100 protein-coding genes and 1 tRNA gene (1 of these 101 running past the window's edge) are annotated in these 115,343 nt (G+C 69.4%); 55 read left to right on the top strand and 46 right to left on the bottom strand.

Annotated features, from left to right (window positions below; all coding sequences use genetic code 11):
* Positions 1-540 precede the first annotated feature (540 nt).
* The 6 genes from IT306_21370 to kdpF form a co-directional block, all read right to left on the bottom strand.
* The gene (locus IT306_21370) at positions 541-1,296 is read right to left on the bottom strand and encodes a hypothetical protein (GenBank protein ID MCC7370979.1); all 756 of its coding nucleotides are present in this window, start codon (positions 1,294-1,296) and stop codon (positions 541-543) included.
* Between the two features lie 130 nt (positions 1,297-1,426).
* Complete coding sequence (locus tag IT306_21375; protein MCC7370980.1) at positions 1,427-2,638, bottom strand: universal stress protein; 1,212 nt, start codon at positions 2,636-2,638, stop codon at positions 1,427-1,429.
* 54 nt (positions 2,639-2,692) lie between these two features.
* A complete protein-coding gene (kdpC, locus tag IT306_21380) occupies positions 2,693-3,307 on the bottom strand; it encodes a potassium-transporting ATPase subunit KdpC (GenBank protein ID MCC7370981.1) in 615 nt (204 codons plus the stop codon).
* Positions 3,308-3,512: 205 nt separating this feature from the next.
* Positions 3,513-5,753 (bottom strand): potassium-transporting ATPase subunit KdpB, encoded by a 2,241-nt coding sequence (gene kdpB / locus IT306_21385; GenBank protein ID MCC7370982.1) that lies wholly within the window; start codon positions 5,751-5,753, stop codon positions 3,513-3,515.
* A gap of 109 nt (positions 5,754-5,862) precedes the next feature.
* Positions 5,863-7,596: a potassium-transporting ATPase subunit KdpA gene (gene kdpA / locus IT306_21390; protein ID MCC7370983.1), complete on the bottom strand. Its 1,734-nt coding sequence runs from the start codon at positions 7,594-7,596 to the stop codon at positions 5,863-5,865.
* Positions 7,597-7,680: 84 nt separating this feature from the next.
* Positions 7,681-7,767: a K(+)-transporting ATPase subunit F gene (gene kdpF / locus IT306_21395; protein MCC7370984.1), complete on the bottom strand. Its 87-nt coding sequence runs from the start codon at positions 7,765-7,767 to the stop codon at positions 7,681-7,683.
* Between the two features lie 426 nt (positions 7,768-8,193).
* Here kdpF and IT306_21400 point away from each other — a divergent pair.
* Positions 8,194-8,267, top strand: a tRNA-Pro gene (locus tag IT306_21400).
* A 236-nt stretch (positions 8,268-8,503) separates the two neighbouring features.
* On the opposite strand, the gene IT306_21405 is transcribed toward IT306_21400, so the two are convergent.
* Both IT306_21405 and IT306_21410 read right to left on the bottom strand, forming a co-directional pair.
* Positions 8,504-10,039 (bottom strand): sulfatase-like hydrolase/transferase, encoded by a 1,536-nt coding sequence (locus IT306_21405; GenBank protein MCC7370985.1) that lies wholly within the window; start codon positions 10,037-10,039, stop codon positions 8,504-8,506.
* A 4-nt stretch (positions 10,040-10,043) separates the two neighbouring features.
* Positions 10,044-11,357, bottom strand: coding sequence for an ROK family transcriptional regulator (locus tag IT306_21410; protein MCC7370986.1), 1,314 nt, complete (start codon positions 11,355-11,357; stop codon positions 10,044-10,046).
* 340 nt (positions 11,358-11,697) lie between these two features.
* Here IT306_21410 and IT306_21415 point away from each other — a divergent pair, with 340 nt between their 5' ends.
* From IT306_21415 to IT306_21430, 4 genes are all read left to right on the top strand, one after another.
* A complete protein-coding gene (locus IT306_21415) occupies positions 11,698-12,642 on the top strand; it encodes an ABC transporter permease (protein ID MCC7370987.1) in 945 nt (314 codons plus the stop codon).
* Between the two features lie 107 nt (positions 12,643-12,749).
* A complete protein-coding gene (locus IT306_21420) occupies positions 12,750-13,589 on the top strand; it encodes an ABC transporter permease (protein MCC7370988.1) in 840 nt (279 codons plus the stop codon).
* A 309-nt stretch (positions 13,590-13,898) separates the two neighbouring features.
* Positions 13,899-15,629, top strand: coding sequence for an ABC transporter substrate-binding protein (locus tag IT306_21425; GenBank protein ID MCC7370989.1), 1,731 nt, complete (start codon positions 13,899-13,901; stop codon positions 15,627-15,629).
* A 97-nt stretch (positions 15,630-15,726) separates the two neighbouring features.
* Positions 15,727-16,638, top strand: coding sequence for an NAD(P)-dependent oxidoreductase (locus tag IT306_21430; protein MCC7370990.1), 912 nt, complete (start codon positions 15,727-15,729; stop codon positions 16,636-16,638).
* Here IT306_21430 and IT306_21435 read toward each other — a convergent pair.
* From IT306_21435 to IT306_21445, 3 genes are all read right to left on the bottom strand, one after another.
* The gene (locus IT306_21435; GenBank protein MCC7370991.1) at positions 16,586-17,020 is read right to left on the bottom strand and encodes a substrate-binding domain-containing protein; all 435 of its coding nucleotides are present in this window, start codon (positions 17,018-17,020) and stop codon (positions 16,586-16,588) included. The genes IT306_21430 and IT306_21435 overlap by 53 nt on opposite strands.
* A 72-nt stretch (positions 17,021-17,092) precedes the next feature.
* Positions 17,093-17,269 carry a hypothetical protein gene (locus IT306_21440; protein ID MCC7370992.1) on the bottom strand — a complete coding sequence of 59 codons (177 nt, stop codon included), beginning with the start codon at positions 17,267-17,269 and terminating at the stop codon, positions 17,093-17,095.
* 133 nt (positions 17,270-17,402) lie between these two features.
* The gene (locus IT306_21445) at positions 17,403-18,158 is read right to left on the bottom strand and encodes a hypothetical protein (GenBank protein ID MCC7370993.1); all 756 of its coding nucleotides are present in this window, start codon (positions 18,156-18,158) and stop codon (positions 17,403-17,405) included.
* Positions 18,159-18,456: 298 nt separating this feature from the next.
* Here IT306_21445 and IT306_21450 point away from each other — a divergent pair, with 298 nt between their 5' ends.
* From IT306_21450 to IT306_21465, 4 genes are all read left to right on the top strand, one after another.
* Complete coding sequence (locus IT306_21450; GenBank protein ID MCC7370994.1) at positions 18,457-19,203, top strand: SDR family oxidoreductase; 747 nt, start codon at positions 18,457-18,459, stop codon at positions 19,201-19,203.
* Positions 19,204-19,624: 421 nt separating this feature from the next.
* On the top strand, positions 19,625-20,245 hold the full coding sequence (locus tag IT306_21455; GenBank protein MCC7370995.1) for a DNA-3-methyladenine glycosylase: 621 nt from the start codon (positions 19,625-19,627) through the stop codon (positions 20,243-20,245).
* A 184-nt stretch (positions 20,246-20,429) separates the two neighbouring features.
* Positions 20,430-20,834 carry a zinc-ribbon domain containing protein gene (locus IT306_21460; GenBank protein ID MCC7370996.1) on the top strand — a complete coding sequence of 135 codons (405 nt, stop codon included), beginning with the start codon at positions 20,430-20,432 and terminating at the stop codon, positions 20,832-20,834.
* A 229-nt stretch (positions 20,835-21,063) separates the two neighbouring features.
* Positions 21,064-21,294: a hypothetical protein gene (locus IT306_21465; GenBank protein ID MCC7370997.1), complete on the top strand. Its 231-nt coding sequence runs from the start codon at positions 21,064-21,066 to the stop codon at positions 21,292-21,294.
* Between the two features lie 149 nt (positions 21,295-21,443).
* Here IT306_21465 and IT306_21470 read toward each other — a convergent pair whose 3' ends face one another.
* From IT306_21470 to IT306_21495, 6 genes are all read right to left on the bottom strand, one after another.
* On the bottom strand, positions 21,444-21,809 hold the full coding sequence (locus IT306_21470) for a cupin domain-containing protein (protein ID MCC7370998.1): 366 nt from the start codon (positions 21,807-21,809) through the stop codon (positions 21,444-21,446).
* Between the two features lie 343 nt (positions 21,810-22,152).
* Positions 22,153-22,677 (bottom strand): gamma carbonic anhydrase family protein, encoded by a 525-nt coding sequence (locus tag IT306_21475; GenBank protein ID MCC7370999.1) that lies wholly within the window; start codon positions 22,675-22,677, stop codon positions 22,153-22,155.
* 13 nt (positions 22,678-22,690) lie between these two features.
* Positions 22,691-23,446: a hypothetical protein gene (locus IT306_21480; GenBank protein MCC7371000.1), complete on the bottom strand. Its 756-nt coding sequence runs from the start codon at positions 23,444-23,446 to the stop codon at positions 22,691-22,693.
* 281 nt (positions 23,447-23,727) lie between these two features.
* Positions 23,728-25,362 (bottom strand): gamma-glutamyltransferase family protein, encoded by a 1,635-nt coding sequence (locus tag IT306_21485; GenBank protein ID MCC7371001.1) that lies wholly within the window; start codon positions 25,360-25,362, stop codon positions 23,728-23,730.
* An 85-nt stretch (positions 25,363-25,447) separates the two neighbouring features.
* Entirely contained in the window at positions 25,448-25,621 is a 174-nt protein-coding gene (locus IT306_21490; GenBank protein MCC7371002.1) for a hypothetical protein, read from the bottom strand.
* 1 nt (position 25,622) lies between these two features.
* Positions 25,623-26,357 carry an alpha/beta fold hydrolase gene (locus IT306_21495; GenBank protein ID MCC7371003.1) on the bottom strand — a complete coding sequence of 245 codons (735 nt, stop codon included), beginning with the start codon at positions 26,355-26,357 and terminating at the stop codon, positions 25,623-25,625.
* Positions 26,358-26,478: 121 nt separating this feature from the next.
* Here IT306_21495 and IT306_21500 point away from each other — a divergent pair, with 121 nt between their 5' ends.
* From IT306_21500 to IT306_21515, 4 genes are all read left to right on the top strand, one after another.
* Complete coding sequence (locus tag IT306_21500; GenBank protein ID MCC7371004.1) at positions 26,479-28,755, top strand: arylsulfatase; 2,277 nt, start codon at positions 26,479-26,481, stop codon at positions 28,753-28,755.
* A 401-nt stretch (positions 28,756-29,156) separates the two neighbouring features.
* A complete protein-coding gene (locus tag IT306_21505; GenBank protein ID MCC7371005.1) occupies positions 29,157-29,996 on the top strand; it encodes a transketolase in 840 nt (279 codons plus the stop codon).
* A gap of 2 nt (positions 29,997-29,998) precedes the next feature.
* Positions 29,999-30,964 (top strand): transketolase family protein, encoded by a 966-nt coding sequence (locus tag IT306_21510; GenBank protein ID MCC7371006.1) that lies wholly within the window; start codon positions 29,999-30,001, stop codon positions 30,962-30,964.
* Positions 30,965-31,678: 714 nt separating this feature from the next.
* Positions 31,679-32,263 carry a nitroreductase gene (locus IT306_21515; protein ID MCC7371007.1) on the top strand — a complete coding sequence of 195 codons (585 nt, stop codon included), beginning with the start codon at positions 31,679-31,681 and terminating at the stop codon, positions 32,261-32,263.
* A 6-nt stretch (positions 32,264-32,269) separates the two neighbouring features.
* On the opposite strand, the gene IT306_21520 is transcribed toward IT306_21515, so the two are convergent.
* The 6 genes from IT306_21520 to IT306_21545 all read right to left on the bottom strand — a co-directional run bounded on the left by IT306_21520 (position 32,270) and on the right by IT306_21545 (position 38,223).
* Positions 32,270-33,160 carry a PhzF family phenazine biosynthesis protein gene (locus tag IT306_21520; GenBank protein MCC7371008.1) on the bottom strand — a complete coding sequence of 297 codons (891 nt, stop codon included), beginning with the start codon at positions 33,158-33,160 and terminating at the stop codon, positions 32,270-32,272.
* 58 nt (positions 33,161-33,218) lie between these two features.
* Positions 33,219-34,025, bottom strand: a complete 807-nt coding sequence (locus IT306_21525; protein ID MCC7371009.1) for an SDR family oxidoreductase — start codon at positions 34,023-34,025, stop codon at positions 33,219-33,221.
* Between the two features lie 84 nt (positions 34,026-34,109).
* The gene (gene gatA, locus IT306_21530; protein ID MCC7371010.1) at positions 34,110-35,504 is read right to left on the bottom strand and encodes an Asp-tRNA(Asn)/Glu-tRNA(Gln) amidotransferase subunit GatA; all 1,395 of its coding nucleotides are present in this window, start codon (positions 35,502-35,504) and stop codon (positions 34,110-34,112) included.
* A 76-nt stretch (positions 35,505-35,580) separates the two neighbouring features.
* Entirely contained in the window at positions 35,581-35,748 is a 168-nt protein-coding gene (locus tag IT306_21535; protein ID MCC7371011.1) for a hypothetical protein, read from the bottom strand.
* 149 nt (positions 35,749-35,897) lie between these two features.
* Positions 35,898-37,457, bottom strand: a complete 1,560-nt coding sequence (locus tag IT306_21540) for a DHA2 family efflux MFS transporter permease subunit (protein MCC7371012.1) — start codon at positions 37,455-37,457, stop codon at positions 35,898-35,900.
* 67 nt (positions 37,458-37,524) lie between these two features.
* Complete coding sequence (locus IT306_21545) at positions 37,525-38,223, bottom strand: HlyD family efflux transporter periplasmic adaptor subunit (GenBank protein ID MCC7371013.1); 699 nt, start codon at positions 38,221-38,223, stop codon at positions 37,525-37,527.
* A 538-nt stretch (positions 38,224-38,761) separates the two neighbouring features.
* On the opposite strand from IT306_21545, the gene IT306_21550 reads away from it, so the two are divergent.
* Together IT306_21550 and IT306_21555 are read left to right on the top strand one after the other, a co-directional pair.
* Positions 38,762-41,371 (top strand): GAF domain-containing protein, encoded by a 2,610-nt coding sequence (locus IT306_21550; protein MCC7371014.1) that lies wholly within the window; start codon positions 38,762-38,764, stop codon positions 41,369-41,371.
* 61 nt (positions 41,372-41,432) lie between these two features.
* Positions 41,433-42,587, top strand: a complete 1,155-nt coding sequence (locus IT306_21555; protein ID MCC7371015.1) for a response regulator — start codon at positions 41,433-41,435, stop codon at positions 42,585-42,587.
* Positions 42,588-42,982: 395 nt separating this feature from the next.
* Here the strand turns inward: IT306_21555 and IT306_21560 are convergent, their stop codons facing one another.
* Positions 42,983-44,161 (bottom strand): alpha-hydroxy-acid oxidizing protein, encoded by a 1,179-nt coding sequence (locus IT306_21560; GenBank protein MCC7371016.1) that lies wholly within the window; start codon positions 44,159-44,161, stop codon positions 42,983-42,985.
* Between the two features lie 322 nt (positions 44,162-44,483).
* On the opposite strand from IT306_21560, the gene IT306_21565 reads away from it, so the two are divergent.
* The 8 genes from IT306_21565 (at position 44,484) to IT306_21600 (ending at position 50,968) form a co-directional block, all read left to right on the top strand.
* Positions 44,484-44,897: an LrgB family protein gene (locus tag IT306_21565; protein MCC7371017.1), complete on the top strand. Its 414-nt coding sequence runs from the start codon at positions 44,484-44,486 to the stop codon at positions 44,895-44,897.
* Between the two features lie 83 nt (positions 44,898-44,980).
* Positions 44,981-45,364 (top strand): hypothetical protein, encoded by a 384-nt coding sequence (locus IT306_21570; protein MCC7371018.1) that lies wholly within the window; start codon positions 44,981-44,983, stop codon positions 45,362-45,364.
* A gap of 221 nt (positions 45,365-45,585) precedes the next feature.
* The gene (locus IT306_21575; GenBank protein MCC7371019.1) at positions 45,586-46,005 is read left to right on the top strand and encodes a hypothetical protein; all 420 of its coding nucleotides are present in this window, start codon (positions 45,586-45,588) and stop codon (positions 46,003-46,005) included.
* 232 nt (positions 46,006-46,237) lie between these two features.
* The gene (locus IT306_21580; protein ID MCC7371020.1) at positions 46,238-46,474 is read left to right on the top strand and encodes a hypothetical protein; all 237 of its coding nucleotides are present in this window, start codon (positions 46,238-46,240) and stop codon (positions 46,472-46,474) included.
* A gap of 290 nt (positions 46,475-46,764) precedes the next feature.
* Positions 46,765-47,469 carry a response regulator transcription factor gene (locus tag IT306_21585; protein ID MCC7371021.1) on the top strand — a complete coding sequence of 235 codons (705 nt, stop codon included), beginning with the start codon at positions 46,765-46,767 and terminating at the stop codon, positions 47,467-47,469.
* Positions 47,470-47,471: 2 nt separating this feature from the next.
* The gene (locus IT306_21590) at positions 47,472-49,004 is read left to right on the top strand and encodes a HAMP domain-containing protein (GenBank protein ID MCC7371022.1); all 1,533 of its coding nucleotides are present in this window, start codon (positions 47,472-47,474) and stop codon (positions 49,002-49,004) included.
* Positions 49,005-49,101: 97 nt separating this feature from the next.
* Positions 49,102-50,370, top strand: a complete 1,269-nt coding sequence (locus IT306_21595) for a M20 family metallopeptidase (GenBank protein ID MCC7371023.1) — start codon at positions 49,102-49,104, stop codon at positions 50,368-50,370.
* Between the two features lie 7 nt (positions 50,371-50,377).
* On the top strand, positions 50,378-50,968 hold the full coding sequence (locus IT306_21600) for a YqgE/AlgH family protein (protein MCC7371024.1): 591 nt from the start codon (positions 50,378-50,380) through the stop codon (positions 50,966-50,968).
* A 305-nt stretch (positions 50,969-51,273) separates the two neighbouring features.
* Here IT306_21600 and IT306_21605 read toward each other — a convergent pair whose 3' ends face one another.
* The 3 genes from IT306_21605 to IT306_21615 all read right to left on the bottom strand — a co-directional run bounded on the left by IT306_21605 (position 51,274) and on the right by IT306_21615 (position 53,615).
* On the bottom strand, positions 51,274-52,026 hold the full coding sequence (locus tag IT306_21605) for a hypothetical protein (protein ID MCC7371025.1): 753 nt from the start codon (positions 52,024-52,026) through the stop codon (positions 51,274-51,276).
* A 172-nt stretch (positions 52,027-52,198) separates the two neighbouring features.
* Positions 52,199-53,059 (bottom strand): hypothetical protein, encoded by an 861-nt coding sequence (locus IT306_21610; GenBank protein MCC7371026.1) that lies wholly within the window; start codon positions 53,057-53,059, stop codon positions 52,199-52,201.
* A gap of 4 nt (positions 53,060-53,063) precedes the next feature.
* Entirely contained in the window at positions 53,064-53,615 is a 552-nt protein-coding gene (locus IT306_21615) for a sigma-70 family RNA polymerase sigma factor (GenBank protein ID MCC7371027.1), read from the bottom strand.
* Between the two features lie 318 nt (positions 53,616-53,933).
* Here IT306_21615 and IT306_21620 point away from each other — a divergent pair, with 318 nt between their 5' ends.
* The 4 genes from IT306_21620 to IT306_21635 all read left to right on the top strand — a co-directional run bounded on the left by IT306_21620 (position 53,934) and on the right by IT306_21635 (position 57,136).
* Positions 53,934-54,248 carry a hypothetical protein gene (locus tag IT306_21620; GenBank protein MCC7371028.1) on the top strand — a complete coding sequence of 105 codons (315 nt, stop codon included), beginning with the start codon at positions 53,934-53,936 and terminating at the stop codon, positions 54,246-54,248.
* A 120-nt stretch (positions 54,249-54,368) separates the two neighbouring features.
* Positions 54,369-55,316, top strand: a complete 948-nt coding sequence (gene ftsY, locus IT306_21625; protein ID MCC7371029.1) for a signal recognition particle-docking protein FtsY — start codon at positions 54,369-54,371, stop codon at positions 55,314-55,316.
* Between the two features lie 171 nt (positions 55,317-55,487).
* On the top strand, positions 55,488-56,822 hold the full coding sequence (gene ffh / locus IT306_21630) for a signal recognition particle protein (protein ID MCC7371030.1): 1,335 nt from the start codon (positions 55,488-55,490) through the stop codon (positions 56,820-56,822).
* Positions 56,823-56,947: 125 nt separating this feature from the next.
* Positions 56,948-57,136, top strand: a complete 189-nt coding sequence (locus IT306_21635) for a hypothetical protein (GenBank protein ID MCC7371031.1) — start codon at positions 56,948-56,950, stop codon at positions 57,134-57,136.
* A 555-nt stretch (positions 57,137-57,691) separates the two neighbouring features.
* Here the strand turns inward: IT306_21635 and IT306_21640 are convergent.
* Positions 57,692-57,946, bottom strand: a complete 255-nt coding sequence (locus IT306_21640; protein MCC7371032.1) for a hypothetical protein — start codon at positions 57,944-57,946, stop codon at positions 57,692-57,694.
* A 406-nt stretch (positions 57,947-58,352) separates the two neighbouring features.
* On the opposite strand from IT306_21640, the gene IT306_21645 reads away from it, so the two are divergent.
* Positions 58,353-58,757 (top strand): low affinity iron permease family protein, encoded by a 405-nt coding sequence (locus IT306_21645; protein ID MCC7371033.1) that lies wholly within the window; start codon positions 58,353-58,355, stop codon positions 58,755-58,757.
* 15 nt (positions 58,758-58,772) lie between these two features.
* On the opposite strand, the gene IT306_21650 is transcribed toward IT306_21645, so the two are convergent.
* The 3 genes from IT306_21650 to IT306_21660 all read right to left on the bottom strand — a co-directional run bounded on the left by IT306_21650 (position 58,773) and on the right by IT306_21660 (position 61,206).
* Complete coding sequence (locus IT306_21650; GenBank protein ID MCC7371034.1) at positions 58,773-60,017, bottom strand: amidohydrolase family protein; 1,245 nt, start codon at positions 60,015-60,017, stop codon at positions 58,773-58,775.
* A 25-nt stretch (positions 60,018-60,042) separates the two neighbouring features.
* Positions 60,043-60,837 carry a phosphatase PAP2 family protein gene (locus IT306_21655; GenBank protein ID MCC7371035.1) on the bottom strand — a complete coding sequence of 265 codons (795 nt, stop codon included), beginning with the start codon at positions 60,835-60,837 and terminating at the stop codon, positions 60,043-60,045.
* Positions 60,838-61,023: 186 nt separating this feature from the next.
* Positions 61,024-61,206, bottom strand: coding sequence for a hypothetical protein (locus IT306_21660; GenBank protein MCC7371036.1), 183 nt, complete (start codon positions 61,204-61,206; stop codon positions 61,024-61,026).
* A gap of 328 nt (positions 61,207-61,534) precedes the next feature.
* On the opposite strand from IT306_21660, the gene IT306_21665 reads away from it, so the two are divergent.
* The 3 genes from IT306_21665 to IT306_21675 all read left to right on the top strand — a co-directional run bounded on the left by IT306_21665 (position 61,535) and on the right by IT306_21675 (position 63,985).
* Positions 61,535-62,659, top strand: coding sequence for a hypothetical protein (locus tag IT306_21665; protein ID MCC7371037.1), 1,125 nt, complete (start codon positions 61,535-61,537; stop codon positions 62,657-62,659).
* A gap of 127 nt (positions 62,660-62,786) precedes the next feature.
* Positions 62,787-62,975 (top strand): hypothetical protein, encoded by a 189-nt coding sequence (locus IT306_21670; protein ID MCC7371038.1) that lies wholly within the window; start codon positions 62,787-62,789, stop codon positions 62,973-62,975.
* Between the two features lie 38 nt (positions 62,976-63,013).
* Positions 63,014-63,985: a hydroxyacid dehydrogenase gene (locus IT306_21675; protein ID MCC7371039.1), complete on the top strand. Its 972-nt coding sequence runs from the start codon at positions 63,014-63,016 to the stop codon at positions 63,983-63,985.
* Positions 63,986-64,479: 494 nt separating this feature from the next.
* Here IT306_21675 and IT306_21680 read toward each other — a convergent pair whose 3' ends face one another.
* Both IT306_21680 and IT306_21685 read right to left on the bottom strand, forming a co-directional pair.
* Positions 64,480-65,865 carry an FAD-binding oxidoreductase gene (locus IT306_21680; GenBank protein ID MCC7371040.1) on the bottom strand — a complete coding sequence of 462 codons (1,386 nt, stop codon included), beginning with the start codon at positions 65,863-65,865 and terminating at the stop codon, positions 64,480-64,482.
* Between the two features lie 119 nt (positions 65,866-65,984).
* Entirely contained in the window at positions 65,985-67,451 is a 1,467-nt protein-coding gene (locus IT306_21685; GenBank protein ID MCC7371041.1) for an FAD-binding protein, read from the bottom strand.
* A 305-nt stretch (positions 67,452-67,756) separates the two neighbouring features.
* Between IT306_21685 and IT306_21690 the strand changes: the two genes are divergently transcribed.
* A complete protein-coding gene (locus IT306_21690) occupies positions 67,757-69,718 on the top strand; it encodes a DEAD/DEAH box helicase (GenBank protein MCC7371042.1) in 1,962 nt (653 codons plus the stop codon).
* 148 nt (positions 69,719-69,866) lie between these two features.
* On the opposite strand, the gene IT306_21695 is transcribed toward IT306_21690, so the two are convergent.
* From IT306_21695 to IT306_21720, 6 genes are all read right to left on the bottom strand, one after another.
* Positions 69,867-71,486, bottom strand: coding sequence for a HAMP domain-containing protein (locus IT306_21695; GenBank protein ID MCC7371043.1), 1,620 nt, complete (start codon positions 71,484-71,486; stop codon positions 69,867-69,869).
* Entirely contained in the window at positions 71,483-72,187 is a 705-nt protein-coding gene (locus tag IT306_21700) for a response regulator transcription factor (GenBank protein ID MCC7371044.1), read from the bottom strand. Before IT306_21700 ends, IT306_21695 begins: the two co-directional genes overlap by 4 nt.
* Positions 72,188-72,260: 73 nt before the next feature.
* Positions 72,261-74,021, bottom strand: a complete 1,761-nt coding sequence (recN, locus tag IT306_21705; protein MCC7371045.1) for a DNA repair protein RecN — start codon at positions 74,019-74,021, stop codon at positions 72,261-72,263.
* Between the two features lie 12 nt (positions 74,022-74,033).
* Positions 74,034-74,855 carry an NAD(+)/NADH kinase gene (locus IT306_21710; GenBank protein ID MCC7371046.1) on the bottom strand — a complete coding sequence of 274 codons (822 nt, stop codon included), beginning with the start codon at positions 74,853-74,855 and terminating at the stop codon, positions 74,034-74,036.
* Positions 74,856-74,865: 10 nt separating this feature from the next.
* Entirely contained in the window at positions 74,866-75,735 is an 870-nt protein-coding gene (locus IT306_21715; protein ID MCC7371047.1) for a TlyA family RNA methyltransferase, read from the bottom strand.
* Positions 75,736-76,162: 427 nt separating this feature from the next.
* Positions 76,163-77,374, bottom strand: coding sequence for a sigma-70 family RNA polymerase sigma factor (locus tag IT306_21720; GenBank protein MCC7371048.1), 1,212 nt, complete (start codon positions 77,372-77,374; stop codon positions 76,163-76,165).
* 566 nt (positions 77,375-77,940) lie between these two features.
* On the opposite strand from IT306_21720, the gene groEL reads away from it, so the two are divergent.
* The 4 genes from groEL (at position 77,941) to IT306_21740 (ending at position 83,645) form a co-directional block, all read left to right on the top strand.
* Positions 77,941-79,566 carry a chaperonin GroEL gene (groEL, locus tag IT306_21725; GenBank protein ID MCC7371049.1) on the top strand — a complete coding sequence of 542 codons (1,626 nt, stop codon included), beginning with the start codon at positions 77,941-77,943 and terminating at the stop codon, positions 79,564-79,566.
* 359 nt (positions 79,567-79,925) lie between these two features.
* The gene (locus IT306_21730; GenBank protein ID MCC7371050.1) at positions 79,926-80,819 is read left to right on the top strand and encodes a xanthine dehydrogenase family protein subunit M; all 894 of its coding nucleotides are present in this window, start codon (positions 79,926-79,928) and stop codon (positions 80,817-80,819) included.
* A gap of 3 nt (positions 80,820-80,822) precedes the next feature.
* Positions 80,823-81,329, top strand: a complete 507-nt coding sequence (locus IT306_21735) for a (2Fe-2S)-binding protein (protein ID MCC7371051.1) — start codon at positions 80,823-80,825, stop codon at positions 81,327-81,329.
* A 3-nt stretch (positions 81,330-81,332) separates the two neighbouring features.
* The gene (locus IT306_21740; protein ID MCC7371052.1) at positions 81,333-83,645 is read left to right on the top strand and encodes a xanthine dehydrogenase family protein molybdopterin-binding subunit; all 2,313 of its coding nucleotides are present in this window, start codon (positions 81,333-81,335) and stop codon (positions 83,643-83,645) included.
* Between the two features lie 654 nt (positions 83,646-84,299).
* Here IT306_21740 and IT306_21745 read toward each other — a convergent pair.
* Positions 84,300-84,704 carry a VOC family protein gene (locus IT306_21745; protein ID MCC7371053.1) on the bottom strand — a complete coding sequence of 135 codons (405 nt, stop codon included), beginning with the start codon at positions 84,702-84,704 and terminating at the stop codon, positions 84,300-84,302.
* Between the two features lie 634 nt (positions 84,705-85,338).
* Between IT306_21745 and pyrF the strand changes: the two genes are divergently transcribed.
* The 3 genes from pyrF to IT306_21760 all read left to right on the top strand — a co-directional run bounded on the left by pyrF (position 85,339) and on the right by IT306_21760 (position 88,015).
* A complete protein-coding gene (pyrF, locus tag IT306_21750; GenBank protein MCC7371054.1) occupies positions 85,339-86,265 on the top strand; it encodes an orotidine-5'-phosphate decarboxylase in 927 nt (308 codons plus the stop codon).
* Entirely contained in the window at positions 86,255-86,539 is a 285-nt protein-coding gene (locus IT306_21755; GenBank protein MCC7371055.1) for a DUF951 domain-containing protein, read from the top strand. The genes pyrF and IT306_21755 overlap by 11 nt, the downstream gene beginning before the upstream one ends.
* A gap of 132 nt (positions 86,540-86,671) precedes the next feature.
* Positions 86,672-88,015, top strand: a complete 1,344-nt coding sequence (locus tag IT306_21760; GenBank protein MCC7371056.1) for an MFS transporter — start codon at positions 86,672-86,674, stop codon at positions 88,013-88,015.
* Here the strand turns inward: IT306_21760 and IT306_21765 are convergent.
* Complete coding sequence (locus tag IT306_21765; protein ID MCC7371057.1) at positions 88,012-88,740, bottom strand: Asp/Glu/hydantoin racemase; 729 nt, start codon at positions 88,738-88,740, stop codon at positions 88,012-88,014. The two genes, IT306_21760 and IT306_21765, sit on opposite strands and share 4 nt — an antisense overlap.
* A gap of 159 nt (positions 88,741-88,899) precedes the next feature.
* Between IT306_21765 and IT306_21770 the strand changes: the two genes are divergently transcribed.
* The 3 genes from IT306_21770 to IT306_21780 all read left to right on the top strand — a co-directional run bounded on the left by IT306_21770 (position 88,900) and on the right by IT306_21780 (position 91,063).
* On the top strand, positions 88,900-90,090 hold the full coding sequence (locus IT306_21770) for a mandelate racemase/muconate lactonizing enzyme family protein (protein ID MCC7371058.1): 1,191 nt from the start codon (positions 88,900-88,902) through the stop codon (positions 90,088-90,090).
* 240 nt (positions 90,091-90,330) lie between these two features.
* A complete protein-coding gene (locus IT306_21775; GenBank protein MCC7371059.1) occupies positions 90,331-90,822 on the top strand; it encodes a YajQ family cyclic di-GMP-binding protein in 492 nt (163 codons plus the stop codon).
* A 19-nt stretch (positions 90,823-90,841) separates the two neighbouring features.
* Positions 90,842-91,063: a DUF433 domain-containing protein gene (locus IT306_21780; protein ID MCC7371060.1), complete on the top strand. Its 222-nt coding sequence runs from the start codon at positions 90,842-90,844 to the stop codon at positions 91,061-91,063.
* Between the two features lie 333 nt (positions 91,064-91,396).
* Here IT306_21780 and IT306_21785 read toward each other — a convergent pair whose 3' ends face one another.
* Positions 91,397-92,089, bottom strand: a complete 693-nt coding sequence (locus IT306_21785; GenBank protein MCC7371061.1) for a hypothetical protein — start codon at positions 92,087-92,089, stop codon at positions 91,397-91,399.
* A gap of 715 nt (positions 92,090-92,804) precedes the next feature.
* On the opposite strand from IT306_21785, the gene IT306_21790 reads away from it, so the two are divergent.
* From IT306_21790 to IT306_21810, 5 genes are all read left to right on the top strand, one after another.
* Complete coding sequence (locus IT306_21790; protein MCC7371062.1) at positions 92,805-93,956, top strand: patatin-like phospholipase family protein; 1,152 nt, start codon at positions 92,805-92,807, stop codon at positions 93,954-93,956.
* 556 nt (positions 93,957-94,512) lie between these two features.
* Entirely contained in the window at positions 94,513-94,974 is a 462-nt protein-coding gene (locus tag IT306_21795) for a hypothetical protein (protein ID MCC7371063.1), read from the top strand.
* A 63-nt stretch (positions 94,975-95,037) separates the two neighbouring features.
* Positions 95,038-97,845 (top strand): phosphoenolpyruvate synthase, encoded by a 2,808-nt coding sequence (locus IT306_21800; GenBank protein MCC7371064.1) that lies wholly within the window; start codon positions 95,038-95,040, stop codon positions 97,843-97,845.
* Positions 97,846-97,969: 124 nt separating this feature from the next.
* Positions 97,970-99,265, top strand: coding sequence for an MFS transporter (locus tag IT306_21805; protein ID MCC7371065.1), 1,296 nt, complete (start codon positions 97,970-97,972; stop codon positions 99,263-99,265).
* 115 nt (positions 99,266-99,380) lie between these two features.
* A complete protein-coding gene (locus IT306_21810; protein MCC7371066.1) occupies positions 99,381-99,833 on the top strand; it encodes a VOC family protein in 453 nt (150 codons plus the stop codon).
* A 336-nt stretch (positions 99,834-100,169) separates the two neighbouring features.
* Here the strand turns inward: IT306_21810 and IT306_21815 are convergent, their stop codons facing one another.
* The 4 genes from IT306_21815 to IT306_21830 all read right to left on the bottom strand — a co-directional run bounded on the left by IT306_21815 (position 100,170) and on the right by IT306_21830 (position 106,249).
* Positions 100,170-101,078, bottom strand: coding sequence for a hypothetical protein (locus IT306_21815; protein ID MCC7371067.1), 909 nt, complete (start codon positions 101,076-101,078; stop codon positions 100,170-100,172).
* 244 nt (positions 101,079-101,322) lie between these two features.
* Positions 101,323-103,299: a glycosyltransferase family 39 protein gene (locus IT306_21820; protein ID MCC7371068.1), complete on the bottom strand. Its 1,977-nt coding sequence runs from the start codon at positions 103,297-103,299 to the stop codon at positions 101,323-101,325.
* A gap of 59 nt (positions 103,300-103,358) precedes the next feature.
* The gene (locus IT306_21825) at positions 103,359-104,855 is read right to left on the bottom strand and encodes a hypothetical protein (protein MCC7371069.1); all 1,497 of its coding nucleotides are present in this window, start codon (positions 104,853-104,855) and stop codon (positions 103,359-103,361) included.
* A 359-nt stretch (positions 104,856-105,214) separates the two neighbouring features.
* Entirely contained in the window at positions 105,215-106,249 is a 1,035-nt protein-coding gene (locus IT306_21830; protein ID MCC7371070.1) for a hypothetical protein, read from the bottom strand.
* On the opposite strand from IT306_21830, the gene IT306_21835 reads away from it, so the two are divergent.
* From IT306_21835 to IT306_21870, 8 genes are all read left to right on the top strand, one after another.
* A complete protein-coding gene (locus IT306_21835; GenBank protein MCC7371071.1) occupies positions 106,227-106,790 on the top strand; it encodes a hypothetical protein in 564 nt (187 codons plus the stop codon). The two genes, IT306_21830 and IT306_21835, sit on opposite strands and share 23 nt — an antisense overlap.
* A 290-nt stretch (positions 106,791-107,080) precedes the next feature.
* Entirely contained in the window at positions 107,081-108,031 is a 951-nt protein-coding gene (locus IT306_21840) for a sugar kinase (GenBank protein MCC7371072.1), read from the top strand.
* 244 nt (positions 108,032-108,275) lie between these two features.
* Entirely contained in the window at positions 108,276-109,088 is an 813-nt protein-coding gene (proC, locus tag IT306_21845; protein ID MCC7371073.1) for a pyrroline-5-carboxylate reductase, read from the top strand.
* Between the two features lie 5 nt (positions 109,089-109,093).
* Positions 109,094-109,870 carry an enoyl-ACP reductase gene (locus tag IT306_21850; protein MCC7371074.1) on the top strand — a complete coding sequence of 259 codons (777 nt, stop codon included), beginning with the start codon at positions 109,094-109,096 and terminating at the stop codon, positions 109,868-109,870.
* A 566-nt stretch (positions 109,871-110,436) separates the two neighbouring features.
* Entirely contained in the window at positions 110,437-112,065 is a 1,629-nt protein-coding gene (locus IT306_21855) for a D-aminoacylase (protein MCC7371075.1), read from the top strand.
* A gap of 287 nt (positions 112,066-112,352) precedes the next feature.
* Positions 112,353-113,027, top strand: coding sequence for a hemolysin III family protein (locus IT306_21860; protein ID MCC7371076.1), 675 nt, complete (start codon positions 112,353-112,355; stop codon positions 113,025-113,027).
* Positions 113,028-113,279: 252 nt separating this feature from the next.
* On the top strand, positions 113,280-114,308 hold the full coding sequence (locus tag IT306_21865) for an Ldh family oxidoreductase (protein MCC7371077.1): 1,029 nt from the start codon (positions 113,280-113,282) through the stop codon (positions 114,306-114,308).
* A gap of 16 nt (positions 114,309-114,324) precedes the next feature.
* Positions 114,325-115,343, top strand: partial view of a DUF4101 domain-containing protein gene (locus tag IT306_21870; protein MCC7371078.1) — the 5' portion only. The gene runs 670 nt beyond the window's last position; the window shows 1,019 of its 1,689 coding nt (coding positions 1-1,019); it begins with the start codon at positions 114,325-114,327; the stop codon falls past the right edge of the window.

The raw sequence follows: 115,343 nt of genomic DNA on the forward strand, positions 1-115,343 counted from the left end.
CGATCAGCCCCTGTTTACGACCGCGTCTGGATCGTGGACCTCGACCTCGCCATGCTTGCGCCGCCGCTTGGCCAGCCCGGTGTGGCACCACGACCGGTCGCGCTGCCAGCTCAAGTCGGCCTCGTGCTCGTCGATCGGCCCAACTGCTTCAGACTCTCCCGCTCGCCGGCCGTCAGGGCGCGCAGCGGATCCTTCCGTCGTCGGCTCATCTCATGCCTCCCAGACCACGGTCTACTCCAACTTGACCGGAATGGCCACTACCACGTCAAGTGACCCACTAGTTCCCGGTGGTCACGCGCAGGGCGATTGCATGTTGATGTCGTCGTGCCGCCGCGTCGGGGCTTGAAAGCCCCGCCTACCATCCTGCAGTCGCTGCGCGACGCTCCAGTCGCACCAGTGCCTGCCGTTCCCGGTGTCCGTCGCGCAGCGACGGCGTGACGGTAGGCGGGGACTTCAGTCCCCGACCGCCCGTTCCATGATGCTTCGGGTACACCAACGAACAGGCAATCGCCCTGCGGTCACCTGCCGGGCGGCGCGAGATCAGAGCGTCTGGTTGGCGATGCTCAGGTGGTAGCGGCTGTACGATTCCAGCCGATGGAGCTGGTCTGCCGAGAGCACCTCGCAAGCCCAGCCCCAGTGGATCGAGACCGTGTCGCCCACGGCCGCCTGCTCCACGAAGCCCCGCCCCTCGATCTGGCGCGTCACGCGCTCCCGGACAGGCGCGCCGAGGGCCAGCTTGCCGGCTTCGAGCAGCAGCGGGACTCGGTCCACCACCAGCTCGCCGCCGTCTACCTCAGCCACCCGGCCCCAGCTCACCCGGCAGTGATCCATCGCGTGCATCGTCTGGCCGAAGTCGCCGACGCGGCTGTGGACGTCCAGCACGTGGAAGCTGTGATGCGGCCGGGCCCCGGCCGGCGCCTTTCCCAGGACGTAGTCACGCATGCGCCCCTGGAGCTGCTTGCCGAAGCGCGCCGCCAGCGAGTCGTACAACTGGCGCACCTCGACGCGATCCAGCAGGCTGTTCCCGATCCAGTACGCGTCCACCACGCGCCCGTCGAACGGGTCCGCGATGCCGTTCGCCCGCGCGATGAGCTGGAGATACGGCAACGCGCCGGTGAACTTTTGAAGGTGCTCCTTCAAGCCGCCGTCCACCACCTGCTCGACGGCGTGATCGAACAGCAGCCGGTTTTCGTCGCCGCCGCAGTAGCGGAGCCGGTTCGGCATGAAACCGTAGCGGATGAAGCGGATCATGCCGGCGAGCGGCGGCTCCGGGACGATCAGCGCGGCCGGGGTCAGCTCGGTGTCCGCGGGTGGCGGGGCGATCAGGCTGTCCGAGGGCGTCATGCGCGCCTCCTGGGAAGCGAATAGCTGCTCTCTACAGTATGCGCGTGCTGCGCCGCTGCTGTCGGGGTCATCCGCCCCGCGTTTACGGTGTCGCCACGCCCTTCGCCGGGGTGCGGTCCGCCACGATGTGCAGATCGACGTGCTGCGCGTGCCTGAGCACGTGGTTGATCACCGAGCCTTTCAGGAGAATCTGAAACCGATTGCGCGCTGACTGCCCAAGGACGAGGTGGTTGACGTTGTGCTCGCGCGCGAACTGTACGAGCGCGTCCCCGATGGCCAGCCGGCTGCCCGCGCCCGACAGCTCGTGAACCTCGATGCCCAGGTCATCTGCGAGCTGCAGGTTGTCCCTGAGCTGCTTCTGCTGGGTCAGGTTGAGCGATGCACGGTCCACGACTGTCACGGCCATGATGCCGCTTGCGCGGAGGCCATGCCCGAGCCGCCAGGCCGTGCGGAGCAGGTCTCGCGCGATGGGACGGTGGTCGATGGCGACCATCACCCGGTCGGACGTCGGCCAGCCGCCGGCGATGCCGTGCGCGCCCATGTACTGCTCGATCTGATCCTGCACCTCCTTGGCGGTGCGGCGCAGCGCCAGCTCACGGAGCGCGCTCAGGTTTCCCACGCGGAAGAAGTTGGTCATGGCGGCGCGGGCGCGTTCTGGCGGGTAGATCCGGCCCTGTTCGAGCCGTTTGCGAAGCGCCTCGGTCGAGATGTCGATCAGCTCGACCTGATCGGCCTCGTCGACGATCCGGTCAGGGATCGTCTCGCGGACCGCGACGCCGGTGATGCTCTCCACCGCCATGTGGAGGCTCTCCAGGTGCTGGATGTTCAGCGTGGCGATGACGTCGATGCCGGCGTCGCGGATCACCTCCACGTCGTGCCAGCGCTTCTCGTGGGGGGAGCCTGGCGCGTTGGTGTGGGCCAGCTCGTCTACGAGGCAGACGGCCGGCTTGCGGGCCAGAATGGCGTCCACGTCCATCTCTTCGACGGCGATCCCACGGTAGGCGACCGTCTTGCGTGGGATCACTTCGAGATCACCTTCACCCACGGCGGCGATGGTCTCGGCCCGCTGATGCGTCTCGACGAAGCCGGCCACCACGTCGATGCCCTCGGCCTTGAGGCGATGGGCGGCCTGGAGCATCGCGTAGGTCTTGCCGACCCCGGGGGCCGCCCCAAGATAGACCGTCAACCGGCCGCGCCGTGGGCGCTCGTCGGCCTTGCACCGTTCGAGGAAGCGCGCGGCGGCCGGGCGCAGCGGTTCGGGCTCGTCCTGGCGCGGCGGCGTGTGAACATCCATCACCGGCCTCCTGCTGCACCCACGATGCCGCCCGCGACCACCTGAGATCGTTTCCTACGGCTTGCCGTACTGTGCGTCCAGTGCCAGGTTCAGCTTGAGGACGTTGATGCGCGGCTCGCCGAGGAACCCGAAGGTGCGGCCCTCGGTGTTCTGCTGAACCAGCGCCGCAACCTCAGCCGGCGCGGCTCCGCGCGCGGCGGCCACCCGGTCGATCTGCAACTGGGCGTTGGCCGGGGTGATGTGCGGGTCCAGCCCGCTGCCGCTCGCCGTGACCGCGTCGACCGGCACGATGGCGTCGTCCGGCAGGCCGTTGGTCTGGCGGTACGCCTTCGCGCGCTCCTCCACAGCGTCGATGAGCTTCTGGTTCGTCGGCCCGAGGTTGGATGCCGTCGTGTTGGCCGCATTGTACGGCCGGTCGTCGCCCGAGTCCGCGTCGACCGTGACCGAGGGGCGGCCGTGGAAGTAGCCGGGCGCGGTGAACTCCTGGCCGATCAGCTCTGACCCGATGATGGCGCCGGAGGCGTCGTAGAGCAGGCTGCCATTCGCCTGATGCGGAAAGATGACCTGGGCGACGCCGGTGATGGCGAGGGGGTAGGCCAGCCCGAGGACGGCGGTCAGGATGACCGTCATCATCAGGGCGGGCCGGATCTGGTGCAGGATCAGCGTCATGATGCTCTCCGGTTCTGGGTTGCAGGTGCCTGGCGTTTTCCCGGGCGCAGGGAACCAGCACCACTCCCGTCATCCCGAGTGGAGTGAGCTTGCGAACGAAGTCGAGGGATCGTCCTCTCTGCCTCAGAGGGGGCAGATCCCTCCACTTCGCTCGTTCCTCGCCGCGGTCGGGATGACACCCCTTCACGTCCAGGGTGGCATTGAGCTACGCGAGGCGCAGCACGGCCAGGAGCACGTCGATGATCTTGATGCCGATGAACGGCACGACGATCCCGCCGACGCCGTAGATCAGCAGGTTGCGCTGCAACAACTGGGCGGCGGGGACGGCCCGGTAGCCGACGCCCCGCAGGGCGAGCGGCACCAGCCCGATGATGATCACGGCGTTGAAGATGACCGCCGAGAGGATCGCGCTCTCGGGCGTGGCGAGGTTCATGACGTTGAGCGCGCCCAGCTCCGGATAGGTCGCCATGAACATGGCCGGGATGATCGCGAAGTACTTGGCGACGTCGTTGGCGACCGAGAACGTAGTGATCGCGCCACGCGTGATCAGCAGCTGCTTGCCGATCATGACGACCTCGATCAGCTTGGTCGGATCGCTGTCGAGATCGACCATGTTGGCGGCCTCTTTGGCGGCCTGGGTGCCGGTGTTCATCGCCAGCCCGACGTCGGCCTGGGCCAGGGCCGGCGCATCGTTGGTGCCGTCGCCGGTCATCGCCACCAGCTTGCCAAGGGCCTGCTCGCCGCGGATGATGTCGATCTTGTTCTCGGGCTTCGCCTCCGCGACGAAGTCGTCGACGCCGGCCTCGCGGGCGATGGTGGCGGCGGTCAGGCGGTTGTCGCCGGTGACCATGACCGTGCGGATGCCCATCCGTCGCAGCTCGTCGAACCGCTCCCGCATGCCCGGCTTGACGGTGTCTTTCAGGTAGACCAGCCCGAGGATGCGCCCGTTCTCGGAGACGGCCAGCGGCGTGCCGCCCTCGCGGGCGATCTGTTCGGCCCTGGTCTGGAGGTCCGCCGGGGCGACGCTCTGGGTGGCGGCCACAATCGAATCGACCGCCCCCTTCATCAAGGCTGTGCCGTTCATCCGCAGGCCGCTCATCCGCGTCTCGGCCGTGAACGGCACCACCTCCGCGCCGGTCGGGACCGCAACAGCCACGCCGCCATCGTTCTGGGAAGCGATGAGTCCCTCACCGCCCGATCTCCCCTCCCGCGTCAGGGCGAGAGGGTGTTCAGCAGCCCTGTCTCCCCCCTCGCCCGTGCACAGGGCCGTGGGGATCGAGGGGGCCCCTGGCAGGGTGGGGCGGGTGGCCGGAGGGGTGAGGGTGGCCGGAGGGGTGAGGGCGTCCCCGGCCACGCCGATTCGGCGCGCCAGCGTGACGATGCTGCGGCCTTCGGGGGTCTCATCGCCCAGGCTGGCGAGATACGCCGCGCGGACCAGCCGCTCGTGCGCCACGCCGCCGACTGGCACGAACTCGTAGGCCATCCGGTTGCCGAAGGTGATGGTGCCGGTCTTGTCCAGCAGCAGCGTATCGACGTCGCCGGCCGCCTCGACCGCACGACCGCTCATCGCCAGCACGTTGAAGCGGGTGACGCGGTCCATCCCGGCGATGCCGATGGCCGAGAGCAGGCCGCCGATGGTCGTCGGGATCAGGCAGACCAGCAGCGCCACCAGGATGACGACGGAGATCGCGCCGCCGGCGTAGATGGCGAACGGCTGCAAGGTCACCACGGCCAGCAGGAAGATGATGGTGAGGCCGGCCAGCAGGATCGACAGCGCGATCTCGTTGGGGGTGCGCTGGCGCTTCGCACCCTCGACCAGCGCGATCATGCGGTCGAGGAACGTCTCACCGGGGTTGCTGGTGATCTGGACCTTGATCCAGTCCGAGATGACCTGGGTGCCGCCCGTCACGGAGGAGGCCACATCTGAGCCCGGCTCCTTGAGGACCGGCGCTGACTCGCCGGTGATCGCCGCCTCGTTCACGTACGCGACGCCTTCGATGACCGTGCCATCTGAGGGGACGAGATCCTCGGCCTCGACGATGACGATGTCGCCCTTCTTCAGGTCCGTGGAGCTGACCGTCTTGAACGAGCCGTCACGCTGGAGCAGCTTCGCCGGCGTGTCGCGGCGGGTGCGGCGGAGGGTATCGGCCTGGGCCTTGCCCCGGGCCTCGGCCATCGCCTCGGCAAAGTTGGCGAAGAGGACGGTGAACCAGAGCCAGGCCGTGATCTGGCCCACGAACAGCAGGTTGATGTCGGAGCGGCCCAGGAGGCCCTGGACAAAGACCAGGGTTGTGAGCACGCTGCCGATCTCGACCACGAACATGACCGGGTTCTTGACCATCTGGCGTGGGTCGAGCTTCGGGAACGACTGGAGCGCCGCCTGCTTGATGAGCTGGCCGTTCCAGGCGCTGACCCCCCGCCGCCGGGTCTGCGCGATCTCTTTCATCGGTGTCTCCAAGGCGCCCGGACCGGGGCGCTCCTCCCCTCTCCTGCGTACAGGCCCCGCGCTGGGACTGGCTGGGGGTGAGGGCCGTTGATGTGCTTGCCGCGGCGGGCTACGACGAGAACGTCTGGCCGGCCAGGAGCTGGAAGTGCTCGACAATCGGGCCGAGCGACAGGGCCGGGAAGAAGGTCAAGGCTCTCATGATCAGGATCACGCCGACCAGCAGCCCGACCCAGACGCCGCCCGTTGTCGGAAATGTCCCGAGGCTCGGCGGCGTCCTGCGCTTGGCGGCGAGCGACCCGGCGATGGCGAGCATCGGCACGATCATCAGGAAGCGCCCGAACAGCATCGCGAGGCCGCCCGTCGTGTTGTAGAAGACGTTGTTCGCGCCGATGCCGGCGAAGGCCGAGCCGTTGTTCGCCGTGGACGAGGTATACAGGTAGAGGATCTCGGAGAAGCCGTGCGCGCCGGGGTTGTTGAGCGTCGCGGTGCCCCACTCCCCAACGGACGCCAGCCCCGTGAAGATGAGGATGCTGGCGGCGAGGATCAGCGAGGCGAGCATCGCCATTTTGACCTCGTAGCTCTCGATCTTCTTGCCGATGTACTCTGGCGTCCGGCCAACCATCAGCCCGGCGATGAAGACGGCCAGAATCGCGAACATCAACATCCCGTACAGACCTGCGCCGACGCCGCCGAAGACGGCCTCGCCAAGCTTCATGTTGACCATCGGGACCAGCCCGGCCAGCGGCATCAGGCTGTCGTGGAAGGCGTTGACAGCCCCGCACGAGGTGGCCGTGGTGATGACGATCCAGAGCGCCGAGAGGGCGACCCCGAAGCGGACTTCCTTGCCCTCCATGTTGCCGCCGGCCTGGAGCGCCGATGCCGTCTGGTCAACGCCCAGTGCGCCGATCAGGGGGTTGCCGCGCTGCTCGATCGTGACGGTCACGGCGAGGCCGACGACCACGATCAGAAAGGACGCGGCCCAGAGCGCCCAGCCCTGGCGGGTGTCCCCGACCATCCGCCCGAACGTGAAGAAGATGGCGGCCGGGATGACGATGATCGCGAAGTTGGTGAGGAGATCCGTCAGCGGGCTGGGGTTCTCGTAAGGGTGGCCCGAGTTGACGTTGAAGAAGCCGCCGCCGTTGGTGCCCAGCTCCTTGATGATCTCCTGGCTGGCGACTGGCCCCCGCGCAATCGTCTGGGTCGCGCCTTCGAGCGTGGTAGCGTCCACGTAGCCGCCGAGCGTCTGGGGCGTCCCCAGCGCGACGAGAACGATGGCGAACACCACGCTGATCGGCAGCAGGATCCAGAGCACCGAGCGCACGAGGTCGACCCAGAAGTTGCCGATGGTGCTCGCGCCGCGGCGGGCGATCCCGCGTACCAGCGCGATGGCGACCGCCATGCCGATGGCGGCCGAGGTGAAGTTGTGGACCGCCAGTCCGACCATCTGGCTGAAGTAGCTCATCGTCGTTTCGCCGACGTAGGACTGCCAGTTGGTGTTGGTCGCGAAGGAGACGGCGGTGTTGAACGCCAGATCGGGCGTGGCGCCGGACAGTTCTTGCGGGTTGTAGGGCAGCAGTCCCTGCGTCCGCAGGATGGCGTAGGTCAGCACGAGGCCGAACAGGTTGAACAGGAGCATGGCGGCGGTGTAGCCGCGCCAGCTCTGCTCCTGCTGCCAATCGACGCCGCTCAGGCGGTAGATGGCCCGCTCGATGGGCGTCAGGATCGGGTCGAGCCAGGTCTGCTCGCCCTGGTACACCCGCGCCATGTAGCCGCCGAGCGGCTTTGTCAGTAGGAGCAGGAGCAGAAAGAAGACGGCAATCTGCACGATTCCGGGGAGTGTCATCACCGTTCATCCATCGCGGCGTCGGGCGGGCCAGGGCGGCCTGGCGCTTCGGACCAGCACCGCCATCGTGCCCCCCGGCAGCAGCTAGAAGCGCTCAGGCTCGAGCAGCGCCCACAACAGATAGACAAGCAGGCCGAGGCTCACCGCGCCGCCAACCATGTTCTCGAACATCGGTCAACCATCCTCCAGCGACCGGCCCAGGTGCAGATGTAGATACAGGTGCAGGTGCAGATACAGGTGTTGTCGAGTCATGCACGTTGCGCTGGCCCTACAGCCGGTCACAGCAGGCGGCGTAGCCGAACGACACGCCGAAGAATCCCAGCACGATCCCGACGAACAGCAGATCCATCATGCGAACACTCCAGGTGCGCCATCGTGCTCGCGCGGCGCGATCCGCGTGGGCTGTGGCCCACCATCCAAGTGTCGGGCCGCTGCCCTAAGCGCTCGCCTAAGGGGCGGACGCGCGCGCTAAGCGTTCGCTAAGCATTCGGCAGCGGCGGCCGGTGCTGGGTGGACGGAGCAGCCCGCTGTTGACGTCGGGCACGCGTTGCGGCGACCCCGGTTCCGTCCGGTATACTGCTGGAGCCGAACGGCAGACGGGGTGTAGCGCAGCCTGGTAGCGCGCTTCGTTCGGGACGAAGAGGCCGGAGGTTCAAGTCCTCTCACCCCGACCTTCTTGGGTGCAACAGGATGTTGCACCCTTTTTCTTCGCCCTGTGTCCATCCCCAACGGACTGCCTTCCCGACAGTGTTCCGAGGGGCGGGTCCACTGCCTACAGCGCCTTGAGGTTGCGAGGCCGAAATGAGGCAGGCGCTGAACCCGTTGGAAGTCTGGCAAGGATGGAGCCAGGAGGAGGCGAGTCTGCCGCCGGAGCTGGGGGTGTGGCAGCAGTGTGCGCTGGCGCTGCTCAGCCTGGGGGTGGCGTCGGCGAAGCACTGCAGACTGGCCCGGCTGCACGGGGTGTTGCCTTCGCCCGCTCGCGAGCCTCGTTCGGGGCCGGCTCGAACTGGTCCGGCGCGGGGGTGTAGGGGATCTTCACACCGGCCGCCAGCACGGCCTCCGGGCCGCCGTGTTCCGCGATCCGGGCCTGCTGGCTCGCCTTGGCGCGGGCGTCGGTGGCGTCTGGGTCACAGATGGCACGAAGCCTTGCCTCGCAGTCAGCACGCGTCTCCGCGAAGCTCGGGTCAGAGGCGAGGTCGTGCGTCTCGCAACGGTCCGCCTCCATGTCAAACAACTGCGGCGGCATGTCGATGTATCGGATGTATTTGTAGCGGCCGGACCGCAGCATGAAGGCCGCGCTCGGAGACAAAATCGCGTGGTACTCGCTGAAGCTGATCCGCTCGCAGTCGTCCTGCTGCGCCAGCCGGAAGATGGACTCGCCCGGCAGATCAGCGTCCTGCGGCGCGAGGTCCGCGCCCACCGCTTCCACGATGCCCGGGAAGCAGTCGACCAGGTTGACGTTTGTGTTCGAGACCTTGCCCTGCGGGATCTCCGGGCCGGCCACGATCAACGGGATGCCGACCGATGCCTCGAGCATCGAGGACTTCCACCACATGCCGTGCTCGCCAAGCTGCTCGCCGTGGTCCGTAGTGTAGATGATGCGCGTGTTCCCAGCTTGCCCTGACGCTTCGAGGGCAGCCAGGATGCGCCCGATGTTGTGGTCCAGGAAGGTGACCATCCCGTAGTACGCCGCGATGGCTCTCCTGATCGAGGCTTCGTCCACCGGCTCGTCGAGCGCCTGGATCTGACGCTGCCACACTTGGAACGGGTGCTGCGACCATTCGGCCTGCTGCCAATGGACCGGCATCGGGACCGCATCCGGGGGGTAGAGGTCAAAGAATTCCCGCGGTGCTCGCAGCGGGAAGTGGGGGTAGGTCAACGAGATGAAGACCGCCCACGGCTTTTCCTGCTGGGCTCCCTCATGCGTCAGGAAGCGGATCCCTTCCTCGGTCGTCGCGCGGTCGTAGCGGGTGTACTCCACCTCGCCCGGACCAGCCTCGAAGATCTGCTTACGGCTGTGCGGCCGGACCGGCATCTGGTCGCGCAGGCAGCCGTAGATGTCCCCGACGCCCTCCAGAACGTGCATCGGCAGCCGCTGATCGTCGAAGCCGCTCGGGTCGTCCGCCTTGCGGTAGTGCAGCTTCCCGATGGTGGTGACCTTGTGGCCCTGCTCGGAGAGGCGCTTCCCCCAGGAGTCGGCCTCGGTCCCGATATAGGGCGTGCCGTTGTCCCAGGACCCGATGGTGTGGGCATAACGGCCCGTCGCGAGCGCGGCCCGCGACGGCACACAGATCGGGGTGGGGCAGTAGGCGTTGCGGAAGCGCGTGCCGCGTGCAGCCAGGGCGTCCAGGTTCGGCGTCTTGACGACGGGGTTGCCGTAGCAGCCCAGGACGCGCGGGCTGTGCTGGTCCGAGTTGATGAACAGGACGTTCGTTGGCCGCATCGAGTCACACCGCCTTTTGCCGAAGCTGAGGGCCGTCCCCGGTGACGGACGCCGCGTCCGACGACTGCCCGCGCGCGGGCAGCTGCAGCGACGGCGCGTAGAACAGGTCGTGCAGGGCCAGCGCCAGCCCGCCGAACAGCCGCAGGTCCGCGTCGAATGCTGAGGGCAGCACCCGGGTGACGCTCTCGGCCGAGCGATAGGCGCGCGCGGCCACGATCTCGCGGACCGTGTCCACGAACGTCGGGCACGCGACCATCACCTCCCCGCCGAGCAGCACCAGGTCGGCGTCCAGCACGCTCATGACGTTCGCGATGCCCTCGCCGAGCCAGCGCGCCGCCTCCTGGACGATCTGGACGGCCGCGGGATCGCCGTCCGCCGCGGCGGCGTACAGTCGCTGGCGCGGGAGCAACTCGGACTCGGCTGCCATCGCGCGCGCCAGCGCCGAGTCGGGCGCCTGCCAGGCCACCTCCCAGGCACGCTCGTCCAGAGCCGTCTCGCTTGCGACCGCGTCGAGGCAGCCCTGGCGGCCACACCGACAGCGCCGGTCCACCCCGGCGATGGTCAGGTGGCCGATCGAGCCGCCATCGCCGTGGGCGCCCCGGTACAACTGTTGATCCGAGACGATCCCGGCCACGATGGTGCTGCCGACGTGGACCAACATGAAGTTGGGCACGCCCTGGCCGATCCCGAACATCATCTCGGCGAGCGCCATCCCGCGACGGCCGCTGTCTACCACCGTAGGCAGTCCGATCGCATCCTGGAGCAGCGACCGCAGCGGGACGTCCCGCCAGCCGATCTCCGGCGACGAGCTCAGCGTCCCCTGGCCGACGTCGACTGGGCCGACGATCCCGATGCCCAGGCCCAGGATGCGCTCCGGGCCGACCCCGGCCCGCTCCAGCAGGCCGGGGACCTCGGCGGCAATCCGTCGGACGACCGAGTTCGGGCCTTGCTCGGCCTGGGTCGAGAAGCGCGCACTGCTGACCAGGCCGCCCCGCAGGTCGCCGACGCCCAGAACGGTCCGCTGCAGGCCGATGTGGCCGCCGACCACCACCCTGCCGCGCGGCTCCAGGTCGATCAGCACCTCGCGCCGGCCGACGCGGGCCGGCCCGGCGCCCGGCTCGGCCACCCCCAGCTCGTGAATCAGCCCGGCCGCGATGAGCTCGCCCACGATCTGGGTGATGGTGGAGGCGGTCAGGCCGGTCTTGCGGCAGAGGGCCCGCCGCGAGAGCGGCCCGGCGCTCAAGACGCCGCGCAGCACCGCCGTCCGGTTCTGGCGCTTCAGGAGGGGCGCGTTGCTGCCGACAGCCGTGAAGCTCACGCAGTTCCTCGTTGATTCATGAAATGAACGAATGACGTTGTGAAGTCGAAACTGCGTGAAGCCTAAACGGACGTCCCGCCGGCAGTCAAGCATGTCGCGGTCCCGCCGTTCCCACGTCAGGAGCGAGTGTCGCTCCTGACGGCTCAGATGCAGTTGACGGTTCGGCGACCCGCCACTATACTGATCCGGGCCGCGCATTGATTCGGTGATCGCATGAATCATACGGTGACCGTCAGGCAAACAGGCGACCGCGTCGGTGCGGGCGGGTTGGTTGAGGCGGGCCGGCTGGCGAAGAACCGAGCCCGCGCGAGACCGGATGATCGACAGGTGAGCGCGTACGATGCTGGCATTCACCCTCAGGCGGCTGGCGCAGGCCATTCCGGTCGTCTTCCTCTCAACGGTCGCGGTCTTCTTGCTGCTGCACCTCGTTCCTGGCGATCCCGCGCTCGCGATCGCAGGCTCGGATGCACGTGAGGATACCCTGGCGGCGATCCGCCACGACATGGGGCTGGACCAGCCGCTCCCCGTCCAGTACCTCCGTTGGATCGGCCGGGTGGTGCAGGGCGACCTGGGCCGGTCGTACACGACGAGGCTGTCCGTGGCCGAGCAGATCTCGCTGCGCATCCCGGCCACGCTGGAGCTCTCGCTGGCAGGCCTCGCCATCGCCCTGCTGATCTCCATCCCCACCGGCGTGCTCGCGGCGATCAAGGAGCGGAGCGTGGCCGACTGGGTCGTCTCCTCGTTCAACGCCTGCGCCATCGCCATTCCGAACTTCTGGTTCGGCATCTTGATGATCCTGCTGTTCGCGCTGGCGCTCGGCTGGCTGCCGGCGAGCGGGCGGGGGGACTATGTTCGCGAGCCGCTGAAGGCGTGGACGTACCTGCTGCTGCCGGCCCTCACCCTGGCCCTGAATCAGGCAGCCGTCCTCTCCCGCTTCGTGAAGTCGTCGGTGCTGGAAGTCCTCCACGACGACTATGTCCGCACCGCCCGCGCGAAGGGCCTGCGCGAGCGGCTGGTCATCCAGCGACACGTGCTCGCAAATGCGCTTGTCCCGGTGGCAACGGTCCTCGGCATCCAGTTCGGGCGACTGCTCGGCGGGGCCATCGTGGTGGAATCCGTCTTCGCCTGGCCGGGCGTCGGCCGGCTGATCCTCCAGAGCATCGGCAGCCGGGACTACTCCACGGTGCAAGGTGTGCTGCTGCTCCTGGTGCTGGTGTTCGTCATCGTAAACCTGCTGACGGACCTCACGTACGGGCTCCTCGATCCCCGGATCAGGCTCTCATGAGGGGTGGGGAACTGATGCGCGAGCCGACAGCCTCGACGTCCGCCACACTCCCATCGGCCGGCGCGGCCTCGGCAAGCCGCCCGGCGGCTCGATCGTCGCGCGGTCCAATCACCCAGGCGTTGCTGCGGACGCTGCGCAATCGGATGGGAGCATTCGGGATGGGGATCCTGCTGCTGCTCGTCGTGATGGCGGCCGGCGCACCGCTGCTCTCGCCGTACCACCCGAACTCGCAGCACGACGGCGACGAGCTGGTCGGGCCGGGCCAGCGGGGCTACGTGCTCGGGACGGATGAGCTCGGCCGCGACATCCTGAGCCGGGTGATCTGGGGCGCGAGGGTGTCGCTGTTGGTCGGGCTGATCGCGGTCGCCATCGGGGCCGGCATCGGGGTCCCGACGGGCCTCGCGGCCGGGTATTTCGGCGGCTGGCTGGACAGCGTCGTCATGCGGCTCTGGGATGCGTTGCTGGCGTTCCCCGGCATCCTGACCGGCATCGCGGTGGTGACGGTTCTCGGACCGGGCGCGCTCAACGTGGCGATCGCGCTCGCCATCGTCAACATCCCGGAGTTCTCACGACTGACCCGCGCGTGCGTCCTGCGGGAGCGGGAGCGAGATTACATCCTGGCGGCGCGGTGCCTCGGTGGCAGCGACCGGCGGCTGATAGCGCTCCATCTCGTGCCGAACTGCCTGCCGCCGCTGCTGGTCCAGTTGAGCCTCTCGATGGGCTTCGCGGTGCTTCTGGAGGCGTCGCTCTCATTCCTGGGGCTGGGGACCCAGGCTCCCGACCCTTCCTGGGGCAGCATGCTCAACGACAGCCGGACCTTCCTCCGGCAGGCCCCGTGGTACGGGGTCTTCCCGGGCGTGGCGCTCGCCATCCTCCTGATCGGGCTCAACTACCTTTCGGACGCGCTCCGGCTGGCGCTGGACCCGCGCCGGATCAACACCACCTAGTGGGTCACGCTGTATTCGATTGAACCCACCCCCCGATCCCCTCCCTCATCAACTCTGGAGCCTCTCGGCTTGCGCCGCCTCTCCGGGTCACGCGGGAGAGGGGGAGCCGGATCAGCAAAGCCGACCATCCTCAAGCAATTCGGGCGTGGCCCGCTGGCATCACCATCTGACCGTCACATCTGACCAAGATACCTGAAGGGGCATTCACGCACGGTTGGCGGCTGGACCGCCGAATGTAGCCGACACGCAGCAGCACGCGGCAACGCGGCCGCACCCGGAGAGTCGCTCTCCGGAGGACGGAGGGGTCTCATGGGATCGTTCGGGCGCCGGCCCATCTCACGTCGAATGGTGATCCAGGCTGCCCTTGGCGGGGTGGCGACATCGCTGTTGGCCGCCTGTTCGCCGGGCGCCCCGCCGCCGCCATCCAAGCCGGCGGAGTCCAAGCCGGCGGAGTCCAAGCCGGCGGAGGCTGCCAAGCCGGCTCAGCAGGCACCGGCCGCGACCCAGCCCGTCGCCGCCGCCGCCAAGCCCGGCGAGGCCAGCGCGCCCAAGCCGACAGAGGCCGCCAAGCCAGCAGCGGACGCCAAGCCGGCCGGCCAGCCCAAGAAGGGCGGCAAGCTGGTCATGGCGCAGGTGGGCGATAACAGCAACCTCGAGCCGTTCGTCCAGCAGCCGACCGCCACCATCTACCTGACTAACCTGTTCAGCACGCCGGTCCGCTATGACACCGAGATCAAGGCGAACCCGCAGCTTGCCGAGTCCTGGCAGGTGGCCCAGGACGGCAGGAGCATCACCCTCAAGGTCCGCCCCGGCGTCAAGTTCAGCAACGGCAAGGAAGTCACCTCTGAAGATTTCAACTTCTCGGTGGAGCGGGCCAAGGACCCGAAGGTCGGCTCGCTGTTCCGGCCGCAGGCGATGCTGGTCACCAAGACCGAGGCGCCCGACAAGTCCACCGCTATCTGGCGGTTCGACGCGCCGTTTCCGGCCATCGTGGACCTGCTGGCCCGCCAGTTCATCGTTTCCAAGGAGACGATCGATCTGGACAATTGGAAGCAGCGGCTGATCGGGACCGGCCCGTTCACCTGGGAGGAGTGGCAGCCGGGCGAGCGGGCGCTCTGGAAGCGGAACGCCAACTACTACGAGACGGACCTGCCGTACCTGGACGAGGTCGAAGTCCGGAGCTTCGGGGACGCCAACACGATGGCCGCGAATCTCGAATCGGGCCAGGTTGACGTGATCGCGCGGCTCCCGATGACCGAGGTCGCTCGCCTGAAGTCGAACAGCAACCTCAAGGTGTTTCAGGCGCCGGTCCGCCTCTTCTACGACGTGCTCCTCCAGTCCATCTCGGCGCCGTTCGAGAACAAGCTGCTGCGGCAGGCGATCAACTGGGGCATCGACCGCGAGCGCTTCGTCAGGACCACGCTGGTGGGGCTGGCATCGGCCACCTCACAGCCGTTGCCGTCCCACTCCTGGGCGTGGTTCCCAGAATTGGACAAGACCTACTCCTTCAACCTGGACAAGGCCAAGGAGCTGATGACGCAGGCCGGCTACCCGAATGGCCTGGAGGTCCAGTGCCTGACCTGCACGGCCCGCCAGAAGGAGCTCACGGCGCTGGCTCAGATCATGGCCGCTGACCTTGAGAAGATCGGCATCAAGCTGAAGATCGAGGACGTCGAGCCGGCCGTCTACGACAAGCGGCACCTGGCCGGCGAGTTCCAGATGGCGATCCACAACTACGGGCGGGCCAACCTCGATCCGAGCACGCTGTTCCGAGGGGCCGCCGCCTGGCACGCCGGTACCGGCATGACCAAGTTCGACGCGCCCGAGTATCGCAAGCTGATGGAAGACGCCGAGGCCAGCTACGACCAGAACGAGCGCAAGCCGAAGTACAAGGCGATGATCCAGTACATCCAGGATCAGTCGTTCGTGATCCCGGTCTCGCCCAATCCCGAGTTCTACATCATGCGCTCGCGGGTCCAGGGGTTCACCACGGACGGCGAGTCGAACGTCTCGCTGCGGCAGGTCTGGGTCGATGGGTAGAACGTGAGCTCGCCGGGCGCCCGCACCGCCATCGTCTTTGACCGGGTGCCTGGCACGGCACCGTCAGCACCGCGCATCCCACGGTAACGGAGTACCTATGACAGCGGCAAAGCGAACTATCGGCTATATCGGGCTGGGCATGATGGGCGGCGGCATGGCGAGCCATCTCGCGAAGTCGGGCTACCCGATCACCGTCTTCGACCTGAACGACACGGCGGTCGAGGCCGTCATGGAGTTTGGCGCCGAGCGGGGCGCATCGCCGGCCGACGTGGCCGCCCGCTCCGAGATCGTGGTGAGCAGCCTGCCAAACCCGGCCATCGTGGAGGCCGTGGCTCTCGGCGAGGATGGCATCATCCACGGCGCGAAGGCCGGCGCCGTCTACATCGACATGAGCAGCATCGAGCCGCACACGACCCGCCGCGTGGGCGAGGCGCTCAAGGCGCGCGGCGTGGACATGCTGGACGTGCCGGTCGGGAAGGGGCCGCCGTCCGCCGCGAAGGGCGACCTGACGCTGATGGTGGGCGGCGACCCGGCCGTGGTGGAGCGGGTCGCGGACGTGCTGGACACGCTCGGCTCGAAGCGGTTCTACTGCGGACCGCTCGGCGCCGGCGTCACCACCAAGCTGGTCAACAATCTCGTCTCGACGGCGATCTGCGCCCTGACCGGCGAGGGGATGGCGATCGGGGCGGCGGCCGGGCTCGATCCCGAGGTGCTCGTCGCCGTGATGGCGAACACGGCCGCGAACAGCAATCATCTCGGGAACGCGATCACCCACCGGGTGTTGACCGGCGACTTCTCGCCCACCTTCAAGCTTTCGCTGGCGCACAAGGATCTCGGGTTGGCGACGGCGCTGGCGGCCTCGCTCCGGGTGCCCAGCCTGATGGGCGCGGCGGCGTATCAGCTTCACGCGCTCGCGCTGGGAGCCGGCCTCGGCGACGAGGACCAGAGCGCCACTATCAAAGTGCTGGAGGCCTGCACCGGCACGCCGGCCCGGAAAGCGAAGGGGTAGGGATCGCCGCGTCGCTCTTGGGGCTGGAGGTGCTGGGGGCTGACGGCGGCGCCGTCGATTCCCGCTCGACGAGCCGCATCGGCAGGACGATCTCCTGGCCGCGCTGCTCCGTGGCGCCATCAAGCAGCGAGAACAGCAGATCGATGGCGATGCGCCCCTGCTCGCGGGCCGGGATCTCGACCTGTGTCATCCACGGTGCGCTGGCGTCCAGGTACTCGCCGGCGCCAGTCCCGATCAGCCCGAAGCGCCGGCGCTCGGCGTCGGGCAGCCGGTTCACCACCGAGAGCATGCCCAGCGTGTGCAGCCAGGACGACGCGAACACGGCCGTTGGCGGTGCCAGCGAGCTGGAGCTTACCCACCAGCCCGCAGTCGCACCCGACATCGGCGAGTCGGCGGGTCACGAGCCGCTCGGTGTCTGGGCAGGTCGTGTCGCCGTTGCAGCGGGCGCGGGCTGCTACCGCCCTCGGCGCTTGCGGTTGTGATCCGCCATCGTCTTCGCCAGCGTGGCCTGCCAGAGCCGTGCCCGGAAGACCTCTTCCTGCACGATGTTCTCCTGCGGCATGCGGTGCTGCTCCGTGGCCGTCTGGGCACGGTAGAGCGCTGCAACTCGGGCGATCGGCGTCGTACTCATCTCACCTACATCATCGACGCCCACAGCAGCGCGCTGAAGGTTTCCCGTTTTCGAGATTCCGGACGGGACAGGACCGGACCACACCGACGTGGGCCGGGCAGACCTCGCGTCAGCCCTGCTTCAGCGCCCCGCGTCAGCCGCCGGCCACCGTGAACGGCAGCGTTCGCGACAGTTGCCCATCCAGCAGGATGTCTACCCTGTACATGCCGCGCGGGAGGCGACCGGCCGTCGGCTCCAGCGTGAAGTCGATGTTGCGCGAGCCTTCGACGCGCGCCTCCGTCGCGGTCAGCACCGTGTTGGGCGGGGTCTCGCCGTGCGCGTCCACGGCCACCCAGAGTGCCTTGACCACGGACCCGGCCGGCAGGTTCTGGATGGTGATGACGGCGTGGAAAATCGGCTGGTCGGCGGCGAAATCGCTGACGACGCCGCGCGGCTCATAGCGGTCCCCGAAGGTGCTGAGCGCCGTGACCGCGTTGCCGATGCCCGGCGGCTGCGTCATCAGGAAGACGTGCTCACGCCAGTCTCGGGGCGAGCGCGCAAACGACCGCTCGACACTGGCCGACTTCAGCACGATCACCAGTTTCTCGACCTCGTCGATGCGCGGAAAGCACTCAAGGGTGAACGCGGCGACGTCGCCGGCTGCCTGCTCGTCGGTCGCGGCGGCCGGCGGTCGATCCAGCGTCACGGTCAGCGTGTCCTTGCGGACCCCGTTCACGCTGTTGAACGTGACGGTGACGCCGACCCCCGTGTACCCCTGCCCGCCGAGCTGGCGGGAGAGCATCGCGGACTCGACGTACGCGCCCGGCAGGCCACAGGCAGCCATAGATGCCCCCAGCGATGCGAGGAGCAACGCGAGGGCGACGATCAGGCCGCGCCGTCGATCAGCCATTGAGCCCCCCAGCTCTGGCTCGGGCTGCCCCGCGCGCCGGTGCGTCTGCCAGGACGCCAATCGGCACGGGTGTTGGTCGATCGAGAGACCGCCAGTATAGGACATTCCAGGGGCATTCCCGGAAACCTGTTGCTGCAGACGGGCGCGATGGTGGCTGGCGGGCGCGGCGCGCGGCTACCCTTGAGCGTTCAGCGGAGCTTTGACACGGTACGGGAAACCGTCCGAGCGAGCGTGGCTCGCGTGCGCGTGCAGGCAGTGAGGCTCGCACCAGGACCACCGACGGAATGGAGTGTGTGTGATGGATCTGAAGGGGAAGGTCGCTATCGTCACGGGCGGCGGCACTGGCATGGGCAAGGCGATCTCGACGCTGCTCGGCGCGGCGGGCGTCAACGTCATCGTCAACTACTCGCGGTCCGAGGCTGATGCCGTCGCGACGGCCGAGGAGCTGACGAAGGGCGAGGTCAAGGCGTTGCCGATCCGGGCGGACGTCTCGAACGCGGCAGACGTGGCGGCGATGGTCGAGCAGGCTGAGCGCGAGTTTGGCCGGCTGGACTTCCTGGTCAACAACGCGGGCTACACCCAGTTCGTCCCGATGAACGACCTCGACGGCATGCCCGAAGAGGAGTGGGACAAGATCATGGACGTCAACGTCAAGGGGATCTGGCTCTGCTCGAAGGCGGTCGCCCCGGCGATGCGGCGCTCCGGCGGCGGCGCGATCTGCAACGTGGCGTCCATCGCAGGCCTCAAGGTGGCCGGCAGCAGCATGGCCTACGCCGTCTCGAAGGCCGCCGCGATCCACCTGACGAAGTGCCTGGCGCTGGCGCTGGCCCCGGACATCCGGGTCAACGCGGTGGCCCCAGGCCTCGTCGTGACGCGCTGGTGGGCGCACGCCAGCGAGGAGCGGCTGGCCCAGATCACGGATGGCCTGCCGCTCAAGCGGTCCGTCTCGCCGGAGCAGGTCGCCACCACCATGTTCGAGCTGCTGACGAACGAGGCGGTGACGGGACAGACGGTGGCGCTGGACTCGGGAGCGCTGCTGCCATAAGGGGAGGGCGTCAGGCAATGGTGAGCGACGCGCACCCCACCCTGTCATCCTGAGCGCAGCGAAGGACCTCACCCGCTGACGCGAGCGTTGACGGTCAGCGGGTGGGGTGCCGGGTGGCACTCGACGCGTGACGCGAGTGCTGCTGGTCAGCGGGTGGGGTGCCGGGTGACACTCGACGCGTGATGCGGGCGTGACGGTCAGCGGGTGGGGTGCCGGGTGACACTCGGCGGGTGATGCGGGCGTGACGGTCAGCGGGTGAGGTGCCGGGTGGCACTCGACGGGTGATGCGGGCTTGACGGTCAGCGGGTGAGGTCCTTCGCTGCGCTCAGGACGACAACTGGAAGTTGCAGCTTTTCCCCTATCCCTATCCCTATCCCGATCCCTGGGATCCACCTCGTTCTGCCTGTCTGAGGGTGCGTGCATGAGCGCGAACAGCGAGCGGCTTCCGCGTGCATTCTACGCCCGTCCGACCCTGGAGGTTGCCCCGGATCTGCTCGGCCTGTGGCTCGTCCACGAGCTGCCGGGCGGCTGCCGCTCGGGCCGGATCGTCGAGGTGGAGGCGTACGGTGGGCTGGACGATCTCGCCAGCCACGCCTCGAAGGGCCAGACCGCCCGCACACGCGTGATGTACGGGCCGCCAGGGCACGCCTACGTCTACCTGATCTACGGGATGTATCACTGCTTCAACGTGGTGGCGCACGCCGACGGCGAGGCCGGCGCGGTGTTGATCCGCGCCCTGGAGCCGGACGCTGGGCTGCTCGAGGGCACCAACGGTCCGGGCCGCCTGGGCCGGGCACTGGGGATCGACCGGACGCTGAACGGCCTCGACCTGACAGCCGAGACGACGGGGCCGCTCTGGCTGGAGCGCCGCAACAGTGCACCCCTCGGCCAGGTTCACAGGTCGGCGCGCATCAACGTCGAGTACGCCGGCGCCTGGGCAGCGCTCCCGTGGCGCTTCTACCTCCCCGAGAGCCGGCATGTCTCGGTGCGCCCCCGGCGGCCCCCCCGGGCATCTGGACCGACCCACCCGGCAGATGCCTGACAGCCGTTTGCGACGAAAACGCCGGGGCGTGTGTGGGGCGTCGGATATACTCATGGTGCTGGTTCGTTTCGCCGGTCCGCCCTCGGGCTGGGCGGCTGCAGGCGGTGGTCATGCACCGCTGTTGCGTCCCCTCGTCGTCTCGCGCTGACGGAACCGCCAAGCCACTGTCCCTGGGGTGTCAGCGTTGAGTTACGCAGACCGCGCGATAACGTGCCGCGATTGCGGCCAGTCCTTTGTTTTTACTGCCGGCGAGCAGGAGTTTTTCGCCTCGAAGGGGTTCGACAGCCCGCCGTCGAGGTGCGCCGATTGCCGGGCCGCCCGTAAGGCCAGCCGCAACGACTCGGGTGGCGGGTACGGCGGCGGCTACAGCTCGGGCGGGTACAGCTCTGGAGGGTACAGTTCCGGCGACTCGTACGGTGGCGGCGGGTACGGCCGCTCCGAGCGCACCATGTACACGGCCCTTTGCTCCGAGTGCGGCCAGGAGGCCCGCGTCCCGTTCCAGCCGCGCGGCGACCGACCGGTCTACTGCTCGGACTGCTTCTCCCGCCAGCGGGGTGGCTCCAGCGGGTCGAGCCGCGCCTACCGCTAAATCGTTCATCGAGGCCGGGCCGAAGAGGCCCGGCTTTTTTCGTTGCCGACCCGGCGTCTCCGCGCCGACGCTTCTGGCGCGTCGCGGACCGCCCGGACCGGCGTCACGCACCGCGCACAGCACCAGCGCTCGACAAGCGAGAGGAGACCATGTGCCAAAACGCTCGAATCGCCGCCCAGTTCGCCGTCGCCCCCAGGACCGCACCGAAGATCTGATCGCGCAGAATCGCATGCTCGACAGCATGGCGCGCAGCATGATGGGCGGGAAGTCCGCCGAGCAGCTGCGGTCGGAGCTGTACGACCGCGAGCTGCTGCTGGCCGAGGCTGACCGGGCCGCCCAGTTGGACCCGAGCGGTCAGAACCTTGCCCAGTTCCGCGCGGCACGAACGCAAGTGGATGCCGCTCGACGGGCCGTCGAGCTTGCGGCCAACGCCGAGCAGATGGGGCCTGCCGACGCCTGAGCAGATGGGGCCTGCCGACGCCTGAGCAGCCTTCGCCAAGGCACCAGTGCAGAAGCATGGCACGTTATAGGGAATCGTGGGGGCGTGTCTGCCCCCAGGACATCCGCCAGCACCTTGCCTGGAACCGCGCCGGCAGCCCGCCGCCTCGCCTACTCCTCGATCTGCGTCGTCGTGCTGCCCTTGGCCTGGATCGTGATGTGCGCCATCGAGGTTGCGCCGGGCGCGCCGTGCCAGTGATCCTCGCCGGCCGGGATCAGCACCACGTCGCCAGCGGAGACGGTGCGTTCTTCGCTGTTCGTCGCCACCACGCCGGTGCCCTCGGTGATAAGCAGGATCTGGTCACTGGTGTGACGGTGCATCTTGTTCCGCGAGCCCGACGCGAAGCTGACCACCCCGAAGTTCATGTTCGTCATCTCATCGGGGGCGAACGGCGTCTGGCGGCTGACGTCGCCACCGGTGAACAGCGGTGTGTTGACGGCTTCGCTCGGCAGCTCGCTCAGCTTGACGACCTTCATAGGACACCTCCCAGCATCGTTGCTCGTCGAGGGGCATGGTCGTCCATCCGGCGGGGCGACGGCAACGTAGCGCGGCGGCGCGACAGGGCGATTGCATGATGAGCGCGTCATGCAGCGTCGTCGGGGCTTGAAAGCCCCGCCTACCATCCTGCAGTCGCTTCGCGACGCTCCAGGCTCACCAGCCCCTGCCGTTCCCGGCGTCCGTCGCGCAGCGACGGCATGACTGTAGGCGGGGGTTTCAACCCCCGACTGCCCGTCTTGCCACGTTCTGGGAACACCGGCGCACACGCAATCGCCCTGGGCGGCGCGAGCCGAGGAACGGATACCTGGGGTCGGGCGGCGGCTACCAGCCGCGCCCGATCCCCTGGCGGTACTCGCGCGCCAGCCGCATGTACCCTTTGCAGGTCTGCTCGATGCGCTCGCGCTCGGGCGGGCGCACCTCGCGAGCGATGCGCCCCGCATCTCCGACGACGAGCGAGCCGGCCGGCACCACCGTCCCCGGCGGGACGATGGCGTTGGCGGCGATGATGCAACCGTCGCCGATGACGCAGCCCGGCATGACGGTGGCGTTCATGGCGACGAGGACGTGCTCGCCAACCTGGGAGCTGTGGACCTTCGCGGCGTGCCCGAGGCTGGTGTAGCTGCCCAGGCTGCACGGCTGGCCGGGCTGGCTGTCCACAACGGAGTTGTCCTGGATGTCCACGCCCACGCCGAGCGTGACCAGCGCACCCGCGCCGCGCACCACGCTGCTGAACCAGACGCTGGAGTGCTCGGCCATGCGCACCGCGCCGCTGACCTCGGCGTTCGGCGCGATGAACACGTCATCGGCAAGCTCCGGCGTCTGGCCGCCAGCAGCCTGAACAGGCATCGTTCCTCCTGGCCTAGCTGTTGACCTTGTCGTCCTTGTGCTGGGCCACGAAGTCGCGGCCAGCGCCGAGGATCAGCGACTGCAGATCCATCGTCACGCTCATGTCGCCGCCAGCCTTCTTGCCGGCCTTGCGGGCACGGGCGTCGATCTCGGCGGTCAGGCGCACGCGCTCCGGGTGGTCCGGCTGGCCGGGGAACCCGAGCGAGGCTGCGAAGTCGTTCGGGCCGCCGGCGATGTAGGTCAGACCCTTCACCGCGATGATCTCGTCCAGGTTGTCGTACGCCTTCTTGGACTCGATCTGCGCGCTGACGATCATGTTGGCGTTCGCCCACTTCGCGAACCCGAGCTTGCCCTCCGGGAACCGCGAGAAGATCTCGGCGTCCTCGTTGAAGAGGGTGCCGCGACCGCCGCCCCACGAGCGCCAGCCATCTGGCGGGAAGAGGCAGGCGTCCGCCAGCTTCTGGGCATCCGCGCCGCTCTCGACGTGCGGGCCGAGGATGCCCTGCAACCCACGGTCCAGCCAGAGGTTGATCTGCCACGAATCGATGCTCGGGACGCGCGCCGTCACCGACATGCCGTAGCCGTGCGCCACCCGGGTGATCAGCTCGACCTCGTTCGGGTTGAACGAGCCGTGCTCGCCGTCGAGGTTGACGGCGTCGAAGCCGATGCGGGCGGCCAGCTCGATGGCCTCGGTTGACGGGAACGTCAGCGAGAGCACGAGCGCCTTCAACCCCTGGCGATTCTTCTTCAGAATCGAGTTCTCAATCATCGAGGAATCCCCTCCTTCGCGAGTAGGCAGTATGCAGTAGGCGGTAGGCAGTGGGAGGTAGCGACAGGTGACATCGCGGGACTGTCGTCGCGACCGAAGCGAGGCACGAGCGGAGTGGAGGGAGCTTTCCCCGTGTACACGTCGAACCAACGGGGAAGATCCCTCGGCTTCGTTCGCAGGCTCACTGCGCTCGGGATGACGGAGCAAACATCAACTGCAGCTGGTGGAATGCTGATGTTTGCTCTTGAGTCCACTGCCTGCCGCATAGTCAATCAGTACGCTCAGTACGCTGCCGCGCAGCCGTCTGCGCGCTTGTCCGAGCCGGCCACGTAGCCGCCTCCGGGCAGCTTCCAGATGATCTGGCCCCGGCCGTACGAGCCGTCCGACATGACCTGCACGTCATGGCCGCGCCCCCGCAGCCCCGCGACGATCTCCGGCGAAGTCTCCGGCTCGACGGCCACCGTCATGCCGCCATCCCAGCGCCAGCGCGGCGCGTCCAGCGAGGCCTGCGGGTTCATGCCGTAGTCCACCGTGTTGATGACCATCTGCATGTGCCCCTGGGCCTGCATGAAGCCGCCCATCACGCCGAACGGCCCGACCGCCTCGCCTTCCTTCAGCAGGAAGCCGGGGATGATGGTGTGGTAGGGCCGCTTGCGGGGGGCCAGCTGGTTCGGGTGGCCGTCCGCCAGCGTGAAGCCGTACCCCCGGTTGTGAAGCGAGATGCCGGCGCCGGGCACCACCACGCCCGAGCCGAAGCCCTGGTAGTTCGACTGGATGTAGCTGACCATCATGCCGTCAGCATCGGCGGCGCAGAGGTAGACGGTGCCGCCCGCCTTCGGCTTGCCGGCCGTCGGCGTGATGGCCCGCTGGCCGATCAGCGAGCCGCGCTGCGAGGCATACTCCTTGTCGAGCAGCCCCGAGACGGGCACCTGAACGTGATCCATGTCGGCCACGTAGGCCTGCGCGTCGGTCAGGCTGAGCTTCAGCGCCTCGATCTGGAGGTGGTACGCCTCCAGCGACTCGCGCGGCAGGCTGCCCAGGTCGAACCCCTCGGCGATGTTCAGGCCGATCAGCGCGGCGATGCCCTGGCCGTTCGGCGGGATCTCCGCGACCTCGTAGCCGCGATAGGTGGTGCGGATCGGCTCGACCCAGGTGCTGGTGTGCGCGGCCAGATCGTCCACCGTCATCGGGCCGCCCGTCGCCTTCGAGAACGCGGCGATCTTCTCGGCCAGGGCGCCCTCGTAGAACGACTTCGAGCCCGTCACTCCGATCTCTTCGAGCGTCGAGGCGTGACCCTCGCTGCTCCAGCGCTCGCCGGCGCCCGGGTGGCGGCCGTTCGGCGCGAACGTCTCGAACCAGCCGGCGAACTCGGGTGCGGTCAGGCCAGCGTAGGTCTTGGTGGCCGCCGTATTCCAGGCCCGCGCGATGATCGGCGAGACGAAGTAGCCGTAGCGGGCGTACTGCACGGCTGGCTCGAACAGCTTCGCGAACGGCAGCTTGCCGAAACGAGCGTGCAGGTCGGCCCAGGCGCGCGGCGCGCCTGGGACGGTGATCGGCCACCAGCCGCGGTTGGGCATCTCGGCGTGGCCGGCCGCGCGCACGGCCTGCGGTGTCGTGGCGGCCGGCGCCCGCCCCGAGCCGTTGATGCCGTGCAGCTTCGAGCCGTCCCAGACCAGCGAGAAGACGTCGCCGCCGATGCCGTTCGAGCACGGCTCCAGCACCGTCAGCGCGATGGCCGTCGCCAGGGCGGCGTCCACGGCGCTGCCGCCCTGCTGGAGCATCGAGAGGCCGGCCTGCGCCGCGAGCGGCTGGCTCGTGGCCACGACGCCGTTGACCGCCATCACGGGGCTGCGCTGCGAGGTGTACGGGACACCTTGAAGGTCCGTCGTCACGGTCGGTCGAGTCGTGGTGGTCATCGTGTGGTGCTCCTCGCGTGCCGTGCTGGCTGCTGTTGGCGGCAGTGTACCCCGGGCGCAGCAGCCGTGCAGGCCGCGTGGAGGGTCAGGGGGCGGCCGGGGCCTCCCAGCAGGCGCGCAGGTTGCAGATCGTGCAGAGCAGCTCCTGGGTGGGCGCGGGTGGCGGGGAGGCTGCATCGGCCGGCGTGGCGGCGGTTGTGGCCGTCGCCGGTGTCACGTCGGGCGTATCCACGGAGGCAGTGCGCTCGATGCCTTCCATCTCAGCGACCGCCCGGCGTGTGCGCGCGAAGGAACTGACGCATCGTCTCGGTGGCCTCGGCGACGACCTCCGGCTCACGCCAGCGCTCGACGCGCTCGATGCCCGGCGCCAGCCGCGCGATCTCCTCGGAGATGCCCTTCGGATGGGCGCGGTCGTTGCCGTCCAGCAGGAGCAGCGGGGTGGCGATGCCGGGCAGGAACTCCCGTGAGACGCTGAACACGAAACCGGGATCGAACAGGCTGTGCCCGAACGCGGCGACCTGCTCCATCGTCAGCGGGTGGCCGTTGGCGATCAGGTTCTCGCCCCAGGGGGTCCAGGTCGCCTCGCCGAACGCGCCGGGGTTGGTCTCGTCCAGGCCGATGGGCTGCATCAGCACGCCGGCCACGATGCGCGTCGGCGCTTGCTCGACCAGTTGGAGGATGAACGACCCGCCGATGCAGCAGCCGGCCACCAGCGCCCGCTCGATCCCGAGGGCGTCGAGCACGGCCAGCTGGTCGGAGGCGTACATCTCCCAGCCGTCTCGGTCGACCAGCGGCCCGCGCGACTGGCCGGCGTTGCGCTGATCCATCGCGATGACCTGGAACTCGTCCGAAAAGGCGGCAATCGGGTTGAGCGGCATGCGGTGCCAGAACGGGATGGCCGAGTTGAGGCCGCCCGGGGCCAGCAGCAGGAGCGGAAAGCCGCGGCCCGTGACCTCGTAGTAGATCGTCGCTCCGTCGCGCTCGATGGTCGGCATGGCCGGCTCGTCTCCCTGGGTGCGGATACGGCAGGGTAGACGGTGCGGGCGGGCGGAGACAATCGTCTACCATCCTTGCGTCCGCGGCGTCGAGGACTGACGGCCGCACAGGGGGGAGCGCGTGAGCGCCAGTGAGCCAGCGTTCGGCGGTGTCATCGGCCGTGATTACCGAGAGTCGACGCCCTGGTGGCCCGAGCCGACAGCGGCTGCCGCCGGCGCGCCGAACGTCGTGTTCGTGGTGTTGGACGACGTCGGGTTCGCCGACCTCGGCTGCTACGGCTCGGAGATCCAGACGCCGAACATCGACCGGCTGGCCGCCGGGGGGCTGAGGTACGCCAACTTCCACACCACGGCGATGTGCTCGCCCACGCGGGCCTGCCTGCTCACGGGGCGCAACGCCCACAGCGTCGGGATGGGGATCATCGCCGAGTGGTCCACGGGCTTCCCGGCCTACCGTGGGCGCGTCACCCGACATGCCGCCAACCTCGCCGAGGTGCTGCGCGACCAGGGATACAACACGTTTGCCGTGGGCAAGTGGCACCTGATGCCGATGGACGAGGCGACGGCGGCCGGGCCGTTCGGCGACTGGCCGCTGAACCGGGGCTTCGACCGCTGGTACGGCTTCCACGGGGCGCTGGCGGACTCCTGGCACCCGGAGCTGTTCGAGGACAACCACGCCATCGACGCCCCAAGCGGTGAGGGCTACCACCTCTCCGAGGATCTGGTGGCCCAGGCCGGCCGCATGCTCCGCGATCAGCAGGCCGTTGCGCCCGAGCGGCCGTTCTTCCTGTACCTGGGGTTCGGGGCGGCGCACTGGCCCCACCACGTGCCAGAACCGTTCGTCGAGAAGTATCGCGGCCAGTACGCGCGCGGCTGGGACGTGATCCGCGAGGAGCGGCTGGCCCGACAGAAGGCGCTCGGGATCGTGCCGCCCGATACGGCGCTCGCGCCGCGCAACGCCGATGTGCGGCCCTGGGACAGCCTGTCCGAGGACGAGCGGCGACTGTTCGCCCGCATGCAGGAGGTCTACGCCGGCTTCGTCGAGCACACCGATGCCCAGGTCGGCGCGCTGGTCGGCCACCTGGAGCGGCTGGGCGTCCTCGACAACACGCTCGTGGTGCTGCTCTCGGACAACGGCTCCAGCCCCGAGGGCGGCGCGGTCGGCGCGGTCAACGCCCGCAAGCATCTCCAGTACGAGCCGGAGACGCTCCAGGATGGGCTGGCGGCCATCGACGCGCTCGGCAGCGACCGCACCTACGGGCACTATCCGACCGGCTGGGCGCAGGCCAGCAACACGCCACTCAAATGGTACAAGAAGGACGTCCACGCGGGCGGGGTGCGCGATCCGCTGATCGTCCACTGGCCGGCCCGCATCGGCGAGGGGCAGGGCGGCGGGATTCGCGGGCAGTTCCACCACGTCGTGGACCTGATGCCGACCGTCCTGGAGCTGATCGGCGTGGACGTGCCGGCCACGTTCAACGGTCGAGCGCAACTGCCGATGCACGGGCAGAGCCTGGCCTACACGTTCGACCAAAAGGACGCGCCAACGCGCAAGTCCAGCCAGTACTTCGAGCTGCTGGGCGACCGCGGCATCTGGCACGACGGCTGGAAGGCGGTGGCGAAGCACGAGCGCGGCCAGCGCTTCGAGGATGACCGCTGGGAGCTGTACCACCTCGCCCGCGACTTCTCGGAGAGCAACGATCTGGCCGAGGCTGAGCCTGCGCGGCTGCGCCAGATGATCGAGCGGTGGTGGTCCGAGGCGGGTGCGTACGGCGCGCTGCCGCTGGACGACCGCGAGTACGAGCGGCTGGCCGAGAGCGTGGCGGCGCGGGCGCGCCAGACGACCGTCTTCTACCCTGGCATGGCGCGGGTGGACCGGTTCAGCGCGCCGGACATCACCGACCGCTCGCACACGATCGCCGCCGAGGTGACGATCCCCGCAGGCGGCATGACAGCCAGTGGCGCAGCCGTCGAAGGCGTGTTGCTGGCGTCCGGGGCGCGTTTCGGCGGCTACGTGCTCTACGTCCAGGGCGGCCATCTGGTCTACGAGTACGCCTTTTCCGAGCGCGAGCGCTTCGCCGTGCGCGCCGAGATCCCCGTCCCGACCGGCGACGTGACCCTCTCCTACGTCTTCCGCCGGACGGGTCGGCGGCAGGGGGTTGGCACGCTGCTGGTGAACGGGCAGCCGTGCGGCTCGGTGACCCTTCCGAAGACCTGGCCGGTGGTGGCGGTGACGGCCGGCGTGCTGTGCGGTCGGGATGGGGGCTCGGCGGTCAGCGACGCTTACGCGCTGCCGTTCGCGTTCACGGGGACGCTGCACCGCGTGACGGTCACCCTCGACGCGGACGGCGCCCCGGACCCGCAGATCGCCTACCGCGCCGCCATGTCCGAGGAGTGACCGTCAGATCCAGCAGGCCCGTGCGAACCGCGCCCACGAAGAACAGCAACTGGCCGACATCACGACATTCGTCGGACTGTAGACCGCTTCGAGCCTGGCCTTGTGCCGGGCCGTACGGACTGCCGTGGTCCTCACGATGCTGTTCGTGCTGACGGCATCGACAGTTGTCGCCAACGCTAGTCCCCCCGAATCAGCGCGCGCCTACGTGATGCTGAAATAGCAGGCGCGGCTGCCGCCACTTGGGGGGCGCTGCGCTCTGTGCTATACATGGACACGCCAACTGGACCATGCGATGCGGCGACGAGCGGCCTCGGGCATCGTCGCCGCTCGCCTCGGCCAATTGTTATGCCCAGACTGGGCCACGCCGTCGTGGTCGGGCGGCTGACCAACGAGGAGTTTCGATGCCAGAGACACGTGATGAGCTCATCAAGCGCCTGGAGGGGCAGGCGAACAAGATTCGCCGCAACATCTGGCGGGCATTGAAGGCAGGCGGCACCGGCCACGCCGGTGGCTCGCTCTCCGCTACCGACATGCTCAGCGCCCTCTACTTCTACAAGATGAACGTCCGCCCGGCCGAGCCGGACTGGGCCGACCGTGACCGCTTCATTCTCTCGAAGGGCCATGCCAACGCCGGCCTCGGCGCGACCCTCGAACTGGCTGGTATCGTGGATGAGGGCTACTGCGACCGCTTCTACATGATGGACGACGGCCGCCCGCCCTTCGGCATGCACCCCGACATCAAAGTGCCCGGCATCGAGATGAGCACCGGCGGCCTCGGCCACGGCCTCTCGATTGGCGTCGGGATGGCGCTCGGCGCGCGCATCAAGGGCCAGGCCTTTCATACCTTCGTGATGATCGGCGACGGCGAGCTGCACGAGGGCTCCAACTGGGAAGCCGCGATGGCTGGCGCCAAGTACCGGCTCACCAACCTCACCGCCCTCATCGACTTCAACAAGATCTCCCAGAGCGCCCACGTGGCCGAGGTGATGGGCCTGGAGCCGCTCGCCGACAAGTGGCGCTCGTTCGGCTGGGAAGTCCGCGAGATCGACGGCCACAACATGACGGAGATCGTCGATACGCTCGATGCGCTGCCGTTCAGCGGCAACAAGCCCAACTGCGTGATCATGCACACGATCAAGGGCAAGGGCGCGAGCTTCGCCGAGGACACCCACCTCTGGCACCAGAACGCGGTCAACCAGGAGATCTACGACAAGGCGATTGCCGAGCTGGAGACGGTCTGATTATGGCAGCAGACGCACTTACCACCGACTGGTACAAGAAGTCCGCGAGCCAGACGCGTCTCGCCTTCGGTCAGGCGTTGCTGACGCTCGGGGCGCTCGACCCGGACGTGGTCATCCTCTCGGCGGACACCCAGGATCTGCTCGGCGTCCGCGAGTACATCGAGCTGTACCCTGACCGCTTCATCGAGTGCGGCATCGCGGAGCAGGACAAGGTCGGTATCGCGGCCGGGCTGGCGACGGTCGGCCTCAAGCCGTACGTCTGCGGCTACGCGCCGTTCGTGACTGCCCGTGCCCTCGAGCAGGTCCGCAACGACGTCGCCTACGCCCACCAGAACGTCGTCATCGGCGCGGCCGCCAGCGGCATCTCGCTCGGCGTCTCCGGCGGCACCCACCACGCCGTCGAAGACCTGGCGACCATGCGGAGCCTTGCCGGCATGACCGTCATCGTCCCCGCCGACGTCCACGAGGCGTACAAGGCGACCCTCGCCGCTCACGAGATGGAGGGGCCGGTCTACATCCGCCTCGGCGGCCGGACGCCCGAGCCGGACATCACCGACCCCGACGCGCCGTTCACCCTGGGCAAGGCCACCGAGCTGCGCTCCGGCAACGACGTGGCGATCATCGCCTGTGGGTCGCTGGTCGAGATGGCCGTCAAGGCGTCGGACGCGCTCAAGGCCGAGGGCATCAACGCCCGCGTACTGAACATGACCACCATCAAGCCGCTCGACACCGAGGCGATCCTCAAGGCCGCCGAGGAGTGCAAGGGCATCGTGACGGCCGAGGAGCACCACGTCACCGGCGGGCTCGGCGGCGCGGTGGCCGAGTTCCTGGCCGAGAACCACCCCACCAGGATGCGGATCGTGGGCCTGGGCGACACGTTCGCGGTGATCGGCCCCACGCCGGCCCTGCGGGCGCGCTACGGGATGAGCGCGGACAACATCGCGGCCAAGGCGAAGGAGCTGCTGTAGCCTTCGGGCACTTCGAGCAGTTGCACAACGCCCCCGCTCCCGTGCACGGGAGCGGGGGCGTCTTTTGTCTCGCCAACCCACCATCCGCCAGCCTACGCAGGCCGTCCAGCGCCCCGATCATCGGCCCGCCGCCCCCCCAGGGCGATTGCATGTTCGCTGGTGTTCCCGAAGCGCGACGAGGCGCGCAGTCGGGGGTTGAAACCCCCGCCTACAGTCATTCCGTCGCTGCGCGACGGCCGTGGGGAACGGCAGGCACTGGTGCGACTGGAGCGTCGCGCAGCGACTGCAGGATGGTAGGCGGGGCTTTCAAGCCCCGACGCGGCGGCACGACGCAGGGCGATCGCATGTTCATTGGTGTCCCCGAAGCATCATGGAACGGGCGGTCGGGGACTGAAGTCCCCGCCTACAGTCACGCCGTCGCTGCGCGACGGACGCAGGGAACGGCAAGCACTGGTGAGACTGGAGCGTCGCGCAGCGACTGCAGGATCGTAGGCGGGGCTTTCAAGCCCCGACGCGGCGGCACGACACACCCAACATGCGATTGCCCTGCCGGCTCCCCCCGAATTTCGCACGCGGAGTGCCGTCGCACAGTATCATCTTAGCCCGTACTAAGAGTGTAGCTGCCGACGACAGCCGAACGGCGCGTCTCCTGTGGGGGCAGAACCCCGTCAGACGGCCGCCCGCCAGCCGGCGAGAACGTGAGGATGACCCTGCATGGATGTGCTCGAAGCGATCCGGACCCGACGGACCGTCGGCAAGATGCGGCAGGACGTGCCGCCGCGCGCCCTGATCGAGGAGATCATCGAGGCCGCCACCTGGGCGCCGAACCACCGCCTCAACGAGCCGTGGCAATTCCATGTCGTGGCTGGCGAGGCGCGCCGACGCTTCGGCGAGATCATGGCCGCCGACGCCTGCGAGGCCAACGGTGAGCTGAGCCCGGAGAAGGCCCAGGGGCTGATCGACTCGCAGATGAAGAAGGCGCTGCGCTCGCCAGTGGTCATCGCCGTCTCGTGCGACCCCCCCAGCGGCCCGAAGATCGACCCCGTCGAGGATGTCTGCGCCGTCGCCTGCGGCATCCAGAACCTGCTGCTCGCCGCCCACGCCCGGGGACTGGCGACCAAGTGGAGCAGCGGCCAGCCGTGCTATTCGGCCAGCCTGAAGCGCTTCTTCGGCCTGACGCCCGAGCACCAGATCCTGGGGTACATCTACCTCGGCTACCCGGACGAGGAGACCAAGCCGGCCGCGCGCACGTCGCACCACGAGAAGACGTCCTGGATGGGCTGGCCCACCGAAGGCTGACGGCCGTCAGGCCAGCAGCGCGCCCTCGGCCACCAGCACCACGCCGCCGCCGACGGTCACCCGCGTTAGCGCGCCGCTCGTGACCGTCAGCCCGACGCCGATCTGGCTCGGGCGCAGCATCTCGTAGCCCTGCTCCAGCAGCAGGCGGCCGGGGCTGGCCAGTCCGTGCCGCAACAGGTAGCCGCCGGCCGGCCCGCTGGCGCTGCCGGTGGCCGGGTCTTCGCGCACGTCCGCCCCGAGCGCCAGGCTGAACATGCGGGCGTGCGCGGCGGCCTCGGGGGACTCGCCGCCCGTGCAGAAGGCGTAGACGGCCGGGTGCTCGCGCCCGGCAAAGTAGCGGACCAGGGGATCGGCCACGCCGCGCGCCCGCCGCACCGCGTCTAGGGAGCGCAGCCGCACGTACAGGAACGGGTTGCCCGACGAGCCGATCTCGGCCGGCGTCTCCAGCGCCAGATCCTCAGTCGTGAGGCCGAGCAGGCCAGCCAGGGCGGTCGGATCGGCGTTCGGGGGCGGGCTGAACGTCGGGACGTGCTGCTCCATCTCGGCCTCGCCGGTGACGCCGTCGCCGGGGTCGGCCTCGACGCCGAGCGTCCCGATCTTCAGCTCAAGGCGCAGGCTGCGCTTGCCGTTGGCCCGCGCCAGCACGAAGGCTGTCCCCACCACCGGGTGCCCGGCGAACGGCAGCTCGCGGCCGGGCGTGAAGATGCGGACCTTCGCGTCCGCCGTCGGATCGGCCGGCGGCAGCACGAAGGTCGTCTCCGAGAAGTTCATCTCGCGCGCAATCGCCTGCATCTCGTCGTCGGACAGGCCCTCGGCCTCCGGGAAGACCGCGAGCTGATTGCCGCCGAAGCGGGTCCGCGTGAAGACGTCGACGTGGATCAGGCGATACTGGCGCATGCGTGCTCCCGGCGCTGGGTTCTGGGTTCTCGGGGGGCATTCTCCCCGAACCCAGAGCCTACTTCTTCAGACGAGCGGACACCGACGGCGGCAGCGGCGAGTCCACCTGCGGCGAGCGCAACTGCGCCAGCATACCGCCGTCCACCGGCACGGTGATGCCCGTCACGTAGGAGGCATCGTCGGAGACCAGCCAGGAGACGGCTCCAGCGATGTCGTCGGGGTAGCCGACGCGCCCCAGCGGCACCGTCGCGCCGCGCCGGGCCAGCCCCTCGGGACTGGCGTCATGATCCTCGGTGTGGATCGCGCCGGGCTGCACCACGTTCACGCGGATGCCGAACGCCGCCAGGTCAATCGCCATCGTGCGGGTCATCGCCTCCATGCCGCCCTTGGTGGCGTCGTAGGCCGCCATGTAGCGGTGCGAGCGCGTCCCCGCGAACGAGCTGATATTGACGATGGCGCCCTTCTTGCCCTGATCCACCATGATGTTGGCGGCGCGGTGGCAGTGCAGGTAGATGCTGGTCAGGTTGGTCCGGATGACGGTGTCCCAGTGGTCGGGCGTCATCTCGAGGATGTGCGAGATCGGGCTGGCCCACCCCGCGTTGTTGACGACGATGTCCACCGTGCCCCAGGTCTCGAGCACCTTCGCGAACATCGCCTCAACCTCATCCTTGATGCCGGCGTCGCAGGGGATCGCCAGCACCTCGCCGCCGGCCGCGCGGATGCTGTCGGCCGTCTTGTTGAGGAGGTCTGCGCCCCGGCTGGTCATGACGACCTTCGCGCCGTCCGCCGAGAGCCGCTTCGCAATGCCCGCGCCAATCCCCCGGCTCGAGCCGGTGACGATGGCGACTTTCCCTTCCAGTCCCATGCTGCCTCCCAGTGTGTGGCGGCGGCCGCAGGCCGCCGCCGGTTCGCGCAGGTTGGTGAGGTGAATGTGCGTGCCCTGTTTGGGCTAGACCGCCGGCCGCTCCTTGTGCCAGCCGGCCCGCTGCTCGTAGACGTGGGCCAGCCGCAGCAACGTGGCTTCCTCGAACGGCCGCCCCACCAGTTGCAGCCCGATGGGCAGCCCGTTCCGCGAGAAGCCGCACGGCACCGAGATGGCCGGCAGGCCCAGGATGTTGAACAACTGGGTAAAGCCGAGCAGCTGCCCGCGCGCCACCGGCCCCCGTGACTCCGGAATCGTCGGCGCGACGATGGCCGTCGTCGGGGTGGCGATCACGTCCACCGTCTCGAACACGGTCCGGAAGCGCTCCATCAGCGCCCGCCGCGCCTGCTGGCCGCGCAGGTACTGCGTCGCCGTCAGCCGTTCGCCCTGGCTCAGCCGCTCCAGCACGTCCGCGCCGTAGTCTGCGCGGCGGGTCTTCAGCCAGCGCTCGTGGATGGCCGCTGCCTCCGAGTAGAGGATGCCGAAGACCGCCCCCGCGCGGTACTCCACGTCTGACACGGACAGCTCGCCGATGCTCACGCCCTGCCCCTCGAGGCTCCCGAGCGCTGACCGGACGGCAGCGGCGACCTCTGGCTGGACGTTCTCGCCCAGGTACTCTTGCAGCAGCCCGATCCGCAGGCCGCTGACCCGGTCGTCCAGGGCGGTGGTCAGATCGGGCATCACGCGGGTGGCCGAGGCCGGGTCCGCCGCATCGTAGCCGATGATGGCGTTCATGACGATGGCCGCGTCCTCGACGGTCCGGGTCAGCGGGCCGCAGTGGTCGAGCGACCACGACAGCGGCAGCACGCCGGCCCTGCTGACCAGGCCGTAGGTCGGCTTGACGCCGACGATGCCGCACAGGGCCGCCGGCAGGCGGATCGAGCCGCCCGTGTCCGAGCCCATCGAGGCGTACCCGATGCCGGCCGCCACCGCCGCTGCCGAGCCGCCGCTCGACCCTCCCGTGATCCGCTCCGAGTTCCAGGGGTTGCGGGCTGGCCCGAAGTGCGGGTTCTCGTTCGTCGCACCGAACGCGAACTCGTGCAGGTTGTTCTTGCCGATGAGGACTGCGCCGGCCTGCCGCAGCCGCCGCGTGACGGTCGCGTCGGCCGTTGGGGTCCAGTCCTTGAGGATCTTCGAGCCGCCCGTGGTCGCGATGCCGGATGTCTGATACAGGTCTTTGAGGCTGATGGGGACGCCGTGCAACGGTCCGAGGTAGTGCCCGGACTGCAGCGACCGCTCGGCGGCCTGCGCCTGTTCGAGCGCAGCCTCGTGGGTGATGGTGATAAAGGCGTTCAGCGAGCCGTCAAGCGCGTCAGCACGAGCCAGCGCAGCCCTGGTCAGCTCGACGGGCGAGATCTCCCGTCGCCTCAAGCGCTCGCCAACCCCTCGGATGGTCAGGAAGTGCAGCGACTCGTCAGCCACGCGCCCGGTCTCCTTCGTACCCGGTCCGCCCGGCGGGCCGCTGGGGCCTCCGCGTCAGGCGGCCACGCTCGCTCAGTCAGTCCCAGTGGAACTCCGAGGCCGGCTCCACGACGACGCGCCCGCGCTCGTCGGCCAGCCCGAGACCGTCCAGCGCGTCGATGGCTTCGCCGATGGCGGCCATCGCAGGGTCAAGCTCACGGTCCTGGGCGGATGGTGGCCGCGCGGACGGCGACGACGGCGTCATAGTGATCGCTCCCGGAAAGGTCTCGACGTGGGACGATACCACGGACGTGCGGGTAGCTGGCAGGGACATGCGACAGGGGCGCGCCCGATGGCCGCAGTGCAGGATTCTGTGGGGCGCCCGCGACAGGGTGCTGGCAGGGACGTGCGCCGTCAGTGCTGTTGCTGGCGTCGGCGCGGCAGCAGCAGCACCGGCGCCAGCGTCAGCAGGCACAGGCCGGCGTAGACCAGGAAGCAGTCGTCGTAGGCGCGGACGCTGGCGACCAGCTTCGTGCGGTCGTTCAGGTAGCCGAGCGCCATCAGCGAGGCGTTGCCGGCCGAGACGCCCTGCTCCAGCAGGCGCACCATCATCGAGCTGAGCGTGCTGGCGACGGCTGTCGCGTCTGCCGTGACCGTCTGCACGAGGGTCGCCTGGTGGTGCTGCTGACGGGTCAGCAGCAGGCTCGCCGCCGAGGCCGCGCCGAACGCCCCGGCGATCTGCCGCATGACGGTGGCTAAGACCGTCGCGCGGCTCATCCTCGGCCCGGCGATGCGGTCCATCGCCACGGTCATCAGCGGCAGCATCATCATGCCCTGAGTCGCGCCGCGCAGCGCCAGGATGCCAGCAATCATCCAGTCGGGCGTGTCCGGGTCCAGCCGTGAGAGGAGCCAGTACGCCAGCGCCAGCCCGAACAGGCCGGGGATCGCCAGCGGCTTCGGCCCGAGCCGGTCCAGCAGCCGCCCGGCGATCGGCATCATGATCGCCGTGGCGATGGCTTCGGGGGCCATCAGCAGGCCCGTGGCGAACGGCGTCAGGCCGCGCGTGTTCTGCAAGAACAGCGGCAGCAGCAACTGTGACCCGAACATCATCACCATCAGCAGGCAGACGACGACGTTCGAGATCAGGTAGGTGCGGTCGGCCAGCACGCCGAGGTCGAGCAGGGGCTGGCGGTCCGTCAGCTCGATGATCACCCAGCAGCCAATCGCCGCCACCGCGACGAGCCACAGCGCGATCAGGTGCGGCGCGAACCAGCCATCGGCGGGCGCGCGGGAGAGCGCCGCCAGCGCCGCCGAGAAGCCGATGCCGCCCAGCAGGAACCCGAGCCAGTCGAAGCGGGCCTCGTGCTTGCGGGGCGTTTCGTGGAGAATCGCCATGCTGTACATAATGGCGGCGATGCCGACGGGCATCCCCAGCAGGAAGATCGGCCGCCACCCGACGCTGTCCACGAGGTAGCCGCCGAGGACCGGGCCGGTCATCGGGGCCACCAGCACCGGCAGCCCGAACATGCCCATCACCGCGCCGCGCTCGCGGGCCGGGGCCGTCTGAAAGATGATCGCCATGCCGAGCGGCATGATCAGCGCCCCGCCGATGCCCTGCAGCACGCGGAAGAGGATCAGCACGTCGATGCTGGGGGCGAGGCCGCACATGGCCGTGAACAGCGTGAACAGCGCCACCGACCCGATGTAGGCTCGCTTGGTCCCGAAACGGTCCGTCAAGAACCCGGTGGCCGGCATGAAGACGGCCAGGGCCAGCATGTAGGTGGTGAGCACGAGCTGGCCCTGATCGACGGTCGCCTGGAAGACCTGGATAATGCGCGGCAGGGCCACGTTGACGATGGTCTGGTTGAGCACCACCACGAAGGTGCCGAGCACCACGGCGATCAACGCCTGCCAGTGGTAGGCGAGGCTGATGCGGAAGAGGGGCCGGCGCTCGGCCTGCGCGACGGCTGCCATCAGTTGACCTCACCGCGCAGCGGAGGGGGCCGGGGGGTGAGGGCCTCCGTCGCGGTGAGGGAAACCTTTACGGCTGCCACGGCACGCCGCCGCCCGGCTCGCGGACCTTGATCCGGACCGTTGCCGAGGTGCCCAGCGGCAGCGTTGCGCCGGCCGCGTTCACCTGAATCTTGACCGGCACCAGTTGCGTGACCTTCACGAAGTTGCCGGAGGCGTTCTGGCTCGGGAGCAGCGAGAAGCTGGCGGCGCTGGCCGGCGTGATCGCCATCACACGGCCGTCGAAGTGGTAGCCGAGCGCGTCCACGAACACTTCGACGGGCTGGCCGGGCTGAAGCCGCGCGAGCTTCGTCTCCTCGATGTTTGCCCGGATCCAGACGCGGGTAGGATCGACAATCGAGTAGATCGGCTGGCCAGCCGAGACGGTCCCACCGACATGGCTCAGGCGGGCCACCACCACGCCCGTGAACGGCGCGCGGACGGCGGCCAGCCGGTCGCCGGCGGCGGCGTCTTCCAGCACGCGGGTGCCGCCCATCGGCATGCCCACTTCCTGCGGGATCCGGACGATGGCCATCTCCTGGCCGGCCTGGACCGACTGCCCGACCTCGGCGTGCGCCGCGACGATGCGCCCGGCGTTGAGCGATCCGACCTGGATCAGGTCGCCGGTGACCTGGGCGTTGTCGGTGACCACGAAGTAGGTGGACTCGTACCAGAAGTGGTAGCCGATGGCGGTGGCGGCCGTCCCGACCACCAGCAGCACGGCCAGCACCCCGATGAGGCGGATCAGGCCCGGCCGGCGGCGTCTGGGCGGCGCTTCCTCGAAGGTGACAGACGAACGGACAGCCGGCGCAGCAGCAGCAGATGGCGCCGGCGCTGCGACGGCCGGCGGGGCGGCCTGCTGCCTGTCGGATTGACCAGGGGGATCAGCCGGACTGGCGGATGCGCGGTCGGGTTTCGGCGCTCGTGGCGGGGCTGTCGTGACGATTCTCCGATGAACGCGCCGTGGGCCGGCGGTGGCGTCGCCACTCCGGCGTGGCGCGCAAAGGGGGCGAGCATCAGCAGCGGCTGTATAGCACATCCGCAGGGTGTCGAGCGTGCGGCGCGGCGTCGCCAACGAGATGCGAAGGCATTTCGTACCCGAGATGGTGACGCTTCACGTGGTCCGGCCCCGTTCAAACTAGTGCATAGGGGCTAAATCTCCGTGCCGGTTGTCTTTCTCACGGTGTCGCCCGCCGTTGTCCTCTAGAGGAAGGGCGTGGGCGGCGTGCGTGCAGCGTTCTCACTCGCCGCGAACTCAGGAGGTCGAAGTGGCTCAGATCGTCTCGTCGGCGCGGCTGTGGCCGACCCGGTCCGAGGAGGCCGGCCGTCGAGCGGCTGGCCCGCTGGATCGGAACCCCGGCTCCCGCGGTTTCTATCTCTCGGTCTCATTCGTCTTCGCAATTCTGACCTACCTGGCCGTCCAGCTCATCCAGTGGGGCGGGGCGATGGTGAACGCCTCGGCCACCGCCGCCGATCCGATGGTCGGGAGCCTGCTGGTGCACCTGACCAGCCTGGTGGCCTGGGTCGGCGCGTGCATGCTGGCCGGGCTGGTGGCTCACTACTACCTCACACGGCTGGGCACCTCGCTGAGCGCCGAGCACCGGCGCGGCGAGAAGCTGGCGCTGGTCTCCGACGTGAGCGGCGCCATGACGGGGCCATACCCGCCCGCCGAGATCTCGACGAAGTTCCTCCAGCGCATTCGCAAGGTGATGCCCGACACGACGAGCGCCGCCGTCCTGCTCTACGACGAGACGGCGGAGTCCCTGTCCGGTCTGGCCGCCGATGGCCCGCATGCGAGCGACCTGGAAGGCCTCTTCCTCTACCTGTCCCTGCTGCCCGAGCCGATCCGCACCCCGCTGATGAAGAACCGCCCCGTCGTGATCTACGACGTGCGGGTGGACAACGCGACGACCGGCGGCGCGGACACCTGGGGATCGTTCATCCGCCATCTGCCGGCCCTGCGGCAGGCCCGCACCTTCGTGGTGCTGCCGCTGCTCTCCCGCAACCGGCTGGTGGGCGCGCTGCTGCTGCGCGACGACCGCCCGAGCGCCGTCGACGTCGAGATGCTGCAGTTGCTGACCGTCCTGACCCACTTCCTGGCGGGCGCGCTGCACAACGCCTTCTCGGTCTCCGAGGCCGAGGCTCGCGCCGACCGCGCCGCGGTCATCAACCGGGTGGTCCGCCACGCGCACGCCGGCTTCGACCACGAAGTGATGATGAAGAACGTGCTGGACGAGATGGGCGCAGCGATGCACATCTCGTCGGCGCTGGTGCAGCTGGGGAAGGCAGCGGACGATCTCCGCATCGCCTATGAGTGGACCGGCAACGGCGAGACCCCGGTCGGCATCGGTAGCCAGATCGAGCTGCCGATCGCGCGGTTGGCCGTCCGCGACGGTTGCACGGTGGCCGTGACCGACATGCGTACGGATGGCCGCCTGCAGCACGACGACCTCGGCCAGCCCGAAGACCACCTGCGAACCGGGGCGGTGGCCGTGCTCGCCACGCCGATCAGCCTCGGCGGGCAACTGGTGGGCGTGCTGCTGCTCCAGATGCACGACGTTCCGCGCGCCTGGACCGGCGACGACATCCGACTGGCGGAGGGCGTCGCCCGTGAGCTGCGGGTGGCCCTGGAGACGGCCCGCCTGCTCGAATCCCGTGAGCGCGAGTCCAACCGCCTGATGGCGCTGCACCGCGCCTCGACGGAGCTTGCCACCCACACCGACACCCACACCGTTATCCAGTCGATCCTGCGCAACGCCACGACCCTCCTGGGCGGCGGCAGCGGCTCCTTCTTCCGCTGGGATCCGGAGGCCGGGCTGCTCCGGCGGGTCCAGACCTGGCAGACCCCGGACATCGACACCTCCTCCGAAGTGCGCCCTGGTGAAGGGCTGGCCGGGCTGGCGTTCGCCGAGGCGAAGCCGGTCATCATCAACGACTACCAGGCGTCCGACCTGGCGCGCCGGCGCGGCCGGGACCGCGGCCTGCGGGCTGGCCTGGGCGTCCCGCTGATCCCGAGCGGCAAGCCGCTGGGCGTGCTGCTGATCTCCTCCTACGACGACTCGACCCAGTTCAGCGAGGACGACGCCCGCCTGCTCGACCTCTTCGGGGATCAGGCGGCGGCGGCCCTGATGACCGCCGAGGCCTTCGAGGAGCAGGGCAAGGCCGTGGCCGAGCTGGAGCGGGTCAGCAAGGTCAAGAGCGAGTTCGTGGCCATCGTCTCGCACGAGTTCCGGACCCCGCTGACGGGCATCCAGGGCTTCAGCGAGATGATGCGCGATGAAGACCTGACCGTGGACGAGATGAAGGAGTACGCCGCCGACATCAACAAGGATGCGCGGCGGCTGAACCGCCTCGTCAACGAGATGCTGGACCTGAGCCGCATGGAGTCTGGCCGCATCCAGTTGAGCCTGGAGTCCATCGACCTCAACGCCATCATCTCGGACGTGGCGAGCTTGATGCAGCCCACCGCCCCGAAGCACACGTTCACCCTGCGGCTCGACAAGTCGCTCGCGAGCCTCGTGGCCGACCGCGACAAGATCACCCAGGTGGTGACCAACCTCGCCAATAACGCCGTCAAGTACGCCCCGGACGGCGGGGAGATCGTGCTGATGACGCGCGCCGAGGGCAACCTGGCGCACCTGATGGTGGTGGACAACGGCATCGGCATGCACAAGGACATGCTGGAGCATGTCTTCGAGCCGTACTCGCGCGTCGAGCACGGGGCCGCCCGGGTGATCTCGGGGACGGGCCTGGGCCTGCCCATCGCCCGGCAGATCGTCAAGCTGCACGGGGGCAGGATCTGGGCGGACAGCATCGAGGGCAAGGGCTCGACCTTCCACTGCCTGATTCCGATCGGCGCAGCTGCCCGCGCTGCCTGAGCACAGACCCGGGATGAGCCTGGGGCCCAGCGCGGCGGCGCCGCGACAAGGAGCATCGAGAATGGACCAGCAGAAGATCCTCTTCGTGGACGACGAGGAGCAGATTCGTCGCCTGCTCAGCTCGTTCCTGACGCGGCGCGGCTACCTCGTCCAGACGGCGGTGGACGGCCAGGAGGCGCTCAACTTCCTGGAGCGCGAGCGGCCCGACCTCGTCATCACCGACGTCAACATGCCGAACGTGGACGGCGTCGAGCTGACTCGCCGGCTGCGGGCCGACCCTCGCCACGAGAGCCTGCCGATCATCATGCTCTCGGCCAAAGTGCAGACCGACGAGATCCTGGCCGGCTACGCCGAGGGCGCGGACGAGTACGTTCCGAAGCCGATTGAGATGCGGATCCTGGCCGCCAAGGTCGAGTCGCTGCTGCGGCGCGTCTCACACGCTGCCGTGCCGGCTGCTGTCGAGACGGTCGCTGCGCCGGAGCCGCCGGCCAAGCAGGTGGTGGTGTTCATGCACGGCAAGGGCGGCGTCGGGACGACCACCCTGGCCGTCAACATGGCGGTGGCCCTGGCGACGGAGGCGGGCAAGTCGGTCTCGCTGGTGGATCTCGACCTCGCCTACGGCAACGCCGCCCGCATGCTCGGGCTGCACACCGAGCGCACCCTGGCCGATCTCGCGGCCGACGATCACATCAACCTCGACGCGCTCCGCGAGATCACGCTGGAGCATCAGAGCGGCGTCAAGGTGGTGGTGGGCTGCGACCAGCCGGAGCACTCCGCGACGGTCGGCGGGCTGCTGGTCCGCTGGACCATCGAACAGGAGCTTGAGCGCTCCGATGTCGTGATCGTGGACACGGCGTCCTGGCTCTCCGAAGCGACGCTGGCGGCGCTGCCGGAGGCCACCACGGTCTGCGTGGTGACCGCCCCACGACTGGTGGCGTTGGAGGCGACGGCCAACTGCCTCGCCATGCTCAGGCGGCTGGGCGTCAAGCCCGAGCAGACCCGGCTGATGCTGAACAACACGTCGTCACGCGGTCTCAAGTCGGATGTGGTGGCGCGGCGGCTGGAGCGGCCGGTTGACCTGAGCGTGCCGTATCTGGCCTCGTTCGGGGATGCCGCGCGGACGCTCAAGCCGCTGGACAAGGGCCAGCCAGACGAGGTCGGCGCGATTGTCGCGCGCGACCTCGCGCACCGGGTGATCAGCTTCCCGGCGGCGTAACGCCGGGAAGAGCGCCCATCCCCGGCCTCCGCTCCCTGTGCGAGGGAGCGGAGCGCCGCGCGTGCAACACACCCTGTCATCCTGAACGGAACGAGCCTGCGAGTGAAGTGAAGGATCTCACCCGTTGACCGTCAACGCTCGCGTCAGCGGGTGAGATCCTTCGCAGGCTCAGGATGACAGGGAACTCGCGCACATTTCTGTGAAACCGCCATCGGTCACACCGGTGAACGCTTCGGACTGGACCTTCTTCCGATACCCTGGAGCCATGACAGCGATTCGGAAGTCACACCGGTGAACGCTTCGGACTGAACCCGTTCACGGCAGCTCGGGGACGCTCAGCCGCTCCTGGCTCAGCCGCTCCTGGCTCAGCCGCTCCTGCGCTGTCGTAGCAGCCTCTACCGGGCCGGGCTGGCCTCCAGCGCTGCTGGCCGGCTGCCCGGCCAGCGCACCGCCGTTCGGTCCAGGTCCGCCAGCGTCGGGCGGCCGATCAGCGCCAGCGTGCGGTCGACCTCGGTCTGGAGGATCGTCAGCGCCCGCTCGACGCCGGGCTGCCCACCGGACGCCAGGCCCCACAGGTACGGCCGTCCGACCATGCACGCCTTCGCCCCGAGCGCCAGGGCCTTGACGACGTCCGTCCCGCGCCGCACGCCGCTGTCGAGCAGGATCTCGGTGCGGTTGCCGACGGCGTCGGCGATCTCCGGCAGCACGTCGATCGAGGCGTCCATGTAGTCGAGCTGCCGGCCGCCGTGGTTCGAGACCACGATGCCATCGGCACCCTGGTCTACAGCCATGCGGGCATCCTCGACGGTGGTGATGCCCTTGATGATCAGCGGCCCCTTCCAGAGCGAGCGGAACCAGCGGAAATCCTCCCAGCTCACCGACGAGTCGTGCAGGCTGGTCACATAGCCGCCGAGCCGCACCAGATCGTCGCCGCCAGCCCGCTCGCTGAGGCCCAGGAAGTTGCGATCCGTGATTTTGGGGCCGCCGAGCACGCGACGGATCCAGTCCACCCGACGCACCGTGTCGAGCGCGTTCTTGACGGTGATCTTCGGCGGCACGGTGAAGCCGTTCCGCAGGTCGCGCTCACGCTGGCTGACGACCTGCACGTCCACGGTCAGGAACATCGCCTTCGCACCGACTGCCGCCGCCCGTTCCACCAGCCGCTTCGTCACCTCGCGGTCGCGCCAGACGTAGACCTGGAACCAGACGCGCCCGTTGGCGGCCTCGGCGACCTCTTCGATGGAGCAGGTGGCGCGCGTCGCCAGCGTGTAGATCGAGCCAACCCTGGCGGCAGCCTTCGCCGCCTCGATCTCGCCGCGCGGCCAGAGCAGGCCGGGCATGCCGGTCGGAGAGCAGACGACGGGCGTGGACAGCTCCTGCCCGAGGACGGTGGTGGTCTGGTCCCGCTGCGAGACATCCACGAGGACGCGCGGCCGGAACGTGATCCGCTCGAACGCCGCGCGGTTCTCGCGGACGCTCCACTCATCCTCGCCGCCGCCGTCCACGAAGTCGAACACGGCGCGCGGAAGCCGCCGGCGGGCGCGCTGCCGAAGGTCTTCAATGTTGATAGCCATGCCTGCTGCCTCTTCCAGTACTGCGGGGGCAGCGTTGTGAGACGACCGCGACCCCGACGGGTACCCGACATGGTACCTGACCGCTGGCGGCACTGGTTCCGTGCCCGGATGTCGGCTGGCCGACATCCGGGCTATTGGCTTGCCAGCAGTACTCGAAACAGACTCCTGGGATACTGGCATCTAGATTCAGTTGTGCGACTCAGCGCGGCAATGACGTAGCGCCACGACCGTCCGATGCTTGACCAGGAGAGGTGCGATTCCATGATCGCTTCCCTCACCACCGCGCGGAACTGGCCCATCGCTCGTAGCTGTCTTCGCCATCGTGACCGGCACCATCGGGGCCATGTTCGGGCCGATGCTGCTGACCCGATTCGGCGTCACCGATCCGCTGGCGCGCGGCATCGCGCTCGGCACGACCTCCCACGGCCAGGGGACGGCCGCCGCGCTCCTGGAGGGCGAGTCCGCTGGGGCGATGTCCAGCCTGTCGATGGCGGCTGTCGCCGTCTTCACCGCCGCGATTGCACCGTTGTACATCTCGGCTGTACATCTCGGCGCTGCTGGGCCTGATCGCCTAAGCCAGGGCTACGACGAGGCCTCCAACGCCTCGGCCTTGCTGAGACAAAGACAAGTGTCGGCCAGCCGACATCTGAAATGTCGGCTGTCAGGCATACGCGCCCGCGCGTGCCTGGGATACTGCCCTCGGGCTTCAGTCCGCGTACTCATTCATTCGAGGTAGCCGCCATCCCAAAGATGGTCAGTGACTACGGATGGGATCGGGCGCGTCGGAGAGCACGTCTGAAGCTGCGAGGAGCGGGATCGGTGCAGGACGAGGGACTTCCGTACGGCGAGCAGCCGCCAGGACCGCAAACGCTCTCCTGGCCCGCCGACGCCGTCACCGACGCCGTCGCCCCAGCGCCACCCGTGACATGCGACGTGGTGGCTGCTGCGCGCCTGGATGGCGTGCGCCTTGCCGCGCGCGAGATCGCCCACCTGCTCAACAACGACCTGGCCGTCTCGGTCGGGGCGCTCGATCTGCTCCGTCACTGCGAGGATCTGCCGCCGGCCCTCCACGACCTTGTCGAGCGGGCGCTCGCGGGTATCAGCGCCGCGACCGCCCACGTCGAACGGCTGCAGCGCGTCCAGCGGGTCGTGACGCACGAGACGCCGGCCGGACCGTCGCTCGACCTTGACCACTCGGGCTAAGACCACTCGAGCCCGGGTCACTCAGGCCAGCTTCCGGGGAGCAGTCCTCACGCCACATGGTGTGCTGCGCTCTTCCGTCGCCCTCACAGCGTGGTCACGAGGCGCGGCTTCGCTTGATTGTGGCGTCGTTGTAGCGCCATCGTGTCGGGGCAGCCGGTAGCATGACCCCGTCAGATGCAGTCTCGGTGGTGCATGCGGCTGCGTCAGGGTGGAGGACTCCGGTGGCACTTCCACGCAAAGCCCCATCGGCACGCCACAGCTTCGACCTGCCGGGTCGGACTGGCGTCATCGTGCAGCATCCGGCGGTCGAGGGCCTGCTGGATTCGCAGATGGTGCCGGCGGGCGCGGTCGGCGTGCTGGAGAGCCGCGCCCGCGACGAGGCGCGGCTTGAGGGCGTGCAACTGGCCGCGCGCGAGATCGCCCACCTGCTGAACAACGATCTGGCCGTTGCGGTGGGCCTCGTGGAGTTGCTCCAGGAGCGCGACGATCTCCCCGCCCACCTGCGGGACATGCTTTTCGGGGCGGCCCAGAGCCTGGACTCCGCCGCGCGTCACGTCGCGCAGCTCCAGGGCATCAAGCGGGTGATCGTCAAGGAGACGCCGGCCGGTCAGAGCCTCGACCTGGAGCGCTCGCGCCGCTAGCCTCGTACCTCCAGCACGCGCGTCGCGCGGGCTGCAGCGGTCCCGCGGCCTCACGTCGGGTGTAACGTCTGCCGGCTGGCAGGGACTGAGCACGTGCAAGGCAGGCACGCTCCGCCAGGGCATGGCACGCGCCGTGCATTCTGGACGGGTGAGCCGCACTGCCGGCGGGGGAAGACCCCCAACATCTCGGGCGTTCGACGCGCCCGAAACACGTGCAACAGAGGTGACGACCATGGCTCCGGCAACGACGATCGCGCCCGCGTCCCACACCGCTCCGACGGGCGGCACTGGTCAGACCGGCGATTTCGTGCAGGATGTGGCCCTCGCAGCCGAGCGCATCGACCGCAAGCTTCGGTTGTCGCTCTCCCCGCGGCAGTACGCGATGGTGCAGGATCTGGTGCTGGCGACGCGCATCATGACCATTGCGCGGGATGCCGACGACGAGCTGGCAGCGCCCTCGGCCGCCTGAGCGCCGCCTCCGTGCAGGCGGCCCCGAGGCTGGCGGCGCGCCGAGTCGGAGCCGTTTCGTCGCGCCGCATCTTCAGCAAATCTCAAGCTTTCTCAGCTTGAAGCCTCAGCCACGCGCGGCATCATCGAAGGAGACGGCGCGCAGCCCGCGCCAGGATCCCGACGATGCCCCTCACGATACGGCTCCCGTGGCGCACCGGAGCGCCCCAGCGTCCGGCCGCATCGCCCACACCAGCCTCGCCACCTGCTCCATCGGCTGTCCCGACACGGTATCCTGATGTTGAGGACGCGATGGTCACAGGATCAACCGGCGCGAATGGGACACCCCGTATCCTCGTCGTCGACGACGAGGATGCCATCCTCGACTTTGTCGAGCTGGGCCTGAAGTACGAAGGCTTCGAGGTCGAGCTGGCCCGCGACGGGCTGGCCGCGATCTCGTCGTTCAGCGCGCGCCGGCCTGACCTGATCCTGCTCGATCTGAACCTGCCCGGCCTGGACGGTCTCGACGTCTGCCGGCGTATCCGCCAGGCCAGCGACGTGCCGATCATCATGCTGACGGCGCGCGGCGACGTGGATGAGCGTGTCGAGGGGCTGGAAGCGGGCGCTGATGACTACCTCCCCAAGCCGTTCAAGTTCAAGGAGCTGTTGGCCCGCGTGCGGGCCGTCCTGCGGCGGCGCACCAGCTCCGTCGAGCGGGTGCTGCGCTTCGGGGCGCTCGAGTTGAACCGCGACACGCGCGAGGTCTTCCTCGACGGTCGCCCCGTCCACCTGACCCCCCGCGAGCTGGATCTGCTCGAAGTGTTCATGCTCCACCCGCGCCAGGTGATGACGCGCGACGTGCTGCTGGACCGGGTCTGGGGCACCGACTACCTGGGCGACGGCAACCTGATCGAGGTTCATGTGAGCGCCCTGCGCGACAAGCTCAGCGATACCGATCGGAAGCTGATCCGCACGGTGCGGGGAGTCGGATACGCGCTCTCGGGCGGCCCGAGCTAGCCGTGGTTTTCCTGGCGAGCCTCAACCCCCGTAACTGGCCGATCCGCTGGCAGTTGACGATGCTCAACGTCGGCGTGCACGCCGTCACGCTGGTGACGTTGAGCATCGTGTTCCTGGCCCAGATGGACGGCGCGCTGGTGGGCATCGCCGCCGACAACCTGCGCGACAAGGCGCGGGGTGTCTTTGAGGATCGCCGCCCGCCACCGGATGAGGTCGGGCTGCGCCCGCCGCCGCCCCCGTTCAGCCTGCCGCGTATCGCCGCGCTGGTGGTCCGTCGTCTGAGCGGGCCGGACAGCGGCGCGCTCATCTTCGACCTGGACGGCAACCTCGTCGAGCAGACCCGCGTCGAAGAGGATCAGGAGCCGTGGCCGGCCCCGCCGCCGGCGATGCTGACGCAGGATGCCGGGCGCCCCGGCGCTGAGCGCACCATGATCGTGCGACAGGAGTCTCGGCGCGTGCTGCTGCTGATCGTGCCGATGCCGAGCCCTGAGGACGGCGTGGTCGGGACCGTCGTGCTGGCGCGCTCGCTGGAGCTGGTCGACGCCGTGCAGGGGCGCCTGCTCTGGGCGCTGGTCGCCGTGGTGGTGATCGCCGTCGTCGTCGGCGGCACGCTCGGGCTGCGGGCGACCCGCGAGGCGTTGCGCCCGCTGGACCGTGTCATCCACGTGGCCCGGGCCATCGAGGCCGGCCAACTGGACGAGCGGCTGCGCCCGACCAAGCACGACGAGATCGGTGCGCTGGGCATCGCGCTGGACACGATGCTGGACCGGCTGGCCGGGATGGTCGCCTCGCAGCGGCAGTTCGTGGCGGACGCCGCCCACGAGCTGCGAACGCCGCTGACGGCCCTCGGCGGGATGGTCGAGATGCTCCAGATGGGGGCCGACCGGGGCGATCCGAACACGGTCCGCCGGATGCTCGACACGATGAGCCGGGAGATCGACCGGCTCAGCCGGCTGGTGGCCGACTTGTTGACGCTCTCGCGGCTGGACGCCGAGCAGCCGCTGCACCCTGGCCCGGTCGACCTGCCGGCCCTGCTCAGCGAGGTGGCGATCCAGACGGACGTGTTGGCAAAGGGCCAGGAGATCGCCGTCGAGGTCGAGCGGCCGGCCACGGTCATCGCCGACGCCGACCGCCTCAAGCAGGTGCTGCTCAACCTGACCGCCAATGCGATCCGCTTCACGTCGGCTGGCGGGCAGATCGTCCTGGGCCTCACCACCGACGACGGCAAGGCGATCGTGACCGTCTCGGACACCGGCTCGGGCATCGCACCCGACCTGCTGCCTCGGGTTATGGACCGCTTCGTTCGGGGTGACGCCTCGCGGGCACGCTCGACGGGCGGCTCGGGGTTGGGGCTGGCCATCGCCAGCGCCATCGTCGAGGCGCACGGCGGGACCATCGAGATCGCCAGCACGCTCGGCCAGGGCACGACGGTGACCATCTCGCTGCCTCGTACTGAGGGATCGTCCGCGCAGGCTCGGCCATCCTCCGACCTGCCCGCCGCCGTCGAGCGCCGCCAGCCCGTCGCCCCGAGCTAGCCGCTGACGCTGACGTGCGCGCGCCCCCTCACAGACGCCATCATGCTCACACGCAGCAGCGTCGGGCAGCGCTGGCGACGAGAGAGGATGACCGCGCATGGCGATTGACCGAGCCAATGCACGTGAAGACTGGGACGCGCGTATCCGTGCCGCCGTGGCGGAGCTGACGCCGCAACTGCTGGAGACCAGCCACGACATCCATGCCAACCCGGAGCTGGCGTTCCGCGAGCACCGGGCCTGCGCGCGGCTGGCCGACGAGCTGGAGGCAGGTGGCTTCACGGTCACGCGCGAAGCCGGCGGCCTGCCCACGGCGTTCCGCGCCGAATACCGCGGCGGCGAGCCCGGCCCCACTGTCGCCATCCTCGCGGAGTACGACGCCCTGCCGGGCATCGGGCACGCCTGCGGTCACAACGTCATCGCCACCAGCGCTCTGGGGGCCGGGCTGGCGTTCGCACGGGCCGGCCTGAAGTTCCCCGGCACGCTGCTCATCGTCGGGACGCCGGCCGAGGAGGGCGGCGGCGGCAAGATCCTGCTGGCCGAGGCCGGCGTCTTCAAGGACGTAGACCTGGCCTACATGTTGCACCCATCCCAGACAAACATGGTGCGGCGCGGCTCGCTGGCAAACAGCCGCGTCGAGGTCGTGTTTCACGGGCGGGCGGCGCACGCGGCCGGCGCTCCGGATCTCGGCATCAACGCCCTGGAAGCCGTCATCCAGACGTTCGTGAACCTGAACGCGCGCCGCCTGCACATGCGCGAAGACGCCCGTGTCCACGGCATCATTACGGATGGCGGCAAGGCCGTGAACATCATTCCCGACCGGGCAGCGGCACGCTTCAGCGTGCGGGCGCGGGACCGCGCCTATCAGCGGCGGCTCATGGAGATGGTGCGGCAGGCCGCCGAGGCCGGCGCGCTGAGCACGGGCGCGCGGCTCGAGTGGACGGAGACGCGTGGATACAGCAACATGGTGCCAAACAACGTCATCGCGGATCTCTTCGCGACGCATCTGCGGGCCACCGGGCGCACGGTAGACGAGCCGAAGCCGAACCAGCGGATGGGCTCGACGGACATGGGTGACATCAGCCAGATCATGCCGGCCATCCACGCGTACCTCTCGATCTCGCCGCCGAGCGTCCCCAATCACACGCTGGAGTTTACGGCGGCGGCCGGCTCGCCGGACGGCGACCGGGCCTGCATCGATGGCGCGCTGACGATGGCGCAGACGGCCGCCGACTTCTTCGCCAACCCTGCGCTCGTGGAGCAGGCGAAGGCCGAGTTCGCGGAGCGGCTGGCGAGCGGCGTGGCGGCCGGCTACGACGCCTGGGTTGAGGCCGGGAAGGCGTACGCCCCGGCCCCTCGGCCGGCCTGAGGGTGTCGTGAGCCTCGATCTCTCGCTGGGCACCCTGCTGGTCGCGCCGCCGTCCGAGGACGCCGATCCGACGTTCGGCCGGACGGTGGTGATGATCGTGGACCGCGAGCCGGCCTGGACGATCACCGGGCTGGTGCTGAACCGGCCGACGGAGAATGTGGCGCTGGACGAGGCGGCGCGGGCGGCGCTGTTCCTGCCGGACTTCACGGCCCCGGCCTACTGGGGCGGCCCGGTCGGGCACGACCCGGTCGTCCTGGCCGAGATCACGGACCAGGACGGCCTGGAGTGGTTTCACCTCGATCAGGCACAGCGGCGGCCGTTCCCGGTGCCGGGGGTCGGGCTGGTGGCGCTCGGGGAGCACCATGAGCCGTTCGAGCGACGCATCGGGCGGGCGCGTCTGTACGTCGGGCTGACGGTCTGGGCGGCGGTGATGCTCGAACGCGAGATCGAGGCTGGCGAGTGGTGGCTGACGCGCGGGACCGCCGAGGACATCTTCGCGCCCGATCCGGATGGCCTGCTCACGCGGGCGCGCGCCCGCGCCCGCCGCCCAGAACGACGGGGGCCAGCTGGCCTTTCGCGCCCCCTCGACGATCTGTAGGGTGGGGTTGCTGGTTCTGGGTTTCGGGTTTCGTCTTCCTGGATCGGCTGTTCGGCGCGCACTGCGCGGTGGTGGACTGGCGTGCAGACCAGCACATCGTGTTCGTGCACACGGGCGGCGCACCAGGGTTGTTCGCGTACCGCTCGGCCTTCCCCGCTCCCCTGCCTTCTGACCCGTAACCTACCTATCTCGTGGCTTCCAGGCAGACGACGCCGTGCGGCCCGACGACGGCCGCGTGGGCCGTGCCGGCCGCCAGATCGAGGCGGTCGCCGGCCTGAAGGTCGACGGACCGCCCCGCCCGGCGCCTACTTCTTGCCGGAGGCCTTCGCCATGAAGTCCTTCGCGCCGGCCGCGATCCACGGCTGGACGCCGGTCATGAAGCACTTCACGCCGAGGCTGGCGTAATGCTCGATGTTCGCGCTCGTCGCCAGCGTGCCGGCCGTCCGACCGGACGCCACGATCTTCTTGAGCGCGTTGTCGATGGTCGAGAGCACCTCGGGATGGGTGATGTTGCCGATGTGCCCGAGCGAGGCCGCGAGGTCCGACGGCGCGACGAAGAAGACGTCGATGTGATCGACGGTCAGGATCTCGTCCAGTTTGTTGACCGACGCGATGTCCTCGATCAGCACGATCAGCGCCGTGTGATCGTTGGCGATCTTCACGTAGTCCGGGACGCCGTAGCCCTGGCGGCTGACGAACAGGCCGCGCTTGCCGATGGGCGCGAACTTCGCGGCGTTGACGAAGTGCTCGACCTCTGCCTTGTTGTTGACGTGCGGCATCACCAGCGCCTGCGCGCCACGGTCGAGCGCGCGGTAGATGACGCCGTACTCGTTCTGGTGGAGGCGCAGGACCGAGGTCATGCCCCAGAGGTCGCAGGCTCGGGTCAGGTCCGAGATGTCGCCGAAGTCGACGGGGCCGTGCTCGCCTTCGAGCCAGATGCCGTCCGCGCCAATCGGCCCCCACGAATCGATGGTGTCGGCATCGGCAGCGCCGGCCAGGATGGTCACGGCCTCGCCGGCGGCGAGCTTCTGCTTGATACGGTTGGGTCGGATGTTCACCACGGTCATTCCTCGCAGTCGAGCCGCCTCTGGAGATCGTCGCCGAGTCCGGGGCGGGCAGCCCGAGTGGTCGGACATCGTAGCATGGGCTGCTGCGAGGTGCAGACTCGTATCATCACCGCGACAGGCCGATGGCATGTTCGTCGGTGTTCCCCGACCGCTCGCGCCACGATCAGCGCTGGCTGCGACGGTAGCCGGCGGCTTCGGCGTCCGCTGGCTGTGCGAAGCAGATCTCCGGGGCCGTGGCGTCGTAGAAGAAGCCGCCGGGCGCGTGGTAGATCATGCTGGCGCGGTTGCCCTTGAGCGGGTGGGTCGGCGGGCAGGCGTTGCCGGCCGGGGCGGCCACCCCGGTGGCCGAGGGTTGGCCGCCAGCGGCGCCCGGCGCAGCTGTCCCGGGCTGTCCGGGGGCCGTCTGCCTCGGCGCGGGGCCGGTCGGGGCAAGCTCCAGGCGCGGCGTCTCCTGTGGTTGTCCGCGCGACAGGTACGCCATGCCGATCAGGCTCAGGCCCATCAGCAGCACGGCGGCTGCCGCTGCGATCAGCAGCCGCTCGCGCCAGATCCGGAGCTGTCGCCGGCGATCCGCCTCAGCCTCGGCCAGGACCGGATCGGGCAGGCTGCCGACGTGAAAGCCTGAGTCGAGGGTGGTCCGTGGCCGGGCGTCCGGCCTGTCCTCGGGCGTTGGGCGCGGCCCCGGCCCCGGTCCTATCTCGGTGAGGCCGGGGCCGCCGCCGGGACCGCCACCCGGCCCTGGCCCGCCAGTCGATCTGCCGCCCGGCCCTGGCCCGTCGTCCTCTGACAGCAGCGCCACCAGTGCCCCGAGATCGTCCGCACAGGAGGAGCAGCCACTCTCCAGGTGCACCGCGACCTCCGGCAGCTGTCGGTCGGCGTCTGGGCGGCCGCGCTCCAGCAAGAGCTGGGCATACTCTCCGAGCGTCCCCGCATCCACAACGTGGACGACCGGTACGGCCTCAACAGCTTGGAGCAGGCGTGCACGGGCGGCCACAGACGGTCTGACGCGATAGTCGTCGGCCATCGTCCTATCCTGTCCGATCCGAGCGCAGCGGCCCAACCGCCGCCTGCGCGCACTTTCGCAGCCGGTTCACGCCGTTGAAGACGATGCGGCGCGCGTTGACCTCGCTGACCCGCAGAACCTGGGCGATCTGCTCGGCCTTCGCCTCCGAGAAGTAGCGCAGCTCGACCGCCTGGCGGTCACGGGCCGGCAACCCCTCCAGGCAGCGATCCAGCACCACGAAGCGGAGATCGTCCGCGCTCTCGGGCGCGCCCGGGGCGGCCAGCTCGGGGGCGGCGTCGAGCGGCACGCGGCTCTCGCCCACCGTCCGCAGGACCCCCTTCGAGACGTTCAGATACTTGCCGATGACGAACCCCTTGAACGTCTGCGGGCTGCGCGCGCTCTCGATGTCCAGCACGACGCCAGCGCACACATCGGCCACCGCGTCCTCGATCAGGTCCGGCGGACGGCCGCTCAGCTTCCCGTACGCCAGCGCCCGCACCCGCACGACCAGCGCATCCCAGGCCGCCTGGTCGTTGGCATCCTGCTGCAACCGTGTGCAGATCGTTGCCCAGTCCACCCTGCCGCCCGCCCTCCGCGACTGCCGGTCGTTCGGAAGAGAAGTCTACGGGCGGCACGGCAGCATGTCTAGGCCGCCAGGTTCCGGCGTGGGCGCGTCTCACGCGCGACGCCCGCTCACCAGGGCATCTGGGCCGCCGTATTCGACACAAGGAGCATGAGAGCCAGCTCGTCCCAGAATTCCCGAACGGCGGGTTATGAGCGACGTTCTGGAATTCTCCGCGAGCGACGTCGAAGATCGTAACACCGGCGGGAACTCTGTACCTCTTCATTCGAGAGCCGCCTGGGGCAGAGCCGGGCGGCACTGGGGGTGCGGGACATGCACGAGTTCAGCGACGGGGTGACGGCGCAGGATATCGACCGTCGGCTGTGGCTGGAGCTGCCGTCCGAGCAGTACCGGCTGGTGCAAGAGCTGGTGCGGCTGGAGAGCGACAGGCCGATCATCGGACTCCTCGACGAGTCCGAGCGCATCGTGGCAGCGCTCGCGGAGCGGTTCCCGGCCCTGCGCGCGGAGATCCTGGCAGCGGCCCAGGAGATCGTCGAGCGGGGCGCCATCTACGAAGATGGCGCCTCAGAGCCTGTCCGCGGCTGCGGCGACTGGCGGCCCGGACCGGCCAGCACCACGCTCGTGTGACGGGGGCGGCAGCGTGAATGACCACAAGCAGTGGAAGGTCTGCGATAATCGAGGGAACACTTCGGTGCGCCAGCGCCGCGCGCGCCCGCCCAGACCTTCCGGGAGCAGCAGACCGCCACCATGCTCAGCCGCCTGTTCCGCCGCGAAAAGCTCGACCAGGGCGTCGAGAAGTCCCGATCCGGCTTCTTCGGACGGATCCGGCAGCTGCTCACCGCCGAGCGGCCCATTGACGACGACCTCTGGGATGAGCTGGAAGAGCTGCTGATCCAGGCGGACGTGGGCGTCCAGTTGACCGACGAGCTGATGGAGCGGCTGCGTGGCGAGCACCGCTCGGGCGAGATCCAGAGCTCGCGCGATCTGTTCGACGCGTTGAAGGATGCCCTCGCGACGGCCCTCGAGGATGTCGCCGAGAAGCAGGAGAAGGTCGGGCCGCTGGTCCAGAAGGGGAAGCTCTCCTGCATCCTGGTGGTCGGCGTCAACGGCGTCGGCAAGACCACCTCCATCGCCAAGCTGGGGAACCTGTACCGCGGCCAGGGCTACAGCGTGGTGCTGGCGGCCGGCGACACGTTCCGCGCGGCGGCCATCGACCAGTTGAAGATCTGGGGGGACCGCGCCAACGTGCCCGTCGTCGCGCACCAGCCGAACGCCGACCCTGGTGCGGTGGTCTACGACGCCCTCAGCGCGGCTCGCTCGCGGAACACCGACCTGGTGATCGTGGATACGGCCGGGCGGCTGCACACCAAGTTCAACCTGATGGAAGAGCTGAAGAAGATCCGCCGGGTGATCGACAAGCAGGGCGTGGACCGCGTCACGACGGTGCTGGTGGTGGACGCCACGACCGGCCAGAACGCGATCACCCAGGCCCAGCAGTTCGCCAAGACGGCGGGCCTGGACGGGCTGATCGTGACCAAGCTGGACGGGACGGCCAAGGGCGGCGTCGTGTTCGCCGTGACGCGCGAGGTCGGCGTGCCGATCATGTTCGTCGGGACCGGCGAGAAACTGGACGATATGTCGGACTTCGACCCCGACGATTTCGTGGATGTGCTCGTCGGCGACGGTCGCGCGTAGTCTGAACGATCTGCTCGGCGCGGGTCAGAGGAAGAACATGGCGTCATTCAAGCGCTTGCCTGGCCAGCGAGCTGCCATCTTCGAGAACCTGAGGTTAGAGATATGCTGCGCACCGATGGCGGCGCGTAGTCTCGTCATTGAACCGAGGCAGAACACGCGGAGGAGACGGCGATGTTTGAGAGTCTGTCTGATCGGCTGACCGCCGTCTTCGAGAAGCTGCGGAGCCACGGCAAGGTCACCGAAGAGGATCTGAAGGTTGCGCTGCGCGAGGTGCGGATCGCGCTCCTCGAAGCCGACGTCAGCCTCAAGGTCGTGCGGCAGTTCATCAAGTCCGTCGAGGAGAAGGCGCTCGGGGCCGACGTCCTCAAGGGCCTGAATCCCGCCCAGCAGGTCATCAAGATCGTCCACGACGAGCTGGTGGAGGTGTTGGGCGGCGGCGGCGCGGCGAAGCTGAATACGGCCACCCAGCCGCCGAACGTGATCCTGCTGGTCGGCCTCCAGGGCGCTGGCAAGACGACGCTCGCCGCCAAGCTGGCGCTGATGCTCCGCAAGCAGGGCCAGCGCCCGATCCTGGTGGCGGCCGACCCGTACCGCCCGGCCGCCGTCACCCAGATCCAGACGCTGGGCAAGCAGCTGGACATCCCCGTCTACCACGAGGAGGGCCGCAAGCCGCCGGACCTCGCGCAGGACGCCGTCACGTACGCCCAGCGCATGAACTTCAACTACGTGATCGTCGATACGGCCGGCCGAACGGTCATCGACGACGCGATGATGAACGAGGTCGCGGAGATCAGGCGGCGGCTCAACCCGCCTGAGGTGCTGCTCGTGGCGGACGCGATGACGGGCCAGGACGCCGTCAAGGTGGCCGAGCAGTTCCACGCCCGCGTGAGCATCACGGGCGTCGTGCTGACCAAGATGGACGGCGATGCCCGGGGTGGCGCGGCGCTCTCGTTGCGCTCGGTGACGGGCGTCCCCATCAAGTTCGTCGGCGTCTCCGAGAAGCCGGACGGTATCGAGCAGTTCCACCCGGAGCGGATCGCGACGCGCATCCTCGGCATGGGCGACGTGATGACGCTCATCGAGAAGGCGCAGCAGCAGACCTCCGAAGAGGAGGCGCAGAAGCTGGCCGGGAAGTTCAAGAAGGGGACGTTCGACCTGGAAGACTTCCTGGAGCAGCTTCAGAAGATGCGGAACATGGGGCCGTTGGAGCAGCTGTTGGGGATGATCCCCGGGATGTCGCAGGCGCTGAAGGGTCAGGATCTCTCGGGCTCGGAGAAGCAGTTCAAGCGCATCGAGGCGATCATCCAGTCGATGACGCCCTACGAGCGGCGGAACCCGGACGTGATCGGGACCAGCCGGAAGCGGCGGATCGCCAAGGGCAGCGGCACGACCACCTCGGAGGTCAACAAGCTGCTGAACCAGTTCCGCGAGATGCAGAAGATGATGAAGATGTTCTCACGTGGGAAGATGCCACGCGGCCTCGGGGCGCTGATGGGCCGCCGGTAGGCCATCGCCAGGGTGGCCCACTCATCATTCACATCATCAGACGAGTTTGAGGGTGGTTGATCTCGACTTCACGGAGTATGCGCGCGCCCGGATGTATCAGCGAAAGGTCTCTGAAGGCGCAGTCCATGCCATCGTCGAAGATGCAGATGCCGTCATTTGACGGAAGGATGGGCGCACCCGAGTACATCGGCGTCTGGCAAGGGCGTTTTCTGCTTGTGGTGGCTGAGGGCGATGTCGAAGATGACGACGACATCCTCGTCCTGAACGTCATTCATCACGACGGTGACCAGACTTCGGGCCATCCAGCGCGCTAGCTGAAACCCGAACACCCCGGCACATTCTGGGCGGCCAGGAACAGGGCGATTGCATGTTGATGTCGTCGTGCCGCCGCGTCGGGGCTTGAAAGCCCCGCCTACGATCCTGCAGTCGCTGCGCGACGCTCCAGTCTCACCGGACGACGGCTGTTCCCGACGGCCGTCGCGCAGCGACGGCGTGACGGTAGGCGGGGACTTCAGTCCCCGACGAGGTCGCAGGACGTGCTCGTCATGCAATCGCCCTGAGGGCAGCGTCAGGACGATTGCATGTTGATGTCGTCGTGCCGCCGCGTCGGGGCTTGAAAGCCCCGCCTACGATCCTGCAGTCGCTGCGCGACGCCCCAGTCTCACCAGACGACGCCGTTTCCGGTGTCCGTCGCGCAGCGACTGAATGCGTGTAGGCGGGGACTTCAGTCCCCGCCCGCCCGTCTAGTCGCGCTTCGGGTACACCAATGAACATGCAATCGCCCTGCGGCCAGGAAGGGGAGCGCGGCCGACGCAGGTGTGCGTCGGCCCCTTCGCGAAGGTCTCGGCGATCCTCGCTGTTCGACCGGGCTAGACGCGGACCAGCTCGTCGCGGGCGAACCAGCGGCCCAGGGGCAGCAGCGGCTGCTGATCGGTCGGGCGGGGGCGGTTGGTGAAGAACACGAAAACCGGGTGATCGTTGGTCCCGTAGTCGATGTCCAGCGCGTGCCCTGACAGGTTGTTCTCTTGCGGACTGTGCTGGTGGTCCCCGCCATTGCAGCCTTCGCGCAGCTTCACACTGACGTGCACGCCCGGGCCGATAGCCGTCGGTTCACACTGCACCATGAGACCTCCATATCTAGCGCGGGGGCGTCGCCCGCGTGTCCATCACCCAGGACCGCGCCATACATGCTCGAGCATGCTGCTGGCAACCTCTCGAATCACGGATGCACTGGTTACCGCCAGACACACCGATGGCGACGGGAGCAGCAGCTCGATTCATCGCTGGTCGTGTCGCAGAGATGAATGATCATTCAGTGAAACGGTCCTGCGCAGCGCAGAGAGACAATTCAGGATGCTGGCGTAAACCCGCCGCGAAGACTCCAGGCTGCCTGCTCGTCCTGGCATGACTTGTGCGTCAGGATGTCTTGTGCGTCATGATGCGGATGCGTCGGCGCAGCGTCTGGCACAGCCTCTGCATATCCTCGGATTGCGCCGACTCCGACGAGGGAGCGGTCCGCCGAGGTACCGCATGAACGAGCTCTTTCAGGGGCTGGCCCAGCGCACGGCGCGGGCGGCTGGCTCATCGTGGGCGTTCGTCTTTGCCGCGGGCATTGTTCTGGGCTGGGCGATCTCCGGCCCGATCTTTCATTTCTCGGATACCTGGCAGTTGATCATCAACACTGGCACGACCATCGTGACATTCTTGATGGTGTTCCTGATCCAGAACAGCCAGAACCGCGACACCCAGGCCATCCACCTCAAGCTCGACGAACTGTTGCGGGCGGTCCAGGGCGCGCGCGAGGATCGCTTCATCGACCTGGAGGACGCGACCGAGCAGCAACTGAAGCGGGTTCGTCAGGAGATCGAGCGAGACGCCCACGCGGCCGAGATGCTCTCCTTCGAAGATCGCTCGTCACGCCCGCGCAGTGGCTGAGCACCGGCGGCTGTCCTACTCGTGCCAGACCGTCGCGCGGCGATTCTCGACCACGACCCGACCCTCGGAGATCACCAGGCGCTTCTCGGCCTGACTGACGATGGCGTCCCACGGGCTGTCGGCGTCGAAGACGACAAGGTTCGCGCGGTCTCCAACGCTCACGCCGTAGCCCGTGAGGCCGAGCGCACGAGCCGCATTTGTGGTCGCCATCTCGAACACGGCGTGCACGTCACCGCGTCCGGCGAGGCGCCCGCCAGCCACCAGCAGGAGCCCGATCTCCAGCGGATCGGCGTTCCCGAACGGTGTGAAGGCGTTGCGGACGTTGTTCGAGGCCAGCGCCACGTTGACGCCCGCCGCCTGGAGCGCGCGCACGGGAGCGAGCGCCCGGCGCACGTTATAGGTGTCACCGCCGCCGCCCAGGTACAGGTCCGTCGCTGGTAGCGTGACGACGCTGATGTCGGCGCGGGCCAGCAGCTCGGCCAGGGGCTGGAGCTGCTCCGGCGGCAGTGCCCCCAGCGCCGTCGCGTGGCCGAGCGTCACGCGCCCCACGTACCCTTCGGCCAGGGCGCGCTCGGCGGCGTTGCGGGCCGTGAGACCTGGAGGGTCTGCGGGCGGCTCGTCGGAGAAGTCGGCGTGCAGGTCGAGCGGCACGCCGGCGGCCGTCGCCAGCGTGAACAGGGTGTCCAGGTGGGCAACCGGGTCTGGATCGACGTATGGCGCACCGCCGAGCACATCCGCTCCGAGTCGCAGCGCCTCGCGCAACAGCTCCTCGGCGCCCGGCGACTTCTGGATGCCCTCCTGCGGAAAGGCCGCGACCTGGAGCGTCATCAGGCCGGCCAGCCGCTCGCGTAGCTCGAGGGCCATCTCCAGGGCGGACAGCCCGAGGATCGGATCGACCTCGACATGCGCCCGTGCGTAGAGCGTCCCGTGCCGGCGCGCCATCTTCAGCACCTGCTCGGCGCGCGCCTGCATGTCGGCCCGAGTGAAGCCGCGTTTGAGGGCCGCCGTCAGCGCGATGGCCTCGCCAACGGACGCGACCTCGCCGGGCAGCTGGTCGAGCAGCAGGGCTTTCTCGATATGCAGGTGGGCCTCGACGAACGCTGGCGCGAGCAGCCGCCCGCCTGCGTGGATTCGCTCGACGCCCGGCTCGGCCTCACGGAGCGCCGAGCCGTAGGCGAAGATCCGGCCGTCACGCAGGAGCACGTCGGTCGGCCCGATCCCGCTCGGCAGGCGAACCGATTCGAGGAGCAGATCGGGCATGATGTGGCCTCCGGACCGGTGGCGGCTACCGCTGACGTGCTTCCAGCGCCCCGCCGGCCCCGAGTCGCCGTCGTGCGTACAGCCAGACCAGGATCACCAGATAGCTCAGCCCCAGGGCGTAGGATGCCAGCACGTCGCTGGCCCAATGTTGCCCCATCCAGATGCGTGACGGCCCGACGAACAGGATGAGCAGCCCGCTGATCCAGAGGATCGCGGTCCGCAGGCGGCCCGGCTTGAGCTGGGCGTAGGCGAGGTACGCCAGGAAGCCGAAGAACGTCACATAGAACAGGGTGTGCCCCGAGGGGAAGCTGTTACCAGTGGCGCCCTGGATCACCGTCACAAGCGCCGCGTCCGGCCGTGGCCTGCCAACCAGCCACTTGAACACCTCCGTGAGCGCCACCGATGCGCTCGCCGCGAGCATGAACCACATCTCGGTGCGATAGCCGGCCAGCCGGAGCAGTACCGCCACCACGGCGATCAGCACAGCCACCTGGGGGAAGAAGCCGGGCAGACTCACGCCCAGCATCAGCGGCCCGAAGAACGGCAGCCCGACAGACTGTATGGTCTGCGTCGTCGCCAGGTCGAGCTCAGCCGTTCGGCCACCCGTGACGAGCGCCGCTGTGCCCCCGAATCCCACCAGCCCCAGCCCGGCCAGCGCCGTGAACGACTGCGTGCGGTACGCGGCGACCCAGCGCGGCACCAGCGAACGACGCACGGCGTCACGCAGGGCGGGGTCGGCGCCGGCGACCGTTTCCGGCTGAACCGGGGCAGTGAGGCGGGGCAGGATCGTGTCATCCTGGTCGGTTGGCGTGTCGCTCATCCTGCCAACTGCTCCCCGGCCGCGTGCTTTGCTGGGACAGTATGCCGGACGGTGGTCCCACCGGTACGGCCCGACGCCCCTGGCCCTCCTGCTGGGGAGAACCAGGGGCGTCGGGCCGTGACCGGCGGGACTCCGCTGGCGCGTGAGCCGTGAACGACCGCGTGTCGGGTCAGCCGGGTGTCTGGGTCAGGTCAGCGTGTCCGCGTACTCGCCGCTGGGCGGCCCAGCGATCTCGTGTTCGAGGCGACCTCGTTCACCCAGCCAGCGCAAGAAGAGCAGTGAGGCTCTGGCTGGCTCGTGCGCCGTATCCACGAACATCTGCAGCTCACCATCGTACCGAGCGCCACGCTTCGTCTGCTCCGCGTTCATCGGGGGCCTCCACGCTCTCCTGTACGGTCAGATCGGCGTCGACGTCCCGGTGTCCGCTGGTGCTGTTGGGACGCCTGACCGCTCTTCTGCCTGATCTCAGTGTCCAACATTTCGGTCCGCGGCTCCGTCCACCCGGGCACATTCCAGCTATCGGGTTGGAAACGTTCAGGGTGTCTCCTTCTCGTGGGAGCCGTCGTTATGCTGAATACAGGCTGAGTGCAGGCTGAGTGCGCCGTCGCGTGACCGGCGTGCCTGATCCGACGCCCCGACGCCGTATGGCCGCTTCGATCGTGCGCCTGACGCTGTCGGACCTCGCTGGGAGGCCCCGGTGCCGAACGAGTCAATTCCGCCACCTGCACGATCTCAGCTGCCATTTCGCATCGCGTTCTTCCTGGTGGCGTCCATCGTTCTCGGGCTGATTGTTGCCCTGCCGTTCGCCATCCGCAGCCTGACCGACGACCTGTTCAACTCGGTGGAGAGCAACGTCTACCCCTTTCAGGGGCTGACGGCGACGGCGGCACGCGGCCAGATCCACATCAGCATCGTCGACCTGGACGAGGCGCGCCTGCGGGCGACGCTCCGGCTCTCCGGGCACCGCAACTGCCCGGGCCAGTGCCCGCCCGGCAACCGAGTCGTCCTGTTCTCCCTCTGGAGCACCGACGGCGACGCGGCCGGATCGCCGCCCTCGGCGAAGGTGGACATGACGAACGCCTCGTCGGTGGTCTCGGACGACCTGACGCTGCCCGTCCACGGACATCCGACGCTCTACCCGTTTGACACCTACGAGCTATGGCTGGGCGTGGGCGTGGCCGCGCTGTTGCCGGACGGCTCGGTGCGGCCGATCACCCGGGACGAGTCGGCAGGGATGCTGCGGGCCACCATCCAGGAGCAACTGCCGCGCGAGTCGATGGGCGCGCCACAGCCACTGTCGCTGACCGACATCGACGACCCCAGTCAGCCGTACCAGCTCGTCGGCGCCGAGCGGCTGGTGTTCACGCGGCCGATTCACGAGCGCGTCCTGGCCGTCTTGCTGGTACTGCTGGTGGCCGCCGCCGCGTGCTACGCCGTCTTCATGCGCCCGCTGCACGATCTGGTCATCAACAGCGGCGGTCTGGTGCTGGGCGTCTGGGGGATCCGCGCGCTCCTGTCGCCGGGCACCGCGTCACGGACCCTGGTCGACCTCTCGCTGTCGCTGGTGATCCTGTTCCTGCTCAGCGCGATCACGTTCCGCGCCCTGCAGTTCTTGTGGGGGCGGGGTGGCTTCTCATGGCGGCGGCCCGCCCCACCGGTCACGGCCGAGGCTGCGCCCGCGGCGCCGGCCGCCGACGCGGCGCCAGCCAGGCCGGATGCGCCGCCAGCCAGGCTGGATGCGCCGCCAGCCAGGCCGGATGCGCCGCCAGCCAGGCCGGATGCGCCAACGGAGACGCCGAAACCAGGAGAGCGCGCCGCCTGACGCACGCGCACAGACGCGCGAGCGTGCCGGAGTGTGCTTCGGAGCACACCCGACCAGCGGTACAGTGTTCGTAGGGGCGGCGTCCCTGGAGGGGCGTGTTTGGAGAGGCGTGCCTGCCCCGTGAACGATGCATCCTGCACGCGGCGGCGTCATCGCCCGATGGCGGCTGTGGCACTTCCGCCTCAAGGTGGACGAGCCGGAGCCGGGCCGCGTGATGACGGAGTCCGACCTGCTCTCGACGATGGTCACGACCTGGACGCTCACGCCGCTGTGCCCTGTTCCCTGGAACCTGCCCCCTCTCGCCTGTTCCCTGTAACCTCTCCCCTGGAACCTACCCTCTGGCCTGGAGAGCGCATGAGCCCGGTCACCATCGTCGTCCCGGACGACTTCCCGATCTCCTACGGCAGCGTCACCCACCCGGACCTCGCCCGCCTACTGCTGTACGGCACGGTGGTCACGCACACCACCCGCTTTGCAGATCGCGACGAGTTCTTCAGCCGCATCGCCGAGGCCGACGTCGTCATCAACGTGCGGGCCTATTCGCGCTTCGACGAGGAGGCGTTGAGCCACGCGCCGAAGCTCAAAATGATCTCGGTGCAGGGCGTCGGGACGGACAACATCGATCTTGCCGCTGCAAAGGCACGCGGCATCACCGTCACCAACACGCCCGGGGTCAACTCGGTCTCGGTGGCGGAGCTGGCCATCGGGCTGATCTTCGCGGTCGTGCGTGCCATCCCCTTGAGCGACACGCGCATGCGGGCGGGCACGTGGCAACACCCGCCGGCCTTCGAGCTGCAAGGGAAGACCATCGGGCTGCTCGGGCTGGGAGCGATTGGCGCGCACACGGCGAAGCTGGCGGCCGGCCTCGGGATGAAGCCGATCGCCTGGAGCTGGAATCTGGATCAGGCCCGCGCCGAGCGCCTGGGCGTCGAGCTGGTGGACCGCGACGAGCTGTTCCGCCGCTCGGACATCGTCTCCGTCCACCTCAAGAACACGCCCGAGGCCCGTGGGAGCGTCGGCGCGCGCGAGCTGTCGCTGATGAAGCCGACGGCGATCCTGATCAACACGGCCCGCGCCGCGATCCTCGACCAGGATGCCGTGGTGGAGGCGCTCAAGGCAGGGCAGATCGCCGGGGCCGGCCTGGATGTCTACCTGACCGAGCCGTTGCCGCTGGCAGAGAACCCGTTCGCCGTGATGGAGAACGTCGTCCTGATGCCGCACGCAGGCGGCGTCACCGCCGAGAGCAGCGTCCGCTCGAACAAGGCCCCCGTGGACAACGCGATCGCCTACCTGGAAGGCCGGCCGGCCAACGTGGTGAATCCGTAGGGGATGAGTCGTCAGCTATCAGTCGTCAGAGGGGGGAACGTAGCCGCGTCCCCTCTCAGGGCGATTGCATGTTGATTGGTGTCCCCGAAGCATCATGGAACGGGCGGTCGGGGGTTGAAACCCCCGTCTACAGGCATGCAGTCGCTTCGCGACGGCCGTCGGGAACGGCAGGCACTCGTGCGACTGGAGCGTCGCGCAGCGACTGCAGGATGGTAGGCGGGGCTTTCAAGCCCCGACGAGGCGGCACCCCTCAGGGCGATGGCATGTTGATTGGTGTCCCCGAAGCATCATGGAACGGGCGGTCGGGGACTGAAGTCCCCGCCTACCGTCATGCCGTCGCTGCGCGACGGCCGTCGGGAACGGCAGGCACTCGTGCGACTGGAGCGTCGCGCAGCGACTGCAGGATGGTAGGCGGGGCTTTCAAGCCCCGTCGAGGCGGCACGACGACATCAACATGCAATCGTCCTGGTCCCCTCTGACAACTGACGACCCGTCTACAGCCGGCCCACGAACCGGCCCGGGTTCAGTGTTCCCTTCGGGTCCAGGTTCTCTTTGAGCGAGCGCATCACCGGGAAGCCGCTGCCGGCATCCCCCCATGGATCGATGCCCGCCTCGCCCTGGAGCGCCGCCAGCGGGCAGGCTTCCAGCACGAGGCTGCCGCCCTCGCCGCGCGCAAAGCCGCGCAGGCGCGTCACCAACGCCGCGAGGTTCGCCAGGGCCCCTGTCGTCCAGGTGTCGGGCTGGAGGCGCAGGTACACGACGCCACTGCCGGCGTGCGCGCCCGTCTGAGGCATGAAGCCGGCCTCCTGGGCGGCCGTGTGGGCCGTCGCCAGGGCCACCGTGCCGCGGGCGGGCGGCACGGCCAGCTTCAGCAGCGCCAGATCCGCTGCTGACGGGTCCGAATAGCTCCGCAGGGCGGCCCAGACGCTGGTGAGGGTCTCGCCTTCGCGGATCGATTGCACCCCCGTGGCCTGGTCGCAGAGGGCCTGGATGTCCCGCAACTGGCGCTGGATCGCCTTCTCGAAGCCCTGCGCCGAGACCACCAGTACGACGCCGTCGCCGTCCACGGCAAGGCCGTCCGGCAGGCTCGCGGCAGCGCCCGCGTCCAGCACCTCGATGGCGGCCGGCCCGAGCGGCGAGCGCATCAGCGCGGCGATGGGCTTCGCGGCATCGGCAGCGGTCTTGAACGCGGCGACGACCATCCCCTCGTTGGCGGGCAGGGGGTGCAGCTTGAAGCTCAGTTCGACGATCACGCCGACGGTGCCGAGCGAGCCGACGTACAGCTTGTTCAGGTCGTAGCCGGCCACGTTCTTGACGACGCGCCCGCCGGCCTTGCTGACGATGCCGTCGGCGTTGACGACCCGCGTGCCGATGACGATGTCGCGGGCCGTGCCGTACATCAGCCGCAGCGGGCCGCTGGCGTTCGCGGCGATCAGGCCGCCGATGGTGGCCGTCTCGGCGGCGGGGGGATCGAGCGCCAGCATCTGGCCCTCAGCCCGCAGCCGCTCCTGGATGGCACCGAGGGTCATGCCAGCCTGGACGGTCACGGTCAGGTCGGCCGGCTCGTATTCGACGATCTCGTTGAGGCCCGTCGTCTGCAACACGAGATCGGCGGCGCGCGGCGGGAACCCCAGGCTCATGCGGGTGCCGGCGCCCCGGGGGATCACGGCACGGCCGGCGGCGCTGGCCGCCTTGACCGTCGCTGCGACCTCGTCCACGGAGGCCGGGGCGCACACATAGGCAGGGCGGACGCCTGCCACGGTGAACGCGTCGTCGTCCGCGCCGACGGCACGCCACTCCAGGTCGGCTGCGCTGAGCGCCGCTTCGATCTCGCCAGTCGTCGTGGACGGACCGGCAGATCCGCTCTCTGTCTCACTCACAACGTCGTCCTCAGCAATCAGTCGTCAGATATCAGGCGTCAAGTCTCAGTCGTCAGGTCTCATCGTACAACGCCCAGCAACGCTTCTTCGCTCCTGAGAGCTGATGACTGACAACTCGTCTACCAGCCGACAGCGCTGCCCTTCCGCGCGAACATCTCCAGGCAGCGGCCGGGCGTCGGGAAGAGCTTGTCCGGGTTGCAGTAGCCGGCCGGGTCGAGCGCGCGCTTGACGCGTTGCATGATCTCGACGTCGTCCTCGGAGAAGATCAGCGGCATCAGATCCTTCTTCTCCATGCCGATGCCGTGCTCACCCGAGAGCGAGCCGCCGGACTCGGCGCACAGCCGCATGATGTCCGCGCCGGCCTCGATGGTCCGCTCCGTCTCGCCGGGCACGTCCTCGTCGAACAGGATCAGCGGATGCAGGTTGCCATCTCCCGCATGGAAGACGTTGGCGATCCGCTGGCCGCTGCGCTTCGAGATCTCGCCGATCTCGGCCAGCACCTCGGGCAGCTTGCTGCGCGGGACCACGCCGTCCACCGTGTAGTAGTCCGGCGTGATCGCGCCGATGGCCCCGAACGCGCCCTTGCGGGCGGCCCAGACGCGGGCGCGCTCGGCCTCGTCCTTGGCGATGCGGATGTCCAGGGCGTCGTAACCGCGACAGACGGCGTCGATCTCCTCGGCCATCGACTCGATCTCTTCGGCCAGCCCCTCGACCTCCACGATCAGCACGGCCTCGGCGTCGAGCGGGAACCCGACCTTCGCCTTCGACTCGACGGCCTGAATGCAGAGGTTGTCCATCATCTCCAGCGCGGCCGGGATGATCCGCCGCGAGATGATGCCGCCGACGGCGGTGCTGGCGGCGGCGATGGTCGGGAAGACGACCAGCAGCGTCTTGACCGACTCGGCCATCGGGACCAGCCGGCAGATGACCTTCGTCGCCATCCCGAGCGTGCCCTCGGAGCCGACGTAGAGGCCGGTCAGGTCGTAGCCCGGGTACTCGAGCGCCGAGCCGCCCGTCTCGACGATCTCGCCGTCCGGCAGCACGAACTCCAGCCCGAGGGTGTGGTTCGTGGTGACGCCGTAGCGGAGGGTGTGCGGGCCGCCCGAGTTCTCCCCGACGTTGCCGCCGATGGTGCAGGCCTTCTGGCTGGACGGGTCCGGCACGTAGAGCAGCTTCTCGTGGGCGACGGCCTGCGAGAGCCGCAGATTCACCAGGCCCGGCTCGACCGTCGCACGGAGGTTCGCCAGGTCGATGTCGAGGATGCGGTTCATGCGGGCGAAGCTGATCAGCACACCGCCCTGGCTCGGGATCGCCCCGCCCGACAGGCCGGTGCCGGCCCCACGCGCGGTGTACGGGACGCCGCGCGCGTTGCAAGCCTTGATGATGGCGGAGACATCGCGGGCGCTCCGAGGGAAGACGACGGCCTGAGCACGCGATTTGTCAATCGAGCCGTCGTACTCGTAGAGCATCAGGTCGTAGGGCCGCCAGAGGACGGCGTCCGCGCCCAACGCACGCTCAAGCTCTTCGACCAGTGCGCTCTTGACGACCTCGCCCGCGATCCCGCGCTCAACCGTTCCGTGCGCCATGCTGCTCTGCCCCTGGCCTGTCTGCCTCTGGACTGTCTGCCGCTGATGTTGCCACGCGAAAGGGCGGCCTGACAGGGAGTGTACCACCCGGTTCCGCGTGCTCGCGCGCCCTGCCTGACCAATCCCCTTTCTGGCGGCGGCCCCGTTCCTGCGGGTATACCGTCTTCAGACAACTGCAGAGATATATCGGCGGCTCGCCCCCTGGCCGGGTTTTTCAGGCTCCAGCGTTGGTCCTGCTTCTCCCTTTTCACGTCGCGCTGACCGATCGAGGTCTCCCTGTCAGACCGTAAGGAGTCAGCGCGTTTATGCAGCCGACCACGTTTACTTTTGCCCCGCGATTGCGGAAGTCCGCCCCCACCGCGCCCTCGGGCGCCGCTCCCGAGCGCCCGAACCCCGACGAGCGCCGCCAGAACCGGCGGCAGCAGGACGGCCAGGCGGACCGCCGCACGGCCCCGGCCACCCAGAGCGGCGAGCGCCGTCGTCCGAACCCTGATGGCTCCCGGGCTGAGGGCGGCCGATCCGAGGCTCGGCGCGACGATGCCCGCGCGTTCGACGGGCGGCGTGATACGCGCCGCGCGGATGGTCAGTACCAGGATCGTTCAGAGCGCCCGGAGCGTCGGGCGGCCCCGCAGGACCGCTTCGGCGCCGCCCGCGAGGCTGCCAGCCGTGTCGGAACCGGGCAGGAGCGTCCGCGTGACACGGACCGCCCCGGTGTTGACCGTGGCGCACGTTCTGAGCGTTCGGACCGTGCGCCGGTGCGTGGGGCAGGCGCAGCACCGGCTGACCGAGGGCTCGCGCAGGCGGGCGGCCGGCGAACCGAGCCGGCGCGCGGCCAGCATACCGCGCCCGTGGCGGCCCGCCGGCCGGAGCCGGGCCGCGCGCCGCGTCAGGAAGGGCCGCGCGGCGTTCGGCCGATGCCGAGCCGTCCGGCTGTCGCACCGGCGTCGGCCGACACGCCGCCGCTGGAGTCGTTCTTCGCGGACGCGGCGGCGCTGAACCTGAATCCCGCCGAGTCGTTCTCCGAGCTGTCGATCCGCCGCGAGACGCGTGCGGCCGTGGAGGGCATGGGCATCACCGTCCCGACGCCGATCCAGGCGAACGCGATCCCGGTCATGCTGGACGGCCGCGACATCGTGGGGCAGGCCAAGACCGGCTCTGGCAAGACGCTGGCCTTTGCGCTGCCGACCGTCGAGCGGTGCGATCCGGCCGTGCGGGCGGTCCAGGCGTTGATCCTGGTCCCCACCCGGGAGCTGGCGATCCAGGTCGGGCAGGTCATCGAGAAGCTGACGGCTGCCCGCCGCCTCAAGCTGACGCTTCTCTATGGTGGCCGCTCGCTGATCCCCGAGGCGCGGGCGCTCTCCGGCGGTGCACAGATCGTGGTGGGGACGCCCGGCCGCACGCTGGATCATCTCCGACAGCGCAACTTCTCGCTGGACGGGCTTCGCATCTTCGTGCTGGACGAGGGCGACGAGATGCTGGACCGTGGGTTCGCTCCCGATGTCGAGCGCATCCTTGCGTTCACCCCGCCGACGCGCCAGACGGCGATGTTCTCGGCGACCGTGCCGCCCTGGGTGATGCAGACGGCGATGCGCCATCTGCGGACCCCGGTCCTGGTGAAGGTGGACGTGGACGAGGCCCCGCCGGAGATCGAGCACATCGTGTACGACGTGGACCCAACGACGCGCTCGGCGGCGCTCAGGACGCTGCTCGACCGTCGTGGCGACGGCCCGATCATCGTGTTCGGGCGGACGAAGCACGGCGTCAAGAAGCTGGCCCGTCAGCTCGAATCCGAGGGCTTCCCGGTCGTGGCGCTGCACGGCAACCTGAGCCAGAACGCCCGCGAGCGCGCGATGGTCGAGCTGCGGGCCGGCAACCTGCCGATCCTGGTGGCGACCAACGTGGCGGCGCGCGGCATCGACATCGCGGACGTGGGGCAGGTCATCAACTACGAGGTGCCGGAGTCTGCCGAGCTGTTTACCCACCGCGTCGGACGGACCGGCCGGATGGGGCGCTCCGGCGAGGCGATCACGTTCGTGACGCCCGACGAGGCGGCCAAGTGGCGGCAGATCGAGCGGGCGCTCGGGAAGACGCTGCCGCGCCAGCCGTGGATGGTAGACGGCCAGCCCGTGCCGGTGGCGGCTGCCATGCCCGCGCCGCAGCCGGTGGCCGTCGCGAGCGCAGCCCCGCGCGCGGAGACCCGCCGGGCGGACGCGCCCCGGCCTGACGGCGAGCGCCGCCGGCCGCGCTGGCGGCGCGGCCCCCGGTAGGCTCCGACCGTAGCGTGGGGGCTTGTCCCCCAGGTTCGTAGAGGGTCAGCTTCGTCGGGGGTTGCAACCCCCGACTGCGCATCTTACGACGATTTGGGAACGCCAACGACGTGCAATTGCCCTGAAGTCCCGGACAAGGCTGACCCACTCACGCAGATGCCGACGCCGGAGCCGACGGCAGGCGCACCTGGACCGTCGTGCCCTGACCGATGGCGCTCTCGGCGTCGATCTGCCCGTGGTGCGCGTGCACAATCGCCTGGACGATGGCGAGCCCCAGTCCGGTGCCGCCGGCCTGCCGCGAGCGTGCTCGATCCACCCGGTAGAAGCGGTCGAAGATGCGCGGCAGCTCGTCTGGCTCGATGCCGCGCCCGCTGTCCGACACGCTCGCCAGCACGTCTGAGCCGTTCTGGCGCAGCGTCACCTCGACGTGCCCGCCCGGCGGGGTGTACTTGACGGCGTTGTCCAGCAGGTTGATGAAGACCCGTTCGAGCTGATCGCGGTCCCCGAGGACGGTGGCGGCGGCATCCAGCCGAGTGGCGATCTCGTGATCCGGGGCCAGGATGCGGGCGCGGCGAACGACGTCCCGCAGGACCGGCTCCAGCGGCGTCGGGATCAGCTTGACCGCGCCACTATCCTCGTCCAGCCGCGAGAGCGTCAGCAGGTCGTTGACGAACCGCCCGAGCCGGTCCAGCTCCGATTCGACGCTCGACAGCAGCCGCTCGGCCTGGGCCATGTCCTCCCGCGCCAGGGCCATCTGCACGATCTCCAGCGTGCCGGCCAGGCCGTTGAGGGGTGTCCGCAGCTCGTGGGCAGCATCCGAGACGAGCCGCCGCTGCGCCGCGAAGGCCGCTTCCAGCCGGCTCACCATCTGGTCGAACGCCGAGGCCAGCTCGCCAACCTCGTCCTGGCGGGTGAGCCGCACGCGCGCCCCGAGGTCGCCGGCGGCGACGGTCCGCGTTACCTGCACCACCTGCTCCAACGGCCCGAGCGCCCGCCGCGCCACCCAGACGGAGATCCCGCCGACCACCAGCACGGTCAGCACGGTCCCGACGCCCAGCACGAGGGTCAATTGCATCCGGAGAGCGTCGGTGTACTCCAGGGAGGTCGCCACCTCCAGCGCGCCAAGGATTGAGCCGTCCGTCTGCTGGAGCGGTATCAGCAGCACCAGGGTGCGCCGCGAGCCCTGCCGCAGCACGCGCTGCTCCTCCTGGCCGGCCAGGACGCCGTCCAGGACGTCGCGCGGCGCGTTTGGCCAGCGTTCGACGCCGACGCCCGGGTTGCTGACCGCCACGACCCGCCGACGGGTGTCGTAGACCACGATACCGGTGTCACGGCCGGCCAGCTCGCGGACGAAGTTCTCGGCCAGGATGTGCAACTGCGGGTCAATCGGCGGGTCGGGCGGATCGAGGGGGCCACGCTTGCCCGGCGCGTCCGGCTTGGCGGGAAGGTCGGGCTTGCCGGCCGGCTCGGTGCGGATGCTGAAGGACGGCCGTCCGCCCCGTCGAACGGTCGGGCGGACGCCCAGCTCGCGTTCGAGGATCGGGGTTGCCTGGTTGCGGAGGTAGTCGGCCAGTTGCCGCTGTAAGCCACCGTCGAGCAGGCCGATCAGCAGCGCGCTCAGCGCCAGCAGGGTGCCGCCGGCGATGGCGGCGTTGAGGATCGGGAGCCACCAGCGGATCGGCCAGCGGCGCGGGGTTGTCAGCCGAAGCGCCCGCCGCAGCAACGCGCCACCACGGGGCAGCCCGGCGGCAAGTGACCGCCCGTTCACTTGCCGAGCGCGTACCCGACGCCGCGCACGGTCCGGATCAGGCGGCGGTCTCGGTCGTCGAGTTTCTGGCGCAGCGCGCTGATGTGCGCCTCGATCATGTTGCCGTCGCCCAGGAAGTCGGTGCCCCAGACGCGCTGCAGCAGGGCCACCCGGCGCAGCACGGTGCCGGGGTGGAGCATCAGGGCTTCGAGCAGGTCCAGCTCGCGGGTGGTCAGCGCGACCGGCCGGCCGTCCAGCTCGACCTCGCGGGTGTCGCGGTTGAGGGTCAGGGCGCCGTGACGGAGGATGCTCTGCTCGGCCGCCAGCCGCCGCCGCAGGACCGCCCGAATCCGCGCCAGCAGCTCCTTGAACTTGAACGGCTTGGGGAGATAGTCGTCAGCTCCCGCTTCGAGGCCGGCCACCCGCTCGTCTACGTCGGCGCGGGCCGTCAGCATGATGATCGGCGTGTCGCCTTGCGCCCGGATGCGCTGGCAGACCTCGACGCCGTCCAGCGAGGGCAGGTTCAGGTCGAGCACAATCAGGTGCGGACGCTCGCGCTCGGCGACCCGCAGCGCCTCGTGGCCGTCGAGGGCGCGCGTCACCTCGAAGCCCTCGTAGCGCAGCCCCAGCTCCACGAAGTCGAGGGTCAGCTCGTCGTCGTCCACCACCAGGATACGGGTGGCGTTCGGGCCAGGGGCAGGGACGGACTGCTGCGTAGCCATACTCGGAGTATACCGACGCCATTCTGGGATTGCGGCAGCCGAGTCTGACTGTTTCCTGACAAGCGAGAGGCGGTTACCCGCGCTTGCTGGCCTCGCGCTTGCGGGCACGCGCGCCGTCCAGCAGCTCACGGGCGTTGCGGCGCGCGCCCGTTCCGCCCAACGGCCCCCCCAGCATCTGCGCCAGCTCCTCGACGCGCTCGTTGGGCGGGAGCGTCCGCACGGCCACCCGGCTGGCGCCGCCCTCCGCCCCCTTCGCCACCACGAGGTGCGCGTCGGCGTAGGCCGCCACCTGGGGCATGTGGGTCACGCACAGCACCTGATGCTCGGAGGTCAGCCCCCAGAGCTTCTCGCCGACGACCGGCGCACTGCGCCCGCCGACGCCGGTGTCCACCTCGTCGAAAATCAGGGTTGCACGGCGGTCCACCCGCGAGAGGGCCGTCTTGAGCGCCAGCCCGACCCGCGCCAGCTCGCCGCCGCTGGCGATGCGCCCGAGCCCCTTCGGCGTCTCGCCGGCGTTCGGGGCGATCAGGAACTCGACGCGGTCCACGCCGGTCGCGTCGTAGGCGAGCGTGCGCGGCTGGCCATCGTGCTTGACGGGCAGGCCGGCCGGGTCGTCGGCGTGCTCCATGCGGGTCACGAACCGCGTGCCGCGCATGTTCAGGTCCGCCAGCTCACCCTCGACGATCTTTTGCAGCTCGCTGGCTGCCAGGGTGCGGCGGCGCGAGATGGTGGCGGCCAGCGCGCCGGCCTCCTGGCGCAGCGCCTCGCGGCGCGCTTCGAGGTCGGCCAGGATCTGATCCTGTCGCTCGACGGCCTCCAGCCGGCCGCGCGCCTTCTCGACGTACGCCAGGATCTCCTCGACGGTGTCGCCATACTTGCGTTTCAGGGCCGCCAGCGTCAGCAGCCGCTCCTCCGTGGCCTGGAGCGCCTCGGGATCTTCCTCGATGTCGTCCAGGTAGCGCCGCAGCCCACGCACCGCGTCATCCAGACCCTCGGAGAGGGCATCCAGCGACTCGGCCTGCTGCGCGAGGACCGGGTCGAAGCCGCTGACGCCGCCGCAGGCCGCCGCCGCCTGCCCGACGAGGTCATGCGCGCCCGGGCGCTCGTCGTCGCCGCTGAGGGCCGTCCAGGCTGACAGCACCGCCGTCCGCAGCCGCTCGACGTTCCGCAGCCGCTCGCGCGTGCCGAGCAGCTCGTCCTCCTCGCCGGGCGTCAGGCCGGCCGAGTCGATCTCGTCCACCTCGTGCTTGAGCAACGCCTGCTCGCGCTGGGCGGCGCGGGCCTCGTCGCGGACGCGTTGCTGCTCGCGGTCGAGTGCGCGGAGGTCGGCTACGAGGGTGGCGATCTTCGCGCGCTCTGAGCCGAGGCCGGCGTAGCGGTCCAACAGCTCCAGGTGCTCGCGCGGACGCAGCAGCGAGAGGTGCTCGCTCTGCCCATGGATGTCGATCAGGTGCTCGCCGATCTGCTGGAGCACGGCGGTCGGCACGGCTCGCCCGTTGACCCGCGAGACGCCGCGCCCGCCGGCCCCAGCGATGTCGCGGGTCAGGATCAGGCCGCCGTCCTCGATCTCCAGGCCGTGCTCGTCGAGGGCCGCCTTCAGCTCGGCGGGATCCTCGATGCTCGAAAGGTCGAACACCCCTTCGACGGTGGCCCGGCTGGCGCCGTTCCGCACGAAGTCTGGCGAAATCCGCCCGCCCAGCAGCGCCCCGACCGCGTCGATGATGATCGACTTGCCCGCGCCGGTCTCACCGGTGACGACGTTCAGCCCGTGTGACCACTCGATGGTCAGCCGGTCGATGATGGCGAAGTCGCGGATGGTCAACTGCGTGAGCATGGTGACGCCCCGCTACCGCACGCCGTGCGGCGACCGCCGGAGCCGCGCCGTCAGGTGGGCGTAGAAGTCGCGCGGGTCGCCGCGCCGGGCGAAGACGGTCTTCTGCTCCGCCAGCTTGATCCGGACCGGCATGCCCACCGGCAACTCGAAATCGACCTGCCCATCCGCCGAGACGGTGGCTGGCTGGGTGCGGACCACCGTCAGGCTCATCTCGGCGGTGGGCGGCAGCACCAGGCTCCGGAGCGCCGAGAGGTGGCCCGCGACCGGGACCACCACCAGATTGTCCAGCTCAGGAGCCAGGACCGGACCGCCGGCCGCGAGGGCGTAGGCCGTCGAGCCGGTCGCCGTCGCCACCACCACGGCGTCCGCCGTGAACCGGGTGACCTCGCGGTCGTGCACGTCGAAGTCGAGGGTGATGGCCCGCAGTTGCGCCCCACGCGCCACCACCACGTCGTTGAGGGCGATGGCGCGCTGGCCGTCCACGCCGACGGCAAGCATCGCCCGCTCGTCGCGCCAGAACTCGCCGGCGAGGTACGGATCGAGGCTGGCCTCGACCTCTTCGGGGTGAAGCTCGGCCAGGAAGCTGAGGGTGCCCATGCCCACGGGGACAATCGGGACGTGCGCCTCGGCGGCCCAGCGGGCCGTGCGGAGGGTGGTGCCGTCGCCGCCGAACGTGAGGGCCAGGGTGAAGCGGCCGGCGTCTGCCGGATCCAGTTCGAACGCTGAGAGCACCTCCGTCTCGACGCCCCTCTGCTCCAACTGGGTGCGGACGTGCGCGGCGATCTCGCCGGTCTCGGGCCGGTACGGCTGATGAACGAGAGCGACGTGCGTCATCGGCAGCAGATCACCGAGCCGCCGGCACACCGGCGAGCGCAGCAGTCACCGTCGCCTCGGCGTCGAGCGCGGTGGGGACGCTGCCGACCGTGGCCGTGCCGACCGGGCTGTTCTGGAGCCAGAGCAGGAACTCGACGTTGCCGGCCGGTCCACGGATCGGAGAGGGGGTCAGGCCGCGCGGCGTCAGGCTGTTCGCCAGCGTCCAGGCCCAGAGGTCGAGCAGCACGCGGCGGTGCAGGGCCGGGTCGCGCACGACGCCCCCGCGCGGCACCTGCCCCTTGCCGGCCTCGAACTGCGGCTTGACCAGCGCCACGATGGGCGCGCCGGGCCGCGTCAGGCGGCCGATGGTCGGCAGGGCCAGCCGCAACGAGATGAACGAGACATCGGCCACGGCGATGTCGACCGGTTCCGGCAGGCTGTCGAGCGTCCGGATGTTCGTTCGCTCCATCGAGACGACGCGCGGATCGGAGCGCAGCCGCCAGTCAAGCTGGCCGTGGCCCACATCCACGGCGTAGACCCGTCGCGCGCCGCGCCGCAGCAACACGTCGGTGAAGCCGCCGGTGCTGGCGCCCGCGTCCAGGCAGACCAGGTCGTCCACGGCCAGTCCGAACGTCGTCAGCGCATGGTCGAGCTTCTCGCCGCCCCGGCTCACGAAGCCGGCGTCCTTCTCGACGGTCACCTCGGCAGCCTGGCCGATCAGCTCAGCCGACTTGCCGGCCGGCTTGCCGTCCACCGCCACCAGCCCGGCCACGATCAGCGCCTGGGCCTTTTCGCGGGATTCGGCCAGCCCGCGCGCCACCAGCAGCACGTCGAGGCGCGTCCGCTCGCGGGCAGCCGTCTCGGCCGGGCGGGCGGGCGCCGTGCGCGACGAGGCAGTCATGCTGGTGGGTGTACTCCGGGCGGGCGTCTGCGGCGGCGCAGCGGGCACGATCAATTCTGGCACACCGGGGCAATCCCGAACAGGTGTGCGCCGAGATCAGCCTGCCGCACCGGTCCGCTCCGGCAACCAGAAAGGCCCCCGCGCTCCAGGGCGATGGCATGTGCATTGGTGTACGCGAAGCATCATGGAACGGGCGGTCGGGGACTGAAGTCCCCGCCTACAGTCACACCGTCGCTGCGCGACGGTCGCCGGGAACGGCAGGCACTGGTGCGACTGGCGCGTCGCGCAGCGACTGCAGGATCGTAGGCGGGGCTTTCAAGCCCCGACGCCGCCGCACGACGACATCAACATGCAATCCCCCTGCCCCGCGCTCAGCATGCCGAGCGCGGGGGCCGTCTTGAACGACACAAGGGGCGCAGCGGAGGTTCTACCCGTCGATGTACTCCCGCAGGCGGTTCCGCAGCCGTGGGTGCCGCAGCTTCGCCAGCGCTTCGGCCTCGATCTGGCGCACCCGCTCGCGGCTGACGCCCAGCTCTTCGCCGATCTCCCCGAGCGTCCGGTCGCGCCCGTCCTCAAGGCCGAACCGCATTCGAAGCACTTGCTGCTCGCGGCGGTTCAACTCCTGAAGCGCGCTCTCGACCTGGATCTTCAGCATCGCCTCGTCGGCGGCGTCGGACGGCGCCCGTGCCCCCCGGTCGGCGATGAAGTCCGAGATCGTGTTGCCCTCGTCCTCGCCAACGGGCGTCTCGAGGGAGATCGGCTGCTTGGCGGCCCGGAGGATCTGACGAACCTTCTCGGCCGTCGTGTTCATCGCCTTCGCGATCTCTTCGGCGTCCGGCTCGCGGCCCAGCCCCTGCTGCAGCTCGCGCGACACCTTGTAGACATCGCCGATCAACTCGATCATGTGGACCGGCACGCGGATCGTGCGGGCCTGATCGGCAATCGAGCGGGTGACGGCCTGCCTGATCCACCAGTAGGCGTAAGTTGAGAAGCGGTACCCCTTGCGGTAGTCGTACTTCTCGACCGCCCGCGAGAGCCCGATGTTCCCCTCCTGGATCAGATCCAGCAGCGGGAGACCGCGCCCCATGTACTTGCGGGCCACCGACACGACCAGCCGTAGATTTGACTCGGTCAGGCGGCGGCGGGCCTCAGCACCGATGCGGGCCTCGTCTTCGACGGCTTCGAGGTCGCCGGCCGGGACCAGGCCGCCGTCGAGCTTGCCCTTGGCGATGTCGCCAGCTTCGAGCGCTTTCGCCAGGGTGACCTCTTCCTCGGCGGTCAGCAGCGGCACCCGGCTGATGTCCCGCAGGTAGATGGCGGCCGGCGTGTCCGGCATCAGCTCTTCGGCTTCGAGCGCAGCAGCCTTCAGGATGTGCGCGCCGACGACGACTTCCTCTTCCTCGGCACGGTCGGTGGTCGTCGCGGCGACAGCGCTGCCCCAGGCGAGCGGTTTCGCGGCGTCGTCTTCGTCTTCGATCAGCTCGAACCCGGCTTCTTCCAGGCTCTCGCGAAGCTCTTCAAGATCGACCGGCTCGTCGACCGCTACCCGCACGACATCATCAAGCGTAACGAATCCTCGCTCACGAGCCAGGAGAAGCAGCTTCTCCTTCGCCCCTTCGCGAGCCACTGGACGGGCCATCGGCTGTCCCTCCGGGCTGCCGGATGTGTGCTTGACGGATGGCACGATGAACCATCCGCTCGATGGGCTCGATGCTGCTCGCCATGAGTGCGGAGGCAGCATCGGGCTGGCGCGTCACTCACGCCCTACAGGGCGCCCCGTCAACCGCGGCAGGACCGAGGAGGTCGCAACACCGCGCTGTCTGTGATGTTGCGCGCCATTATACGCCGCTCATTGACAGAAGCGGAGACCTTCCTCCACCCATACCAACGGGTTCGTGCGGAGGAAGTTGCACGGGCGGGCGTTCTTGGTGCTTGGGAACCCTCCGTCGTCGCAGGTGCGCCGAGACGCGCCTCACAACGTGGACTGTGAAGGCACGCTGCGCGCAGCTTAACAGATGAGCGCACGCAATGCTAGTCCGGCCCCTGTCTGTACGCGCCGTTCACGAGCCCGCGGTCATGGCCGATGCTCGAATCTTGCCGCCTTGTTGTCCCGCACCGTTGCCCCACAGCGCCCCGAATGTTGATGGCCGGGCCGTCGTCCCGTACACTCCCGACGCGATCCCGCGTGACTCTCTGGAGGCGACGTTGCCCCGTCCGAAGCGCGCCCAGCCCACCGCCATGCTGCACGGCGAGGCCGCACGCGCCACACTCCTGCGCGGCATGGAACAGATGACGAATCTGCTCCGGCCGACTCTCGGTCCCGTCGCCCGGACGGTGGCCGTCGCCTCGCTGCTCAACGGCAACCCCGAGATCCTCGACAGCGGCGCGACGATCGCCCGGCGGACCATCGAGCTGTCGGACCCGTTCGAGAGCATCGGCGCGATGATCGTGCGGCACCTGGCGTGGCGCGTCCACATGAACGTCGGGGATGGGGCGACCACGGCCGCCGTGATCGCCACGCGCTTGATGGCCGAGGCGGTGCGGGTCATCGCGGCGGGGGCCAGCCCGGTCGGGGTGCGGCGCGGCGTCGAGCAGGCGATGGCCGTGGCGCGCGCGGAGCTTGCGGCCCAGGCCCGCCCCATCGATCTGCCGGAGGAGATCGCGCGGATCGTCCTCGGCGTCGTGCGCGATGAGAAGATCGCCGAGACCATCGGCGAGGTCGTGGAAGGGGTCGGCGAGGACGGCGCGATCCTGGTCGAGAACGCCAACGGCTTCGACACGGAGTACCAGTACCTCGAAGGCATCCATTGGGACGAGGGCTGGCACTCGCCGTCGTTCCTGCGCGGACAGGAAGCGGTCGTCCGGCTGCTCGATCCGCGCGTGCTGATCACCGATGCCGCCATCGAGCAACCGGAGGAGCTAACGCCGATCCTCGACCTCTGCGCCCAGGCCGGCGAGCGGGCGTTGCTGGTGGTCGCCCCTGAGATCAGCCAGGCGGCACTCTCGCTGCTGATCGTCAACCGGCAGCGCGGCATCCTGGAGAGCGTCGCCGTGAAGACGCCGTCGCACGGGGACCAGCGCATCGGCATCCTGGACGATCTGGCCGTCAGCACGGGCGGTCGGGCGTTCCATTTCCAACTGGGTGACACCATCGCGACGGCCACCCTGGCCGATCTTGGCAAGGCGCGGCAGGCCTGGGCGCGGCCCCGCTCGTTCGGGGTGCTGGGCGGCCTGAGTGACCGCGACGCGATCCGGACGCGCGTCGGGCAGCTGCGGGCCGAGCTTGCCACCGTCAAGGACGATGAGTGGCTCCGCAAGAAGCTCCAGGAGCGGATCGGCAAGCTGTCGGGCTCGAGCGCGATGATCGTGGTCGGCGCGCCTTCCGAGGCCGCCCGCGACGATCTCAAACTGCGCGTCGAGTCCGCTGTGACGATGGCGCGCTCGGCCCTGCGTGATGGCGTCGTGCCCGGGGGCGGGGCCGCGTTCCTGGCCTGTGCCGCCGCCATCGAGGCGCAGGTGACGGGCCGCCGCGACGACGAGGCGGTTGGCTGGCGCGCGCTGGCGGCCGCCCTCCGCGAGCCGATGCGGGCCATCGCCGACAACGCCGGCCTGGACGCCAACGCCATCGTGGCGCTCGGAATGCAGCGCGCGCCGGATCAGACGTACGACGCCTGGAAGGATCGGTGGGTCGATCCGTGGGACGCGGGCCTGCTGGACTCGGTGGGCGTGCTCACGGCGGCGATGGACGGGGGCGTCAGCGCGGCAGCGGCAGCGCTGACCAGCGAGGTGCTGATCCACCGCCCGGGCCAGGAGCCGAGCTTCAATCCGTAGACAGGCCGTAGGCGACGGCCCCGGCGCGCGGGACGTGTGCAGGGCACGTGCATGTTCATGGGTGTTCCCGCAACGCCGTCAAGCGAGCAGTCGGGGGTTTCAACCCCCGACGGGGCTGCACGACGAGATCATCAGGCAGCCGCCCTGGGGACGCATGCGGGCTGGTCGAAAAGCCGACGGCCGGGTGGCTACCATGTAGCCACTGAATGGATAGAGCAGCTACGTCCAGGAGCGCCCAGTTGTTGGCGCGCCCCGCCGCCAGCCCAGGGCTGGCCTGCTGCCAACGGGGGCAGTAGCAACATCCTCAAATGTCCTAGTACAACTCAGACAAGCCCACCGGAACCTGGAGGGGACATCGCGTGCGAAGATTCGGGCTGGAGCTTCCAAGTACCCTAGCGGAGTGCCTTGCCGTCCTCAGCAGCGGCAATGGTGACATCAAGGTCGTCGCGGGCGGCACCGATCTGCTGCCCCAGATGAAGAACGGGCTGATCAAGCCGACCACCGTGGTCGATCTGAGCGGGGTGGCCGAACTGAAGCGACTCGAGGTGGACGGCGACGGCGCCCTGCACATCGGGGCGGGCGTCGCGGCGCGCGACCTCGAGCTGTCGTCGATCCCCGGGCCGGCGTTCGCGGCGGTGGTCGAGGGCGCGGGTGTGATCGGGTCGCACCAGGTGCGTAACCTGGCGACCGTTGGCGGGAACGTCTGCAACGCTGCTCCGTCTGCAGACGTGTCGCCGGGGCTGGTGGCGATGGATGCCGTCGCGGTCATCGACGGGCCGAACGGCCGCCGACTGCTCCCCATGGTCGACTTCTTCAAGGGCGTGCGCCGCACGGCCCTGGAGCACGGCGAGATCCTCGTCGAGCTGGTGGTGCCGAACCCGGGCGCTGGCAGCGGCGGCACCTACGTCCGCCACACGCCGCGCCGCGAGCTCGACATCGCGGTGGTGGGCGTGGCCTCGCAGTTGACGATTCGGGACGGGCGCTGCACGAAGGCGCGCATCGCGCTGGGGGCGGTGGCCCCGGTGATCGTGCGGGCGACGGCGGCCGAGGCGAAGCTGGAGGGCCAGCAGGTCACGCCGGAGCTGATCGTGGAGGCGGCTGAGGCGGCTGTCGGCTCGGCCAGCCCGATCTCGGATCAGCGCGGCTCGGCGGAGTACCGCCGCCACCTTGTGAAGGTCTTGACGCGCCGCACCTTGCAGACGGCGTACGACCGCGCCACGGGCCGCGCGGCCAGCCGGAATGGAGCGCACTAAGCCATGCCGAAGATGGTTTTGTCCTGCACGATCAACGGCGAGGAGACCGAGCTGCTGGTTCAGCCGTATCAGACGCTGCTGGAGGCGCTCCGCGAGAATGCCGGCCTGACCGGCGCGAAGGAAGGGTGCGGCACGGGCGACTGTGGCGCGTGCACGGTCCACCTGGACGGCAAGCCGGTGGCAAGCTGCCTGGTGCTGGCGATGCAGGTGCGCGGCCGGAACGTCCGCACGGTGGAAGGGCTGGCGTCTGAGGACGGCGCGCTCCACCCGGTTCAGGCGGCGTTCGTGAAGCACGGCGTCCCGCAGTGTGGCTTCTGCATTCCGGGCATGATCATGTCGGCGGCGGCGCTGATCGAGGCGAACCCGGCCCCGACCACGGACGAGATCCGGCTGGGCATCGCCGGGAACCTCTGCCGCTGCACGGGCTACACGAAGATGGTGGCGGCGATCTCCGAGGCGGCTGCTGAGACGGCCGGCGCGTCGAGTGGTGGCGCTGGCAAGGGGGCCTGAGCGATGGCAACGGTCATGAAGACCTCGCGCGATGTGCGGGGCATCGGCATCCGGATCCCGCGCCCGGACGCGCCGGAGAAGGTGGCTGGCAAGACCCAGTACGTGGCGGATCTCCAGCTGCCGGGGATGCTGCATGCGAGGCTGCTGCGAAGCCCGCACGCGCATGCCAGGATCAAGAGCATCGACACGAGCAAGGCGAAGGCCCTGCCGGGCGTGCGCGCGGTGCTGACGGCCTCTGACATCCCGGAGCTGGAGCACGGGGCGAAGACGCGCGGCCACGCGATCATGGCGATTGACCGGGCGGTCTTCGCGGGGCAGCCGGTGGCGGCGGTGGCGGCCGACGAGCTGGCGATCGCGGATGAGGCGCTCGACCTGATCGAGGTGGTTTACGAGGTGCTGCCGGCCGCCATCGACCCGATCAAGTCGATGCGCCCGGATGCGCCGCGCGTGGCGGACGAGGGCACGGAGGCGGACACGTCCGAGGCGCTGGCCCACTCGGGCATCGCGCCGACGGAGAGCGAGGCCGCCGAGAACGCCCCGAACGTGGCCCAGAAGTCGAACCTGGGGCGGGGGGACGTCAAGAGGGCGTTCGCCGAGAGCGACTACATTCTTGAGAAGACGTACCACGTGCCGATGGTGCACCAGGGGTACATCGAGGCGCACGGCGCGGTGGCGGACTACAACCGCGCGACGGGCACGATGACGGTCTGGGCGAGCACGCAGGGCTCGTTCAACACGCGGTCTGAGATCGCGGACGTGCTGAAGATCCCCGAGGCGAGCATCAAGGTGGTGCCGCTGGAGTGCGGCGGCGGCTTTGGGGCGAAGATCCGCGCGCTGACCGAGCCGATCACGGTGCTGCTGTCCCGGGCGACGGGCCGGCCGGTCAAGTACATGATGACGCGGCGCGAGGAGCTCGAGGCCGGGATGCCGGCTCCGAGCGTGACGATCAAGCTGCGGACGGGCGTCAAAAAGGACGGCACGCCGCTGGCGCTGGAAGGCGAGACGATCATCGAGGCGGGCGCGTATTCGGGCGCGGTGCTGACGATGAGCGGCGTCTTCCTGGCGTCGGTGTACCAGTGGCCGAACTTCCAGGTGACGGGCTACGAGGTGCTGACGCACAAGCCGAGCATCGCGGCGTACCGCGCCCCGATGGCCCCGCAGACGGCGTTCGTCATCGACTCGCACATGGACCAGATCGCGCGGCACCTGGGGTTGGACCCGGCCGAGTACAAGATCAAGCACTGCCAGCGCGGCGGCGACTTGATGGCGCACGGCCAGCCGTGGCAGGTGAACGGCGCGCGCGAGTGCCTGGAGGCGCTCGAGGCGCACCCGTACTGGCAGGAGCGCGATGCCTGGCGTGAGAGCGGCCAGCGGGACGGGGTGCTGCGCGGGACGGGCATCGCGATGGGCGGCTGGGTGCCGGGCATCCAACCGACGAGCGCCTCGATCCGGCTGAACCCGGACGGCACGCTGACGGTGATCACGGGATCGGTGGACATCGCGGGGACGAACCTGGGCCTGGCGCTGATCGCGGCCGAGGCGTACGGCGTGGATATCGAGCGGGTGAAGATCGTCACAGGGGACACGGACACGGCCCCGCTGACGGGCATCAGCGCTGGCTCGAAGACGACGTACACGGTGGGCGCGGCGGTGATCGAGGCGGCCCACGATGCGCGCCGGCAGACGCTGGACATCGCGTCGAGCGAGCTTGAGGCGGCGGTCGAGGACCTCGACATCGTGAACAACGAGGTGGTGGTCCAGGGCGTGCCTGGGAAGTCGATCACGCTGGCGGCGATCGGCAAGAAGGGGAACACGTTCCAGTCTCGGGTGCCGCCGGTCTACGGCACAAGCTCGATGGGCTTCGCGGTGCAGGCGCCGGCGTTCGCGGCGCAGCTGGCGCGCATCGAGGTGGACCCGGACACGGGCCAGATCACCCTGACGGACTTTATCTGCGCGCAGGATGTGGGCAAGCTGCTCAACCCGCTGGGCGCTGAGGGGCAGATTCAAGGCGGCTCGGTGCAGAGCCTCGGGTTCGCGCTGACGGAAGGCTTGATGTACAACGAGCAGGGCCGGCTGATGAACCCGAGCCTGCTGGACTACCGCAAGCTGACGGCGGCGGACGTGCCGAACATCGAGACGATCATCATCGAGGTGCCGGCGCCGGCGGGTCCGTTCGGGGCGCGCGGCGTGGGCGAGCCGCCGATCGTGCCGGCGCTGGCGGCGATGGCGAACGCGCTGGAGGATGCGTCTGGCCTGCGGCTGACGACGATGCCGCTGACGCCGGAGCGGGTGGCGCTGGGGCTGGCGGCGGAGTAGGGCAGAGGTCGGCCCTCACCCCCCGACCCCGGGGGCGGCCCTCACCCCCCGACGAACCGAGGCCCTCACCCCCCGACGAACCGAGGCCCTCACCCCCCGACCCCCTCTCCCTGTGCGCGGGAGAGGGGGAGCCGTATTGCATCTTGAAGGCCCTCGCTCCGAGTGCGGAGAGGGGGCTTTCTTGTGTTCGGATTCGGGGTGGCGGGCGGCCCCGGGGCGGCGAGGGATGTGACCAGGCGGCGCCTGCGGTGTGCTGACGTGACCGGGGCCGCGCCGACGCGCCTCATGCCGCCGCCGGGGTGATGACCGTCGATCTGGTGGGCGAGGTACCGATGTGGGCCGGAGTCGAAGGGCGGATCGTCGCCGCGCGGCCCCTCGTCCTGAACGGTGTGACAGGTCACTGATGGTGTCGCGTCAGCGGGTGAGGTCCTTCGCTGTGCTCGCAAGCTCGCGCCGCTCAGGATGACAGGTGGCGGGCGCAAGCTCGCGCCGCTCAGGATGACAGGTGGCGGGCGCAGGCTCGCGCCGCTCAGGATGACGGGAGACGAGGAAGATCCCTCCACTCCGCTCGTTCCTCGCCGCGGTCGGGATGACAAGCCCGTTACATCCAGGATGGCGAAGCACTGGGGGATGGCGAAGCACTGGGAACGGTGGTCAGGCGTCGGGGGTGAAGGCGCAGAACTCGTTGCCTTCGGGGTCGGCGAGGACGGTCCAGCGCTGGCGGGGCGTCGTGAAGGCCGGGGTCAGGATCGTCGCGCCGAGGCTCACCAGCCAGTTGAGCGTCTCGCCGGGGCGCAGGTTGATGTCGAGGTGCACGCGGTTCTTGACCGTTTTCGGCTCGGCGACCAGCACGAACCAGACGCGCGGACCACCATCGGGCGACTCGATGGCCACCTCGGGATCGTCGGCGATGTCGTGGATGCCGGCGGCCTTCAGCCGTGCGATCTCGGCGTCGTCGTACGGGCAGATGCGGTAGCTGAGCGCCGCGGCCCAGAAGGCGGCGAGGGCAGAGGGTCTGGCGCAGTCCATCACAACGTCTCGCAGCCGGGAGCGCTCCATCGTGTGTCTCCAGTGGTGTGGCGAAGCTGACCTGAGGAATGCTGAACGCTGGGGCCTCAGAGCAGCCTGCGTGCCGCGTATCCGGACAGGGCGATTGCCTGATGGTGTCGTCGTGCAGCGTCGTCGGGGCTTGATGAAGATTCATTGTTTCCTGTGGTAAAGGCTCTCACCCCCCGGCCGCGGGAGGCCCTCACCCCCCGGCCCCCTCTCCCTGTGCGCGGGAGAGGGGGAGACGCACGAGACGGTCGTTGCTCCCCCTCTCCTGCGCACAGGGAGAGGGGGTCGGGGGGTGAGGGCCTCCGGAGTGACGGACGGAATACGCGGTTATTTCGTCAATCTTCATAAAGCCCGACCACTCTCGTGTATTGGCGTTTCGGGAGCACCAATGAACAGGCAATTGCCCTGCGTGTCCGGAGGGTGATCGACAGCCGGCGGCTCGGGCTGTGATACCATGAATGGTCATCGCCGATGTCCGGGCGTGTGTGCCCGCGACGCGGCCATGGTCGAGCCAGCCAGGCCTTGACCGCCCCCCGCCTGCACCGGGATCAGCCGACTGCCTCGGTTGTCCGCGCCCGGCACGGGGATGCATCTTCCAACACGGTTCGACGGGGCCGGCGCGGCCGGCGGGAGCAAGATGTTCCGAGAGAAGCTCGCTGAGGCGACCGCGCGCCAGGGCTCGGTGCTGTGTGTGGGGCTGGATGTAGACCCGTCCCTCGCGCCGCCGAGCCTGGTGGGGCAGGACGGCTGGATCGAGAGGTTCTGCCTGGGGATCGTCGAGGCGACGGCGGACCTGGTCTGCGCCTACAAGCCGAATCTGGCGTTTTTCGAGGCGCTGGGGCTGGATGGATACGTCGGCTTGCAGCGGACGCTGGCCGGCCTGCCGAAGGACGTGGTCAGCGTCGGGGATGCGAAGCGCGGCGACATCGGCAGCACGGCGGTGGCGTACGCGCGCGCGCTCTACGAGGTCTGGGGCTTCGACGTGGTCACGGTCAGCCCGCTGCTGGGGCCGGACACGCTGGAGCCGTTCCTCGCCTACCGTGACCGGGGCATCTTCGTGCTGTGCAAGACCTCGAATCCCGGGTCGGGGACGTACCAGGATCTGCCAGTGCCGGCCGAAGGTGGCAGCGCGCCGCTCTACGAGCTGATCGCGCGGCAGATGTCGGAGCTGGACCGCTCGGGGGCGGCCGGGCAGCTCGGGCTGGTGACCGGGGCGACGTATCCCGCGCAGCTTGCCGAGATTCGGGCGGTGGCGCCGGACCTGCCGTTCCTGGTGCCGGGCATCGGGGCGCAGCAGGGAGACGTCTGGGCAGCCGTGAACGCCGGCCTCGATGCGCGCGGGGCCGGCATCGTGGTGAACGCCTCGCGCGGGGTGACCTACGCCAGCAAGGGCGACGACTGGCAGCAGGCGGCCCGCGAGGCGGCGCTGGGGTTGCGGGATCGGCTGGAGGCGGCGCGCGGGGAGGTCCGCGCGAGCCGCGAGGCCGCGGGCGCGGCTGGTGGGGAGACGCTCGGCGCGTCTGGCAGGGAGGTGGGGCATGCCACAGTTGCCCATGCGCCTTGAGCTTGGCGACGTGCTGCGGCTCCGCAAGGATCATCCGTGTGGGAGCACCGACTTCGAGGTGGTGCGGCTCGGGGCGGACATCGGGCTGCGGTGCGTGGGGTGCAATCGGCGGATCATGCTGGCGCGGAGCCTGCTGGAGCGGCGCATCGAGCGGTTCGTGAGCCGGGTCGAAGAGACGCCGCTGGACCTGAGCGGGTTCGGCGGGCCGGCCCCCGAGGTCGTCGAGCCGGCCGAGGCGAGCGAGCCAGCCTCAAATGCCGGCGCGCATGAGTGATGCCCCTCACCAGCCCGCCCACCGGTGTGCCCCTCACTCCCCACCCGCTGCGCGGCGCGAATATCGGCTGCGCAGCGGGCGGGGGGCGAGGGGCTACGCCTGGGCAGCGGTCGCCGGAGTAGTCGGTAACCCGTGGCTGGAGAGGTAGCCGGGCCAGCGTCGGTCTGGAAGAACGGCGACTTCCTGCTGCTCTGGGCGGCGCAGGCGGTCGGGCAGACGGCCCACAATGCCGTCAACTACGGGTTGATGGTCCTGGTGCAGAAGACCTCCGGCTCGGCCACGCACATGAGCGTGGTGGTGCTGACGGTGGTGCTGCCGTCGGTCATCATGGGGCTGGTGGCCGGCGCCTACGTGGACCGACGCGACAAGCGGCTGGTGCTGATCGGGACGAACCTGCTGCGCGCGGCGCTGATGCCGGTCTACATCCTGATCCCTGACTGGCTCTGGCTGCTGTTCGCGGTAAACGTGCTGTTCTCGACGTTCACCCAGTTCTTCGCGCCGGCCGAGGTGGCGATGCTGCCGGTGGTGGCCGGGCGCGGCCAACTGCTGCAGGCGAACTCGCTGTTCCACATCACGTTCACGGGGTCGCAGCTGGGCGGGCTGGTGCTGCTGGGGCCGCTGCTGGTCAACGTCGTGGGGGTGACGGGCCTCTTTACGGTGGTCGGCGTGGCGCTGATCGTCTCGGCGCTGCTGCTCTGGCCGCTGCCGAGCACGCGCAACCGGCTGGAGGAGGGCGTCCTCGGGTTCGGGGAGCTGTGGGGCGAGATCCGGTTCGTGCTGCGGTACGTGCGGACGGACCGCGCCATCGCCTGGGGCGTGGTGCAGTGGACGGTCGGCTCGACGCTGGCGCTGGTGGTGGCCACGCTCGCGCCGACGTTCGTGGTGCGGCAACTGGGGGTCCGCGCGGAGGACAGCGTTTTCGTGCTGGCGCCGGCCGGCCTGGGGACGGTGCTCGGGTCGCTGCTGCTGACGCGCTGGGGCGAGCTGCTGGATCGGCGGCGGCTCATCGAGGCGGCGATGATGACGCTGGGGGCGGCGCTGGGCCTGATGGCGCTGGCGCCGCCAGCCTGGGCGCGGCTCGGCTGGCTGGCCGGGGCGGCGTCCGCGGTGGTCGGGACGGCGGTCTGGTGGTCGCTGATCGGCGCGATTGTGGCCCTGGCGGTGGTGGCCGGGTTCGCGTTCGTGGCGATCATCGTGCCGTCGCAGACGCTGATCCAGGAACGGGCGTTGCCGGAGGTGCGTGGGCGGCTGTTCGCGGTGCAGATGGTGCTGGGGAACGTGGCGAGCGTCCTGCCGCTGGTGGCGCTGGGTGAGCTTGCGGACGGCATTGGGGTGACGGAAGCGCTGGTGCTGGTGGGTGGCGTGGTGCTGACCATCGGGCTGGCCAGCACGCGGCTGCCGGCGCTCGACGTGCGGGCGGCCGCCCCGCCCGACGAGGCCGTCACGCCCGAGGAGGCCGCCCCGGAGGGCGCTTAGGCGAACTCGGCGAGGAGGCGGCCCCAGCCGGGGATGGGGCGGTCCCACCCGAGCATCCGCAGCGGATGCCACAGCGAGATGACCAGCGAGTCGTGGACGGGCTTGCCGAGCCGCTGCTCCAGCGCTTCGACGACGCGGGCGGCTGCCAGGTTGGTGCAGATCACGACGACGGCCTCGGCGTCCGGGTGATCCGCTTGCAGGGCCAGGTCGTGCAGGGTGTCCAGGCCGACCTCGGCAAACGCGAAGTTGGTGCTGATGCCCAGATACGCGCTGTTCACACAGGCGAAGCCGGCGTCGCCGTACACCCGCACGATGGCGTCGTGGACATCCCTGGTGTAGGGCACGGCCATAGCGTATTGCGTGATGCCGTGCGCGCGGAACGCCTCGAACTGGGCCAGGGTGCCGGTGGTGGCGGGGATGCCAGTCTCCTCGGTGATGGCGGCGCAGAGGGCGCGATCCGCCTCGACGCCCTTCCAGGCGCCGGAGGTGCCGTTCCAGCAGATCACGTCAACCTTTGCGTCGGCCAGGAGGCGGGCGGCCGAGAGCATCGCCTCGCGCTCGAACTGGTCGAGGCTGCCCTGATCCAGCGCGATGCGCGTCACGGGGATGCGGGCGTAGTGGACGGAGAGGTCGTCGAGGAGGCCGGCTGTCATGGCGCTGGTGAGCGGCTCGACCATCGTGTTCGAGGACGGGGTGATCATGCCGATGCGTCGGGCTGCGACCATGGGGGAGCCTCCGGACGAGTTCACAGTTGTCAGTTGTCAGTGGTCGACCACGATGCTGACCCTGTTCTGCGCCAGGATACCGAACTTGCTGTTGGCGCGAATGGGCGACAACTTCTGATAACTGATGACTGACAACTCTGAACTCGCCCCGGAGGCGCCATGGCCCTGAAGATCACCAGCGTGCGGACCTTCATCGTGGATGGGGGGTTCCGCCCGTGGACCTTTGTCAAGATCGAGACGAACGACGACGGCGTCGTCGGCTGGGGCGACTGCACGGACTGGGGCTCGCCGGGGCCGGTCACGGCGATGGTGGCACGGCTCGGCGAGTTCATCGTCGGGCAGGATCCGATGCAGGTCGAGCGGATCTGGTGGGAGCTGTACGCGGCGTCGATTCGGCACACGGGTGGCATCGCGTTCAAGGGGATGGCCGGCATCGACTCGGCGCTCTGGGACATTCGGGGCAAGGTGCTGAATGCGCCGGTCTGGCAGTTGCTCGGCGGGAGGATGCGCGACGAGCTGCGGCTGTACTGGTCGCACTGCGGCTCGACGCGTGGCGAGCGGGCGGCGCGGCTGGGGGTGCCGAAGGTCGAGACGACGGACGATCTGCGGGCGCTGGCCCACGAGGTCCGTGAGAGGGGGTACACGGCCCTCAAGACGAACCTGTTCCCGCTGAAGGATCGGCCGGATGCGATCCCGGGCGGCGTGGCGCGTGGGCACGCGGCCGGCGATATCGCCGGTCCGACCCTCCGCAACGCCGAACTGATCGTCGGGACGTTCCGCGAGGTGCTGGGGCCGGACGTGGACATCGGCCTGGACGTGGCGTTCCGCTTCAAGCTGGGTGGGGCGATCAAGCTGGCGCGGGCGCTGGAGCCGTACAACCTGATGTGGCTGGAGACGGAGAGCTTCGATCCGAAAGCCCTCCGGACGGTCCGCGAGTCCACCACCACGACGATCTGCCACGGCGAGAGCATCTTCGGGACGCAGGGCTTCCGACCGTACCTGGAGCAGTACGCCCAGGACATCATCATGCCGGACCTGGCCTGGAACGGCATCACGATGGGCAAGAAGATCGCGGATCAGTCGCACACGTATGATGTGCTGCTCTCGTTCCACAACTGCCACAGCCCGATCACGACGCTGGTCTCGGCGGCGGTGGCGGCGACGGCCCCGAACTTCTACGTCCTCGAGATCGACGTCGACGATGCGCCCTGGCGCGACGACCTGATGACGCACCCGTTCACGATCGAGGACGGGCATCTCCAGGTGACGGATCGGCCGGGGCTGGGGAGCGACCTGATCGAGGCGGAGCTGCTGAAGCACCCGCCGGTGGAGTACCCTGGGGCACGGTAGCGGCAGTGCGAACGCATCGATCCGCGTGGCGAGCGGCTGGCCGGTATCCTCCCGCTGACGGGATCCGGGCTGGAGAGCAGCGACGGTGCGCGGACCCTCGTGCGGAGCCGCGCGGTGTGCAGCAATGCTCATGCCCTGTGTAGAGTTTGAAGAACACCTGGGCAGGCGCCTGGCATCGGGACAGGCCATCCGCTTCTGACCGCTGTCTCGTACGCGCCTGCCTTGACCTGAGGGGTATGGATGGCTTCCGACAGCAGCTTTGACGTGGTCTCGCAGATCGACCGTCAGGAGATGGTCAACGCCGTCGATCAGGTTTCGCGGGAGATCACCACGCGGTTCGACCTCAAGAATACGGGCAGCACCGTCACGCTGGAGAAGGACAGCGTGGTGCTGGCCTGCGACACCGAGTTTACGCTGAAGGCCGTGCGGGACATCCTGATCGAGCGGTCGGCGAAACGCGGCTTCTCAACCAAGGTCTTCGACTTCGGGAAGATCGAGCCGGCCCAGAAGGGGACGGTCCGTCAGTCGGCGAAGCTGCGCCAGGGGATCGACGCCGAGCTTGGCAGGACGATCGGCAAGCTGATGCGCGACAAGTTCCCGAAGCTGAAGGCACAGATCCAGGGCGATGCGGTGCGCGTCTCCGGCAGCTCGAAGGACATGCTGCAGGCGGCCATGAAGCTGCTCCGGGAGCAGGACTACGTGGTGCCGCTCCAGTTCAACAACTACCGGTAGATCCGGGAGGATTTCGGGCATGCTCGACTGGGCAAGCTGCGATGCCGTCGAACGCGAACCCGGGCGCCTGAGCGGCGCCTGGGTGTTTCGGGGCACACGTGTGCCGCTGGCGGCCCTGTTCGAAAACCTGGAGGACGGGGCGTCCATCGCCGACTTTGTCGAGTGGTTCCCCGGGGTATCCATTGAGCAGGCCCGGCTCGTCCTCGATCACGCGGCCCAAAGTGCTCTACGCTCCGCCTGAATGTATATCCTCTTCGACCAGGGCACACCAGTCCCGCTGCGCCGACACTTGCGAGAACATGTCGTTGAGACCGCTTACGAGCGTGGCCGGTCCTACTTGGTGAACGGCGACCTGCTTGATAGGGCAGAGCGCGCCGGGTTTGAGTTACTTCTCACTACGGATCGGAACCTACGGTATCAGCAGAATCTCGCATCACGCCGGCTCTCTATTCTCGTCCTGACCACGACGAGTTGGCCCCGCATCCAGCGAAATATCGCCCTTGTCCTGGAGGCAGTGGAGCAACTCATACCGAACAGCTACGGCGAGATTGTGATTCCGTAGGCTGCTGCAACGTCAGGCGCGGGCGTCGAGGGCTGCCAGCACCTGTCTGAGCGGCTCGTTGTCCCAGGCGCGCTCTGTCCAGATCCGGACGACTCGGCGCAGATCGGTCAGTTGCTCGGGGGTGTTGGCCCGGGCGACGAGCGCCGAGGCGACCTGCTCGGGCTGGCCGGCCCGCGAGGCGTGCAGGCCGGCCTTGAGCCACTGGAGTCGGACGGCGTCTTCGGGGCAGCGTGCGGCGTCCAGCGCGTGGGCCGTCACGATGTGGAGCGGGTAGGCGACGGCGTCGCTCTGCTTGACCCAGACCAGCAGACCGAGGGCCGTGTCGCCGGCGAGGCCGGCCTGCTCCAGGGCGCGCTGCCCGAGCGTCGGGCCGGCCGGCGTCGGGATGGGCGTGGGCGTCAGGGTTGGCGTTGCCGTCGGCCGCGGCGTCGGCGTTGGCGTAATCGATACCTGGGCGGCCGGCGGCAGCGTCGGCTGGCGGGTCGGGGTGGCAGTCGGCGGCTGAGGCGTGGCCGTCGGGGGCACGGATGGGGTGGGCGGCGGTGCGGTAGCAGTCTGCAACTGCTCGCGGACGCCGGAGAGGTAGCGCAGGCCCTCCAGGGAGCCGTCGCAGGCGCGGTTGAACGCCTTGACCCCGACCGGCGCGGCCAGCACGCTGACCAGCAGCACCAGGATCAGGGCGAGTCTCCAGGCGAACCGTCGCATCGTCAGGGCGTCCGCACGCTTCGATCAGACAAGGTCCGCATCCCCGGTGGCCTTCCTTGGTCCAGCGATTGACCATGATGACGTGGATGGTCGTACCCGTTATCCCGAGCAAAGTGACCCATTCGGCAGGCTCAGAGCAAGGCTTGCGACTGTCTACCCAGGGCGATTGCATGTTGATGTCGTCGTGCCGCCGCGTCGGGGCTTGAAAGCCCCGCCTCCCATCCTGCAGTCGCTGCGCGACGCGCCAGTCGCACCAGTGCCGGCCGTTCCCGACGGCCGTCGCGCAGCGACTGCATGACTGTAGGCGGGGACTTCAGTCCCCGACCGCCCGTTCCATGATGCTTCGGGGACACCAATGAACATGCAATCGCCCTGACTGTCTACCCAGTCATCCCGAGCGGAACGAGCCTGCGAGTGGAGTCGAGGGATCTTCCTCCAGGCCACAGAAGGGGCAGATCCCTTCGCTCGTGCCTCGCGTAGCTTGCCCTGAGCTTGCCGAATGGGGTCGGGATGACGAGGTGTGGTGCTCGTGCCTCGCTGCGGTCGGGATGACAGCCCATCACGTTCAATGTGATGGACTACTGGGGCGCAGTGTTGCGAGACTAACTCACCAGAAGATCGAACGAACCTCCCGCCGGTCGGTCGCGGTGCGGTACGCTGAACGTGGGGAGTGACCCAGCATCGACTTTCGATCTCTGAGTGGGTGGGGTTGACCGTGGTGAGAGAACGGCTGCGCCTCGGGTGGCAGATCGCCCCCGAGCACGAGCACGAGGCCGAACCGCATCCGGTGGTGACGGCGCTCCTCGAACGGGCACGCAGTGGGAGCCGGCCGGGGCGGCGGACGGACGGACATCGCATCGCGCTGGTGGTCGAGGGCGGCGCGATGCGGGGCGTCGTCTCGGGCGGCATGGTGGCTGGCCTGGAAGCGCTCGGCCTGCGCGACGCCTTCGACGTGGTCTACGGCTCGTCGGCCGGGGCGTGCGCGGGGGCGTACTTCCTGGCCGGGCAGGCTCGTGTCGGCGCGCGCCTCTACTACGAGGTGGTGAATACGCGCCAGTACATCAACCCGCTGCACGCGCTGCGGCGGCGGGCCATCGTCAACCTGGACCGCCTGTTCGATCATGTGCTCAGCCAGCAACTGCCGCTCGACTTCGAGGCGTTCCAGGCTTCGGGCGTGCCGCTGGTGGTGCTGGCCTCGCACGTGGACGTGGTGGCGGCCACGGGGACGGACGGCCCGCACGCCATTGTCGAAGCCGACCGTTTCACGGACTTCGCGGACGTGGACGATCTGCTGGGCGCGCTGCATGCCAGTTCGCGGATGCCCGTCGTGGGCGGCGCGCCGGTCAGCTATCGGGGGATGCGCTTCTGGGACGCCGCCATCACCCAGCCGGTGCCGGTCCACGCGGCCCTCGACGACGGTTGCACGCACGTCCTGGTGCTGATGACGCTGCCGCGCCACGCCCGGCCTGGCGGTTTCGGCCTGCTCGACCGGCTGCTGGTGGCCCCGCGCGTGGCGAACGTCAGCCCTGGCCTCGCCAGTATGTACCGAACGCGCTCGGTACGGTACATGGAGACGTGGCAGTTGATCCTGTCCAGGAGCCAGACGCGCGAGGGACCGCCGTTCGTGGAGGGCGTGGCGGCGGATGCGTCCACGCCGGTCATCGGGCGGACGGAGATCCGCACGCCGCGCCTGGTGGCCGCCGCGCGGGCCGGGGGGAACGCCGTCCTGGCAGCATTCGGGCGCGGCGACGCCCACATGACGCAGCAACTGCTGCCGATCGGCCGGGCAGGGCACGCCGTGGACGTGCGGCTCGGGTCGGCGGCTGGCGGCGTGGTCGGGCGTGGCACAGAGAGTGCGGCATCCTGACGGGTTGCGTGTTGACGAGGCTGTGTCCATCGAAGCGGCAGGCTGAACAGGGCGATTGCATGTACATTGGTGTTCCCGAAGCATCATGGAGCGGGCGGTCGGGGGTTGAAACCCCCGCCTACAGTCATTCAGTCGCTGCGCGACGGACACCGGGAACGGCGGGCACTGGTGAGCCAGGAGCGTCGCGCAGCGACTGCAGGATCGTAGGCGGGGTTTTCAAGCCCCGACGGCCCTGCACGATGCGCTCAACATGCAATCGTCCTGGTTCGTGACTCAGGGCGATTGCATGACGAGCACGTCCTGCGACCTCGTCGGGGACTGAAGTCCCCGCCTACCGTCACGCCGTCGCTGCGCGACGGACGCAGGGAATAGCAGGTACTGGTGCGACTGGAGCGTCGCGCAGCGACTGCAGGATCGTAGGCGGGGCTTTCAAGCCCCGACGGCCCTGCACGATGCGCTCAACATGCGATTGCCCTGGCGGGCTGAAGCGGAGGACTGAGAACCGGTGAGCGTGTGCGAGCGAACGGTGTTGAGCCGACTGGGGCGAGGACCGCGGGTGCATCTGGGCGCGCTGGCAGGGCTGGTGACGGCGCTCGCCGTGCTGGTGAGCGTGGCGGGGCTCTCCGTGGTGGCCCGGCCACAGGTCGCCGAGGCGGCCATCGGCGCGGTCTGCCCTGTGCCGACCGGCGAGGTGCCGAACGGCATCAAGGCCTGCACGGACCGAGGCGACGGCGCGACGTACATGGCCGGCGACCATATCACCGTCTGCGTCTCGGCCAACATCCCGCAGATCGCGATCTTCCCGCCGCCGCCCCCGCCGACCATCCGCGTCGAGAACGTGGCGGCTGACGGCGCTGCGCGCCTGCTGATCGACGCGCGGATGGCGTCTGGCCAGCAGTGCGTGGCCGGCACGGTGATTGCGCCGTTCGGCGAGGAGACCGTGCGGGCGCAGGCGCTCGGGTCGGATGGCCGGGTGTTCCAGGAGGACAGCGTCCGCTTCACGACGGTCGCGCGCTGAGCCGTCGCACGGCGCGAGCAGGCAGGCCAGATGCCGGCATCCAGGGAAAGTCGTTTTCGCACCATGAATCAGTTCAGGACGGCGGTGGAGGATCTGGCGGATCGGCGGCTGGTGAGCGACCTGAGCGGTGGGGAAGTGTCGCTCCACGAGGCCGGGGGCAAAGGGGCGGCGCTGACGCGGCTCCTGGCCGGTCGCCTGCCAGCGCCGCCGGGCTTTCTGCTGACGACCGAGGCGTACCGGAGGGCGGTCGAGCAGGGCGGGCTGGGCGAGGCGATCGAGGCCGTGCTGGCCGAGACGGCCGTGCGATCGGAGACCGCTACGCCGGCCGACGCTGCCGGGCTGCCCGACCGCTGGGAGCGCGTCTCGGCCCGGGTGCAGGCGGCGTTCCTGGCGGCGTCGATGCCGTCGGCGGTGGCGGACAGCGTGCGCGAGGCGTACGCCCGCCTCAGCGCGGAGGCCGGCCAGCCCGACACGCTGCCGGTCGCGGTGCGGTCGTCGGCGACGGCCGAGGATCTGCCGGGCGCAAGCTTCGCCGGGCAGCAGGAGACGTTCCTCAACGTCGTCGGCGCGGACGCGGTGCTGGAGGCCGTGCGACGCTGCTGGGCCTCCCTGTGGACGGCGCGGGCGCTGGCCTACCGCGAGCGCCTGGGCGTCGTGCATGGCGGCGTCGCGATGGCCGTGGTGGTGCAGCGGCTGTTGCCGGCCGAGGTCGCTGGCGTCCTGTTCACGGCGAATCCGACCACGGGCGCGCGCGACGAGATCCTCGTCAATGCGAGCTACGGGCTGGGCGAGGCCGTCGTGTCGGGGCAGGTGACGCCGGATACGTTCGTGCTGGGTCGGGACGACGGTGCGATCCGCTCCACGACCCTTGGCACGAAGTCGGAGATGGTGGTTGCACGCGCGGACCGCGAGTCTGGCACATCCGCCGTGCCGGTGCCGGAGGATCGCCGGCGGGTGGCAGCGCTCGGCCCCGACCGCCTGCGCGAGCTTGCGGCGCTCGGGCTGCGCGTGGAGCGGCTGGCCGGAGGGACGCCGCAGGATGTCGAGTGGGCGGTTGCGGAGGGCCAGCTCTGGCTGCTCCAGGCCCGGCCGATCACCGGATTGCCGCCCGCGCCCCTGAAGAATGTTCGCTGGGAGCCGCCCACGCCCGGCTCGCGCTGGATTCGGCGGCAGGTCGTCGAGCACATGCCGGAGCCGCTCTCGCCGCTCTTCGACGAGCTGTACCTGTCCGGCGGCCTCGAACGCTCGGGGGATATCGTGATGGCGGCGCTGGAGATCCCCGGCGGCCTGGACGACCTGATCGACCGGCCGATGTTCGCCACCATCAACGGCTTCGCGTATCAGCGCGCCGACGTCCACCTGAACTGGCGGATGGCGTGGATGCTGTTGCACACGACGGTGCGCGGCCTGGCCGGGCTGTTCCGCAACGGCGTCAGGAACTGGAGAGACACCGAGCTGCCGCTCTATGAGGCCACCGTCGTGCGTTGGAAGGCGCTCGATCCGGCGGACCTGACGGATGCGCGGCTGCTGGCGGGCATCCGCGAGCTGGCCGATGCCGACGCCCGTTACTGGTTCGCGGCGGCGCTGGCCATCGGCGCGGCCAAGGTGTCCGATGGCCTGCTGGATTGGTATCTCCGGCAGGCTGCGCCGGGACGGCAGCTCAGCAGCGGCATCTTCTTGCGCGGACTCTCGGCGCGGGGGCTGGCCGCCGAGCGCAGCCTGGAGGGCGTCGCGGATCTGGTGCACCGCTCGGAGGCGTTGCGCCGGCTGGTGCGCGAGACGCCGCCCGACCGTCTGCTGGAGGCGCTGGCGGCCCACCCGGCCGGCCGGCCCGCCCGCGAGGCGCTGGATCGCTATTTCGACCAGTTCGGGCACCTGATCTACAGCCTCGACTTTGCCGTGCCGACCCAGGTTGACGATCCGCTGCCGGTCTTGATCTCGCTGCGTGCGCTGGCCGAGCGGCCGGGCCGCGACAGCGAGGCCGAGCAGGCGGTGCTGAGTCGCCAGCGTGACCGGCTCACCCGTCAGACGGATCGCGCGTTCGATCCGTTCCGGCGGCGGCTGTTCCGCAACCTGCTTCGCTGGGCGGCTTCGTACGCGCCGTACCGCGAGGAGGCCCTGTTCTACGTCGGGTACGCCTGGCCGACGCTCAGGAGGCTGGCCCACGAGCTGGGCCGTCGCCTGACTGCACGGGGAGCGCTGGCCGGGCCGGACGACATCTACTACCTGCGCTCGGAGGAGGTCGCCTCGGCGATTGGGTTGGCGCCCCTCACCCCCCGCCCCGCTCTCCCGTACGCGGGAGAGGGGGAGTCCGATGGCAGCGACGTGGCTGGGCCTCCAACGACAGCATCGCACGCACCCGAGTCGATGGACACAACCCATGCTTTGGCGCGGGTGGCGATGGAGCGGCGGGAGCTGCGCGAGGCCCGCAAGCGGCTCCAGCCGCCGGCCGCCGTGCCGCCGGCCTACCGCTTCATGCTCGGCCCGATTGACCTCTCGTCGCGGGAGTCGCTGCGGCGGAACGACACGACGAGCGACATCCTGAGCGGGTTTGCGGTCAGTCCGGGCAGGGTCACGGCCCCGGCCAGCGTGATCCTCTCGCCGGCCGACTTCGGGCGGATGCAGCCGGGGACGGTGCTGGTCTGCCCGACCACCACGCCGGCCTGGACGCCGCTGTTCTCGCAGGCGCGGGCTCTCGTGACGGACATCGGCGGCGTGCTGGCCCACGGCTCGATTGTGGCGCGCGAGTACGGGATCCCGGCGGTGATGGGCACGGGCATCGCGACGCAGCGCATCGAGCAGGGGCAGACGATCACGGTGGACGGCGACGCTGGCGCCGTCACGCTCGGGGGCAGGCATCACCCGGTGTGATAGCTTGACTCACTGACTGCTGCTTGTGCTATCGCTCGCACCGGCGTACGATCCTGTCTGACACGGTCGAAGGGCGCTGCCTGCCGCGCGTGTGGGCGTGCGCCCTGTGGGTGGGGGAGGCAGCATGGCGTCCAGTGACCTCGTCAAGCCAGATGCCAGCGCCGTGGCCGCCGCTGGCGTACAGCAGGTCACCGCTGCCGCGCCGCCATCCTGGCTCGGCTGGGCCGGCTACCCCTGGGTCGTGCTCTTCGCCAGCTCGCTGGTGCAGACCTCCGCGTCGTTCGGCAACCAGTCGATCTCGCCGCTCGCGCCGTTTCTGGTCGCGGATCTGGGACTCAGCAAGGCCAATATCGGGTCGCTGGTGACGGCCACCTATATCGGGGCGACGTTGGTGCTGGTGCTGGCCGGCAGCCTGAGCGACCGCTTCGGGGTGCGGGCGCTGTTCCTGATCGGCATGGCGATGGCCGGCATCCCGCTGGCGGCGGCATCGGTTGCCCCGAGCTACCTGTGGCTGCTGGTCCCGATGGCGTTGTACGCCGTGGGCAACGGGTTCTCGCTGCCACCGACCACCCGCGCCATCGTCGAATGGTTCCCCACGAACCGGCGGGGCGTCGCGATGGGCGTCAAGCAGACGGGCGTGGCGCTGGCGGGGATGATCTGCGGCCTGGCGGTGCCGCCGCTCGGGCAGGCGATCGGCTGGCGGGGGACGATCCTGGTGCTCGGCGTGATGACGGTGTTGTCCGGGGTGCTGGCCTGGGTGCTGTTCCGCGACCGCCCAGATGACCCGTCGGCCGGCCCGAAGCCGCCCCGTCCTGGCTTCCTGACGGTGGCCCGCAATCGGAGCCTGCTGCTGCTGTCCGGCGTGACATTCCTGTACGCGGGCGTGCAGCTCTCGCTGGCCGGCTTCATGGTGCTGTTCCTGACGGAGAAAGTCGGGATGGGCGTGACCGAGGCCGGGGCGATGCTGGCGCTGGCGCAGGCCGGGGGCATCGTCGGGCGGATCGGCTGGGGGATCGTGAGCGACGTGCTGTTCGGCGGGCGGCGCAAGATCGTCATGGCGATCTTCAGCGTGATGGCGGCCGTGTCGTCGGTCGTGCTCTCGCTGACCGGGCCGGACACCCCGAGGATCGTGCTGCTCGTGACGCTGGCTGTCGCGGGGGTCTCGGCTATCGGCTGGAACGGCATCAACATGCTGTTCGTGGCGGAGATCGCCGGGCGGCAGGCTTCGGCGACGGCGGCCGGCTTCAACCTGACGGCGAGCTACCTGGGCATCATGGTGGGGCCGCCGATCTTCGGCATCCTGGTGGACATGACGGGCGCGTACACGACGGCGTTTCAGGTGGGTGCCGCGGCGTCGCTGGCGAGCCTGTGCCTGCTGGCGCTGATCAAAGCCCCGGAGCACGCCGAAAACCGGGGATGACGGCGCTGTTCCCAACAATCCGCCGGTTGGCTACCATCCGTACGTAAGCTGCAAGGCCGTAGCGGTCGGGCCGCGAGCGGCAGGGGAGGGATCGTCGATGATCACGATTACGCGGCTGAACCACGTCGTGTTCTGGGTCCGCAACGCCAGGAAGTCGCTCGCCTTCTACCAGGGCGTGCTCGACTTCCAGCCCATCTCCGAGCCGACTGACCGTGGCGTCTTCCTGCGGGCCAGTGGCAGCGACAACCACCACGACCTGGCGCTGTTCAGCATCGGGGAGGACGCGCCGGGGCCGACGACGGGCAAGCAGGTGGGGATGTACCACGCGGCGTTCGAGGTGGCGACGCTGGAGGATCTGGCGCGGGCGCGCGAGGCGCTGATCGAGGCGAAGGCGCTGGTGGGCGAGACGGACCACGGCGCGAGCTTCAGCCTGTACGTCCACGACCCTGACGGCAACGAGCTGGAGATCTTCTGGCTGCTGCCGAAGGAGGAGTGGGAGCGCAAGCCGGCGACCCGCACGCTCGACCTGGCTGGCGAGATCGAGCGGCGGGCTGCAGCGCCCGTCTGACCCATGCGCCCGAAGTTCCAGGATGCCAGCACGACGAGGCTACCCTCCGACTCCTGTTGCGCGGGAACCCGGAGTGGGCAGTTTCAGTCGGAGAGGCGCCGTCATCTCGTGCACATCATGCAACGTCATGTGTCAGCCTGAGCGAAGCGAGGAACGAGCGAAGTCGAAGCATCTCACAGCTTGTGCGAGCGCATAGGCGCGTGAGATCCTTCACTGCCCTCGCAAGCTCAGTCCGTTCAGGCTGACATCGGCTCAGGCGGACATCGGCTCTTGCACGCGACATGCTCCATTGGCCTTTTGTCACGCTGTTGGAGCAGTTCTCCCCGGGGGCGGCGGCTACTCCGAGGCCAGGAACTGGACGGGCACCCAGCCGGTGCGGCGGGCGTCAAGCTGGATCTGCGCCCAACTGCCCTGCACGCTGAGCACCGTCACGAGGCCGCCCTCGGGGACGCCGGCCGGCGTGCGTGCGCCGTCACGGGGGGCGCTGTAGAGGATGACGCCGCGCCCGTCCGTCCGCACCACCCGGGCGCGACGTCCGGCTGCGGCCGTCCCGCCCCGCGTGACTGCCGTCGGCGCGGGTGTCGTGGCGCGCGCAGGGGTCGTGGTTGGCGCGGGCGTCGGCTGGGTGGTCGGTTGCGGCCGGGCCGTGGGCTGCGCCAGCACGGTCGGTCGCGGCTCGACGACCGCCGGCCCGGCGACTGCTGGCCCGGCGACTGCTGGCCCGGCGACTGCTTCGGCCGCTGGCCCGGCGGCGACCTCGGCCGGCCCTGGCTCCGCGATGACGGCCGGCGGCCCGGCAGCCAGCTGATCGCCGGGCAGCGAATGGTCGACCAGCGCGGCACCCGCCGCACTTGTCGCACCCGGCACGCCTGCCTGCTCGCCGGCGACCGTCGAGACGTCCTGGTCGGCGGCAGCGGATGCGTTGGCAGGAGCGCCGTCGGCCGGGGCGGGCTGCGGCGCGGCGCGGCTCGTTACGGGCGAATCGAGCGACACGACGACGACCGGCCCTGGCGGCGCTGCACCCTCCTCTGGGCGGAGCGAGGCGGGGCTGGGAGGATGCAGCATGGCGCCGATCGGGCCGGCCAGCCGGATCAACTGGCTGGAGAAGAGGAAGATGCCGATCGCGACGATCACCAGCGCCAGCATGATCCCCGCCACGACGCCCTCATGCTGGCTGTCGTGTCGGCGGACCCACGGCGGCCGAGCGACACTACGATCCCGGTTGCCCCCGGCTACGACCGCCATGTCTCGCCTCTCACGCTCCATGCTCTCGTCGGGGAGCGTGGGGAGACCACCACGGCTCGCCTCGACCGCCCCATTCTATGCACAGCGTGTTCCGCGGTTCTGTCCAACAGGCGGCTGCGCGACGGCGGCCCGGACGATGTTTGTCGGTTGTGTCGGGAGGGTTCTCTTCGAGAGCGCCGCTCATGAATGCAACACAGGGTGGCGGCTGGTCTCTGGAAAGTCGTAACCCGGATGTGACGAGGCGTCAGCGGGCGGTGACCTGGACCGTCGTGAGGGGGAGCGTGGCGGCTGGCTGGTCGGCGCGGCGGATCGGCTGGCCGGCCTCCGTCGAGAGCACGACGTCGAGCGTGTACTGGCCAGGGGGTGTTCGGCTCGGGACGGCCAGCTGCTCGCGCCGAATGACGACCCAGTCGCCCTCTTCGACCGCCGGCAGCGGTCGGGTGGGGCTCTCAGAGGGGAAGATGCGTCCGTTGGCGTCCACCAGCCGGAGCGTCGGGACCGGCCCGGGGATGGTCGATTGGCTGGTCAGCCACCAGAACAGGGTGACGGGCAGATCGGAGCCGGCGCGGACGGTCTTCTCTGCTCGGTAGCCGAAGAACTGGACTGGCCCGTCAAAGCGCGCCAGCAGCCGCGACGGCGCGAGCGAGGCCCAGCCCTGCGGTCCACGGTCGGGCACGAGGGTGATGCGCGCCCGTGCGACGCCCTCGCGGTTGTTGCGACTCGGGGCCAGGACGGTCGCCTTGCGCTCGCCGAAGCGCTCCATCGACTCGATGGGGTCCAGGTCGGGCAGCTCGACGACGACGGTTGGACGGAGCATCCGGAAGAGCAGGGTGTCGGCGGGCAGGAAGCGCGGCTCGACGTGGGGCCGCAGCAGGTAGTCGAGGACGGCCGGCGCCTCGGCCGTCAGCGGATCGGTCTCGCCGGCCAGCACCCAGACCTGGGGCGCGCCCGCCGCTCCGGCCGCCGCGATGGCGCGGTCCGCCAGGGCCTGCCAGTAGCGGATCGGCGGCTCGACCCCGTAGCGCTCGCCGGTCCCCAGCAGCTCGGAGGCCTCGCGGGGCACGTCCACGGCGGCCACGCGCAGGGCCGGCGGGGCCGTTGGCGGCTCGTCGATCTCGTAGGCCTCCATCAGCCGGTAGACCAGCCCGGTGGCCGTCAGCTGATAGGCCAGGAGGCTGGCCAGGAGCAGGCCACCGAGGCCTGCCAGCGGCCGGCGTGGACCCTGGAGCAGCCACCCGAGCGGCAGCGCCATCACCATGAAGACGGCCGGCGAGAGGGCCACGAGGTAGTGGAGGTAGACTGAGGACGACTGCCCGATCAGCGTGAGACTCGGGAGGACGAGCCAGATCGCCGGCAGCAGCCTCGCCTCCCAGCCGGGCGTGCGCCGGGCGGCAGCCGTGATGGCCATCCCCAGGCCAGCCGCCAGCAGCGCGCCGACCAGCAGCAGCACGACGCGGCCAGCCTGCCCGAACGGGTTGAGCCAGGGGGCGATATCGCTGACGGCCGGCAGCAGCCCGAAGCCGGACGCGCTCCAGAGCACCAACTCGATGGCCCCGTTGCGGGGCGCCAGCCCGACGCCTCGGTTGCCGTCCTCCAGCCGGGCCGAGACCTCTGCCCAGTGCAGGCCCACCCACGAGAGGTACGGCACGGTGAGCAGGGTGCCGAGCAGGATGCCGGCGGCCGGCCAGCGAACGCCCCAGCGCCACGGCCAGAGCAGCAGCGTGAGCAACGCGGCCGGGCCGTAGATCAGCGAGAGAATGCGGATCTGCACCTGCACGGCCAGCGCCACGAAGAAGGCCACCGCCCAGCGCGCCCGCCGCTGCACCACCACTTCGTAGGCGGCCCAGAGCGCCACGATGGTGAACAGCGGCACGATCTCGGCCCAGCTGCGGCGGCTGTAGTAGACGGCCCATGGGTTCGCGGCGAACAGCAGGCCAGCCGCCAGCGCCACGCCCGGCCCCAGGAAGCGGCGGGTCAGCAGGTAGGTGAGCGCAACGGCCAGGACGTTGAGCAGCCCGACCAGCACCACCCCCGCCGACGCCGAGGACGCGGCCAACGCGGCCGGCAGCAGCAGGTAGACCGAGCCGGGCGGATCGGGCACGCCCCAGGACGTCATCGGGCCGGTCAGGGCTGGGCCGTGCCACAGGACATCTCGCGCACGCGAGAGCACGTCCACGTCGTCGTAGCGGAGCGGCGCGAGATCGACGCGCCAGAGCCGCAAGACGGCGGCGAGCGTGACGACCAGCGCGAGCGGCCCGATCCGCCAGAATGCTGCCCGGCTTACCGTCCGACTCCGCCAGCCCGGACACGTGCGCCGGGATAGTTGCCGGGCAGGCCACGGACGGCCAGCCCGAGCGTGAAGACGAGGGTCACGGCGACCGTCATCAAGTTGAGGGCGACGTTCAACACCTGCGCCGCGACGATCCAGTACGGCAACGGCTGGCCGGGATCGGGGCCGGCCGCCCAGTTGCCGACGAGCAGCGGATCGTGCAGCGCGAGATTGAGCAGCAGGCTGGCCGAGACCATCACGAAGATGGCGCCGTAGCGCCGGTCGAGCGCCCAGGCGACGGCCAGGAAAGGCAGGGCCATGAAGAGATGGTTCTCATGGGCGCGGACGGTCACGACGAACCAGCCGACCGTCAGCAGGCCGATGAACGAAAAGAGCCGGTCTCGGGGGCGCAGGCGCGGCAGCTTGACGATCACCAGCGCCACCAGCGCCAGCACCAGCGTCAGCCCGACCATCCGGTAGGTGATCGGGCCGAGCAGCGGCTCCCAGTCGTTGATGAAGCGCCACTCGACGAGCGTGGGGATCCACCAGAGGTTGTGAGCCTGGGCGGTCAACGCCTGAGCATTGACCGACTTGGTCTCCAGGGCCTCAAAGAAGCGCGCGGCGTGGTGCAGGCGGTTCGTGACGATCCAGGGCAGCAGCACGATCGCCGAGGCAACCACGCCGCCGAGCGTGCCGAGGATCGCGCCACGCCGGCCATGCCAGAAGATCAGGCCCAGGCCGACGATGGGGAGGAGCACCCAGGCCTGGGGCTTGGTCAGCGCGGCGAGGGCGATGAGCGCGCCGGCCGCCAGCGGCTGCCCGTAGACCAGCGCGCCGATGGAGAGCAGGGTGAAGGCCGAGTGGACAGGGTCCGTCTGTCCCAAATGCGCGACATCGTACGCAACCGCGGGGTTCACAGCGTACGCGGCGGCAACCCCGAAAGCGACGCCCGGACCGAAGCGCCGGACGAGCAGGTAAATGGCTGCCGCGACGACCGGATGGAAGAGGATTCCGGGCAGCTTGATCAAAAAGGTGTAGAGTTGACTCGACACCATCGGCTTTTCAGCGAAGGACGGGTCAGCAAAACGCTGATAGAACTCACCGGCGACACCAAAGCAATACAAAAGCACCGGTGGATAGTCGGTTGAGATTCGGTACGCGTTATGAATGCCCTCGCGGGCGACCTGGCGGCCCCAGACTTTGTTGGTCCCGATGTCGGAGACGTAGCCGGGGCTGACCGCTGCGACGAGCAGGTAGGTCAGAACGACCCCTACCAGGAGTACGGCGAGGAGTTGTCCCCAGGAAAGAGGCGCACGAGCGAGCATGGCCTGCGGCCCTCCTCGCGGGGTGCGAGCGGGCTTGAGAGGAACGGCGCGTCCGAGGCCGTGAGCCGGCATACTGCGGGCGGATTGTAGCAGCCCGCGGGAGGGCGAATCATATACGTGCGTGCAAGAGAACCGGTAACCGTGACGCATCAGGGTATTGCCGAGGGATACCTGCTGTGGCATGATACTCTCGAAAGTAGCGTTAGTGCGCTTAACAGAATTGAATGAGCGCGATACCGCCCCGGCAGTCACTCGTTATAGGGTGCGACGCGCGAAGGGCGAGCCGGCGCAGGAACGCAACATAAGCGAAACAGGGCTCATTGGGGGAGTTCGTGGGGTGTACGGCGGAGACCGGGGCTGACAGCATGCGGAACCTGAGGGTGGGCAGGGCTGCGAGCGACGTTGAAATCAACGAGAGCCCGGTTGGACTTGACAGGGCAGGAGCGTAGTGCTGTGACCGCGACGAAGAATCCGCAGAAGATCAGTCGGCGCCGGTTTGCTGGCTCGGCCACAGCTGCCGTTGGTGTGGTGGCGGCGACGAGCTATGTCAAGCCAGAGATGAAGGCGTTGGGCATCCCCACTGCTTTTGCCCAGGTTTCCCCAGTGCCGACCAAAGATATCACCGTGACGCTGCAGACGCCGACGAAGACGGCAGGCACGGTGACGCCCACGGCCACCGGCACGCAGTCCACCGTCACCCCGACGAGCACGCGTGGCACGGTGACCCCGACCGCGACGCAGTCTACCGCCACCCCGACCGCGACGCAGTCCACCGCCACCCCGACCGCGACGCAGTCTACCGCCACGCCGACCGCGACGAACGGCACGGCGACGCCAACCGCGACGCAGTCCACCGCCACGCCGACATCGACTGGCACGCCCGGCACGGCCACGCCGACGGCGACCGAGGCGACGGCGACGCCGACGGCAACGGGTACCCAGTCCACGCCGACGGCCACCGCTACGCAGTCCACCGTGACCCCGACGGGGACGGCCACGCCGACGGCGACCGGGGCCACGGCGACCCCGACGCCCACCGCGTCGTTGACGGTCACGCCGGACGAGACGCCGGGCACCCCGACCCCCACGGCGACGCCGACAGGCACCCAGGCGACGGCTACCCCGACCTCGACGGCTACGCCAACGGCGACCGAAGCTACGGCCACGCCGACGGCAACGGGCACCCAGTCCACGCCGACGGCCACCGCGACGCAGTCCACCGTGACGCCGACCGCGACCCAGTCCACCGTGACGCCCACGTCAACGGGCACGCCCGGGACAGCCACGCCCACGCCGACTTCGACCGCAACATCCACGGCCACCTCGACGGGCACGCCCACGCCGACTTCGACCGCAACCGCAACATCCACGGCCACCTCGACGGGCACGCCCTCGACGTCAACGCCCACGCCGACCGGCACGCTGCCCACGGCGACTCCGACCGAGACGCCAACTGCAACGCCGACGGCGTCGCTGACGCTCACGCCAGACGAGACGCCCGGCACGCCGACGCCGACGACCACGCCTGGCACGCCAACGGCGACCGCAACGCCCGTGACATCGACGCCATCGCCCACGTCAACGCCGAACAATAACAACAACGATAATGACGACGACGACGATGATGATGATGATGATGACGACGATAGTGACAATGACAATGGCGATGATGATGATGATGATGACGACGACACCACGACGCGTCGTTCGTCGAGCGATGACCCGGGCAGCCGTTTCAGCACCATTCCGGCCAGCAACTATCCTGGCGTCCTGAGCGCCAACCCGGCCGCGCCCTCGAACCCGGGCGTGCTGTCGGCGGCTCCTCGGCCAGCGCCGGGCGTTGCAGCGGCGAATCCGGTCCCGCCGGTGGCGGCTGCCGCGCCGCGGCCCGTGCAGACGCCGTCCGTCCTCCCCGTCGCGGGGCAGGCCGGCATGGATCTGCCACGGCTGGCGGCGCTGGCGGGCCTCGGGCTGGTGGCGTCGGGGCTGGGGCTGCGCCTGCGTGACCGTCTCTTCGGTGGGCGGCAGGATCCGCCACCGCCGACCCCGCCCGCTGGCGACGGCGGCGGCCAGTACGAGACGGACGTGGCCGATACCTACGTCGACGACCAGATGTAAGCACGACGCTCGCCGTACATCAGGCGTCCAGCGGCCCCGATTGGCATCGTGCCAGTCGGGGCTGCCAGGGTAGTCGCATGTTCGTTGGTGTTCCCAAACCGTCGTGAGACGCGCACTCGGGGGTTGAAAGCCCCGACGACGCTGCACGACCCGCCCAACGTGCAATCGCCCTGTCGGGGCCGCTGCCGTCTCGTCACTCCGAGTCGTCTGTGGGGTATCCTTCGTGGCCGTGGTCGGTGGCGGTCCGCAGCCGGGCCGACGTTGGCCGGCCGATCTGGGACTGGATACCTATGCCGGACGTCGTGACCTTCGGCGAGACGATGGCGCTCTTCACCCCGCGCGAGACCGGACCGTTGCGGTACGTCCCGGAGTTTCGCCTCAAGATGGGCGGCACCGAGAGCAACCTTGCCATCGCCCTGGCGCGCCTCGGCATCAGCGTTGGCTGGTTCAGCCGCCTGGGCGACGATGAGCTGGGACGCTTCATCGTCCACAACGTGCGCGGTGAGGGCGTGGACGCGAGCCGGGTGATCGTGGACCCTGACGCGCCGACGGCGCTCTATCTGAAGGAGATCAGCGCCGTCGGCGACACGACGGTCTACTACTACCGGCGCGGCTCGGCGGCCTCGCGGATGCAGCCGTCCGACCTGGACACCGCCTACATCACCGGCTCGCGCTGGCTGCATGTGACGGGCATCACGCCGGCCCTCTCCGAGAGCTGCCGGGACACAGTGGCCGCGTCCATCGAGCTGGCGCGCGATTCGGGCCTGGCCGTCTCGTTTGACCCGAACCTGCGGCTCAAGCTCTGGACGGCCGAGCAGGCCCGTGAGACGATGACGCCACTGGTGCAGCGGTCGACGGTGCTGCTGGGCGGCTCCGAGGAGATGGCGCTCATCTTCGGGACGGCGACGCCGGACGCGGCGGCGGACTGGGCGCTCAGGCAGGGTGTGGAGATCGCCGCGATCAAGCTCGGGGCTGACGGCGCGCTGGTGGCAACGGCCGACGAGCGCCGGACCGTCCCGCCGTTCAGCATCCCGCACGTGGTGGATACGGTCGGCGCCGGCGACGGCTTCGACGCGGGGTTCATCGCCGGGCGGCTGCTCGGGCGCGATCCGTGGGCGGCGGCGGTGCTGGGGAACGTGGTCGGGGCGCACGCCCTGATGGTCGAAGGGGACTTCGAGGGCTACCCGACGATGGCCGAGGCCGAGGCGTTTATCGCCGGGCGGGCCAGAGTCGCGCGGTAACGCGTGCGTCTGTGGCCGCGGCGCGCCAGTTCTCCGAGAAGCGTGGTCGGGGGTGAGGGCCTCGAACGCCGACGTGCGGAATATGTGGATATTTCGTGAAACGCCATCAACCCCTGACCCACAAGTGTATCTGCCAGATCGAGAGCGGAAACACCCGGGATGACACCGGGGCGACAGTTTGCGGCCCACCATGCGTGGCACCATGACGGTGACGCGGCGGTGGCGTCGAGATGAGCGAGGCAGCATGAGCGAGCAGTGGCGACTGGTCTTTCTGGGCGGCGGGCAGATGGCCGAGGCGATTGCCCGGGGCGTCATCGCGGCCGGGCTGCTGAAGCCCGAGCAGATCGCCGCGTCTGAGGTGCGGGCGGCTCGGCGCGAGTACCTCCAGAATCAGGTGGGGATTCAGGCGGTGGCGAGCAACGCCGAGGCGGTGGCCCTGGGCGACGTGATCCTGCTGGCGGTGAAGCCGCAGGATACGGCGACGGTGCTGGCGGATATCGGCGGGCTGGTGACGCCATCGCAGGTGGTGGTGTCCATCGCCGCGGGCGTGCCGCTGAAGAAGCTCGAAGCGCCGTTCACACGGCCTGTTCCCGTGGTGCGGGTGATGCCGAACACGCCGTGCCTGGTGGGCGCGGGGATGGCGGCCATCGCACGCGGGACGCACGCCTCGGCGGACGACGAGGCCAGGGTGTTGAGCATCTTCAACGCGACCGGCAAGGCGGTCAGCGTGGCCGAGAAAGACCTGGACGCCGTGACGGGGCTGTCCGGGAGCGGGCCGGGCTACGTGGCGGTGATCGTCGAGGCGATGATCGACGGCGGCGTGCGGGCCGGGCTGGCGCGGGACATCGCCACGACGCTGGCCGTGCAGACGGTGCTCGGATCGGCGCAGATGCTCTCGCAGACGGGCGAGCACCCGGCCCGCCTCAAGGACATGGTGACGTCACCGGGCGGCACGACCATCGCCGGCGTGCATGCTCTGGAGCAGGGCGGCCTGCGCGCGGCGATGATCGACGCGATTGTTGCAGCGACCGACCGGTCGCGCGAGCTAGGGAGCTAGGGACGATGGCTGGACTGCTGGAAGGGAAGTCTGCGCTGGTCTTCGGCGTGGCGAATCGGCGAAGCATCGCGTGGGCAATCGCGCAGGCGCTGGCGGCTGAGGGGGCGTCGCTGGCGTTCACCTACCAGGGCGAGCGCATCGAGGCCGGCGTGCGCGAGCTGGCAGGCACGGTGGACGGCAAGCTGGTGCTGCCGTGCGACGTAACCAGGGACGAGGATCTGGACGCGGTCTTCGGCGCGGTCGGCACAGAGTTCGGCGGCCTGGACATCCTGATCCACGCGGTGGCGTTCGCGGCACGCGAGGATCTGGAGGGCCGCTTTACGGATACCAAGCGCGGCAACTTCGCGATGGCCCTGGACATCAGCGCCTACTCGCTGACGGCGATGGTCCAGCGGGCCGAGCCGCTGATGGAGGCGCGCGGCGGCGGCTCGGTGATCGCCATGACGTACCTGGGCGGCGAGCGGGCGGTGCCGCAGTACAACGTGATGGGCGTGGCGAAGGCGGCGCTCGACGCGAGCGTGCGCTACCTGGCGATGGATCTGGGGCAGAAGAACATCCGGGTGAACGCGATCTCGGCGGGGCCGATCCGGACGCTGGCGGCGCGCTCGATCTCGGGCTTCACGACGATGGAGGAGCACTACGAGAAGCGCGCCCCGATGCGCCGCAACGTGGACGCGAAGGAGGTTGGGCAGACGGCGCTCTACCTGGCGTCTGGCCTGTCGTCGGGCGTGACGGGGGAGATCATCCACGTGGACGCGGGGTATCACGCCATCGGGTTCTGAGCGGATGGCGGGTGGCCTTCACGGCGCGGCCGGTGGAAGGCGCTCACCCCAGGGCAAGCGCATGTACGCTGGTTTCCCAAAGCATCATGGAACGGGCGGTCGGGGACTGAAGTCCCCGCCTACCGTCACGCCGTCGCTGCGCGACGGCCGTCGGGAACGGCAGGCACTGGTGCGACTGGAGCGTCGCGCAGCGACTGCAGGAGTGTAGGCGGGGCTTTCAAGCCCCGACGCGGCGGCACGACGCGCTCAACAGACGATTGCCCTGGTAGCAGCATCAGGGCGATTGCATGTTCATTGGTGTCCCCGAAGCATCATGGAACGGGCGGTCGGGGACTGAAGTCCCCGCCTACCGTCACGCAGTCGCTGCGCGACGGCCGTCGGGCACGGCAGGCACTGGTGCGACTGGCGCGTCGCGCAGCGACTGCAGGAGTGTAGGCGGGGCTTTCAAGCCCCGACGCGGCGGCACGACGACATCAACATGCGATCGCCCTGCGGTGCCCGTGCCGGCCGTCGACAACGGCGGCAACGCCGTGCTACCGTCGCCTCACAGCGGTGTGACCCCGGTCATGCCGACAGTGGGAGCCTGGGCGCTCTGCGCCCCACGCTGGACGCTCCCCCCGGAGGACATGGTGCTCGACGTACTCCTGCGAAACGCCCGCATCCTCGACGGCAGCGGGAACCCGTGGTATCGCGGCGAGGTTGGGATTCAGGGCGACAAGATCGTCGCGGTCGGCAGGGTCGGGACCGACGCCGCCGCCAGGGTGATCGACTGCGGCGGCCAGATCGTCAGCCCAGGCTTCATCGACATGCACACGCACGCCGACGTCATGATGCTGGCCGAGCCCGAGCATCCCGGCAAGATCTACCAGGGCGTCACGACCGAGTTGATGGGCCAGGACGGGCTGTCGTACGCGCCGGTCTCCCCCGACACGCTCCAACTGCTGCGGCGTCACCTGGCCGCCCTCAACGGCAACCCCGACGTTGGCTGGGACTGGACCACCGTTGCCTCGTTCCTGGCGCGATTCGACAGGCAGGTCTCCACGAACGTCGCCTTCCTGGTGCCGCACTGCGCCGTGCGGGTCGAGGCGATGGGGATGCAGGATCGCCTCCCCACGTCTGCCGAGTTGGACAGGATGTGCCAGCTTGTGGACGAGGGGATGGCCGATGGCGCGGTCGGCTTCGCCACCGGTCTGGACTACACGCCGCAGTTCTGGTCGGATACCAACGAACTCATCGAGATCTGCAAGGTGGTGGCGCGGCGCGGCGGCGTGTACGTGACCCACATGCGCTCCAGCCTTGGCGACAAGGTGTTCGATCCAATCAAGGAAGCGATTGAGATCGGCCGCAAGTCGGGCGTCAAGGTCCATCTCTCGCACCAGCGCGGCGACTCTGTCGGCAAGTCGCACGGACCCAGGGACATCCTGCGGTTGTACGAGGAGGCGCGCGCCGAGGGCGTGGACCTGAGCTTCGACAACTACCCGTACACGCGCGGCAGCTCGCTGCTTCACAGCCGGCTGCCGGCCTGGACCCATGTCGGCGGCCCGGAGGCCATCATCGCCCGGCTCAAGGATCCCACAACGCGGGCCAGGATCGAGGCCGAGCTTGACGCGGCCGGCAACCCCTGGGACCAGTACACGATGGCGAGCATCGAGGGTGGCGAGCAGCACCTCGAAGGCTGGACCATCGCGGAAGCGGCCAACGAGGCCGGCAAGCCGCCTGTCACCTTCGTGTGCGACACCCTGGTCGAGACTGACCTGGGCGTCTCCTTCGTCAGTCCATCGACCTCGACGGAAGAGTCGCTCGACGAGATGCTGGCCCACGACCTCGCCACCCACGGCAGCGATGGCCTGTGCATCGGCTCGCGTCGGCACCCACGCTCGTTCGGGTCGTTCGCGCGGGTGCTGGGGCGGTTCGTCCGCGAGCGGAAGGTGATGCCGCTGGCCGAGGCTGTCCGCAAGATGACCTCGGCCCCGGCGCTGCGGATCGGCCTGAAGGATCGTGGCCTCGTGCGCGAGGGCTTCGTGGCCGACCTCGCCGTCTGGGACGAGACGACCATCGCCGACCGCAGCACCTACGAGCAGCCGCTGGTCACGGCCACCGGCGTCAGCTACGTGTTCGTCAGCGGCGAGCTGGCGCTGGACGCAGGCGAGCACACGGGCAAGACGCCGGGCCGCGCGCTGAAGCCACTGATCTAGACCGCCGCGCGCGGTTGTCTTTCGGATGCTCCGCTCCCGTGCATCGGGAGCGGGGTGCCAACGCCGCTCGAATTGGCGCCCATGGCGCTTCGGCACCGCGAGCGTCAGCGCGTGGACTGTATGGCGATGGTCCGACTCGCCGACGCTCCTGGTGCGGATGGCGTCCTCTCTCATTGGCATGGGCAGAGGGAAGCAGGCGGCGCGGGCCATCCGAGACGGAAGAAGCCTTTCGTCAACCGCCGATGCGCCCCTATACTCCGACCACGATATCCTGACTCGGAGGGCGCATGACGAACGCCGCGGTTGTGCTGTCGCCGCGCTCGCGCCCGTTGCTGCGCGGCTGGTCGCACGTGGTGGCGACCGGCCTCGCGGCCATCCTGACGGTTGCCCTGGCCGTCCGCTGCCTCGGCGACGGCCCCCGGCTGGCGACGATGCTGCTCTACGGCATCACCTCCGTCGGGCTGTTCGCCTGCAGCTCGCTGTACCACGTCATCACCTGGACGCCGTCGCGCCGCAAGATCATGCGGTCGCTCGATCACGGCAACATCTACGTGATGATCGCGGCGACGACGACGGCCATCGGCGTGAACGTGCTGCACGGCTGGGAGCGGGTCGCGCTGCTGTCGTCGGTGTGGGGGATCGCCGTGGTCGGCGTGGCCGTCTCCGTCCTCCACCTCCGGTTGGCGCGCGGCCCGCGCCTCGGGCTGTACCTCGCCACCGGGCTGACCGGCGTCATCGCGCTGCCGGGGCTGTTGTCGGCGCTGCCGCCGCTGGCGATTGGCGGCATCGTCACGGGCGGTCTGCTGTACGCCGTGGGCGGGGTGATCTACGCGCTCAAACGGCCCGATCCGGTGCCGCACATCTTCGGCTACCACGAGATCTTTCACCTGCTCGTGATCTTCGGCAGCGCGGCCTACGCGAGCGTGATCTGGATCTGGGTGGTGCCGTTCGCGCGTCAGTAAGCGCCGAGGCTCGAATCGCCAAAGCCGTTCAGTTCGGCGCCCGTGGTGATTCCGTACCATGAGCGTCAGCGAGTGGACCTGAATGGTGTAGGTCCGACTTGCTGACGCTTGCGGCGCGGCCGGCCGTCCTCTCTGAACGGCATCGGGCGCGATCCGCCCTCGTCCGAGCGTGTAGACGGTTGACAACCGACCGTCTGTCCGGCTCTCATCTCCGTGCGCGCCCCGACGACGCGGGCAGCGCTGGAGGGGAACGTGCTGACCCTATCCGCTGGTCTCTTGAACCGAACCACCTCGGCCATCTTCGAGGCGGCCGGCACGCCGTCGGACATCGCGACGTTCATGGCCAGCTCGCTCGTCGGAGCGAATCTGGCCGGCCACGACTCGCACGGCGTCATTCAGATCGCCGGCTACATGAATCTGATCCGCAACGGCTCGCTGCTGCCGGCTGCCCGGCCCGAGGTGACGAAGGAAGGGCCGGCCGTTATCCAGGTCGATGGCGCGTGGGGCTTCGGGCAGTACACGGCGCACACCTGTATGGATCTGGCGATCCAGAAGGCGAAGCAGAACCAGCTTGGCCTGGTCACCACGACCCGCGTCTCCCACATCGGGCGGCTGGGCGAGTGGGCCGAGCAAGCGGCCAACGCTGGCGTGATCGGCATGCTCGGCGTCTCCTGGGGCGCAGGGCCGTACGCCGGGACACCCCATGGCGGCGCGGCGCGCGTCTTGAGCACCAACCCGATCTCGTTCGGGATTCCGCTCAAGGATCGGCCGCCCTTCGTGCTCGACTTCGCGACGACGGCGGTGGCCGAGGGCAAGCTGCGTGTGGCCCGCGCGAAGGGCGTCCCAGTCCCCGATGGATGGATCGTGGACGCACAGGGCCGACCCACCAACGATGTCGAGCAGTTCTACACGGGCGGCGGCATGCTCCAGCCGTTCGGCGGCCACAAGGGCTACGCGCTGGCCCTGGCCATCGAGCTGTTGTCGATTGCGCTCACCGGCGCGGAGGTGCCGCCCGACGAGCGAGGCCGCAAGAACGGCGCGTTCTTCCTGGCCATCGACCCGACGGCGATTCGCTCTATCGAGGACTTTGTGGCTGAGGCGACGGCGATCTGCGAGCGGGTGACGAATGTGCCGCTCGCGCCGGGGTCGTCGGGCGTGCTGGTGCCGGGCCAGCCGGAGGACACCAACCGCCGGAAGCGGCAGGCCGAGGGTATCGAGCTGGCCGAGTCGACCTGGGAAGAGATCCAGGGGATCGCCACGGAGCTTGGCGCGAAGGTGTAGGCGGCGGGGGGAGATCATGCGCCGATACCTGCGATTCCTGGTTGCCGTGGTCGGCGCGCTCGCGATCTTCGCGGCGGCCGGGGCGCCAGCGTGGGCCGACCAGGCTCCGTTCTGGGAGTCTCCGACCGGCCTTGCTCCCGGACATCCTGACATCCAGGTGCGGATGGCTGCCGAGACCGTGGATATCGTCATCGTGGAGCAGGGCGACGAGATCCACGCGAAGGTCACGGCGACCTTCACCATGGTGAACGACGGCCCCGAAGCGACTCTCAAGGTCGGGTTTCCGGCCTCGACTCACTCGCTGTTCGATCATCTGGCCGAGCCGGATGCACAGGGCGTTCGCCGGGCCGAGTCGCCGGGCACGTTCAGCGCGTACAAGATCCGGACGCTGGACGTAGCGATCGACGGGCAGCCGCCGCGGTCGTGGCGGCAAGAGGTCCAGAACGCGGGGTCGGCGGGCTACGGCGAGGACTGGGCGATGTGGGAGATGACCTACCCGGCCGGTCGGACCACCGCCGTCCAGGTCACCTACGATCAGGTGCTGACTGACCGTGCGTCTGACCGCTGGGTCCAGCCGATGTACGTGCTGCGGACTGGCGCGCTCTGGTTCGGATCGATTGGCGAGGTGACGGTGACGCTCCGCGCCGAGACCGGTGGGGCCTTCGTGGGCGGCCCCGAGCTGTTCTGGCATCTCGACGACACCGGCAAGCTGCGGACCTATCCGCGCAACGATCAAGTGTACGGGCCAGCGGACGCTGCCGAAGCCTCTTCCACGCGGGTGGTCTGGCGGTTCCGGGACATCGAGCCAGCCCGCGACGCCGGCGCGACCTACGTGCGGTCGTCGGCGTGGCGCACGTACGTTGAAGCCGAGCAGGCCATCCTCGGCGGCGGCATGTCCGATCCGCAGGTGCTCAGGGCGGCGGCTGATGCCGCGATGGACATCGTCGGGGGGCCGGCCCCGTGCGCCTGGGAGGGGGGCCGCATCTGTGTCAACGGGCAGCAGGGCATACCCAGCGGGCTGGTGGACGCCCTTGG

The organism is Chloroflexota bacterium, assembly GCA_020850535.1.
Taxonomy (GTDB): domain Bacteria; phylum Chloroflexota; class UBA6077; order UBA6077; family JACCZL01; genus JADZEM01.

Bases quoted from the DNA above. Each gene is read 5' to 3' on its own strand.
- IT306_21375 (MCC7370980.1), bottom strand. From the start codon at position 2,638: ATGGATGTTCACACGCCGCCGCGCCAGGACGAGCCCGAACCGCTGCGC.
- kdpC (MCC7370981.1), bottom strand. From the start codon at position 3,307: ATGACGCTGATCCTGCACCAGATCCGGCCCGCCCTGATGATGACGGTC.
- kdpB (MCC7370982.1), bottom strand. From the start codon at position 5,753: ATGAAAGAGATCGCGCAGACCCGGCGGCGGGGGGTCAGCGCCTGGAAC.
- kdpA (MCC7370983.1), bottom strand. From the start codon at position 7,596: ATGACACTCCCCGGAATCGTGCAGATTGCCGTCTTCTTTCTGCTCCTG.
- kdpF (MCC7370984.1), bottom strand. From the start codon at position 7,767: ATGTTCGAGAACATGGTTGGCGGCGCGGTGAGCCTCGGCCTGCTTGTC.
- IT306_21405 (MCC7370985.1), bottom strand. From the start codon at position 10,039: ATGCGGCCAACGAACGTCCTGTTCATCAACTCGGACCAGCACAGCCCG.
- IT306_21415 (MCC7370987.1), top strand. From the start codon at position 11,698: ATGCTGGCATTCACCCTCAGGCGGCTGGCGCAGGCCATTCCGGTCGTC.
- IT306_21425 (MCC7370989.1), top strand. From the start codon at position 13,899: ATGGGATCGTTCGGGCGCCGGCCCATCTCACGTCGAATGGTGATCCAG.
- IT306_21430 (MCC7370990.1), top strand. From the start codon at position 15,727: ATGACAGCGGCAAAGCGAACTATCGGCTATATCGGGCTGGGCATGATG.
- IT306_21435 (MCC7370991.1), bottom strand. From the start codon at position 17,020: ATGTCGGGTGCGACTGCGGGCTGGTGGGTAAGCTCCAGCTCGCTGGCA.
- IT306_21440 (MCC7370992.1), bottom strand. From the start codon at position 17,269: ATGAGTACGACGCCGATCGCCCGAGTTGCAGCGCTCTACCGTGCCCAG.
- IT306_21445 (MCC7370993.1), bottom strand. From the start codon at position 18,158: ATGGCTGATCGACGGCGCGGCCTGATCGTCGCCCTCGCGTTGCTCCTC.
- IT306_21450 (MCC7370994.1), top strand. From the start codon at position 18,457: ATGGATCTGAAGGGGAAGGTCGCTATCGTCACGGGCGGCGGCACTGGC.
- IT306_21455 (MCC7370995.1), top strand. From the start codon at position 19,625: ATGAGCGCGAACAGCGAGCGGCTTCCGCGTGCATTCTACGCCCGTCCG.
- IT306_21465 (MCC7370997.1), top strand. From the start codon at position 21,064: ATGCTCGACAGCATGGCGCGCAGCATGATGGGCGGGAAGTCCGCCGAG.
- IT306_21470 (MCC7370998.1), bottom strand. From the start codon at position 21,809: ATGAAGGTCGTCAAGCTGAGCGAGCTGCCGAGCGAAGCCGTCAACACA.
- IT306_21475 (MCC7370999.1), bottom strand. From the start codon at position 22,677: ATGCCTGTTCAGGCTGCTGGCGGCCAGACGCCGGAGCTTGCCGATGAC.
- IT306_21480 (MCC7371000.1), bottom strand. From the start codon at position 23,446: ATGATTGAGAACTCGATTCTGAAGAAGAATCGCCAGGGGTTGAAGGCG.
- IT306_21485 (MCC7371001.1), bottom strand. From the start codon at position 25,362: ATGACCACCACGACTCGACCGACCGTGACGACGGACCTTCAAGGTGTC.
- IT306_21490 (MCC7371002.1), bottom strand. From the start codon at position 25,621: ATGGAAGGCATCGAGCGCACTGCCTCCGTGGATACGCCCGACGTGACA.
- IT306_21495 (MCC7371003.1), bottom strand. From the start codon at position 26,357: ATGCCGACCATCGAGCGCGACGGAGCGACGATCTACTACGAGGTCACG.
- IT306_21505 (MCC7371005.1), top strand. From the start codon at position 29,157: ATGCCAGAGACACGTGATGAGCTCATCAAGCGCCTGGAGGGGCAGGCG.
- IT306_21510 (MCC7371006.1), top strand. From the start codon at position 29,999: ATGGCAGCAGACGCACTTACCACCGACTGGTACAAGAAGTCCGCGAGC.
- IT306_21515 (MCC7371007.1), top strand. From the start codon at position 31,679: ATGGATGTGCTCGAAGCGATCCGGACCCGACGGACCGTCGGCAAGATG.
- IT306_21520 (MCC7371008.1), bottom strand. From the start codon at position 33,160: ATGCGCCAGTATCGCCTGATCCACGTCGACGTCTTCACGCGGACCCGC.
- IT306_21525 (MCC7371009.1), bottom strand. From the start codon at position 34,025: ATGGGACTGGAAGGGAAAGTCGCCATCGTCACCGGCTCGAGCCGGGGG.
- IT306_21535 (MCC7371011.1), bottom strand. From the start codon at position 35,748: ATGACGCCGTCGTCGCCGTCCGCGCGGCCACCATCCGCCCAGGACCGT.
- IT306_21540 (MCC7371012.1), bottom strand. From the start codon at position 37,457: ATGGCAGCCGTCGCGCAGGCCGAGCGCCGGCCCCTCTTCCGCATCAGC.
- IT306_21555 (MCC7371015.1), top strand. From the start codon at position 41,433: ATGGACCAGCAGAAGATCCTCTTCGTGGACGACGAGGAGCAGATTCGT.
- IT306_21560 (MCC7371016.1), bottom strand. From the start codon at position 44,161: ATGGCTATCAACATTGAAGACCTTCGGCAGCGCGCCCGCCGGCGGCTT.
- IT306_21580 (MCC7371020.1), top strand. From the start codon at position 46,238: ATGGCTCCGGCAACGACGATCGCGCCCGCGTCCCACACCGCTCCGACG.
- IT306_21585 (MCC7371021.1), top strand. From the start codon at position 46,765: ATGGTCACAGGATCAACCGGCGCGAATGGGACACCCCGTATCCTCGTC.
- IT306_21595 (MCC7371023.1), top strand. From the start codon at position 49,102: ATGGCGATTGACCGAGCCAATGCACGTGAAGACTGGGACGCGCGTATC.
- IT306_21610 (MCC7371026.1), bottom strand. From the start codon at position 53,059: ATGGCCGACGACTATCGCGTCAGACCGTCTGTGGCCGCCCGTGCACGC.
- IT306_21620 (MCC7371028.1), top strand. From the start codon at position 53,934: ATGCACGAGTTCAGCGACGGGGTGACGGCGCAGGATATCGACCGTCGG.
- ftsY (MCC7371029.1), top strand. From the start codon at position 54,369: ATGCTCAGCCGCCTGTTCCGCCGCGAAAAGCTCGACCAGGGCGTCGAG.
- ffh (MCC7371030.1), top strand. From the start codon at position 55,488: ATGTTTGAGAGTCTGTCTGATCGGCTGACCGCCGTCTTCGAGAAGCTG.
- IT306_21635 (MCC7371031.1), top strand. From the start codon at position 56,948: ATGCCATCGTCGAAGATGCAGATGCCGTCATTTGACGGAAGGATGGGC.
- IT306_21640 (MCC7371032.1), bottom strand. From the start codon at position 57,946: ATGGTGCAGTGTGAACCGACGGCTATCGGCCCGGGCGTGCACGTCAGT.
- IT306_21645 (MCC7371033.1), top strand. From the start codon at position 58,353: ATGAACGAGCTCTTTCAGGGGCTGGCCCAGCGCACGGCGCGGGCGGCT.
- IT306_21650 (MCC7371034.1), bottom strand. From the start codon at position 60,017: ATGCCCGATCTGCTCCTCGAATCGGTTCGCCTGCCGAGCGGGATCGGG.
- IT306_21655 (MCC7371035.1), bottom strand. From the start codon at position 60,837: ATGAGCGACACGCCAACCGACCAGGATGACACGATCCTGCCCCGCCTC.
- IT306_21660 (MCC7371036.1), bottom strand. From the start codon at position 61,206: ATGAACGCGGAGCAGACGAAGCGTGGCGCTCGGTACGATGGTGAGCTG.
- IT306_21670 (MCC7371038.1), top strand. From the start codon at position 62,787: ATGCATCCTGCACGCGGCGGCGTCATCGCCCGATGGCGGCTGTGGCAC.
- IT306_21675 (MCC7371039.1), top strand. From the start codon at position 63,014: ATGAGCCCGGTCACCATCGTCGTCCCGGACGACTTCCCGATCTCCTAC.
- IT306_21685 (MCC7371041.1), bottom strand. From the start codon at position 67,451: ATGGCGCACGGAACGGTTGAGCGCGGGATCGCGGGCGAGGTCGTCAAG.
- IT306_21690 (MCC7371042.1), top strand. From the start codon at position 67,757: ATGCAGCCGACCACGTTTACTTTTGCCCCGCGATTGCGGAAGTCCGCC.
- IT306_21700 (MCC7371044.1), bottom strand. From the start codon at position 72,187: ATGGCTACGCAGCAGTCCGTCCCTGCCCCTGGCCCGAACGCCACCCGT.
- recN (MCC7371045.1), bottom strand. From the start codon at position 74,021: ATGCTCACGCAGTTGACCATCCGCGACTTCGCCATCATCGACCGGCTG.
- IT306_21710 (MCC7371046.1), bottom strand. From the start codon at position 74,855: ATGACGCACGTCGCTCTCGTTCATCAGCCGTACCGGCCCGAGACCGGC.
- IT306_21715 (MCC7371047.1), bottom strand. From the start codon at position 75,735: ATGACTGCCTCGTCGCGCACGGCGCCCGCCCGCCCGGCCGAGACGGCT.
- IT306_21720 (MCC7371048.1), bottom strand. From the start codon at position 77,374: ATGGCCCGTCCAGTGGCTCGCGAAGGGGCGAAGGAGAAGCTGCTTCTC.
- IT306_21735 (MCC7371051.1), top strand. From the start codon at position 80,823: ATGCCGAAGATGGTTTTGTCCTGCACGATCAACGGCGAGGAGACCGAG.
- IT306_21740 (MCC7371052.1), top strand. From the start codon at position 81,333: ATGGCAACGGTCATGAAGACCTCGCGCGATGTGCGGGGCATCGGCATC.
- IT306_21745 (MCC7371053.1), bottom strand. From the start codon at position 84,704: ATGGAGCGCTCCCGGCTGCGAGACGTTGTGATGGACTGCGCCAGACCC.
- pyrF (MCC7371054.1), top strand. From the start codon at position 85,339: ATGTTCCGAGAGAAGCTCGCTGAGGCGACCGCGCGCCAGGGCTCGGTG.
- IT306_21755 (MCC7371055.1), top strand. From the start codon at position 86,255: ATGCGCCTTGAGCTTGGCGACGTGCTGCGGCTCCGCAAGGATCATCCG.
- IT306_21765 (MCC7371057.1), bottom strand. From the start codon at position 88,740: ATGGTCGCAGCCCGACGCATCGGCATGATCACCCCGTCCTCGAACACG.
- IT306_21770 (MCC7371058.1), top strand. From the start codon at position 88,900: ATGGCCCTGAAGATCACCAGCGTGCGGACCTTCATCGTGGATGGGGGG.
- IT306_21775 (MCC7371059.1), top strand. From the start codon at position 90,331: ATGGCTTCCGACAGCAGCTTTGACGTGGTCTCGCAGATCGACCGTCAG.
- IT306_21780 (MCC7371060.1), top strand. From the start codon at position 90,842: ATGCTCGACTGGGCAAGCTGCGATGCCGTCGAACGCGAACCCGGGCGC.
- IT306_21785 (MCC7371061.1), bottom strand. From the start codon at position 92,089: ATGCGACGGTTCGCCTGGAGACTCGCCCTGATCCTGGTGCTGCTGGTC.
- IT306_21800 (MCC7371064.1), top strand. From the start codon at position 95,038: ATGAATCAGTTCAGGACGGCGGTGGAGGATCTGGCGGATCGGCGGCTG.
- IT306_21805 (MCC7371065.1), top strand. From the start codon at position 97,970: ATGGCGTCCAGTGACCTCGTCAAGCCAGATGCCAGCGCCGTGGCCGCC.
- IT306_21815 (MCC7371067.1), bottom strand. From the start codon at position 101,078: ATGGCGGTCGTAGCCGGGGGCAACCGGGATCGTAGTGTCGCTCGGCCG.
- IT306_21825 (MCC7371069.1), bottom strand. From the start codon at position 104,855: ATGCCACAGCAGGTATCCCTCGGCAATACCCTGATGCGTCACGGTTAC.
- IT306_21840 (MCC7371072.1), top strand. From the start codon at position 107,081: ATGCCGGACGTCGTGACCTTCGGCGAGACGATGGCGCTCTTCACCCCG.
- proC (MCC7371073.1), top strand. From the start codon at position 108,276: ATGAGCGAGCAGTGGCGACTGGTCTTTCTGGGCGGCGGGCAGATGGCC.
- IT306_21850 (MCC7371074.1), top strand. From the start codon at position 109,094: ATGGCTGGACTGCTGGAAGGGAAGTCTGCGCTGGTCTTCGGCGTGGCG.
- IT306_21855 (MCC7371075.1), top strand. From the start codon at position 110,437: ATGCCGACAGTGGGAGCCTGGGCGCTCTGCGCCCCACGCTGGACGCTC.
- IT306_21860 (MCC7371076.1), top strand. From the start codon at position 112,353: ATGACGAACGCCGCGGTTGTGCTGTCGCCGCGCTCGCGCCCGTTGCTG.